Annotated in this window: 96 protein-coding genes and 2 tRNA genes (2 of these 98 cut by a window edge); 37 read left to right on the top strand and 61 right to left on the bottom strand. The window is 35.0% G+C overall.

The genetic code is table 11. From position 1 onward, the window contains the following. The 4 genes from murB to recF all read right to left on the bottom strand — a co-directional run. A protein-coding gene (murB, locus tag AC1RRQ_RS19510) for a UDP-N-acetylmuramate dehydrogenase (RefSeq protein WP_493024675.1) crosses the window boundary here: on the bottom strand, positions 1–458 show its 5' end (the start). Its footprint begins 556 nt before the window's first position; 458 of the gene's 1,014 nt are visible here — the first part of the coding sequence; it begins with the start codon at positions 456–458; its stop codon lies off the left edge, out of view. Between the two features lie 172 nt (positions 459–630). Further along, positions 631–1,680, bottom strand: coding sequence for a glycosyltransferase (locus AC1RRQ_RS19505; RefSeq protein ID WP_493024674.1), 1,050 nt, complete (start codon positions 1,678–1,680; stop codon positions 631–633). A 157-nt stretch (positions 1,681–1,837) separates the two neighbouring features. Continuing rightward, positions 1,838–2,515 carry a DUF2461 domain-containing protein gene (locus AC1RRQ_RS19500; protein ID WP_493024673.1) on the bottom strand — a complete coding sequence of 226 codons (678 nt, stop codon included), beginning with the start codon at positions 2,513–2,515 and terminating at the stop codon, positions 1,838–1,840. Positions 2,516–2,723: 208 nt separating this feature from the next. Beyond that, positions 2,724–3,803 (bottom strand): DNA replication/repair protein RecF, encoded by a 1,080-nt coding sequence (gene recF, locus AC1RRQ_RS19495; RefSeq protein WP_493024672.1) that lies wholly within the window; start codon positions 3,801–3,803, stop codon positions 2,724–2,726. Positions 3,804–4,184: 381 nt separating this feature from the next. Here recF and AC1RRQ_RS19490 point away from each other — a divergent pair, with 381 nt between their 5' ends. From AC1RRQ_RS19490 to AC1RRQ_RS19460, 7 genes are all read left to right on the top strand, one after another. Continuing rightward, entirely contained in the window at positions 4,185–4,964 is a 780-nt protein-coding gene (locus tag AC1RRQ_RS19490) for a tetratricopeptide repeat protein (protein WP_493024671.1), read from the top strand. A gap of 83 nt (positions 4,965–5,047) precedes the next feature. After that, the gene (ribH, locus tag AC1RRQ_RS19485) at positions 5,048–5,620 is read left to right on the top strand and encodes a 6,7-dimethyl-8-ribityllumazine synthase (RefSeq protein ID WP_493024670.1); all 573 of its coding nucleotides are present in this window, start codon (positions 5,048–5,050) and stop codon (positions 5,618–5,620) included. A 125-nt stretch (positions 5,621–5,745) separates the two neighbouring features. Continuing rightward, positions 5,746–6,444: a DUF6624 domain-containing protein gene (locus AC1RRQ_RS19480; RefSeq protein WP_493024669.1), complete on the top strand. Its 699-nt coding sequence runs from the start codon at positions 5,746–5,748 to the stop codon at positions 6,442–6,444. Between the two features lie 159 nt (positions 6,445–6,603). Continuing rightward, positions 6,604–8,544, top strand: coding sequence for a DNA mismatch repair endonuclease MutL (mutL, locus tag AC1RRQ_RS19475; RefSeq protein WP_493024668.1), 1,941 nt, complete (start codon positions 6,604–6,606; stop codon positions 8,542–8,544). Further along, complete coding sequence (locus tag AC1RRQ_RS19470) at positions 8,541–9,353, top strand: rhomboid family intramembrane serine protease (RefSeq protein WP_493024667.1); 813 nt, start codon at positions 8,541–8,543, stop codon at positions 9,351–9,353. The genes mutL and AC1RRQ_RS19470 overlap by 4 nt, the downstream gene beginning before the upstream one ends. Before the next feature lie 45 nt (positions 9,354–9,398). Then, on the top strand, positions 9,399–10,262 hold the full coding sequence (locus AC1RRQ_RS19465; RefSeq protein WP_493024666.1) for a rhomboid family intramembrane serine protease: 864 nt from the start codon (positions 9,399–9,401) through the stop codon (positions 10,260–10,262). Between the two features lie 18 nt (positions 10,263–10,280). Further along, positions 10,281–11,327, top strand: coding sequence for an endonuclease/exonuclease/phosphatase family protein (locus AC1RRQ_RS19460; protein ID WP_493024665.1), 1,047 nt, complete (start codon positions 10,281–10,283; stop codon positions 11,325–11,327). A gap of 238 nt (positions 11,328–11,565) precedes the next feature. On the opposite strand, the gene AC1RRQ_RS19455 is transcribed toward AC1RRQ_RS19460, so the two are convergent. Further along, positions 11,566–12,411, bottom strand: coding sequence for an AraC family transcriptional regulator (locus AC1RRQ_RS19455; RefSeq protein WP_493024664.1), 846 nt, complete (start codon positions 12,409–12,411; stop codon positions 11,566–11,568). Positions 12,412–12,589: 178 nt separating this feature from the next. On the opposite strand from AC1RRQ_RS19455, the gene AC1RRQ_RS19450 reads away from it, so the two are divergent. The 9 genes from AC1RRQ_RS19450 to AC1RRQ_RS19410 all read left to right on the top strand — a co-directional run bounded on the left by AC1RRQ_RS19450 (position 12,590) and on the right by AC1RRQ_RS19410 (position 30,342). Next, the gene (locus AC1RRQ_RS19450) at positions 12,590–13,504 is read left to right on the top strand and encodes a dihydrodipicolinate synthase family protein (RefSeq protein ID WP_493024663.1); all 915 of its coding nucleotides are present in this window, start codon (positions 12,590–12,592) and stop codon (positions 13,502–13,504) included. A 54-nt stretch (positions 13,505–13,558) separates the two neighbouring features. Continuing rightward, positions 13,559–15,142: an aldehyde dehydrogenase (NADP(+)) gene (locus AC1RRQ_RS19445; protein ID WP_493024662.1), complete on the top strand. Its 1,584-nt coding sequence runs from the start codon at positions 13,559–13,561 to the stop codon at positions 15,140–15,142. 2 nt (positions 15,143–15,144) lie between these two features. Further along, positions 15,145–16,155 (top strand): 4-hydroxyproline epimerase, encoded by a 1,011-nt coding sequence (locus AC1RRQ_RS19440; protein WP_493024661.1) that lies wholly within the window; start codon positions 15,145–15,147, stop codon positions 16,153–16,155. Between the two features lie 73 nt (positions 16,156–16,228). Then, the gene (locus AC1RRQ_RS19435) at positions 16,229–17,464 is read left to right on the top strand and encodes an NAD(P)/FAD-dependent oxidoreductase (RefSeq protein ID WP_493024660.1); all 1,236 of its coding nucleotides are present in this window, start codon (positions 16,229–16,231) and stop codon (positions 17,462–17,464) included. Positions 17,465–17,467: 3 nt separating this feature from the next. Then, positions 17,468–18,766, top strand: coding sequence for an aminopeptidase P family protein (locus AC1RRQ_RS19430; RefSeq protein ID WP_493024659.1), 1,299 nt, complete (start codon positions 17,468–17,470; stop codon positions 18,764–18,766). A gap of 2 nt (positions 18,767–18,768) precedes the next feature. Beyond that, positions 18,769–20,931, top strand: a complete 2,163-nt coding sequence (locus AC1RRQ_RS19425; protein WP_493024658.1) for a S9 family peptidase — start codon at positions 18,769–18,771, stop codon at positions 20,929–20,931. A 520-nt stretch (positions 20,932–21,451) separates the two neighbouring features. Then, a complete protein-coding gene (locus AC1RRQ_RS19420) occupies positions 21,452–24,658 on the top strand; it encodes a SusC/RagA family TonB-linked outer membrane protein (RefSeq protein WP_493024657.1) in 3,207 nt (1,068 codons plus the stop codon). A 12-nt stretch (positions 24,659–24,670) separates the two neighbouring features. Continuing rightward, positions 24,671–26,128: a SusD/RagB family nutrient-binding outer membrane lipoprotein gene (locus AC1RRQ_RS19415; protein WP_493024656.1), complete on the top strand. Its 1,458-nt coding sequence runs from the start codon at positions 24,671–24,673 to the stop codon at positions 26,126–26,128. 365 nt (positions 26,129–26,493) lie between these two features. After that, entirely contained in the window at positions 26,494–30,342 is a 3,849-nt protein-coding gene (locus AC1RRQ_RS19410; protein ID WP_493024655.1) for a M43 family zinc metalloprotease, read from the top strand. A gap of 72 nt (positions 30,343–30,414) precedes the next feature. On the opposite strand, the gene AC1RRQ_RS19405 is transcribed toward AC1RRQ_RS19410, so the two are convergent. Beyond that, the gene (locus tag AC1RRQ_RS19405) at positions 30,415–31,635 is read right to left on the bottom strand and encodes a M24 family metallopeptidase (protein WP_493024654.1); all 1,221 of its coding nucleotides are present in this window, start codon (positions 31,633–31,635) and stop codon (positions 30,415–30,417) included. A 40-nt stretch (positions 31,636–31,675) separates the two neighbouring features. Beyond that, a complete protein-coding gene (locus tag AC1RRQ_RS19400) occupies positions 31,676–33,673 on the bottom strand; it encodes an MGH1-like glycoside hydrolase domain-containing protein (RefSeq protein WP_493024653.1) in 1,998 nt (665 codons plus the stop codon). 182 nt (positions 33,674–33,855) lie between these two features. On the opposite strand from AC1RRQ_RS19400, the gene AC1RRQ_RS19395 reads away from it, so the two are divergent. Further along, positions 33,856–35,145 (top strand): S28 family serine protease, encoded by a 1,290-nt coding sequence (locus AC1RRQ_RS19395; RefSeq protein ID WP_493024652.1) that lies wholly within the window; start codon positions 33,856–33,858, stop codon positions 35,143–35,145. 31 nt (positions 35,146–35,176) lie between these two features. Then, positions 35,177–37,174: a hypothetical protein gene (locus AC1RRQ_RS19390; RefSeq protein ID WP_493024651.1), complete on the top strand. Its 1,998-nt coding sequence runs from the start codon at positions 35,177–35,179 to the stop codon at positions 37,172–37,174. A gap of 32 nt (positions 37,175–37,206) precedes the next feature. Here the strand turns inward: AC1RRQ_RS19390 and AC1RRQ_RS19385 are convergent, their stop codons facing one another. From AC1RRQ_RS19385 to AC1RRQ_RS19355, 7 genes are all read right to left on the bottom strand, one after another. Then, positions 37,207–37,821: a WbqC family protein gene (locus AC1RRQ_RS19385; protein WP_493024650.1), complete on the bottom strand. Its 615-nt coding sequence runs from the start codon at positions 37,819–37,821 to the stop codon at positions 37,207–37,209. 88 nt (positions 37,822–37,909) lie between these two features. After that, complete coding sequence (gene lepB, locus AC1RRQ_RS19380) at positions 37,910–39,463, bottom strand: signal peptidase I (RefSeq protein ID WP_493024649.1); 1,554 nt, start codon at positions 39,461–39,463, stop codon at positions 37,910–37,912. A gap of 65 nt (positions 39,464–39,528) precedes the next feature. Continuing rightward, complete coding sequence (dapB, locus tag AC1RRQ_RS19375; RefSeq protein ID WP_493024648.1) at positions 39,529–40,230, bottom strand: 4-hydroxy-tetrahydrodipicolinate reductase; 702 nt, start codon at positions 40,228–40,230, stop codon at positions 39,529–39,531. A gap of 41 nt (positions 40,231–40,271) precedes the next feature. Then, positions 40,272–40,832, bottom strand: a complete 561-nt coding sequence (locus AC1RRQ_RS19370; RefSeq protein WP_493024647.1) for a DUF5683 domain-containing protein — start codon at positions 40,830–40,832, stop codon at positions 40,272–40,274. Beyond that, a complete protein-coding gene (locus AC1RRQ_RS19365; protein WP_493024646.1) occupies positions 40,832–41,734 on the bottom strand; it encodes a ParB/RepB/Spo0J family partition protein in 903 nt (300 codons plus the stop codon). The genes AC1RRQ_RS19370 and AC1RRQ_RS19365 overlap by 1 nt, the downstream gene beginning before the upstream one ends. Before the next feature lie 5 nt (positions 41,735–41,739). Next, a complete protein-coding gene (locus AC1RRQ_RS19360; protein WP_493024645.1) occupies positions 41,740–42,507 on the bottom strand; it encodes a ParA family protein in 768 nt (255 codons plus the stop codon). A gap of 231 nt (positions 42,508–42,738) precedes the next feature. Beyond that, positions 42,739–43,134, bottom strand: coding sequence for a septal ring lytic transglycosylase RlpA family protein (locus AC1RRQ_RS19355; protein WP_493024644.1), 396 nt, complete (start codon positions 43,132–43,134; stop codon positions 42,739–42,741). 198 nt (positions 43,135–43,332) lie between these two features. Between AC1RRQ_RS19355 and AC1RRQ_RS19350 the strand changes: the two genes are divergently transcribed. Continuing rightward, positions 43,333–45,501 (top strand): pectate lyase-like domain-containing protein, encoded by a 2,169-nt coding sequence (locus AC1RRQ_RS19350; protein WP_493024643.1) that lies wholly within the window; start codon positions 43,333–43,335, stop codon positions 45,499–45,501. Positions 45,502–45,631: 130 nt separating this feature from the next. Here the strand turns inward: AC1RRQ_RS19350 and AC1RRQ_RS19345 are convergent. Then, positions 45,632–45,706 (bottom strand) — tRNA-Pro (locus tag AC1RRQ_RS19345). 176 nt (positions 45,707–45,882) lie between these two features. Here AC1RRQ_RS19345 and trxB point away from each other — a divergent pair. Next, positions 45,883–46,830: a thioredoxin-disulfide reductase gene (gene trxB / locus AC1RRQ_RS19340; protein WP_493024642.1), complete on the top strand. Its 948-nt coding sequence runs from the start codon at positions 45,883–45,885 to the stop codon at positions 46,828–46,830. 162 nt (positions 46,831–46,992) lie between these two features. On the opposite strand, the gene AC1RRQ_RS19335 is transcribed toward trxB, so the two are convergent. From AC1RRQ_RS19335 to AC1RRQ_RS19315, 5 genes are all read right to left on the bottom strand, one after another. Continuing rightward, positions 46,993–47,826, bottom strand: coding sequence for a GIN domain-containing protein (locus AC1RRQ_RS19335; RefSeq protein ID WP_493024641.1), 834 nt, complete (start codon positions 47,824–47,826; stop codon positions 46,993–46,995). Between the two features lie 86 nt (positions 47,827–47,912). Then, a complete protein-coding gene (locus AC1RRQ_RS19330; RefSeq protein WP_493024640.1) occupies positions 47,913–48,647 on the bottom strand; it encodes a head GIN domain-containing protein in 735 nt (244 codons plus the stop codon). A gap of 11 nt (positions 48,648–48,658) precedes the next feature. Continuing rightward, positions 48,659–50,386 (bottom strand): PspC domain-containing protein, encoded by a 1,728-nt coding sequence (locus AC1RRQ_RS19325; protein ID WP_493024639.1) that lies wholly within the window; start codon positions 50,384–50,386, stop codon positions 48,659–48,661. Positions 50,387–50,389: 3 nt separating this feature from the next. Further along, positions 50,390–50,722: a PadR family transcriptional regulator gene (locus tag AC1RRQ_RS19320; RefSeq protein WP_008464689.1), complete on the bottom strand. Its 333-nt coding sequence runs from the start codon at positions 50,720–50,722 to the stop codon at positions 50,390–50,392. A 168-nt stretch (positions 50,723–50,890) separates the two neighbouring features. Beyond that, entirely contained in the window at positions 50,891–51,346 is a 456-nt protein-coding gene (locus tag AC1RRQ_RS19315; protein ID WP_493024638.1) for a DUF4870 domain-containing protein, read from the bottom strand. A 253-nt stretch (positions 51,347–51,599) separates the two neighbouring features. Between AC1RRQ_RS19315 and AC1RRQ_RS19310 the strand changes: the two genes are divergently transcribed. Together AC1RRQ_RS19310 and AC1RRQ_RS19305 are read left to right on the top strand one after the other, a co-directional pair. After that, entirely contained in the window at positions 51,600–52,052 is a 453-nt protein-coding gene (locus AC1RRQ_RS19310; RefSeq protein ID WP_071635041.1) for a DUF4442 domain-containing protein, read from the top strand. Positions 52,053–52,387: 335 nt separating this feature from the next. After that, positions 52,388–55,783 carry a trifunctional glycoside hydrolase family 18/polysaccharide deacetylase/glycosyltransferase family 2 protein gene (locus AC1RRQ_RS19305; RefSeq protein ID WP_493024637.1) on the top strand — a complete coding sequence of 1,132 codons (3,396 nt, stop codon included), beginning with the start codon at positions 52,388–52,390 and terminating at the stop codon, positions 55,781–55,783. A 251-nt stretch (positions 55,784–56,034) separates the two neighbouring features. On the opposite strand, the gene AC1RRQ_RS19300 is transcribed toward AC1RRQ_RS19305, so the two are convergent. The 7 genes from AC1RRQ_RS19300 to AC1RRQ_RS19270 all read right to left on the bottom strand — a co-directional run bounded on the left by AC1RRQ_RS19300 (position 56,035) and on the right by AC1RRQ_RS19270 (position 64,266). Then, positions 56,035–56,199, bottom strand: coding sequence for a hypothetical protein (locus AC1RRQ_RS19300; protein ID WP_493024636.1), 165 nt, complete (start codon positions 56,197–56,199; stop codon positions 56,035–56,037). 186 nt (positions 56,200–56,385) lie between these two features. After that, positions 56,386–58,641, bottom strand: coding sequence for a multicopper oxidase family protein (locus AC1RRQ_RS19295; protein ID WP_493024635.1), 2,256 nt, complete (start codon positions 58,639–58,641; stop codon positions 56,386–56,388). Positions 58,642–58,841: 200 nt separating this feature from the next. Then, positions 58,842–61,376: a heavy metal translocating P-type ATPase gene (locus AC1RRQ_RS19290; protein ID WP_493024634.1), complete on the bottom strand. Its 2,535-nt coding sequence runs from the start codon at positions 61,374–61,376 to the stop codon at positions 58,842–58,844. Between the two features lie 320 nt (positions 61,377–61,696). Next, entirely contained in the window at positions 61,697–62,257 is a 561-nt protein-coding gene (locus AC1RRQ_RS19285; RefSeq protein WP_493024633.1) for a helix-turn-helix domain-containing protein, read from the bottom strand. 2 nt (positions 62,258–62,259) lie between these two features. Continuing rightward, positions 62,260–62,790 carry a DUF3347 domain-containing protein gene (locus AC1RRQ_RS19280; RefSeq protein WP_493024632.1) on the bottom strand — a complete coding sequence of 177 codons (531 nt, stop codon included), beginning with the start codon at positions 62,788–62,790 and terminating at the stop codon, positions 62,260–62,262. A 186-nt stretch (positions 62,791–62,976) separates the two neighbouring features. Next, positions 62,977–63,324, bottom strand: coding sequence for a hypothetical protein (locus AC1RRQ_RS19275; protein WP_493024631.1), 348 nt, complete (start codon positions 63,322–63,324; stop codon positions 62,977–62,979). 108 nt (positions 63,325–63,432) lie between these two features. Further along, a complete protein-coding gene (locus AC1RRQ_RS19270; RefSeq protein WP_493024630.1) occupies positions 63,433–64,266 on the bottom strand; it encodes an AraC family transcriptional regulator in 834 nt (277 codons plus the stop codon). A gap of 102 nt (positions 64,267–64,368) precedes the next feature. On the opposite strand from AC1RRQ_RS19270, the gene AC1RRQ_RS19265 reads away from it, so the two are divergent. The 4 genes from AC1RRQ_RS19265 (at position 64,369) to AC1RRQ_RS19250 (ending at position 72,792) form a co-directional block, all read left to right on the top strand. Next, positions 64,369–65,535 (top strand): MFS transporter, encoded by a 1,167-nt coding sequence (locus AC1RRQ_RS19265; RefSeq protein ID WP_493024629.1) that lies wholly within the window; start codon positions 64,369–64,371, stop codon positions 65,533–65,535. Positions 65,536–66,157: 622 nt separating this feature from the next. Then, on the top strand, positions 66,158–69,391 hold the full coding sequence (locus tag AC1RRQ_RS19260; RefSeq protein ID WP_493024628.1) for a SusC/RagA family TonB-linked outer membrane protein: 3,234 nt from the start codon (positions 66,158–66,160) through the stop codon (positions 69,389–69,391). A 16-nt stretch (positions 69,392–69,407) separates the two neighbouring features. Next, positions 69,408–71,204: a RagB/SusD family nutrient uptake outer membrane protein gene (locus AC1RRQ_RS19255; protein ID WP_493024627.1), complete on the top strand. Its 1,797-nt coding sequence runs from the start codon at positions 69,408–69,410 to the stop codon at positions 71,202–71,204. 70 nt (positions 71,205–71,274) lie between these two features. Continuing rightward, entirely contained in the window at positions 71,275–72,792 is a 1,518-nt protein-coding gene (locus AC1RRQ_RS19250) for a DUF4957 domain-containing protein (RefSeq protein ID WP_493024626.1), read from the top strand. 115 nt (positions 72,793–72,907) lie between these two features. On the opposite strand, the gene AC1RRQ_RS19245 is transcribed toward AC1RRQ_RS19250, so the two are convergent. From AC1RRQ_RS19245 to AC1RRQ_RS19220, 6 genes are all read right to left on the bottom strand, one after another. Then, the gene (locus AC1RRQ_RS19245) at positions 72,908–73,480 is read right to left on the bottom strand and encodes a pentapeptide repeat-containing protein (protein ID WP_493024625.1); all 573 of its coding nucleotides are present in this window, start codon (positions 73,478–73,480) and stop codon (positions 72,908–72,910) included. A gap of 34 nt (positions 73,481–73,514) precedes the next feature. Further along, the gene (locus tag AC1RRQ_RS19240) at positions 73,515–73,715 is read right to left on the bottom strand and encodes a hypothetical protein (protein WP_493024624.1); all 201 of its coding nucleotides are present in this window, start codon (positions 73,713–73,715) and stop codon (positions 73,515–73,517) included. Positions 73,716–73,786: 71 nt separating this feature from the next. Beyond that, the gene (locus tag AC1RRQ_RS19235) at positions 73,787–74,707 is read right to left on the bottom strand and encodes an AraC family transcriptional regulator (protein WP_493024623.1); all 921 of its coding nucleotides are present in this window, start codon (positions 74,705–74,707) and stop codon (positions 73,787–73,789) included. Positions 74,708–74,709: 2 nt separating this feature from the next. Further along, positions 74,710–75,273: a DUF6642 family protein gene (locus AC1RRQ_RS19230; RefSeq protein WP_493024622.1), complete on the bottom strand. Its 564-nt coding sequence runs from the start codon at positions 75,271–75,273 to the stop codon at positions 74,710–74,712. A gap of 174 nt (positions 75,274–75,447) precedes the next feature. Continuing rightward, positions 75,448–75,657: a hypothetical protein gene (locus tag AC1RRQ_RS19225; RefSeq protein WP_493024621.1), complete on the bottom strand. Its 210-nt coding sequence runs from the start codon at positions 75,655–75,657 to the stop codon at positions 75,448–75,450. Between the two features lie 78 nt (positions 75,658–75,735). Beyond that, complete coding sequence (locus AC1RRQ_RS19220) at positions 75,736–75,978, bottom strand: hypothetical protein (RefSeq protein ID WP_493024620.1); 243 nt, start codon at positions 75,976–75,978, stop codon at positions 75,736–75,738. Positions 75,979–76,318: 340 nt separating this feature from the next. On the opposite strand from AC1RRQ_RS19220, the gene AC1RRQ_RS19215 reads away from it, so the two are divergent. Together AC1RRQ_RS19215 and AC1RRQ_RS19210 are read left to right on the top strand one after the other, a co-directional pair. Continuing rightward, positions 76,319–77,578, top strand: coding sequence for a putative DNA modification/repair radical SAM protein (locus AC1RRQ_RS19215; RefSeq protein WP_493024619.1), 1,260 nt, complete (start codon positions 76,319–76,321; stop codon positions 77,576–77,578). 5 nt (positions 77,579–77,583) lie between these two features. Next, on the top strand, positions 77,584–78,357 hold the full coding sequence (locus tag AC1RRQ_RS19210) for a TIGR03915 family putative DNA repair protein (RefSeq protein ID WP_493024618.1): 774 nt from the start codon (positions 77,584–77,586) through the stop codon (positions 78,355–78,357). Positions 78,358–78,696: 339 nt separating this feature from the next. Here AC1RRQ_RS19210 and AC1RRQ_RS19205 read toward each other — a convergent pair whose 3' ends face one another. From AC1RRQ_RS19205 to AC1RRQ_RS19185, 5 genes are all read right to left on the bottom strand, one after another. Then, positions 78,697–80,163, bottom strand: coding sequence for a glycoside hydrolase family 130 protein (locus AC1RRQ_RS19205; RefSeq protein WP_493024617.1), 1,467 nt, complete (start codon positions 80,161–80,163; stop codon positions 78,697–78,699). 306 nt (positions 80,164–80,469) lie between these two features. Next, positions 80,470–81,120: a delta endotoxin C-terminal domain-containing protein gene (locus tag AC1RRQ_RS19200; protein WP_493024616.1), complete on the bottom strand. Its 651-nt coding sequence runs from the start codon at positions 81,118–81,120 to the stop codon at positions 80,470–80,472. A gap of 16 nt (positions 81,121–81,136) precedes the next feature. Then, a complete protein-coding gene (locus tag AC1RRQ_RS19195; protein ID WP_493024615.1) occupies positions 81,137–82,600 on the bottom strand; it encodes a glycoside hydrolase family 30 protein in 1,464 nt (487 codons plus the stop codon). 29 nt (positions 82,601–82,629) lie between these two features. Next, positions 82,630–83,625, bottom strand: a complete 996-nt coding sequence (mgrA, locus tag AC1RRQ_RS19190; protein ID WP_493024614.1) for an L-glyceraldehyde 3-phosphate reductase — start codon at positions 83,623–83,625, stop codon at positions 82,630–82,632. Positions 83,626–83,639: 14 nt separating this feature from the next. Beyond that, the gene (locus AC1RRQ_RS19185; protein WP_493024613.1) at positions 83,640–84,083 is read right to left on the bottom strand and encodes a GlcG/HbpS family heme-binding protein; all 444 of its coding nucleotides are present in this window, start codon (positions 84,081–84,083) and stop codon (positions 83,640–83,642) included. A 342-nt stretch (positions 84,084–84,425) separates the two neighbouring features. On the opposite strand from AC1RRQ_RS19185, the gene AC1RRQ_RS19180 reads away from it, so the two are divergent. Next, a complete protein-coding gene (locus AC1RRQ_RS19180) occupies positions 84,426–85,013 on the top strand; it encodes a Crp/Fnr family transcriptional regulator (protein WP_493024612.1) in 588 nt (195 codons plus the stop codon). A 67-nt stretch (positions 85,014–85,080) separates the two neighbouring features. Here the strand turns inward: AC1RRQ_RS19180 and map are convergent, their stop codons facing one another. The 14 genes from map to AC1RRQ_RS19110 all read right to left on the bottom strand — a co-directional run bounded on the left by map (position 85,081) and on the right by AC1RRQ_RS19110 (position 98,536). Further along, positions 85,081–85,845: a type I methionyl aminopeptidase gene (gene map, locus AC1RRQ_RS19175; RefSeq protein ID WP_493024611.1), complete on the bottom strand. Its 765-nt coding sequence runs from the start codon at positions 85,843–85,845 to the stop codon at positions 85,081–85,083. 165 nt (positions 85,846–86,010) lie between these two features. Next, entirely contained in the window at positions 86,011–86,520 is a 510-nt protein-coding gene (locus AC1RRQ_RS19170) for an RrF2 family transcriptional regulator (protein WP_493024610.1), read from the bottom strand. 42 nt (positions 86,521–86,562) lie between these two features. Further along, positions 86,563–87,786, bottom strand: coding sequence for an NAD(P)/FAD-dependent oxidoreductase (locus tag AC1RRQ_RS19165; protein ID WP_493024609.1), 1,224 nt, complete (start codon positions 87,784–87,786; stop codon positions 86,563–86,565). Positions 87,787–88,176: 390 nt separating this feature from the next. Beyond that, positions 88,177–89,016 carry a DUF4249 domain-containing protein gene (locus AC1RRQ_RS19160; RefSeq protein WP_493024608.1) on the bottom strand — a complete coding sequence of 280 codons (840 nt, stop codon included), beginning with the start codon at positions 89,014–89,016 and terminating at the stop codon, positions 88,177–88,179. A gap of 4 nt (positions 89,017–89,020) precedes the next feature. Continuing rightward, a complete protein-coding gene (locus AC1RRQ_RS19155; RefSeq protein ID WP_493024607.1) occupies positions 89,021–91,639 on the bottom strand; it encodes a TonB-dependent receptor in 2,619 nt (872 codons plus the stop codon). Positions 91,640–91,739: 100 nt separating this feature from the next. Beyond that, entirely contained in the window at positions 91,740–92,582 is an 843-nt protein-coding gene (locus tag AC1RRQ_RS19150; RefSeq protein ID WP_493024606.1) for a FecR family protein, read from the bottom strand. Positions 92,583–92,848: 266 nt separating this feature from the next. Next, a complete protein-coding gene (locus tag AC1RRQ_RS19145) occupies positions 92,849–93,370 on the bottom strand; it encodes an RNA polymerase sigma factor (protein WP_493024605.1) in 522 nt (173 codons plus the stop codon). 321 nt (positions 93,371–93,691) lie between these two features. Then, on the bottom strand, positions 93,692–94,150 hold the full coding sequence (locus AC1RRQ_RS19140) for a GNAT family N-acetyltransferase (RefSeq protein ID WP_493024604.1): 459 nt from the start codon (positions 94,148–94,150) through the stop codon (positions 93,692–93,694). Positions 94,151–94,215: 65 nt separating this feature from the next. Continuing rightward, positions 94,216–95,010 carry a helix-turn-helix domain-containing protein gene (locus tag AC1RRQ_RS19135; RefSeq protein ID WP_493024603.1) on the bottom strand — a complete coding sequence of 265 codons (795 nt, stop codon included), beginning with the start codon at positions 95,008–95,010 and terminating at the stop codon, positions 94,216–94,218. Positions 95,011–95,022: 12 nt separating this feature from the next. Next, positions 95,023–96,159 carry an MBL fold metallo-hydrolase gene (locus AC1RRQ_RS19130; RefSeq protein ID WP_493024602.1) on the bottom strand — a complete coding sequence of 379 codons (1,137 nt, stop codon included), beginning with the start codon at positions 96,157–96,159 and terminating at the stop codon, positions 95,023–95,025. Next, positions 96,156–96,809: a Rossmann-fold NAD(P)-binding domain-containing protein gene (locus tag AC1RRQ_RS19125; RefSeq protein WP_493024601.1), complete on the bottom strand. Its 654-nt coding sequence runs from the start codon at positions 96,807–96,809 to the stop codon at positions 96,156–96,158. Before AC1RRQ_RS19125 ends, AC1RRQ_RS19130 begins: the two co-directional genes overlap by 4 nt. A 3-nt stretch (positions 96,810–96,812) precedes the next feature. Further along, a complete protein-coding gene (locus tag AC1RRQ_RS19120) occupies positions 96,813–97,853 on the bottom strand; it encodes an SDR family oxidoreductase (RefSeq protein WP_493024600.1) in 1,041 nt (346 codons plus the stop codon). A gap of 213 nt (positions 97,854–98,066) precedes the next feature. After that, complete coding sequence (locus tag AC1RRQ_RS19115) at positions 98,067–98,324, bottom strand: hypothetical protein (RefSeq protein ID WP_493024599.1); 258 nt, start codon at positions 98,322–98,324, stop codon at positions 98,067–98,069. A 135-nt stretch (positions 98,325–98,459) separates the two neighbouring features. Beyond that, positions 98,460–98,536, bottom strand: a tRNA-Met gene (locus tag AC1RRQ_RS19110). Between the two features lie 150 nt (positions 98,537–98,686). On the opposite strand from AC1RRQ_RS19110, the gene AC1RRQ_RS19105 reads away from it, so the two are divergent. Both AC1RRQ_RS19105 and AC1RRQ_RS19100 read left to right on the top strand, forming a co-directional pair. After that, entirely contained in the window at positions 98,687–99,079 is a 393-nt protein-coding gene (locus tag AC1RRQ_RS19105; protein WP_026984135.1) for an START-like domain-containing protein, read from the top strand. 54 nt (positions 99,080–99,133) lie between these two features. After that, entirely contained in the window at positions 99,134–99,970 is an 837-nt protein-coding gene (locus AC1RRQ_RS19100) for an aminotransferase class IV (protein WP_493024598.1), read from the top strand. On the opposite strand, the gene AC1RRQ_RS19095 is transcribed toward AC1RRQ_RS19100, so the two are convergent. The 6 genes from AC1RRQ_RS19095 to AC1RRQ_RS19070 all read right to left on the bottom strand — a co-directional run bounded on the left by AC1RRQ_RS19095 (position 99,967) and on the right by AC1RRQ_RS19070 (position 106,109). Continuing rightward, a complete protein-coding gene (locus tag AC1RRQ_RS19095) occupies positions 99,967–100,527 on the bottom strand; it encodes a YqgE/AlgH family protein (RefSeq protein ID WP_493024597.1) in 561 nt (186 codons plus the stop codon). The genes AC1RRQ_RS19100 and AC1RRQ_RS19095 overlap by 4 nt on opposite strands. Before the next feature lie 126 nt (positions 100,528–100,653). Further along, the gene (locus tag AC1RRQ_RS19090) at positions 100,654–100,926 is read right to left on the bottom strand and encodes an HU family DNA-binding protein (RefSeq protein ID WP_012022249.1); all 273 of its coding nucleotides are present in this window, start codon (positions 100,924–100,926) and stop codon (positions 100,654–100,656) included. Between the two features lie 180 nt (positions 100,927–101,106). Next, positions 101,107–102,054: a methionyl-tRNA formyltransferase gene (gene fmt, locus AC1RRQ_RS19085; protein WP_493024596.1), complete on the bottom strand. Its 948-nt coding sequence runs from the start codon at positions 102,052–102,054 to the stop codon at positions 101,107–101,109. Next, positions 102,054–103,949 (bottom strand): RecQ family ATP-dependent DNA helicase, encoded by a 1,896-nt coding sequence (locus AC1RRQ_RS19080; protein WP_493024595.1) that lies wholly within the window; start codon positions 103,947–103,949, stop codon positions 102,054–102,056. Before AC1RRQ_RS19080 ends, fmt begins: the two co-directional genes overlap by 1 nt. A 65-nt stretch (positions 103,950–104,014) precedes the next feature. After that, positions 104,015–104,548: an AAA family ATPase gene (locus AC1RRQ_RS19075; protein ID WP_493024594.1), complete on the bottom strand. Its 534-nt coding sequence runs from the start codon at positions 104,546–104,548 to the stop codon at positions 104,015–104,017. A 649-nt stretch (positions 104,549–105,197) separates the two neighbouring features. Then, complete coding sequence (locus tag AC1RRQ_RS19070) at positions 105,198–106,109, bottom strand: alpha/beta hydrolase family protein (protein WP_493024593.1); 912 nt, start codon at positions 106,107–106,109, stop codon at positions 105,198–105,200. A 261-nt stretch (positions 106,110–106,370) separates the two neighbouring features. Here AC1RRQ_RS19070 and AC1RRQ_RS19065 point away from each other — a divergent pair, with 261 nt between their 5' ends. The 4 genes from AC1RRQ_RS19065 to AC1RRQ_RS19050 all read left to right on the top strand — a co-directional run bounded on the left by AC1RRQ_RS19065 (position 106,371) and on the right by AC1RRQ_RS19050 (position 109,738). Further along, positions 106,371–106,667 carry a DUF493 family protein gene (locus AC1RRQ_RS19065; protein WP_493024592.1) on the top strand — a complete coding sequence of 99 codons (297 nt, stop codon included), beginning with the start codon at positions 106,371–106,373 and terminating at the stop codon, positions 106,665–106,667. A 3-nt stretch (positions 106,668–106,670) separates the two neighbouring features. Next, a complete protein-coding gene (locus tag AC1RRQ_RS19060) occupies positions 106,671–107,393 on the top strand; it encodes a DUF4290 domain-containing protein (RefSeq protein ID WP_493024591.1) in 723 nt (240 codons plus the stop codon). An 89-nt stretch (positions 107,394–107,482) separates the two neighbouring features. Beyond that, the gene (gene murA, locus AC1RRQ_RS19055; protein ID WP_493024590.1) at positions 107,483–108,796 is read left to right on the top strand and encodes a UDP-N-acetylglucosamine 1-carboxyvinyltransferase; all 1,314 of its coding nucleotides are present in this window, start codon (positions 107,483–107,485) and stop codon (positions 108,794–108,796) included. 63 nt (positions 108,797–108,859) lie between these two features. After that, positions 108,860–109,738: a cation diffusion facilitator family transporter gene (locus tag AC1RRQ_RS19050; RefSeq protein ID WP_493024589.1), complete on the top strand. Its 879-nt coding sequence runs from the start codon at positions 108,860–108,862 to the stop codon at positions 109,736–109,738. Between the two features lie 344 nt (positions 109,739–110,082). Here AC1RRQ_RS19050 and AC1RRQ_RS19045 read toward each other — a convergent pair whose 3' ends face one another. From AC1RRQ_RS19045 to AC1RRQ_RS19035, 3 genes are all read right to left on the bottom strand, one after another. After that, positions 110,083–112,572, bottom strand: coding sequence for a DUF5686 and carboxypeptidase regulatory-like domain-containing protein (locus AC1RRQ_RS19045; RefSeq protein WP_493024588.1), 2,490 nt, complete (start codon positions 112,570–112,572; stop codon positions 110,083–110,085). Between the two features lie 171 nt (positions 112,573–112,743). Beyond that, positions 112,744–113,157: a type II 3-dehydroquinate dehydratase gene (aroQ, locus tag AC1RRQ_RS19040; protein ID WP_493024587.1), complete on the bottom strand. Its 414-nt coding sequence runs from the start codon at positions 113,155–113,157 to the stop codon at positions 112,744–112,746. A gap of 214 nt (positions 113,158–113,371) precedes the next feature. Then, positions 113,372–113,932, bottom strand: a complete 561-nt coding sequence (locus AC1RRQ_RS19035) for a porin family protein (protein WP_493024586.1) — start codon at positions 113,930–113,932, stop codon at positions 113,372–113,374. Positions 113,933–114,472: 540 nt separating this feature from the next. Here AC1RRQ_RS19035 and AC1RRQ_RS19030 point away from each other — a divergent pair. Both AC1RRQ_RS19030 and AC1RRQ_RS19025 read left to right on the top strand, forming a co-directional pair. Continuing rightward, a complete protein-coding gene (locus tag AC1RRQ_RS19030; protein ID WP_493024585.1) occupies positions 114,473–115,054 on the top strand; it encodes a porin family protein in 582 nt (193 codons plus the stop codon). 175 nt (positions 115,055–115,229) lie between these two features. Continuing rightward, on the top strand, positions 115,230–115,343 hold the start of the coding sequence (locus AC1RRQ_RS19025; protein ID WP_493024584.1) for a porin family protein. It continues 471 nt past the right edge of the window; only the first 114 of its 585 coding nucleotides appear in the window; its start codon is at positions 115,230–115,232; the stop codon falls past the right edge of the window.

Below are 115,343 nucleotides of genomic sequence, written 5' to 3'. Positions count from 1 at the left end.
GTAAAAGTTTTTATTTCCTGAGTTTCGATATTCATGGCTTCGCAGGAAACAAAAGTGTCTTTAATTTCGGTTCCGTAAGCGCCAATGTTCTGTACGGGAGTTGTGCCGACATTTCCGGGAATTAGGGACATGTTTTCTAATCCGCCAAAATTATTGTCGATTGTCCAAAGAACAAAATCATGCCAGGTTTCGCCAGCCTGACTTTCAACCCAGACAAAATCATCATCTTCTTTAATTATTTTTTTGCCTTTTAAATCGATATGAATCACCAATGCGTCAATATCTTTGGTTAAAAGCATGTTGCTTCCGCCACCCAAAATAAATTTTTTCTCGTTTTTGTTTGCTGACAATATTGTTTTCAATTCTTCAACAGAATGTACTGCAACGAATTGTTTGGCGCTGGCTTCAATGCCAAAAGTGTTATAGTTTTTTAAAGAAAAATTGGATTGGATTTCCATATATAAAGGCTTTTTAATCTGAGTTCAAAAGTAAGGATTATAATTTTTGGTTTTACCGCAAAGACACAAAGTTTACGCAAAGTTCGCTAAGTTTTTTGCCGCAGATTAACACAGATTGAAAGGATTTATTGAAATCTGTTAAATCCTAATAATCTGTGGCTGAATTTTGAGGTTAGTTATTTCGTGAATAAATTAACTCATGATACTTTTTTGAAATAACCTTCATGTTAGTATCATAATTGGCATTTTCTTCTACAAATTTTCTGTTTTGTAAAATGGCCTGATTTCTGGATTCTGGGTTTTCAAAAGACCAAATTAATTCTTCGGCCAGCATTTCGATATTATCAATTTCAATTAATTGTCCGTTTTCACGATGTTTAATCCAGCTTTGATTTCCGGGAATATCCGAAACAACCGGATAACAATTACAAGCCATAGCTTCGAATAAAGAGGCCGAAACACCTTCGGTAATGGGCATGCTGATATAAATATTAGATTGCTGCAGTAATTTAGGAAGTTCTGTATTTGGAATTCTTCCTGTAAAAATTACTTTGTTTTCTATTTGAAGTTCTTTGGCTAAATCTTTTAAGAATTGTAATCTGGTTCCGTCGCCAACAATCGTAATTGAAAAGTCGATTCCTTTTTGATGTAAAATACCAAACGCTTTTAAAATAGAATCATGACGGTATTCTGGCTGTAAAGAGCGTGTAACAATAGCTTCAAGTTTATCTGAATTATTTGTTGAAGGGGTGAAAAGCGATAAGTCAATTCCTTTTGGGAGAATCAAGACTTTATTCATGTTAACACCAACTGCTTTCATGTGAATTGCCATAACTGGTCCCCACGCATGAATTAAATGTGCTTTTTTGAAAGCATATTTCTGAATGAATTTTTTAAAAGGATATAATACAGAACCTTCCGGCCATAAATCAGTGCGGCCTTGTTGTGCGATGGCAATGGTCTTAGAACCTGATAAAGCAGCGAGAAAACCATAGCTTGTCGTTCTTTCGGCAATGACCATATCTGGTTTTTCTTTTTGGATGATTTTTCGAATAGAAGCGGGAGCGAAGAGATATTCTAAAATACGTCTGAATCTGTAATTATTAGAGGTTTGAAGTTCCCAAGTGATAATTTCAAAATCGCCAAATTCTTTCAAACCCTTCATCCAGGTTATAGCATCGGCGCGGTAAGATTCTCCAAGAAAAAGTATTTTCCTTTTCATTCAATAAGTTTTTTTGCCACAGATTTCGCAGATTAAAATGATTTTTTTTGCTACGAATTACGCGAATTAGCACGAATTAATTAGTGAAAATTGGTGTAATTCGTGGCAGCTTAAATTTTTAGATCACTTTAATCTGTGAAATCTGTGGCCTATAAAATTAAAATTCATCAGTGTCTAAAGCACGGTTTATGAATTCGTTTAAAGGTTTTAAAGCAATTAGTTTTTTACTTGTTTTTGAAACAAAATCTTTCTGAGTAACTTCGGAAATATCATATTTTTGAGTCGCAGTAAAACTCTTCAATTTTAAAAATTCAATTGCAGGATGTTCTTTTTCGTAACCTCTCGGCGGGTTTTTAAGCGAGTTGGTTTCGTTTACATCTAAGCTTCCAAATTCTTTTTTGAAATTTTTATCGGCCAAAATAGCTTCTAAATCATCGTGGAAGAAAGCAATTTCTTTGCGGACTTTTTTTAAGTCTTCTGCTTCGGGCGAATAAAAGCCGCCGGCAATAAAACTCGCGCCTTTTTCGATATGAACATAATATCCAGCACGATTTAAGCCTTTCATGCCGCAAGACATCCAAATTCCTAAATGCGCTTTGTATGGCGATTTGTCTTTAGAAAAACGAATATCACGATTAATTCTAAAAGTACAGTTTTTTACTTCCAGTAATTCCAGTGAAGGATCAAGCGGTTTCATTACATCCAGAAAATCGCTTACCAGCTGCTGATAATCTTTTTTGAAGATTTCGTAACGTTTTTTATTGTCCTGAAACCAGTCTCTGTTATTGTTCTTTTTTAAATCGTCTAAAAATTGCAAAGATTCTTTCGTTAGCATATCCTGTGTTTTATTGCAGTTGTTTTAGTTTTTTCAGGCTAATTTAATGATTTCTATTTTGGGATTAACAACAAAGCCTGATACAAATTGTATCAACTTTGTCAGAGGCTCAAAATTTAATTATTTGCCACAGATTAAAAGATTAAATTGAATTTTATTTGCTAATGTTAATCTGTGAGAATCTGTGAAATCTGTGGCTGACAAAAAATCACAAATTAAATATCTTATAGGTCTGATGCGTTGATTTTACAATTGCTTCGGTTCGTTCCGGATGTGTATCTGAAATAAAAAGCTGTCCAAAGGTTTCGCTGTTTACCATTTCCACAATTTTTGCTACTCGGGTTTCGTCTAATTTGTCAAAAATATCATCAAATAATAAAATAGGTGTTACGCCGCTCTGTTTTTTTAGAAATTCAAACTGAGCCAGTTTCAAGGCGATCAAAAAGGATTTTTGCTGTCCTTGCGATCCGAATTTTTTTATGGGATATGAATCTATTTCAAAAGACAAATCATCTTTATGAATTCCCGAAGTTGTATAATGAAGCGCCCGGTCTTTATTGATGTTTTCCTGTAAAAGTGTCAACAAGTCTTTTTCGTACAAATGACTTTCGTAAACCAATTGCACTGATTCTTCAGAACCGGTAATAGCTTGATGATGTATATTAAATATAGGTATAAACTGTTCCAGGAAATCTTTTCTCTTTTCAAAAATCGATTTTCCGTATTCATTTAGCTGCTCATTATATATAGATAAGGTATCATTGTCGAAAGTATGGTTGAGCGCGAAATATTTTAAAAGTGCATTTCGCTGTACAATTACTTTTTGATATTGTATAAGCTGGTGCAGGTAAGTCGAATCTAACTGCGAAATTACGCTGTCCATAAATTTACGGCGCGTTTCGCTTCCTTCAACAATTAAATCACGATCGGCCGGCGAAATAATGACCAGTGGAATAAAACCAATATGATCGGAGAATTTGTCGTACGCTTTTCCGTTTCTCTTTAAAACCTTTTTTTGTCCTTTTTTTAAACTGCACACAACCTGTTCTGTTCTGTCGTTTTTGTCTAATTCGGCATCAATTACAAAAAACTCTTCTCCGTGTTTGATATTTTGAACCGCAAGCGGATTAAAATAACTTTTTCCGTAAGCCAAATGGTAAATAGCGTCCAGGATATTGGTTTTTCCAATTCCGTTTTTGCCCACAAAACAATTGATTTTGATATCGAAATCAAAACTGGCTTCGGCGAAATTTTTATAATTGAATAAAGAAAGTTTGTTTAAATGCATTTTTTAAGAGACTCTAAGGGAAAAATTTGATGGTTTTGTAATAAACTCTTTGAATTTTTTTATCAGCCACAGATTAAAATGATTAGAAAGATTTTTTCTGAACCTTTTTAATCTGTGCTAATCTGCGAAATCTGTGGCTAAAACTAAGCTTTAGCTCATAAAAGTATTATTTGAAATCATCAAGAATTTGAGGATGTAAAATTATCTAATTTTATTGATATAAAGACTTTTTGAGGTGTTTCAAGTTGATTTATTTTACGACTGATACGAAAGGAGTTAGCATTATTAAAAATATTTGTTTTAAAATAGTGATAATTTTGATTTTTTTTGCCTCAGTTTCAAGAAAAATTTTATTTTTGCCGTTCACTAAATTAATTTTAAATGGCTACTTACAATAAAAGAGGATATAAAGCACCGAAAGAGAAGGAAGTTAAAGAAGTAACGGAAGAACAACAGGTAGTAATTGATGAAAAAGACAGCACAACAGCTGGTGTTTTTTCTAAATTAGATGAAACTGCTTCAAGAACTGAGGATTGGGTTGCTAAAAATCAAAAAATCATTATTGGTTTAGTTGCTGGTATTGCTGTTGCTACTATTGGATATTTGGCTTACCAAAAATTTATCGAAGCTCCTAAACAAGACGAAGCTGCAAATGAAATGTTTGTTGCACAGCAAAACTTTCAAAAAGCGGTTGATGGTGTGGCAAGTGATTCATTATATAAATTAGCTTTAAACGGATCTGAAGGTAAATTTGGATTTGTAAAAATTGCTGACGAATATTCTGGAACTGATGCTGGAAATTTAGCAAACTACTATGCTGGTATGGCATATTTAAATACAGGTAAATTTGACGATGCTATTAAGTATTTAGGCGAATTTAAATCTGATGATTTGATTTTAGGCGCTCTTGCAAAAGGTGCTATTGGAGATGCTTACTCTCAAAAAAACAATCAAAAAGAAGCTTTAAGCTATTATGTTAAAGCTGCTGAATCTAACAAAAACGATTTTACTACACCTCGTTTCTTATTAAAAGCGGCTAAAACGGCATTGGCTTTAGGTCAAAAAGAAGACGCGCTGAAATATTTAAACGATATTAAAGATAACTTCGATTCAACTCCAGAAGCTGGTTCTGTTGATGCTTTGATTGGATTAGCACAATAAAAATTTTAGACTTTAGATTTAAGATTGTAGATTTGTATTTAAGAATCTAATATTCTAAAATCAAAAATCTAAAATAGTACAGAATGGCTACTGAAAATAAAAACTTATCAGAATACGATAAAACTACGATCCCAAATGCGAAAGACTTTCGATTTGGGATTGTTGTTTCTGAGTGGAACGAGATTATAACAGAAGGACTTTATAATGGTGCTTTTGATGCATTAGTAGATTGCGATGTTCCTGCACAGCAAATTATTCGCTGGAATGTACCGGGAAGTTTCGAGCTTATTTACGGCGCAAAAAAAATGCTGCAAACACAAAATGTCGATGCGGTTATTGTTATTGGATGTGTAATCCAGGGCGAAACAAAACATTTTGATTTTGTTTGCGAAGGTGTTACGCAGGGAATCAAAGATTTGAATGTTCAAACTGATATTCCGGTTATCTTTTGTGTTTTAACAGATAACAATATGCAGCAATCTATTGACAGAAGCGGCGGTATTCATGGAAACAAAGGAACCGAAGCGGCAATCGCAGCAATAAAAATGGCTTATATTCGTCAGCAGGCGTCTATTTCTCATTCATTTAATCAACCGTTATTGTCTTCTGGTGCTCTTCAAATTGAAGAAACACCAATAAAAATCGATAAAGAATAAAACACATTCGTTTTAAAAATACTAAAACCTGCACTGTGTAAAATGGTGCAGGTTTTTTTGTGCTTTTTTTGTGATTCTTCTAACAATTAGTATGCAGCATAATGTGTTAATTTTAGGACTAAAATATGGATGCTTATTCTATGAGAAAACAATTACTTCTTTTTGTGTTTGCTTTTATCAGCTGTTTGGTTCAATCTCAAAACGGTCTCAATATTGAATTGAAATCAGAGTTGGATGCGATTTTAAAAACAGATCAAATTTTTAGAGAATATTTGAATTATGATACACCCAAAGAGCGAAAAACAGCTATAATGAAAGAGATGGGATATGAAAATGAAGCTCATTTTAAGGATAATGTAATACCTCTTATGGCTAAGAATGACTCTATTAATGTGGTAAAAGTTGAAAAGATAATGGCAAGGTATGGTTATCCCGGGAAAAGTTTAGTGGGTGCTCCCACGAACGAAGCGGCTTGGTATGTTATTCAGCACAGTAAAAAAATAGCGCAGTATCTTCCTCTAATTGAAAAAGCGGCAGAGAAAGGCGAAATTCCTTTTACACGTTTTGCCATGATGCAGGACCGGTATTTAACCCAGCAGGGAAAAGAGCAGATTTACGGAACGCAGGTTCAGGGAAAACAAATAACAAATAAGAATACAGGTTTTAAAGAATTCTTTTATTATGTTTCGCCAATACAAGATCCGGAAAAAGTAAACGAACGCCGAAAAAAAGCTGGTTTTACCACTACAGTCGAAGAAAATGCCCTGAGAATGGAAGTTCAATATCGGGTTTATACGCTGGATGAAATTGCAAAAATGAACTAAGCTGATTTTGTACTTACAGCAACCTTTCTGTTTTTTAGCAGATTGTGGTTTTTGTTTTTTTTATGATTACAGATATTCCAAATCCCAACAGAAATTCACTAAATTTGTGCTTCTTGGTTTTTAAATTTAAACCGTAAACCTTAAAACTATTTTTACTTAATGTCGAGTATTATTCAATTACTTCCTGATCACGTTGCTAACCAAATTGCTGCTGGAGAAGTGGTGCAAAGACCAGCTTCAGTTGTAAAAGAACTGTTAGAAAATGCTGTTGATGCAAAGGCAACTGATATTAAATTGATTATAAAAGATGCCGGCAAATCATTAGTTCAGGTTATTGATAACGGAGTTGGAATGACGGTTACTGATGCACGTTTGTGTTTTGCTCGTCATGCAACATCAAAAATTCGCCAGGCCGAAGATTTGTTTTCGCTTGGAACAAAAGGTTTTCGTGGAGAAGCATTGGCTTCTATCGCTGCGATTGCGCACATGGAAATGAAAACCAAACAGGAAGAGGATGAACTGGGAACTCATATTGTAATTGAAGGAAGTAAGTTTGTTTCGCAGGAAGTGGCAGTTTTGCCAAAAGGAACTTCATTTGCGGTTAAAAATTTGTTTTTTAATATTCCCGCACGTCGTAATTTCTTAAAGTCAGATACGGTTGAATTTCGCCATGTAATGGATGAGTTTCAGCGTGTGGCATTAGCGCATCCTAATATTCATTTTAGTTTTTATCATAACGGAAGCGAATTGTATAATCTTCCATCGGCCGGATATCGCCAGAGAATTGTAGGGATTATGTCCGGAAAAACCAATGAAAAACTGGTTCCCGTAAATGAAGATACCGAAATTATTAATGTACAAGGATTTGTCTGCAAGCCTGAGTTTGCTAAGAAAAATAGGGGAGAACAGTTCTTTTTTGTAAACGATCGTTTCATAAAAAGCGGTTACCTGCATCACGCGGTAATGGCAGCTTACGACGGACTTTTGAAAGACGGTTCACAGCCTAGTTATTTTTTATACCTTCAGGTGCCGCCAAATTCAATAGATATTAACATTCATCCTACTAAAACCGAAATTAAGTTTGATGATGAGCAAGCCTTATATGCAATTTTACGAGCTTCAATCAAACATAGTTTAGGACAGTTTAATGTGGCTCCGGTTTTAGATTTCGACAGAGATTCAAACTTAGATACACCTTATCATTATAAAGATTTAGAAGCCGAAACACCTACGATTCAGGTTGACGGAACTTTTAATCCGTTTACAGATGATAAAACCAATCAGCATTATACAAAAGCAGGTTCAGGATCTGGTTCTGGTTACAGTTCCGGTTCTTCATCGTCATTTTCATCAGGTTTAAGTTCAGGTTCTTCTTATTCGGGCTATTCAAAAAGAGTAGAGCCAACAGCAACTTGGGAAAGTTTATATGTTGGTTTAGATACAGAGAGTCCTGAAACTATAGAAAGTTCGCCTTTTACATTCGAAAACGAAGAAGTAACTTCTTCATTATTTAATGATGATGAGGTAGAACAGGCGAGTCAGAAAACATATCAAATTCATAAAAAATATATTGTTTCGCCAATAAAATCCGGAATGGTAATCGTGGATCAGCAGCGTGCGCACCAGCGTATTTTATACGAACAGTTTTTGCTGAACATGACCGTAAATCAGGCGTCAAGCCAGCAATTGCTTTTTCCGTTAGATTTGTTTTATTCGGCATCAGAAATGAAATTGATCGAAGAATTAAAACCTTCGTTAGAAACTACCGGATTTGTATTTGAAGAAGCAAAAACAGATCATGTCGTGATTTCTGGAATTCCGGTAAATATTACCGAAAGTGAAGTTTCGCTTGTAATCGAACAATTATTGAGTGATTTGCAAGACGGAATTCCGGCCAGCAGTTATAGTCAGAATGATACCATAGCCAAATCTATGGCGAAAAGTTTAGCGGTTAAAACAGGATCTTATTTAACCGAAAAAGAACAAGATAATTTAGTAAACGGTTTGTTTGCTTGTAAAGATCCAAATATTTCACCTTTTCAAAAACCTACCTTCATTACTATGCGTGTTGAAGATATAGATAAAAAGTTTGCCTTATGATGAATATGACCCCGGTTGTAAAACAACTGCTTATTATTAATGTTATCTTTTTTATAGGCGCTCAGTTAGTGCCTGTTTCTTATGAATATTTTTCAATGTTTTATCCTGAAAGTGAAAAGTTTAGGATTTGGCAGGTTATAACGCACATGTTTATGCATGCGCCATTGCCTAATTTTGCACATATTTTATTTAATATGTTTGCATTATACAGCTTCGGATCGGCATTGGAACATTTTTGGGGCGGAAAGAAATTTTTGTTTTTCTACATTTCATGCGGACTTGGAGCAGCTTTACTTCATACAGGAGTAAATTATTTACAATTACAGTCTTTCTTAGACTCTGTATCTTCTTTAAATTTATCAAAAGCGGATCTTCATGTAATTTTAAATGCTGATTATCAGTCTTTATTTGATTCTAATGGGAAGATGATGCAAAACGAAGTTTCTGCTATTTTAAATAGAGTGCATTGTACTCAGGAACAATTTAATGCATTAGCACAAGCGAGCGGTATTGTACAATCGCCGGTTCTGGGTGCTTCTGGTGCGATTTATGGTTTATTAACCGCTTTTGCTTTTATGTTTCCTAATGCACAGTTAGCGTTAATGTTTATTCCGGTTCCTATTAAAGCAAAGTATTTTGTTCCGGGAATTTTAGCAATCGATTTGTTTCTAGGATTTAAAGGAAGCTCTTTGTTTGGAAGCGGCGGAACAGGAATAGCACATTTTGCTCATCTTGGCGGTGCAATTACTGGTTTTTTAATGATGTTATACTGGAAAAAAAATCAGTTTAATAGTAATCGTTGGAATTAATTTTTAACTTTAAATAATTAATTTAAAAAACCAAAAGAAGACTTTATGAACATTCTTGACGATTTAAAACTGCAATACAAATTAGGTGGTGTAGCAATGCGCGTTATTTATTGGAATATCGCATGTTTTCTTATTTCTTTAGTTTTTTTCTATAATTTTTCCAGCGGCAGTTTTGTTTTTCCAAACTGGATTGCATTGTCTTCAGATCCTCAGGTTTTTATGTTTAAACCCTGGACATTTTTAACGTATGCGTTTTTTCATTTCGGATTCATGCATTTACTGTTTAATATGCTGGTTTTAAACTTTGCAAGTAATTTGTTCCTGACTTTCTTTACCCAAAAACAATATTTGGGATTGTATATTTTAGGCGCTATTTTTTCAGGAGTAGTTTTTGCTTTGAGTTTTTATTTTCTAAATATTTCGGCACCTATTGTTGGTGCTTCGGCGGCGATTATGGCCATTTTGGTTGGAGTTACAACTTATCAGCCGTTAATGAATGTTCGTTTACTGCTGGTTGGTAATGTAAAGCTTTGGCATATTACCGGCGTTATTTTGGTTTTAGATTTAATGCAGCTTCGTTTAGAAAATATGGGCGGCCATATTTCGCATTTAGCCGGTGCTGTTTTTGGATTCATTTTCATCAAATTGCTTCAAAACGGAACCGATTTAAGTATTATCATTTCTAGAATTTTAGACTTTTTTGCTAACCTTTTTAGAAAATCCCCAACGACCCCTTTTACAAAAGTTCATAAGAATTACAAGAAACCTACAGAAAAAACAGCATCAAGAATTGTAACGAAAGACAAGACGCAGCAACAAATTGATGAGATCTTAGACAAAATAAGCCAATCCGGCTATGATTGTTTAACAAAAGAAGAAAAAGAGTTTTTATTTAAAGCTGGAAAATAATCCTTTTAGCAAAATAATATGAAAAACCTTTCGTGGTTTAATAAAATAATGTTCTTTTTGAATATAGTGCTGACTGTGCTTACATTTAGTGTCTATATCTTGCCCTTTCTCGCACCTAAAAGTTTTCCGCTTTTATCGGTGCTTACGCTGTTTATGCCGGCTTTTTTTGTTGCAAACGGATTGTTCTTTGTTTATTGGGCTATTCAGTTTAAAAAGCGTCTTATTCTGTCTGGTTTGGTTTTGCTTACCGGAATTACCTTTATCAGCAAGTTTTATAAATTCTCTGCCAAAGAATATGTAAAAGATGAAAAAGATTTCTCGATAATGAGTTATAATGTTCGTCTTTTTAATGTTTTTAAATGGCTGGACCGAGACGATATTCCGGAGAATATTAAAGCCTTTATAGACGAAAAAGATCCTGATATTTTATGTATACAGGAATATTCAAATTCGGCTCATATTGACTTAAAGGTATATCCGCACCGCTATATTTTTATAGACGGAAAACAAATTAAAACGGGGCAGGCCATTTTTTCAAAATTTCCGATTATAGATCAGGGAAAGATTATTTTTCCGAAATCAGATAATAATGTAGTTTATGCCGATATTAAACGCGGCAAAGATGTTATACGAGTGTATAATATGCACTTACAGTCGATTAAGATTTCTCCAGATGTAAGCGAGATTTCAGATGATATCGACAATGTCAACCAGAAAAAATCGCAGCTTATTTATGCCAGAATCAGCAAAGGTTTCAGACAGCAGCAAGAACAGGCCGAAATCTTTAAAGAACATATTAAAAAATGCAAAAGTCCGATTATTATTTGTGGAGACATGAATAATAGTCCGTTTTCGTATGTGTACCGAAACATTAAAGGAAAACTAAAAGATGCTTTTGAAGAAGCAGGAGAAGGATTTGGAGCCACTTATAAATTTAAGTATTACCCAGCCCGAATTGACTATATTTTTACTGATACAAAAATGAAAGTAAAACAGTTTGAAAGTTTTCCTGATTTCGAAAATTCAGATCATTATCCAATTATGACAAGACTTTCTATAGAGTAAATTGTAACCGCGAAGTTTTTTTACCACAAGGATTTTTTACCACAAAGTACGCTAAGATTTAATTTTACTTTACGCATAGAAAACATAAAGTTCGCAAAGCTAAATCAACACATCCCGATAGCTATCGGGATTGCGAACTTTGTGTTTTTATAAAATCATGCTTAAAAAATCTTTGTGCACTTTGTGGTAAAAAAAAACTTTGCGGTTAAGAAAAATCGTTAGACAGATTAGTTTCTGTTTATACGTTTAACTTTCGGTATTGTAAAGGAGAGATTTGTTTTAGCTCTTTAAACTTTCTGTTGAAATTAGAAATATTATTAAAACCGCATAATTCTGCAATTTCTAAAACAGAAAGTTCACTGTTGTTGGCTAATAATTTCGAAGCATGTTCAATTCGTACTTCAATTAAAAACTGAAAAAAAGACTTATTCGTCCGGACTTTAAAATACCGGCAAAAAGCATTTTTAGTCATATTGGCAATCGAAGCAATATCATCTAAATTGATGTTTTTGCTAAAGTTCGTCATCACGTGTTCAAAAACCGTCTGCATCCGTTTTCCTTCATTATCCGTGATTTTTTTATCGTATAAATGATTAGAAAGATATTCTTTGTCGTTGTATGAGAGCCATTTCATGATTTCTAAAAACAAAATGAAACGCTCATAATTGTCGGCTTTTTTTAACTTCTTAAAAGACTTCGTAATCTTTTTTGGTGCATTATGAATGATAAAACCGTTTTTACTGCTTTCCAAAAAAGGATGAATATTTTTAAATGTATTTAAGCTGAAAAAATCTTTTCCAAATGAATTAGTTGTAAAAAACAACGTCCGCATTACTGATCCTTCATTTTCCCGGACTTCACTTCTAAAAACATGAGGTAAGTTGCTTCCTATCACCAGAATATCGCCTTCTCTGTAATGCGAAATAGCATCACCGGCAAAAATGGCACCTTCTCCTTTTTCAATAAAACTAATCTGAATCTCTTCGTGCTGATGAAGTTTGTCATAAAAAACAACTTCTCTATCTTCTTGATATATAAGCGGATCTTCTCCCGATTTAGGGATTTTGAATGGAAAAACTTTCATGGCTGGTTAGGGTTAGTTACTTCAAATATATTTTATTTCGATAAAAAAATAGCAGTATATTAGTTAATTTTTTGCGTAAACGTCACATATCGGGTAAAATAATATCATTTTAGGGTAATTTATAAGCCTTCTTCTGCATTCAATATAAATAATTTTGGCTCTAATTAAAATCAATATTATGAGTATTCAATGGAAAGGCGTAATGCCGGCAGTAACCACAAAATTTACTGCAGATGATAAATTAGACTTCAGAATGTTTGAAGTAAACTTAAAAGCCCAATTAGAAGCCGGTGTTGAAGGAATTATTCTGGGAGGCACATTAGGAGAAGCAAGCACACTTTTAGAAGATGAAAAAAGAGAATTGGTAAAAGGTACTGTAAGCATGGTTAACAATCAGGTGCCGGTAATCATGAATATAGCGGAACAAACCACTCGGGGTGCCATTTTAGCGGCTAACAAAGCTGAAGAAGATGGAGCAAAAGGTTTAATGATGCTGCCTCCTATGCGCTACAAAGCTTCGGATTTTGAAACCGTAACATTTTTTTCTGAAGTAGCTAAAAATACGTCGCTTCCTATCATGGTTTATAATAATCCAATTGATTACAAAATTGAAGTTACGCTGGATATGTTCGAAGAAATTTTAAAATTCGATAATATTCAGGCCGTAAAAGAATCAACAAGGGATATTTCTAACGTAACCCGAATGATTAATCGTTTTGGAGACCGTTTAAAAATATTATCAGGAGTAGATACGCTGGCTTTAGAAAGTTTATTAATGGGATCTCACGGATGGGTTTCTGGTTTAGTAGATGCTTTTCCGAGGGAAACAGTCGCCATTTATAAATTAGCCAAAGCAGGCCGTATAGACGAAGCGCTTAAAATATACAGATGGTTTTTACCTTTATTAGAATTGGATATTAATGCTTTTTTAGTTCAGAATATTAAGCTTGCCGAAGTAGCTACAGGTATTGGTACAGAAAATGTTAGAGCACCAAGATTACCGCTTCGAGGTGCCGAAAGAGAACATGTTTTAGATATTATAGCTAAATCTTTAGCATCAAGGCCGGAATTGCCAGATTATAAAAATTTATAATTATTGACAAACAAGTGGTTTTGCAGGTTTCATTTAAAAAAGTAAAAAAGAAATATGATTACAGGTAAAAATTACGTTGGAAATAAACTTACAGCTGTTGGAAATAAAACGTTCAAAACATTTAATCCGCAGTTAAATATAGAAAATCCCTGGGTTTTTACAGAAGCCGCTCAGGAAGAAATTGAAGAAGCCGTTACATTGGCACACAAGGCATTTGGGATTTATAAAAATTGCTCGGGCCTTGAAAAAGCAGCTTTTTTAAATGCTATTGTGGATGAAATCTTAGCTTTAGGAGATAATTTGTTAGTTCAGTATTGCAGTGAATCCGGATTCTCTATGGCACGTGCAGAAGGCGAACGCGGCAGAATGGTTAGTCAGCTGCGTGCGTTTTCTCAAATGCTTATTGAAGGAAGCTGGGTTCAGGCTGCAATTGATACGGCAATACCAGACCGTGCTCCGGCACCTAAAGAAGATCTGCGAAAATTTTTGGTTCCACTAGGTCCGGTTGTCGTTTTTGGATCAAGCAATTTTCCTTTTGCATTTTCAACAGCCGGAGGAGATACCGCTTCGGCTTTGGCGGCAGGATGTCCTGTAATTGTAAAAAGTCATTCGATGCATGTTGGAACAGGCGAAATGGTGGCGTCAGCAATTATTAAAGCAGCGCAAAAAACAAATATGCCCGAAGGGGTTTTTTCTAATCTGGTTGGCGGCGGAACAACTCTTGGGGCTAGTTTAGTGAAACATCCGTTAGTAAAAGCGGTTGGTTTTACCGGAAGCATTCGTGCCGGAAGAGCCTTGTTTGATCTTGCTGCACAAAGACCGGAACCAATACCAGTCTTTGCCGAAATGGGAAGTATAAATCCTGTGGTGTTTTTGCCAAAAGCATTGACCCTAAACAGTCAAAAATGGGCTGGCGCTTATGCTGGATCAATTACGCTTGGCGCAGGTCAGTTTTGTACCAATCCCGGTTTATTACTTGGAATTAAAGGCGCAGCACTAGATCATTTTTCAGAAGAATTAGCAAAAGCCATTGAAAAAGTAGAGCCGTCTTGTATGCTGCATCCGTCAATGAAAGCGGGTTTTGACGAAGGAACTGAAACAATGCTTTCTCAAACCGGAGTTTCTAAAATTGCTGCATACAAAGGCGAAGTTGCTCCCAATTATGGTTCACAGCAGATTTTAACGGTAGACGGAAAAACTTTTTTAGAAAATAAAACTTTAAGTCACGAAGTATTTGGGCCTGTTTCAATACTTGTACAATGTGATGATGAGGAACAATTACTGAAAATTGTCAGTCAGTTAGACGGGCAGTTAACAGGAACGATCATTGGAGAATCTGGCGAATTAAAAGAGCATGACCAATTAATTAAAGCCATGCAGAACAAAGTGGGGCGCTTGATTTTTAATGGTGTTCCTACCGGAGTTGAAGTTTGTCCGGCAATGATTCACGGAGGTCCTTATCCTGCCTCTTCCGATTCCAGATTTACAGCAGTTGGTATTCATGCCGTTTACCGCTGGGTGCGTCCGTTTAGTTTTCAGAACTGGCCAAATGAGTTATTACCGCCGGAATTGCAAAATGAAAATCCGCTGCAAATTTTAAGAACATTAAATAATATTCAAACCAAATCTCAGATATAATAATGTCAAAGAAAACCTTTTTTTGTGTAGATGCACACACTTGCGGTAATCCTGTGAGAGTTGTGGCCGGAGGCGGACCTAATTTGAAAGGCGCTAATATGAGCGAAAAACGTCAGCATTTTTTAAAAGAATTTGATTGGATTCGTAAAGGATTAATGTTCGAACCTCGAGGTCACGACATGATGAGCGGCAGTATTTTATATCCGCCAAGTGATCCCGAAAATGATTTTGGAATTTTGTTTATCGAAACTTCCGGCTGTCTGCCTATGTGCGGCCACGGAACAATCGGAACTATTACCATTGCAATCGAGGAAGGTTTAGTAACACCTAAAACACCCGGAAAAATAAAAATGGAAGCTCCAGCCGGTTTGGTTAATATTGAATACCAGCAAACTGCAGGAAAAGTAGAATGGGTACGTTTGACCAATGTAAAATCGTATCTGGCTGCAGAAGGCTTAACTATTAATTGTCCTGAACTGGGCGAAATTACTTTTGATGTCGCTTACGGCGGTAATTATTATGCGATTGTCGATCCGCAGGAAAATTTTTCAGGAATCCAGGATTTTTCTGCTGGCAAAATTATTCAGTTAAGTCAGGAACTTCGCAAACGCATCAATCAAAAATATCCGGATTATTTTATTCATCCGCAAAATGATACCATTCGTGATGTGAGCCACATGTTGTGGACAGGAGAACCATTAGATCCAAAATCTTCCGGCCGAAACGCTGTTTTTTACGGAGATAAAGCCATAGACCGTTCGCCTTGCGGCACCGGAACTTCGGCACGAATTGCACAGCTTCATGCGAAAGGAAAACTTAAAAAGGGCGAAGATTTTATACATGAAAGTTACATTGGCAGTAAGTTTATTGGCAGAGTGGTAGAAGAAACAAGCATTGGCGAAATTCCGGCAATTGTACCTAGCATTCAGGGCTGGGCAAAAGTATACGGTTATAATACCATCATGATCGACGAATCTGATGATCCGTATGCACATGGTTTTCAGGTAATTTAATAACTATTAAAAATTTAAATTCATAGAAGAAGAATAGGGGATCTTCTTCTATGAATTTTTTAATTCTGTTCTAATGAAAAAAGTAAGTATAATTGGAGGAGGTATAATAGGTTTGTGTTCAGCTTATTATCTTGCTAAAGAAGGATATGAAGTAGCTGTTTTTGATCAGTCGGCAATGAACGATGGCTGTTCTTACGGAAACGCCGGAATGATTGTTCCGTCGCATATAATTCCGCTGGCACAGCCCGGAATGATTGCGCAGGGAATAAAATGGATGTTTGACAGTCAGAGTCCGTTTTATGTAAAACCAAGATTAAACAACGATTTAATAAAATGGGGACTTCAGTTTTATAAACATGCCAATGCGAAACATGTAGAAAAAGCGATTCCTGCGCTAAGGGATTTATCGCTTCTGAGTAAAGAATTGTATCAGGATTTTGCCATGACAAACGATTCCTTTTTTTATGAAGAAAAAGGACTTTTGATGCTGTATAAAACAGAAAAAACAGCGACCGAAATGTTTCATGAAGGAAAAGAAGCAGAACGTGCAGGTTTAAAAGTTAATTATCTTTCGGCTGCCGAAGTGGCAAGGCTGGAAAAAGGAACGGTAACAAATGTTTTGGGCGGTATTCATTACAAAAGCGATGCACATTTGTATCCTCAAAAATTCCTTCAGTTTATCAAGCAGGAATTAACAAAATTAAAGGTCGAAATTCATCCGCTTACAACAGTTCAGGATTTTCGTTTTGACCAAAATAAAATCACTAAAATTGTAACAGATAAAGGTGCTTTTGCGACAGATGAAGTAGTTTTGGCGGCTGGTTCCTGGAGCCCTTCATTAGCAAAGAAATTAGGGATTTCGGTTTCGATTTTACCGGGCAAAGGATATAGTTTTACGCTAAAGGATAAAAAACACAAACCGTCGATTCCTTCTATTTTATGTGAAGGAAAAGTAGCCGTAACTCCTATGAATACAGATATACGTTTTGGCGGTACTATGGAAATTACACATACAGGTGATACCAAAATCAATAAAAACAGGCTGCAGGGAATTGTAAACAGTATAAACGATTTTTATCCGGAAATGAAAATTGAAATGCCTCAGGAAGAACAAACCTGGTTTGGGTTCAGACCTTGTACGCCTTCGGGGATGCCTGTTATCATGCGATCACAAAAAGTTGTAAATTTGACTTTCGCCACAGGACATGCCATGATGGGATTAAGTCTTGCGCCGGCAACAGGAAAAATAATTACTGAAATTATTTCAGGCAAAACAACTTCTGTTGATACAAAAATGTTTCAATTATAAAATATGAGATACGATTCAATTCCGGTTTCTTTGTTCGAAAATAACCGAAAAAGGTTTACCGCAAAAATGCAAAACAATAGTCTGGCTATTCTGACTTCAAATGATGTAATGCCCAATAATGCAGATGACGTTATGGGATTTGCCCAAAATAATGATTTGTTTTATTTATCCGGAATTGAGCAGGATGAAACTATTTTAGTGCTTTATCCCAATGCTTTTAAAGAAGAAAACCGGGCCATTTTATTTGTAAAAGAAGCCAATGAGCAAACTTTAATTTGGGATGGGGATTTTTTAAGCAAAGAAAAAGTAACCGCTATTTCGGGAATTAAAAATGTAAAGTGGATTCATGAATTCGAAAAGACCATACAGCTTTTTGCATTTGAAGCCGATACCCTTTATTTAGGACATAATGAGCATATTAAAAGGCTGACTTCAGAAATGAATACACGTCAGGATCGAATGATTCAGTGGTGTAAACAAAAATATCCGCTGCATCAATACGAGCGCGCGGCTAAAATTACCCGAGAGCTGCGTCCTGTAAAATCAGAAGAAGAAATTGATTTGATTAAAAAAGCAGTTTCGATAAGTGTAAAAGGATTTAACGGACTTTTAAAAGCTGTAAAACCCGGCATAAAAGAATATGAATTAGAAGCCGAACTGGCGTATCAATACATTAAAAATGGAGGAAATCGCCATGCGTTTAAACCTATTATAGCTTCGGGTAAAAATGCCTGTTCGCTTCATTATAACACCAATGATTCCGTTTGTCAGGATGGCGAAATGATTTTGGTAGATTTTGGTGTTTGTTATGCAAATTATAATTCAGATATTACACGCTGTATTCCGGTAAACGGGAAATTTTCAGCACGTCAGAAAGAAGTTTACGAATCGGTTTTGCATTGCTTAAAAGAAGGATCTAAGTTTTTAAAACCAAGAATTTTGTCTAAAGAGTATGAATTGCAGATGGCAAGTCTGATCGAAGCCGAATTGGTTAAATTAAAATTAATTACGTTGGAAGATATAGCTTCGCAAGATCCTCAAAATCCGGCATACAAAAAATATTTCATGCACGGCACGGCACATCATTTAGGACTTGATGTTCACGATGTTGGATTGTATTCAAAACCTTTCGAAAAAGGAATGGTGCTGACATGCGAGCCCGGAATTTATATTCGGGAGGAAGGAATTGGCTGCCGATTAGAAAACGATTATCTGCTGACAGAAAACGGAAATATCAATTTGTGTCAGGAAATGCCAATTGAAATTACAGATATAGAACAGCTCATAAATACCAAAAATTAACCATGATAAAAAAACGCTTTTTACTACTCTTATTAGTATGTACAAGTCTCTTTGCACAGACAGGCATTGACATTAACGAATTAAAATGGCTGCCCAATTCGCATTCATTTTGGGTAAATTCAGACCAGAACATTTTGGTTTATGATATAGATAAATTAAATCAGAGTACTACTATATTAACCAGCGAGCAGTTAAAAAATGCCGGTTTCAGTGGAGAAGTTGAAGATTTGGTTTGGAATCAAAATAAGACAAAAGTGCTGGTTTATACCAATTCAAAAAAAGTATGGAGAGCCAATACAAAAGGCGATTATTGGTTTTTTGATTTAACTTCTGGAACGGGCAGAAAACTTGGAGCTAATTTAGAAGAGTCTTCATTGATGTTTGCCAAATTTTCTAATGATAACGAAAACGTAGCTTACGTTTCAAAGCATAATATTTATCTTGAAAATCTGGCTTCGGGAAAAATAACACCTTTAACAACAGATGGAACAGATAAAATAATCAACGGAACTTTTGACTGGGTTTATGAAGAAGAACTGGCAGCCCGTGACGGATTTCGCTGGAGTCCTGATGGAAAAAGCATTGCGTTTTGGCGTGTTGATGCCTCAGAAACCAAATTTCACTTCATGATTAACAATACGGATGCTTTATATCCTTTTATTGTTCCGGTTGAATATCCTAAAGCCGGAGAAAAACCTTCTAATGTAAAAATCGGCGTTATTGATATTGATGCTTTAAAAACAAACTGGCTGGATATTCCGGGTGAACCTGATAATAATTATTTGGTTCGAATGGAATGGATTGAAAAAGATGCTGTAATGGTAGTGCAGTTAAACCGAAATCAAAATCAGGCTTCGATTTATAATTGCAATACAAAATCTGGGAAAGCAAATTTAATCTATCAGGAAAAATCAGCGGAGTGGATTGATGTTTTTGATATTTCTTCCGGAGTTTATGATGGATTTCCTTGTCAGTTTGTAGATAACGGAAAAGCTTTTTTATGGAGTTCTGATGCTGATGGCTGGATGCACATTTATAAAATAAGCCGTGACGGAAAGAAAAAGGAACTTATTACAACCGGAAATTATGATGCTTATTTTAAAGCCTATAATGATAAAACAAAATCGATTTATTATATCGCAAGTCCTAAAGACGCAACGCAGCGTTATTTGTATGAAACCAATCTAAACTCCCGAAAAACGAAAAGAATTACTCCGGAAGTATTTGAAGGAACGAACGAATACGAGTTTTCTACAGATGGGGCTTACGCAAAACATACCAATTCTAATATCAATCGTGATTTTAACAGCCGATTAGTTTCGGTAGCTAATCATAAAAAAATAGTACCAAAAGAAGAAGATGTTTTTGCGAAACCAAGACGTAATTTTTCTTTAGAAAAGTTTAAAGTAACCACTGCTGATGGTATAGAAATGGACGGAATTATGGCCAAACCGCTAGATTTTGATCCGTCAAAAAAATATCCGTTGTTTTTTTATGTTTATGGAGAACCAATGGCTTCTGTAGCCAATGATATGCCTTATTTTAACGGATTTATAGATTTGTTGATTCCACAAGGATACATCGGAATCGCAATGGACAATAGAGGAACTCCGGTTTTAAAAGGTACAAAATGGAGAAAATCTATTTATAAAAACATTGGTATTGTAAATACCCGCGATCAGGCAATGGCAGCAAAGGAAATCTTGAAATGGAATTTCATTGATACCAACAGAGTGGCTGTTCATGGATGGAGCGGAGGCGGCGCTGTTACGCTGAATTTAATGTTTCAATATCCGGACATTTACAAAACAGGTGTTGCTATCGCGGCAGTTACAGATCAGCATTTTTATGATAATATCTATACAGAACGTTATATGGGACTGCCGAACGAAAACGAAGCAGCGTATATTCAGGCTTCGCCGGTAACACACGCAAAGAATTTAAAAGGAAACCTGCTTTACATTCACGGAACAGGAGATGATAACGTGCATTACAAAAATGCCGAAGTTTTGATAAACGAATTAATAAAATACGATAAGGTATTTAACTTAATGATTTACCCAAATCGTTCGCATTCTATTTATGAGGGCGAAGGAACAACAAAACATTTAATAGATACTTTTATAAAATTTATTGAAGAAAAATGCCCTCCGGAAGCAAAATAATAGACTTTTAGAATTGTAAAAAAGGGAGAATTTCTGTAAAAAGAAGTTCTCTCTTTTTTTTGTAATGAATTAAAAATCATGAAATTTAACCGCAAAGCGCGCTAAGATTTTTATCTAATCGTATGTTCAAAAACACAAAGTTCGCAAAGCTGTTTGAATACAAAGCTTTGCGAACTTTGCGCTTTTATAAAAGCCAGTAATGTTTAAAATCTTAGCGTGCTTTGCGGTTTAAAAAATGATTTTATATACCTCCGTTGGAGCATTTTTGAATCAAAGAAAATCCGTGTAAATCTGCGTTTTCGCGAAAGCGAATCCGTATCATCCGCGTACCATTTCTTCAATATAATAATATCGATTTTTCAACCAAAAAAATAGTCATTTTTTAAATGGTAAGATAATACATGTAAAAATGATAATTACGTAATTAATGGGTAATATAATCGGTTTTTGTGGTAATATATTATCATAAAAATTATTGAAAAAGCAAAATATTTGCCAATACTAATTATAAAACCATTTTATGAAATTTAAGTTTTTTCAAAGAAAAACGGCGGTACTTTTTTTCGTACTGCTGGCTCAATTTGCGCTTGCACAAGAGCGGATTGTATCAGGAATTGTGTCAGATGATACGGGAATACCTTTGCCGGGTGCGACTGTATCGATCAAGGGAACCAAAACAGGAACACAAACAGATTTTGACGGAAAATATTCTATTGAGGCGAGTCCAAATTCTGTTCTTGTCTTTAATTATATTGGCATGAAAACTCAGGAAATAACAGCGGCCAATACTACTGTAAATGTTGTTTTATCCGGAGGTTCAGAACAGCTGAAAGAAATTGTAGTTACGGCCTTGGGAGTGAAAAGAGAAAAGAAATCTCTTGGATATGCCACTCAGGAAATAAAAGGTGAAGACCTGACGAAGATCAATACAGGAAATGTCGCCAACTCTATTTCGGGTAAAATTGCCGGGGTGCAAATTAGAAGAAACAATAATATTGGAGGTTCGACAAATGTCATCATTCGCGGTACTACTTCGCTTACAGGAAACAATCAGGCATTGTGGATCGTAGACGGTATTCCGTTAAACAATGACAATACCAACAGTGCCGATCAAAAAAGCGGTGGCAATACGGGAGGTTATGATTATGGAAATGCCGCTTCGGATATTAATCCAGATGACATCGAAACCATGAACGTTCTAAAAGGATCTGCCGCTTCGGCTTTGTACGGTTCAAGAGCTTCAAACGGAGTAATTTTGGTTACCCTGAAAAGAGGAAGTAAATCGAAAGGAGGTCTTGGAGTAACGTTTAGTTCAGGAGTAACCGTTGGAGTAGTCGATAAGAAAACATTACCGGAATACCAAAATCAATACGGAGGCGGTTATGGCGATTTTTACGGAACTGTGAATTTGGGAGGTGGTCTGCATTCTTATGCTGCAACCGATGACGCTTCATGGGGACCAAAATTTGATCCTAATTTGTTGGTTTACAATTGGAGTTCCTTCTACCCGGAATTGCCTGGTTATGGAAAAGCAACACCATGGACTGCCGTAAAAAATAATCCAAATAGTTTTTATCAGAATAGCTTAACCTATATCAATACAATTGCAATTGCAGCAGGAAATGAAAATGGAGATTTCAGATTTGGTTATACCAATTACAATCAGGATCAGGGAATTTTGCCTAACAGCGACAATCGTAAAGATAATTTCAACTTCTCGGCAAGTTATAATTTAAAGCCTAAGACTAAAATATCGGCGTCAGCCAATTATTTAAAAGCAAATGCCAAAGGGATGAACGAAACCGGTTATGGCGATGGCGGAAATAACTTTTTAAGCAGTATAAGACAATGGTATTCGACAAGTGTAGATTTTAAGGATTTAGAAAACGCCTATAATCTAACTAAAGAAAATACAACCTGGAGTGTAGGTGGACCAAACGATTTAAATATTCAGTTTCATGATAACCCATATTTCCAGAGATATAATAATTACAATACATTGGATCGTGATCGTTTCTTTGGAAACGTCAATCTTACTACACAAGTAAACGATTGGTTCGATATTACAGGTAAAGGAGCGGTAGATTATTACCATCAATTACAGCAGGAACGTATTGCTGTAGGGTCAAAAAGAACGCCTAATACATTGGGTCAGTATACAAGATATGATAAAACTTTTAGAGAAATCAATTTTGATTTAATCCTGAATTTTAAAACAGATATTACAGATAACATCAAATTCACAGGTTTGGTGGGAGCTAATTCAAGACGTTCCAGCAGTACTTCAATATACGCTGCAACCAATGGCGGATTAGTAGTTCCGGGAATTTATGCTTTGAATAATTCAATTGATAAAATAAACAGTCCGGGAGAATCGCAGACGACTTTGGGGACAAATAGTATTTACGCCAATGCAAGTTTTAATTTCTTAGAAACTTATTTCTTAGAAGGAACTTATCGTGTAGATCAGTCATCGACATTGCCAAAAGACAATAACACCTATTCTTATCCTTCTATTACGGGAACTTATATTTTTAGTAATCACATTAAAACAGACTGGCTGTCTTTCGGGAAATTACGTTTGAATTATGCCGAAACGGGTAACGATGCACCTTTTGCAGTGACTTCATCAACTTATCCTAAAAACGATAATTTTGGTCCTGACGGAGTTCGTTTTTCTACGGAAAACAGTAAAAGCAACGCCGATCTAAAAAGCGAGCTGACAAAAGGTTTTGAAGCAGGTATTGAATTTAAATTGTTTAAAAACAGAGTAGGTTTTGATTTTTCATACTATAAAACCAATACCACAAATCAGATTCTTTCTATTGAAACTCCAACGCAGACAGGATACACCAGAGCGTGGATAAATGCGGGAGATGTTCAAAATAAAGGATATGAGGTAACCCTGACTGTAGTTCCGGTTAAAACGAAAGACTTTTCATGGGAAGCAAAAATAAACTGGTCTACAAATAAAAATGAAGTAATATCATTAGGAGGTGCTGATCGAATTTCGTTAGGATCTTTTCAGGGTGTAGGTTATGTTGCTGAGGTTGGAAAACCAGTTGGACAGCTTATAGGTTCTGGCTTTACTTATCTAGATGGGCAAAAAGTAATTCGCTCAAACGGAAGATATCTGCAGACTGCCGGAGCAACAATTGGTGATGTAAATCCGGATTGGATTGGAGGTTTCAATAACGTTATCAATTATAAAAACTTCTCCTTCAATTTCTTAATCGATGTCAAAAAAGGAGGAGATGTTTATTCATTAGACCAGCGTTTTGGACATACAACGGGAATCTACCAAAGCACGGTATCAAACAATCATTTAGGAAATCCGCAGCGAGATCCGGTTGCAAATGGCGGCGGTATTTTATTGCCGGGTGTTAAAGAAAACGGAACTCCAAATGATAAAATTGTGAGTGTAGAAGGTGCGGATGGTTATTCTTTTTATAATTCAATGCCGGAGCAGCAATATGTATACGATGCTTCGTATGTTAAACTGCGTGAGGTTGGTTTAAGCTACAGACTTCCTTCAAAATTTCTGACTAAGACTTTTATAAGCAATATTATTTTCGCTGTCAACGGAAGCAATTTATGGATTATCAGTAAAAATCTGCCTTATGCCGATCCGGAAGCGGGACTTTCTTCAGGAAATCTTCAGGGTTTTCAAACCGGAGTTTTGCCTACTTCAAAAGAGTACAACTTTAATATGAAAGTTCAATTCTAAAAAACAAACAAAATGAAAATAGTAAAAACAATATTTTTCGCAGGAGTCATTTTGCTTTCGGCTGCGTCATGCGATAATTTAGAAGATTTAAATCAGGACGAAAAAGCCTATACAACCGTTTTACCCGGTGCTTTAATGACAAGTGCACAGGTTAATTACGCCTATTTCCTCAATAATGCCTCTGTAAACAATAATAACTTTAGAGGTTATGTGCAATACTGGACAACCACAACTTATACTGATGAGGTAAATTACAATCAGGAAAGAAGAAACTTAGGAAACGCACATGCTGTTTTATTGTACAGAGATGTTTTGCAGGATTTAGTAAATGCTCAAAAACAAATTAAAGATAAAGAAGCTTTAGGAGCGGTAGATATTGCGGTGAAGAAAAACAATATTGCCATTTTAGAAGTTCAAATCGTAATGGCATATCAAACATTGGTAGATTTATTTGGAAATGTTCCTTATACAGAAGCCTTGGATATTAAAGGGCATCCTTATCCTAAATACGATGATGCAAAAGCTATTTATTTAGATTTGGCTAAACGCCTAGATGCTGCAATTGCAGATATGGATGCTACTAAAGCGAGTTTTGGTACTGCCGATTTAATTTATAAGGGAAATGTTGGCAAATGGAAAGTATTGGCTAACAGCGTAAAATTAAAATTAGGGTTACATCTTGCCGATGTTGAGCCTCCGCTGGCCAAAACGATGGTTGAAAGTGCTTATACTTCAGGATTGATGACAAGCGAAAGCCAGACGGCTCTTTTTCAGTATTTTTCGTCATTAGTTGATATGAATCCTTTGTATGATACTTTGGTAAACGAAAGTCAGACCGTGCCTACTGAGTTTTTTGTGAATGAGTTAAATACAAAAGAAGATCCAAGACGTGATGTATTTTTTAATCCGAATTCAAAAAAACTAGGAAGTTATAAAGGAGCGCCTTATGCCAAACAGGTAAGTTATGGTGATTTTTCTAACGTGGGACCGAAGTTTAAAGAAAAAACAAATCCGGGAGTTCTTTTCGATTATACTGAAACCTGTTTCTTATTGGCAGATGCTGCAAATAGAGGTTTTAGTGTAGGAGGAACTGCAGAAGAATATTATAAAAAAGGTATTTTGGCCAGCATGCAATTTTGGGGAATTGCCAATGCTGATGCCCAAACATACCTAAACAGAGCTGATGTAGATTTTGCAACAGCAACAGGAACGGCTAAACAAAAAATAGCCTACCAGCTTTGGATTGCCTATTACAATAGAGGATTTGAAGCCTGGACAGAATACCGAAGATTAGATTATCCTTTATTGCAAGCTCCTTCGACCGCAGTTGATGCGGCGCAGGGAAAAGTTCCGGTTCGTAATATTTATTCCATTTTTGATAAGACTTTGAATAAGGAAAATTATGAGGCTGCAGCCACAGCTATTGGGGGAGATTTAATGACCACAAAAATTTTCTGGGATAAATTTTAGTTTGAATTAGTTTCCTGTTTTTAACCGGGAGATCTTTAATTAGATTTTCCGGTTTTTTTGTTTTTTACCGCAAAGAGCGCAAAGGTTTACGCAGGGTTCGCAAAGTTTTTAAAAAGCTTTGCGAACCTTGCGTTTTATTTCATTGCGAACTTTGCGGTTAAACCTATAAGGTCAGGGGTATTTGTTTATGTTTGATAAAAAGGCAATTTAGGTGTTAAATACGTATTTTATTGTCTTTATTTTTTTAAAGTATGTTTTTTTATGGTTAAAAACCTGTTAATCTTGTATTAAATATTAGTTAGATAGTATCAGTCAGTTAGAAATCATCCTGATAATTTTGGTAATAACAAAACCCAAAAAAACAAATGAGAACAAAACTACTAGTATTATTGCTTTTTTTTGCGATAGCAAAAATAAACGCACAAGGACTTCCTTGCCGGACAACAGAGGAAAACGCTAAAGTGTATCGGGCGAATCCGAATTCACTTCAGGAAAAAAAAGATTTTGATGCTTTTACGAAAAAATTTGCTCTTCAGCGTAAAAGTAAAACAGCAAAGGCCGAAGCCGTTACTTATACCATACCCGTGGTTTTTCATATCTACGGAGATATACAAAGCGGTAAAAGCATTACTTACGAGAAAATTGTCAATCATTTGGCACAATTAAATGATGATTTTAACGGAAGAAATGCAGATTACCAAACCGTTGAGCCTTTTTTTCAGGCAAGAAGAGGAACCTTAAACGTCGAATTTAAACTTGCCAAAAAAGATCCAAACGGAGGCTGTACAACCGGTGTTGTTTTTCATACTGCTAAAAATGGCTACGGAAACGGCGGAGGTTATGATGACCAAATTGCAGCTGATGCCTGGGATAATACAAAATATATGAATGTTTATATTCAGAATGATTTGTATAATGACGGTGCTTTAAACAATTCAGGTGTTGCCTGGTATCCAAATACTGCGATGACCGCAAGCAATACAGCGCGTGTTGTTTTTAACGGAGCCTATCTTTATGATAATTCATATAGTAAAGAGTTTTCGGCAACCTTAACACATGAGTTTGGTCACTTTTTAAATTTAATTCACACTTTTGAAGGAGGCTGTACCGGAACAGATGAAGTAAGCGATACACCAGCAGAAGATGGTTTGCATACTCTTGCCTGTACACCGGGAACAAACTGCAGCGGCGACAAGGTGAACTTCGAAAACTATATGGGATATAATGGCGCTCAAGGCTGTTATAAAATGTATACGCAAGGACAAATAGACCGAATGCTGGCCGCCTTACAGCATCCTGCAAGAATCACACTTTGGCAGCCTCAAAACTTAATTGATACCGGAGTAAATGCAACAGAAAGCAGTTTAGTGGCAAGCGTAACAACTCTAAAAGAAACAGTGGTAAACGACGGAGCTTTTAATACTCCATCAGTAGTAACGCTAAGCGGAGGTAAAACTTTTGCTTTGGGTTCTGGAACTTTATCAGCAGGCACACATTTTACACATACTTTTCCGGCAGGAATTACACCGGTACTTACGGTAAATTCAAACGGACAAGTAACCGTAACTCTTTCCGGAAAAGCGCTTAATCACGCAGCGGCACAAAATACTACAGCCGGAATAACATTTTTACCTGCTGCTTTTACTGGCGGTACTACAGGTTTATCTTGTACTTCTTTATTCTTTAATTTGAAATTTACAGATCCATACGGGATATTTTTTGTAGACATGCCCGATATCAATATTTCTTCATCATTAGTATGGAAACCGTTTGATATTGCAAAAGGAGATGATACTTCATTTGGAGGCTGGCGTTATGCAGCTAATGCACTAAAAATAGAAACATATGGTAAAAAATTAGTTTGCGAAGCAGGTACCAGAAATATTTCTTTGCTTGGGCAAAATACAGCAGTAGGGCCAGCAAGTAATATGACAGCTCCGGGAGCATATCCAAATCAGTTAGATATGCGAACATCAACTTATACGGCTTGGGAAGGCAAATCTGGTTACGTTGGTTTTGAATACCAAATAGAAGGACAAACGTGTTACGGATGGTTCAAAGTGAATGTTGCAGCAAACGGAGATGCTTTTACGATTTCTGAATATGCTTATAACACACAACCCAACACACCAATTTATACCGGAATGTCAAATAAAACAGCAGTTACTTTATCTGAAACGGTTTTGTATGAAGCCGAAGCTAATGATGGCGGTGTTGCCACAACTAGTTTGATTTCGTTATCGACTAATAACGGAACGTTCACAAAAAGCTCTGGAACCTTTACTGCCGGAACTGATTATACAATTTCTGGAGTTCCATCGGGATTAACAGCTGTATTAACACTGCAAAGCAATAATAAAGTGGTAGTTTCTTTTACAGGAAAAGCTACAGCACATATTCCGGCAAATGATGCAGCGGTGATTATTACGTTTAAAGATGCCGCTATTACAGGCGGAATTTCAACTTTGGACAATGCTTCAAAAACGATTAACCTTAAATTTGATGCTCCTTACGGTATTTTCTATGTAAACAATCCTGATTATGCAGCTTCGGCGGCACAGCCGTGGCAGTATTTTGATTTAGCTATTGGAGATAATACAGAATATGGTGCCTGGCAATTTGCAGCTGCAGCATTAAAAATAGAAACTTACGGCAAAAGATTAGTAGGTCAGACAGGAACAAGAAATATTTCTTTACTTACGCAGGGAACTTCAATTGGGGCGTCGAGTAATTTTGTAACTCCTGGAGCAGCTTATCCGGATCAGTTAGATTTAAGAACAGCAACTTATACAGCTTGGGACAATCAAACCGGATACGTAGGTTTTGAATATAAAAGCAGAGGACGTACTTGTTACGGCTGGATGCATGTAAAAGTAGAAGCTGGCGGAGTTGGTTACAGCGTTTTGGATTTTGCTTACAATACAAAACCTAACGAAGCAATTTTGGCAGGAAATCAAACTACTACAACTGTTTTGGCACCTTCTAATCTAACAGCAACAGCTAATAATACCAATTTAGAGGTCCAATTGGCCTGGACAAATAATGCCACAAATGCCACAAATATTGTGGTTGAAAGAGCAGGGGCAGACAATGTTTTTGCAGAAATAGCAACTTTGGCAAGTACAGCAGCAACTTATACCAATACAGGTTTAACAGCTGGCAGTACTTATAAATATAAAATTCGTGCCAAAGCAAATGCTGTTTATTCTCCTTATTCTAATGAAGTTTCTGCCACAATTACGGCTAATTCAGCTTATTGTACTACTCAGGCAGACAATAAATACGAATACATTAATTCTGTAACTATCGGAAGTTTTAATAATACTTCAGGTAAAAATACAGGAGGCTACGCTGATTATACTTCTAAAACAATTACCCTATCACCAAGTACACCTACAAACGTAAGTTTAACGGCTGGTTTCTCTGGTGATGCTTATACAGAATTTTGGGGAATCTGGATCGACTACAATAAAAACAATGTTTTTGAACCTTCAGAAAAAGTGATTGACGGAATCTCGTCTAACGGAACTGCAACAGGTAATTTTACTGCAGTTGCCTTTACCGGATCGACAAGAATGCGTATTGTAATGAAATATTATTCTAACCCGTCAGCCTGTGGTAATATTGCCGATGGAGAAGTAGAAGATTATACTGTAGTTTCAGGAACAGTAACTAATCCAAATCCAACAACATTGGCGACACCTGTTGCGGGTAATTCAGGAGTTTATTCATCAGGTTTTTATGCGTCATGGACTACAGTCACAAATGCGACAAGCTATGAAGTACAATTAAATAATGCATCTACAGGCTGGACAACATTTGGAAATTCATCTACTTATTATTTATGGATTCCAAAACAGGGAACGCAAACCGTTTATCAATTTAGAGTGAAAGCTAAAAATGCCACGGAATCCAGCGATTGGAGCAATCCATTGACAATTGATTTACAAAACGGAAGTGCAGGAGCAAACCAAACCGATTTTACAAAATCATTTGCAATGTATCCTAATCCGGCGACAGACGTAGTGAATTTTGAATTTGCCAATTTAAATGCAGCGAATATCAAAATAACGATTTACGATCATACCGGAGTTATAGTAGCGGTATTAAATAACACGGTTTTTTATCCGGTTCACCAACTGAGAAAAGGAGTATATATCGTCGTAGCAACAGATGGAAGTTTTTCTGAAAGTAAAAAATTATTGGTTAAGTAATTTTTAGTTTTGGTTGTAAAGAAAAAAGGGGAAACGATATCGTTTCCCCTTTTTGTATTGTAGTAAAAAGAATTAATTTACTTCAAGACCAAACGGATCTTCAATACTATGCATTGGAGTTGTAAACCATTTTGGTCCGTTTGAAGTCATATAAAAATGATCTTCATGACGAATTCCAAATTGTCCCGGAATACAAATCATGGGTTCATTACTCACCACCATTCCTTCTTGCAAAATTATAGAACTGCCTCTTACGAGGTACGGGTATTCGTGTATGTCTAATCCTGTTCCGTGACCCACACGATGAGGTAATCCCGGAAGCTCGTAATCGCCGCTTAAACCAGCTTCTGCAATTACTTTTCGCGCCGCATCATCTACAGAACCACATGTTGCTCCTAATTGAGCTGCATCAAAAGCTGCTTTTTGCGCTGCTTTTTCCAGATTCCATATTTTTCTATGAGCTTCAGTTGGTGTTCCGTATATGTAAGTGCGCGTGATATCAGATAAATAACCTTCTAAACGACATCCGGTATCAATCAGAACCACCTCATTATCTTTTAAATCCTGTGGTTTTGTTACGCCATGTGGATATTGAGAATCATCTGCAAACAGTACAATACAAAAATAGGAACCAGAGGAAATTCCGGCTTTAATATGTGCTTTGTTTATAAAATCGACTACCGTTTCTGCTTTTATTCCCGGATGTAAAATACGGGCTGCAGCGCGTTGTACGACCATCGTGATTTCTTTGGTCTGCTGAATAATCGCAATTTCATTTTCTGATTTTTGAATACGACATCCCGTTGTAATAGGCTGTGCATTTTGAAAATCATAACCCGGATTAGCCTTGGTTAAACCATCAATTAAAAAATAACCGGCAGATTCATCCAAAGCAATGGTACCGGATTTAATGTTTTTATTTTCTAATATTTTTCCAAATAAATGATAAGGAGATTCATGCTCTTCCCAGCAATTAATTTTACCGTCTATCTGCATGAATTTTTTAAAAGTTCCCTCTTCAAATTTCGGAACAATATATTCTAAACTGCCGTCTTCAAACAAAAGACCACCAACCATTCTTTCAGAAGGATTCCATTTCGTTCCTGTAAAATAATATAAATTCGTTCCGGCATTAACATAAAGTGATTTTAGGCCTGTCGCTTTCATAATAGACACGGCTTTTTGAATACGCGTTTTGTATTCTTCGGGCTGAATGGGTTTTACATTCCCCGTCATATTTTGTATTTTTTCTAATTCTGTTTTTGCGTCAGATCCGCCAACTCCAATAGTCATCTTTTTTGTTTTTTTAAGTTAAGTATGTTTTTAAAATAATTTAATCGTTAAGCAGTAACAGTATCAAATGCGCTGCCGACCAGCTGAAATTATAAGCTTCGAGTCCTTTTCCGGTAATAGGCTGATAATTTTCCCGAATAGCAGATCCTTTTTCCAGAACACCTTCGGCATTGTGAATTGTTTTATAAGTCATGAGATCTGCTTCTTTTTGAAAACCATAATTAGACAAACCGGTAATCCCAAAATAAACCTGATCCAGCCAAATCGGGCCGCGCCAATATCCTCCTTCGGGCTTAAATTTAGGATGATTTGCCGCCAGTGTTGGCAATGGAATAAAAGTATTAAAGATTTCAGGATTCATCATATTATTTTTGATTTTTTCGGCCTGTTCCTGAGTTGCTGCTTTTGCCCAAAGAGGAAAATAACCTTCACAGCCCATATCTTTCAGCAGTGTTTTTCCATCGATGGTACTGTCATAAAACCATCCGGAAGTATCGTCCCAAAACTGAGTTTGTATTTTTTCTTTTAAAATAGCAGCCTGACTTTTAAATTGTGATGCACTAATATGATCTTCTAAAGCCAACGCTATTTCGGCTAAAAACATTTTTTCGGCATATAAAAAGGAATTCAAATCTACGCTTTCGCGATCTATAGAAAAAGCGTGTTTGCTGTTTTGTAACAAAAGAATATTGTCAAAACGAACGGCGTTGTCCATACCGCTTTCCCATTTTGCAGCAATTAAAGTGCCGTCAGTTGATCCAAATTCGCATAATCCATCCTGATCATGATCCCGTTCCTTGTACCACCATTCGTGATAGTTCTTTAATTTCGGATAAAACTCTTTCAGAAAATTTTTGTCTTTTGTTTTTTTATAAATTTCCAAAACGGCCCAGGCAGCTAAAGGCGATTTTGTATTTCGGTAATTATTGGGTTCAATTAAAGTATCGCGATAAACGCAGTCAGGAATAAATCCGTTTGGCTCCTGATAATCAAACATGGCCCGCATTTGGTTTTTTGCCAAATCCGGATCGTAATTTACCACCGCCGCAGCATGTTTCCAACTGTCCCAAGCCCAAAAACCATTGAACCATTCGTAATGATAACTCGGGAAAATGCCGCTGTGTTTTAAACCTTCTGCTGCAATTCTGCTGTTATTTTGTAAAGTGAGGGTTAGTTTGCCCAACAAATCAGAATAGATTTGGTCCTTGTAAACAGCTTTTTTCTTAGTACTTAAATTTTGCAGTTGGTTTTCTTTTTCCTGTTGAATAGATTTCAGAATAAGATCAAATTTGGTTTTTGTAATCCTATTTTGTTCTTCTTTCCAGGAATATTGAGGAAAAATAAAAGTTTGAGCCATTACAATTTCTTTTGTTTCCTTTGGCTTTAAAATAAAAGGATTAAGTACGGCTTTATAACCTCTAGAACTAATTTCAGAATTTATTTGTTCTCCAATAAATTGCAAATGTCCAATGGCATTTCCTTTTTTTGAGGTCAGCATTATTTCATTTTTTTCTGAAATAAGCGCCATTGTATTCAAATAATTTTCTCCGGAAAAATACGATTCTAGTTTTATCTTTTGATTCGAAACGTTCGTAATACTTGTTTTTTGTAATGCCGTATGGGCAGATAAAAAAAGAAGTTCTTGTTTGATAATGAGGTTTTTTGTTTTGAATTCCTGTTCAAGATGACTGTTATAACTGGTTTGCTGTACCAAAGATTTTTTCCAGTCGATTTCGTTTTGTTCGTTACTTTCTTTAAGATGTAAAGAAGCAAAAACCGGACTGAGCCAAACTCCATTTTGCTCTGTTAAAAGTAAAGGACCGGAGAAACCGGCTTCTGTTTTATCAGTATTTAAAAAACCATAAGCAAACCAGGAGCCCTTATCCGAAAAAGCTAAGGAAGTTCTGTCGGTTGCTGAGGTTGGATAACCGCTGTAATTAAGGCTGTTTTTGCTGTTCTCTAAATTTGGGAATTTGGTTTGTGCACAAGTAAACTGTATTGAGGCTAAAAAAAATGCAGAGTAAATAAAGTTTTGCATAGAAGTAAGTAATGAGCTTTTTTGAGGTTGTTTTTTTAGTTTCTGATTAAAATTAAGTCAATATTTTGGCATACCCGTATTTTAACTCAAAGTAGATAAAATAGGATAATTTACGGGTAATATAGTATCGGATTTAGGCTGGTATAGCCAGTATTTTTAAAAAATCAATTAAACCTTAAAAAATGAAAAAAGTACAAAGTTTACTATTATTACTTTATGTTGTGCTGAGTCCGCAGTTTGGGGCAGCACAGACGGCATCAAATTTATTTTTAAAACTGACCGAATTATTTCCTAAAGCTGAAATTACGCGTATAGATAACTTAGAAGGCTATTCAGAATCGTATCAATTGATTTTAGACGAGCCTTTAGATCATAAAAATCCTCAAAAAGGCACTTTCAAACATTACATTTATCTTTCTCATCTTGATTTTAATAAACCTATGGTTATCGAAACACACGGTTACAATACAGGAAATATTAAAAGCGAAGTGAGTAAATTATTAAGCGCCAATCAAATTGCAGTTGAATATCGTTTTTACGGAAAATCGCGTCCTGAAACCATTCAATGGGAATATTTGACGAATGATCAGGCGATTGAAGATTACCATGCGATTGTAACCCAATTAAAACAGCTGTATCCAGGCAAATGGATTTCAACCGGAATAAGTAAAGGCGGCGAAACGGCTTTAATATATAAATCAAAATATCCTGATGATGTAACCGTGGCGATGCCTTACGTTGCTCCGTTGATTAATACGCAGGAAGATCCCAGAACAATAGAGCATACCAGAACAGTTGGAACGCCGGAATGCAGAGAAAAAATTACAGCATTTCAAAGAGCAGTTTTAGAAAATAGAGCAGCTGTTTTAAAAGAGTTCGCGCAATATGCAGAGGCAAAGAAAATGACTTTTAAAGAAGTGCCTTTTGCTGAAGCTTTAGAATATGCGGTTTTAGAATTTCCTTTTTCTTTTTGGCAGTGGGGAGGGAAATGTGATGCGGTTCCTCCCGTAACTGCCTCTGCCAAAGAATTGTTCGAGTATCTTGATAATATTGTTGGCGTTAGAACGTATAACGACAAAATGTATTTTAATTATCTGCCGTCCTATTATCAGCATTTAAACGAATTAGGCTATTACGGGTTTGATTTATCTCCCGTTGCTGATTTGCTTCAAATTGTAAAAAGTTCATCAAACGATCGTTTTGCGCCCAAAGATGTTGTGATGAAATACAACCCGAAATACATTAAAAAAGTTCGAAAATATGTAGAGAACAAAGGCGATAAAATTTTATATATCTATGGTGGTTACGACACCTGGTATTCTTGTTCTCCAACACCGAACCTAAAACTAGATGCGCTAAAAATGACACTGCCGGAAGGAAGCCACTCAACAAGAGTAAAGGATTTTCCTGAAAAAGATCAGCAGCTTATCATGAAAACGCTTTCAAGATGGCTGGAAACAGAAAACCTTTAAAACCAATAATCAAAAAAATAAGATTATCCGAATGAAAAAATTACAAGCCTTTTTGTTCTTTATTGTTTTTAACTTTATTGCATACAAGTCGTTTGCACAAGAAAATAATCGCTGGCAGATTGATTCTGAAAATTCAATTTCATGGAAAATTAAAGAAGATATTCCTCATCAGGACCATATCGAAATGAGCGGTAAAAGAATCTCAAGTGTAATTCGTTATGGTGTTTTAGCGAACGGAGCTTTTCATGCCACCCGCAGTTTGGTCTGGCCCATGTTAAGGACTATTCCCAACAATACGCACGCTAGTTTTACCCGACAGTTTGCTCAGGACGGTCTGGAATTGGTGACTGTGAATTACAAACCAATTACGGACGAAAAGGTCATTGCTGTTTCAATGAACGGTATATTGCAAGTCAACAGTAAGGTCGATTCTAAACTTGAAATTACCAGACAATACTTTCCAATGACATCACTGGCAGGATATTGTGAAAAGTATACTTTAAAAAATACCTTTAATAAAAATTGTATTGTTGAAATACCAAAAACCGAATCTCTTTACCATTCTGATCCGGAAATTGGTACAGAAGGAAGTTATCAAATACATGTTTTCACACAAAATCATGGCAGTTTTACGCTTAAACCCAATGAAGAAGTTTCGTTCTCAGTTATTTATTTTGGAACAAAAACGGGCGAAACAGTTCCTTTAATTGATATTGATGAGGAGAAAAGAAAACGTTTAGAACTCGTTCATGAAATTCAGAATAAATTAGTGCTTACAACACCTGACGAAGTATTAAATACCGAATTTGCTTTTGCTAAATTAAGAGCAGCAGAAAGTATTTTCGAGACCAAAGGAGGACCAATGCACAGTCCGGGAGGAGAAGCTTATTATGCCGCTATTTGGGCAAATGATGAAGCGGAATATATAGGGCCGTTTTTCCCCTTTCTGGGTTATGAATATGCAGATAAAGCGTCATTAAATGCGTATTTGCATTTTGCAAAATTTATGAATAAAGAATATAAGCCAATTCCGAGTTCGATTATTGCCGAAGGAACGGATATTTGGAATGGTGCCGGAGACAGAGGAGACGCAGCTATGATAGCTTACGGTGCGGCACGTTATGCTTTAGCAAAAGGAAATAGAAAAGAAGCAGCCCAATTGTGGCCTCTAATAGAATGGTGTCTGGAATATTGTCGTTTAAAATTAAATGAGGATGGAGTCGTTACTTCTGATTCAGATGAACTGGAAGGCCGTTTCCCGGCAGGAAAAGCAAATCTTAACACCTCGTCTTTGTATTTTGATGCTCTTAATTCTGCTATTTTTCTCGTGAAAGAACTTGGAGAATCACCAAAGAAACTTTTAGCTTACCAAACACAGGCAGCTAAAATGAAAACAGCAATCGAAAACTATTTTGGAGCGAGAATCGACGGATTTGATACTTATAGATATTATAAAGAAAACGATGTTTTGCGTGCCTGGATTTGTACGCCGCTGGCAATGGGCATCTATGATCGAAAAGAAGGAACTATCGATGCTTTATTCTCATCAAAATTATGGACACAAGATGGTTTGGCAAGTCAGGCCGGAGACAAAACCTTTTGGGATCGTTCGACTTTATATGCCTTGAGAGGCGTTTTGGCAGCAGGAGAATCTGAAAAAGCAATACGTTTTTTGCATTATTATTCTAATCGAAGATTACTGGGCGATCATGTTCCTTATCCTGTAGAAGCCTATCCTGAAGGAAACCAGCGTCACCTTTCTGCAGAAAGCGGTTTGTACTGCAGGGTTTTTACCGAAGGTTTGTTTGGCATTCGTTCAACTGGTCTAAATAGTTTTGATCTTGTGCCGAGATTGCCGCAATCGTGGCCAAAGATGAGTCTCAGCAGTATTTATTTAGCTGGTAAAAACTTTGATATTACAGTAGAGAGAATCAATAAAAAACTAAAAATTACAGTTTCGGACAAAAATAAAGTATGGGTCGAAAAAGTGATTAAAGAAGGAGAAACAATTCAGGTTAAGTTGAATTAAACCAATAAATGAACTGGATTGCTTGAAAACGGTTAAAGTAACTTTTGCGTTTTTAAGTAATCCATTGCAAATTTTCCTTCGTTAAAAAGTAAATCCAAAACACTTAAATTATTGATGAACCCGTGTTTGTCGTCAAAAACCTGCGTGTATTTTTCGAATGAATTAGTGTCCTTTTTTCCGTTTGCCAAATATCTGAAATCAGAAAAATCAGCCGCTTCATGAAAGTATTCAGCCGTTTTTCCAAATTCTAATTTCATACGAAGGCATTTCGCAGTTAGATCTAAAACTTCCAGATTTAAATCCATTAAAAAAGTATGCTTCTTTTCGAAAATAGGAGCAATATCATCTTCAAAAAACTCAAAGAAAGGGGAACTTCTATAAGCGGCTTCTAAGGATTTAAAGTGCTGTTTCTGCCAGTCAAATTCATTTTCAATCAAAACATCTTTCGTTTTTTGATGTGCCGATTTGGAATGTTTAACAGGGATATTTAATAATTGAATTCCGTTTGGACTATAGATATACGTTCGGTTTCTATTGGTCTGTTTTTGGAAATTATCTTCCATTTCCAAAGTTATATTTTCAGATTGAGCCATAGCTGCAAAGTGGCTTATTGACGGAAAATAAGTAGGAAGTAATAAGGAATTCATGATATTTTTTTTGTTTAATCGGTAAATCGTTTAATCGTTCTTTTTTAAGAAACAATTAAACGATTTACCAGTTTAACGAATAAACGTTTTATGCTTTGTTTTCTTTTCTTTTTCTCCAGAAGAATTCTCCAACGAAATAAAGTGCAAGAACAATTAGGAAATATTTGAAATAAGATTGTGGCTGTCCTTCACCGTCTACAGTAGTGAAAACTCTGTTCCAGCGAATTTTATTGATACCTTTTCCGTTTGTATCCCAGCTCATCCAGATAAAAACTGGTTTCCCTACGATATGATTTTCCGGAACATAACCCCAATAACGACTATCTTCAGAGTTGTGACGGTTGTCTCCCATCATCCAATAGTAGTTTTGTTTAAAGGTATAAGTATTAGTTTCTTTACCGTTTATTATGAATTTAGAACCGCTTAATTCTAAAGTGTTTCCTTCGTAATTCGTAATGATTTCTTTGTAAAATGGCAGAGATTCATTCGTTAAGGCAACTGTTTTACCAGCTTCCGGAATGTAGATTGGACCAAAATTGTCCTGATTCCATTTATTGATATGAGGGAAAATCGCATTGTCATTTCCTTTGTCAATTTCTCTTTTTACAGCAGTAACGCCAGGAGTGTTTTTTAAACGTTCAGCACTAGCTTCCGTTAAAGCTCTAAAGTAAAGTGTGTCTCTTTTTTCGCTTCTAAAACCTGCCGGATCTGTAATGTCTAATTCTTTAAATAAAGATTCAAAATCAATAGATGTTTTTCCATCTAAAGCAACTGAATACGAATATTGAGGTTTTGCTCTTTCAGGTAAAACTAATTTTTTTCCGTTAATGAATACAAATCCATCTCTAATTGATAAGCTGTCTCCAGGAATACCTACGCATCTTTTTACGTAATTCGATTTTTTATCAATTGGTTTGATAACTCCTGGTCTTCCTTTTGGTTCGTAGAAATAATGAACCGTATCGACGGGCCAGTTAAAAACGACAATGTCGCTTCGTTTGATTTTTTGGAAAGCCGGTAATCTAAAGTATGGCAATTGAGGCCAGCTTAAATATGATTTTCTTTTTGTTAATGGAATAGAGTCATGAACCATTGGTAATGCAACAGTTGTCATAGGTACTCTTGGTCCATAATTTAATTTACTTACAAATAAGAAATCTCCAATAAGTAATGATTTTTCTAATGAAGAGGTTGGAATCGTATAAGGCTGTACTACATAAGTGTGTACTAATGTTGCTACGATAATAGCAAAAAGCAAAGAGCTTACAGTATCTGCCGTTTTGTTTTCAGGAGTTAATTTTCGGTTAGCGTTGTACTCTAATTTCTGAGTATAATTTACATAATACACATAAAAACCAAGAGTGATAAGCCCTAAAATAGTATCTAAAGTTGATTTTTTACCAAACGTTCTTAAGGTTTCGATCCAGATAACCGGAAACATAATTAAGTTAATAATCGGAATGAAAAGCAATAACGTCCACCATGTTGGGCGGCCAATCATTTTCATTAAAACGATTGAATTGTATACCGGAATTGCAGCTTCCCAGCTTTTTCTTCCCGCTGCCTGATACAATTTCCAAGTACCAAGAAAATGAATTACCTGAACAGCTAAGAAAAATACGAACCAAGAGTAAAGTGTCATAATATTGTATTTTTAGATTTCAAATTAAGGATTGAATGTTTAGTTAATCCAAAACTTTATTCGATTTATTGTAAGTTTAGTACATCTTTCATAGTGAAAATTCCCTGTTTTCCGGCAAGCCATTCTGCTGCGATAACAGCGCCAAGAGCGAAGCCTTCACGATTATGGGCAGTATGTTTAATTTCGATACTGTCAATTGCAGAATCGTAATTTACGGTATGTGTTCCCGGAACCTCTCCTATTCGTTTTGCATCAATGCGAATTTGGTTGTCTTTCTCTTCATCTAAAGACCATCCGGTATAATTACTGTTTTCAATAACGCCTTGCGCTAAAGAAATAGCAGTACCGCTTGGTGCATCAAGTTTATGGATGTGGTGAATTTCTTCCATCGAAACTTTGTATGAATCAAATTGCTTCATGATTTTAGCAAGATATTCATTTAATCCAAAGAAAATATTTACACCCAGACTAAAATTTGAACTCGAGATAAAACCTCCTTTTTTCTCGTTGCAAAGTGCAATCATTTCATCGTAATGTTCTAACCAGCCGGTTGTTCCGGAAACTACAGGAACATTGGCATTAAAAGCGGCAGAAATATTGTCAACTGCTGCAGACGGAACACTGAAATCAATGGCAACATCGGCTGTCGAAAGTCCGTCGTATGTATTGAATTCATCTTTCGTTAAAACTATTTCATGACCTCTTTCTAAAGCAATTCGTTCAATTACTTTACCCATTTTTCCGTATCCTAAAAGCGCAATTTTCATTTTGTATGTATTTTGTGAATTTTTAAATAGAAGAAAACTACTTAAAAACGATAATTAAAGGTTAGTCCAACATTCGGTTTAAACGTTACATCGTTGGGGTAAATTTCCGGACGCATTGATAATCTTTCGTTTACGTTAAATTGAATCAAGGCAGCGTCAACATTGGCATCTATAATATTTAAGGCATAAAAAGCAACAACAAATAAAGCAGAAAGATCTCTGTTTCTTTGATAAAATTTCTGACCAGCAATAAGTCTGCTGTCATCTAAAAACGCATATTTATCACCAACGTAGCCTTCTAATCTTCGTTTATAGGCGTTACGATAATCACGATATTTGTTATTGTTGTCTATATAGAAGTATAAACTTGTACCAATAGCTCCGTAAACTAAAGGAATTTTCCAGTATTTTTTATTATATGCCTGACCTAAACCAGGTAAAATAGCAGAATAGAAAGCTGCTTTTGCGGGTGTAAGCGGGTCTATTTCTTCTAACTTAGTACTGTCTTTAGCGACCAAAACCGTTTCTTCTTTTGCCTGGGCAAAAAGAGAGACGGTTCCTAAGAGAAAGAACAATAAACTTATGGGGACAATTTTATTCACTATCCGTTAATTAATTTTATAATTCGATTAAAGTCAGCTTCAGAACTAAATGGAATAGTGATTTTTCCTTTTCCGTTGCCAGCGACTTTAATATCAACTTTTGAGCCAAAATAGTCATTAAATGAGTTTTTCTGTGTTTCTCTAACTACAAATGAAGAATCTGGTTTCGCTTTTCCTTCTTCTTTTGGCTTTAAGCTTTCGTGGTAATTTTTTACTAATGTTTCTGTTTCACGTACAGATAAATTCTGACTTACAATTTTTTGATAAATATCAGTCTGAACATCTAAATCTTCGATATTAATGATCGCACGCCCATGTCCCATACTGATAAAACCATCACGAATACCGGTTTGAATAATCGGATCCAGTTTTAAAAGACGTAAATAGTTGGCAATTGTAGAACGTTTTTTTCCAACGCGTTCGCTCATTTGTTCCTGAGTTAATTGAATTTCGTCAATTAAACGCTGGTAAGAAAGTGCGATCTCGATAGGATCTAAGTCATGACGCTGAATGTTTTCAACCAATGCCATAACCAATGACTCATTGTCGTTAGCAATACGAATGTAAGCCGGAACATGAGTTAAACCAACTAAAGTTGAAGCACGCAAACGACGCTCTCCAGAAATTAACTGGTATTTATTAAAATCTAATTTACGAACAGTAATAGGTTGAATTACGCCAAGTTCTTTAATAGAAGTAGCTAATTCGCGTAATGATTCTTCATTAAAATTGCTTCTAGGCTGAAACGGATTTATTTCTATAGCACTTATTTCAAGCTCAATAATATTTCCAACAACCTTATCAGCATTTTTATCATCTACTGATGTAATGTCGTTTTCCGGATCTTTTAATAACGCTGATAATCCTCTTCCTAAGGCTTGTTTTTTAATTGCTTTTGTCATAAAAACTATTTACTGTTTTTCTTTATAATCTCTTGAGCTAAGTTAATATAATTAACTGCACCTTTGCTTGTAGCGTCGTAATTGATAATACTTTCGCCAAAACTTGGTGCTTCGCTTAATTTTACATTTCGCTGAATAACGGTGTCAAAAACCATATCGTTAAAGTGTTTTTGAACCTCTTCAACCACCTGGTTTGATAAACGTAATCTAGAATCATACATGGTTAGTAATAATCCTTCGATATCAAGGTCAGGGTTGTGTATTTTTTGAATACTCTTAATAGTGTTCAATAATTTTCCTAATCCCTCAAGTGCGAAATATTCACATTGAATAGGAATAACTACAGAATCAGCAGCTGTTAAAGCATTTAAGGTTAATAAACCTAACGAAGGGGCACAGTCGATAATGATAAAATCATATTCTTCTTTTGCTTCTTCTAATGCTTTTTTAAGCATGTACTCACGGTTTTCTTTGTCAACCAATTCGATTTCGATAGCAACAAGGTCAATGTGAGCCGGGATCACGTCAACATTTGGAGCTGTACATTTTAAAATGGCTTCTTTTGGCGTTATCGTATGTTCAAGAATTTGGTAAGTTCCAAGTTCAACAGATTCTACGTCAATTCCAAGACCAGATGTAGCATTGGCCTGTGGATCAGCGTCGATCAATAATACTTTTTTCTCTAAAACGCCTAGTGAGGCTGCAAGATTTACAGATGTTGTCGTTTTTCCAACGCCTCCTTTTTGATTAGCAATCGCAATGATTTTGCCCATTTATTTTCTGAATTTTGAACCGTAAAAATACAATTATTTATGGTTTTTGAAAATCTATTTTGTTAACATTTATGAAACCTCGCTTAATCGCGGTTTCATGGGTCTTCGGGATAAAATAATTTTTAGCTGTAAATAAAATTGTAAGCTAAGTTTGACCAATTTAACTGGTGTTTCTGCTGTAAAAGGAGAATGAATCTAATTTTAACTTTGAAGAACGGTTTTATTCTCAACTTATTTTAGTATTTCAATTTTTACATAAACTAAGCCACTTCTTTTATTGGAAGCAATTTCCATAAAGGCTCTTTTGCTCAGGTCAATTTCTCTTCCTTTAACAAAAGGGCCTCTGTCTGTAATTTTTACAATTACAGATTTGTCATTTATTTCATTTGTTACTTTTAGTATTGTTCCAAATGGAAATTTTTTATGGGCGGCTGTAAGATCATCATTGTTAAATCTTGCACCGCTTGCCGTTTTTCTTCCATTAAATTTATCATGATAATAGGAGGCGTGTGCATTTATTTTGTACAACTCATATTTTATGTTTGTGTCACAGGAGTCTTTTGGGGTTTCTTGTGCAGTCGCCGCTACCGAAATAAGGAATATTATAAATAGTATTATTTTTTTCATCGTCTAATTTTTTCGATCGGCAAAAAAAATCTATTTATAAATGATGAGGCTGTCCAATAAGGCATATTAATGTTACTAAAAGACAAAATTTAGATTTTGTATAGTTTTTGATAAGAAATTTGAAACTAAAAATGGACTTTTAGATTAAGGATTATGACTATTTTGGGCTTTTTAAAATACTATTAAACCCAAAAGATTATGATTAAAAAGTTAACCTCAGTATTTACTGTATTTGCAGTTATGCTGATGCTATGCAGTTTCGTAAAACCAAATTCATCTGACGAAAAAAATCAGGAGAACAAGGTAGAAGGTAAAATTGTTTACAACAAGAAAAAACACAATATAACCTTATCATGGCCGGCATTCGGTTCTTCCGGAAATTACATTATTACAAGAGGAGGAAGTCGTTTGGCATCAGACTTTGTATCGGTTGGTTCAACTTCTAAATTAACATATACAGATAATAAACCAAATACAGATAAATACGAGAACTACTATAAAGTTACTCGTAACGATATTACTATACTAATTTCGCTGGAAAATCAGATTTTTGGCAGCAATATGTATTTCTACGATAGAAAATATGAAAAAGCCGAAACAGCCCGAAAAGATATTAATTCCCAGTTTGGTTCTATTGGTCTTGGCGGACCAAATGGTGAGTGGACAACAAAACGTCAGGCTTATTATTTAAAAGCAAATGTCAATGGTCAAACGTATGATTCAGGCGGATCGGGTTCAGCATCATCTGCAGAAGCAAACTCTATAGAATTAGGATTTTATTCTCATATTGGAGGTTTGGGCAGAGTGCCTTCAGATGTTAAATTGGGATCTGTATTTACAAGACCTCACCTTTCAGGCGGTGCAAATGCTACATGTACATTTTGGCGTTCTATAGAAAATGTAGAAGTAATGCGCGATTTTGCCTGGACAGTTTCTCAATCTACCAGCGCAAGAAGAATGCTGATTGAAAGCACTTCGAAATATATCTCAGATATTGGAGATACTAATTTCTGGGGAAGCGGCGGTTTTATTGCCGATACGCATTATACTTCGGTAAGACCAAACTGGGGCGGACAACAACAATGGTACACCCGAAATACTATTTTTCCTTCTGGTTCAGGAGCTATGGGAGGTTCATATAATATGGTTTGGCAGGGTTGTGTTAATCCTCCGCAGGCAGATGAAGCCAATTCTCCAATTTCAACAACGCCAATTATTAGAGAAAAACCTTTTCTTTTTATAGATAAAGATGGCGAATATAAAGTCTTTGTTCCAGCGTGGCAAAAAGATAGAATAGGAGTTTCCTGGTCGGCAACAGATATGGGGAAAGGCCAAATTCAAGATTTGCTTACCAATTGGTATGTTACTAAAGAAGGCGACACTGATCTGGAAATCAACAATGCATTAAAAGCGGGTAAAAATATATTTTTCACTCCAGGACATTATGCCTTAAATGCTCCTATTCAGGTAAACAGAAAAGATGCCATACTTTTAGGCGCTGGAATTGCTTCGGTAACTTTAGAGCCTACAGAAAAAAATACGTGGGGATGTATTTATGCTGATGATAAAGATGGAATTATTATTGCCGGACTTCTGATGGATTCATTTAACAGTACGACTTATCAGGTTAGAATTGGTGGCGAAGATGCAAATGCAGATCATGCTGCTGATCCTATTTTGCTTTCGGATATTACTTGCAGAGTAGGTGGTGTTCAGTCAAAAAATATTCAGATACATGCTTCTATGCAGATAAACAGCAACAATGTGGTGGGAGATCATTTCTGGTTGTGGCGTGCAGATCATGGTTCGCAAAAAGGCGGAAATGCGCGCTGGTTAAGAGACAGATGTAAAAACGGACTTATTGTTACCGGAGACGATGTTACGCTTTATGCTTTGTTTACGGAGCATTATCAAGAATATGAGGTATTATGGTTAGGAGAACGCGGGAGAACTTATTTCTTTCAGAACGAACCGCCGTACGATGCGCCAAATCAAGCAAGCTGGAGCAGTCAGGGAGGCAGAGTCGATGGTTATGCTGCATTTAAAGTGGCTAATACAGTAAAAGAACACAATACTATAGGAATGGGATCTTATGCAGTTTTTACAGGAACTGACGGAAATGTGAATAAGAAAAATGGTTTTGAAATACCGAACAGTCCAAATGTAAAATTCGAAAAAATGTGTATTACTCGTTTTGCGGGTCCGGGAAATATTCAAAACGTTATTAATGGCACAGGCGGCAGCACAGCAACTGGTGCAAAACGTGTGGCATTATATAATAACAGCATAGGCACGCAGCCTTACGATGAAACTTTTGAACTGCCAAATCGTGAATCGTATCCTGCTTATATTAGCATGGAGAAGTAACAGTTACTTATTAGGAAATATCAAATAAATAAAAAACTCTGAGAATTAATTGATTTTCAGAGTTTTTTGTTTTCTATAAAGATATTGATTGTAGAAAACAAAAAAGCCGAACATTTCTGTTCGGCTTTTGTCGGGGTGGCAGGATTCGAACCTGCGGCCTCCTGCTCCCAAAGCAGGCGCGATAACCGGGCTACGCTACACCCCGAAGATGTTTTGCTGTACTGCCCGAAAGCGGATGCAAAGATATAAATAAATTTGATTTGTAAAAGGAAAAAGTAAAAATAAATAAAACTTATTTTAGGATAGCTATTTCAGATTTATTTTCGGCGTTATTTTTTATAATAAAGTTTACATTTGCATCACAAAAAAACAATACACATTATGTCAGATACAATCGAAAAAATTAAATGCCTTATTATAGGTTCTGGCCCTGCAGGTTATACAGCCGCAATTTATGCAGCCAGAGCAAACATGAATCCGGTTTTATATCAAGGAATGCAGCCTGGAGGTCAGTTGACTACAACTAATGAAGTAGAAAATTTTCCTGGGTATGTTGATGGTGTTACAGGACCAGAAATGATGATTCAGTTACAAGACCAAGCAAAACGTTTTGGTGCTGATATTCGCGATGGCTGGGCTACAAAAGTTGATTTTTCTGGAGATATTCATAAAGTTTGGATCAATGATTCAATCGAATTACACTGCGAAACTGTCATTATTTCTACAGGAGCTTCGGCTAAATATTTAGGATTACCATCAGAGCAGCACTATTTAAATATGGGCGGCGGTGTTTCTGCCTGCGCTGTTTGCGATGGATTTTTCTACCGTAATCAAGAAGTTGTAATTGTTGGAGCAGGAGATTCTGCTTGTGAAGAAGCACATTACTTATCTAAACTTTGTAAAAAAGTAACGATGTTAGTAAGAAGCGAAAAATTCAGAGCTTCTAAAATTATGGAAGAGCGTGTTCGCAAAACTGAAAACATCGAGATTTTAATGAACCACGATACTGTTGAAGTTTTGGGTGATAATAATGTAGTACATGCCATTAAAGCATTAAACAAAACTACAGGTGAAGTTATCGAAATTCCTGCAACCGGATTTTTCGTAGCAATTGGTCACAAACCAAATACAGATATTTTTAAAGAATACATTACACTTGACGAAACTGGATATATCGTAAATACGCCAGGAACATCTAAAACAAATGTTGATGGTGTTTTTGTTGCCGGAGATGCTGCAGATCACGTATACCGTCAGGCAATTACTGCTGCAGGTACAGGTTGTATGGCAGCACTTGATGCTGAAAGATATTTAGCTTCTAAAGAATAAGTCACAGTGTTCAGTTTACAGTCGCAGTTTTCAGTGACAGTTTACAGTTTTTACTGGAATCTATAAACAAAAAGTCCCAATCTCTACGATTGGGACTTTTTGTTTATTTTAAGTTCTGCAAACTGCGACTGAATACTGAAAACTGAATACTGCGACTGAACACTATTTAATCTTCTTAATCAACTTAGCTTCTTCAGAAAAACGGGTAAGCTCAATTTTTGGGTTTCCAAATAAAGAAACTTCTGCTTTATCTCCAATTGCTAAAGAAAGCGTTGTGTCGGCGAAAATAGTTCCTACAGCATAATTTTCAGCAGTAACATTCGCATCTTTTAAAGTGAATTTTGTTCCGGTAAAAATCGAATTATTATCTAAACGGATAGTTGCTTTTTCTGCAATTCCTTCAATAGCAGCAGTTGTTTTTTGGTACAAATCACATTTGAATTTTATGGCAGAAACCAATGTTTTAATTGCAGCGTTTTTGCTTAATTGTAAAGTTCCGTCTTCAGTTTTTAAGTTTAATTCGGTTCTTGATTTATCATCCGCAATTAAAGCGAATTTTTTAGAATTTACATTCAGGTATAATTTAGAATAATCAACGCTGTTAAAAGTAATATCGTCTAACTGAATTTCCTGAAGAGCATAAATTACAGCTTCGTTTTTTGCAATTACTTTGTTTAAAGAACTGGTATAAGTAACTTTAACCGAAAGCTTTTTGAAAATAGTACTTTCTTTTGAGGTATATAAGCGAAGTGTTTTATCTCTTAAATCCATGCTGATAATTTCGTGAAGATTATCATCGGCTTCGATTTTTATTTCATTTTTGTCACCTTTTTCCAAATAGATTTCTAAGTTGTCGTCGGCTTCGAGTGCATCAAAACTTCCTACTTCTTTAATAGAGGTAGTTACAATTTTTGATCCTTTTACTTTTTCTCTTTTTTGTGCAAAAGTTAATGTAGTAACCAAAAGTAATAGGAGTAGTGCTGTATTCTTTTTCATTAATTCTAGATTTGATTTTGGCAAATATAAAAAAATCATCCACTTTTGATGAATGATTTCTTTTATATTTAACAGTTATAGAGATATTAGCTTTGGCTTACGCTTCCTCCAGAACTTGCCGTTTTGTTGATTGTTTTAGGAACATTGTCATAGTTAATGTTACCACCGCTGCTTGCCTCTGCTTTAAGGCTTAAAATAGGGTGAACTTTTGTAACTGCGCCGCTCGAAACATCTGCATCAACATCGTTTGCTAATAAATTTCCAGCTTCGATAGAAGAACCGCTTGATGCCGAAGTTTTAACTTTTAAAGCTTTTCCTTTAATATCAATCGAACTGCCGCTGCTTGAGTGACAAGATATGTTGTCAAACTCAGTGTTAACATTCATTGTTGCTGCGCTCGAAGTTTCTAATTCTATATTTTCTCCATGCAGAACGTCTTTACTGGTAACACTTGAGGCGCTCGATGCTTCTATTTTCTCGACTGCAGGCATTTTTACGGTTACCTTTTTCATCGTGATATTACGAAACGAGTTGAATTTACATTGAATTACTAATGTTCCGTTTTCAACCTTTGTAATAATTTCTTTTTGAAGATTATCATCGGCCTCTACTGTCACTTCGTATTTGTCAGATTGTTCAATAACCAGATCTATAGCGTTGCTTACTTTGACACTTTTAAAATCTCCCTGAACAGTTCTTTTTTCTGTTGTTACATTCCCGCTTCCTTCAATTGTATTAAGATTAAAATTACATGAAGCAAAAAGTAATGCTGTAATTGTTGCAATAACAAATTTTGTAATATGAATGATTATTTTTATCATGGCTTTAGGTGTTAGTTAATTTTAATTACAACTCCGTTTTTATCAGTGGTTAGTTTGCTTTTAGTTTTTTTACCGTTTAAAACTTCTTTTCCATTTATTTTAATCGAAACTTCTTTTACAGTATCATTTTCAATTGTATCTAATTCGTCTGAATCACTATCGTTATCAGTATCAGTGCTGTCTGCTGGGCAGTTTAAGCATTTTACTTTAGAACCTTCAACTTTGTAGCTGTAATCGCCATCATGAGTTAGATTAAAGAAATCATCTTCATAGTTAAAGTAATCGTTTACAGATGTATCAGGTTTAAATAACTGCCCTTCCGGAAGATATAAGTAAATATCAACTTCCTGGCCTCTAAATTTGTTTTTTACATCTGTCAGAAAATAATTGTCTAAAATTAAATGATTTCCGTTAATCTGAAACTTGTAATCAATTTTTTCTGCTCTTTTTTTAGCATTAGTAAAAGAGTTTCCTCTTGCACTTTTTTCTATTTGAATGAATGGAGTAGTTTCATCTGTACGTAAAACGTGAATGCGTACATCATTAGAATAAATCAATTCATTGTTTGCAGAGTCTTGTACAAATTCAAACTCTCTGTAATGATTTAAGCTTTTTGCATAATAATCACTGTACTTGAATTTTACATATAACGTATCAGTTGGTTTAATGCTTATTACTTTTTTCTCGATTATTTTATTATCGTGCGAAATCTCGGTTGCCTGTTTAATTCCAATGCTTACTAAAATAGCAATTGCAATAATCCAAACTGCTAAAAGCGTATATTTTGTAATGTTTCCTATTGATTTTAAGTTAGGAGACAACAATTTAAATCCTAAAAGAGTCAAGAAGAAAAACGGAATTCCAACTGCAAAAAGCATTAATAAACCAAAAGACCAGATTGGATATTCTGTAAAGTTTCCTGCTTCAACGAAATTCTGCCAAGGGAAATCAACAAAAAGATTAGTTCCCAGTGTAAAAACTCCAACTAAAAGCATGATCAAGGTTGAGATTCCTGCGATAATTAGGATAACCCCTAAAAACTTAGCAAAAATTTTAAAAACCGTCATGATAAAGTCTCCAAATGAACTACTTATTCTCCCAGCTCCCGACTTTACCTGGTTTCCCATTTTGTCATAATCTGCGTTTTTAAATTTATCAGATAAGGAATCAATTTCTTCACGAACTTTTTTTTCGATGTTAGAAATCGTAACCGGTTCTCCTGTCATTTCCAGTTTTTCAGATGTTGTAACCGCTTCCGGAGTTACAATCCAAAGAACGAAATAAGCTAAAATTCCAGTTCCAAAACCAGCAAAAACAAATATTAAGAATACGATTTTGATCCATACAGCTTCAATTCCAAAATAATGTCCTAACCCGGTTGCTACACCGCCAATCATACCATTTTCTTTATCACGATATAATTTTTTGTGTCTTCTTGTATTGCTGTTAAAAGACTGGCTTGTGCTTTCTTCGTCTTCAATTCTATAATCTTCAGGTTGTCCCATCACCGCAATTACCTCGTCAACGTCTTTCAGTCCAACAACATGTTTCTCGCTTTTTTGTTTCTCTGTTAATAATTCAGAAACACGCATTTCGATATCTTTAATAATTTCATCCTGACCAGATGAGTTGTTAAGTGATCGTTTTATAGCGTCAAAATAGCGTGTCAATTTTAAATATGCATCTTCATCGATGTGAAAAAACATACCGCCTAAGTTAATATTTACTGTTTTGTTCATGACTTATTGATTTTGATTGGTGATTAGATTTACGGCGTCAGACAATTCTGTCCAGGTACCGCTAAGTTCGTTTAAAAATGTTTGTCCTATTTCGGTTAATCCATAATATTTTCTTGGTGGTCCAGATGTCGATTCTTCCCATCGATAATTAAGCAAACCGTCGTTTTTTAACCTAGTTAAAAGCGGGTAAACTGTTCCCTCAACAACTAGTAATTTAGCGTTTTTTAAAGTGTCTAATATTTCAGATGTATATGCGTCTTTTTCTTTTAGGACAGATAAGATGCAAAACTCAAGAACACCTTTGCGCATCTGTGCTTTTGTGTTTTCAATGTTCATAATTTCATTTTGTTTTTTTTAGATTGAACAATTCGTTTTTTGATTGATGATGATTGATTGATGATTGAATTCGAAACTTATTTTGATGATTGATTGAAAGGTTTCGACTATAACTTTTAATTCTTTATGTTACACTGACCGAAGTCGAAGTACTTCATAAAATAATGATTACTTTATAAAAGGAATCGTTAGCGGATATTGGTATAATTCTCCGTTTGAAGCTTTTATAGAAGCATAAATCACTAAAAAGAATTCAACAAATTTTAAAAGACCAAAAAGTAATACCGCAGTTACTCCAATACTTAAAAGTCCAATGTTTCCTTCGAAGTTAAAATTTCTAATAACAAAATCGTTGTCGTTAAAAATAGCTTCGATTGGCAGGTTTTGTAAAAATACCGTAACAAAAATTGGTACCGCAATTAATGCCAGAACTAAGGTGTAAAGCAATAAACTTAATTGAAAATTCAATGCTTGTTTTCCGTGGTGATTTATAAATTCTGATTTGTCTTTATAACTCGACCAGATAATGATTGGGAAAATATAATTCCCAAACGGAATAAAGTATTGTGTTAACGTACTTAAATGTGTGAATGCCGAAGTATTCTTTTCTGATGATTTTTCCATGATGAGTGGTGTTGATGATTGCATGATTAAAAGTATATAGTAATTTCTTATGCAAATATATATCTAAAAGACAGTATCTTGTTTTGCATAGTACCAAATATTAACATAATTTTAACAAATGTAAAATTGAATCAACATCATTAATTAGCTGAAAATCATCGTGAAGTACCGGTTTTGTTGATAGTCTTAGAAAGTATTATCAATTTATTGTGCGTGCATAGTTTTTTTGTATTTTTACAAAAAAACAAATCACATGGCAATATCTGTATCCAAACTCAACAAATTTGTATTATTCAAATTGCCGTCGGCATACTTTTGCGGCGTGCGTGTAAAAGCAATCGACAAAGACAGATGCATAGTAAGCGTAAAGCACCGCTGGATTAATCAAAACCCTTTTAACTCGATGTATTTTGCCGTTCAGGCAATGGCTGCCGAGCTGACAACAGGCGCTTTGGTTATTTCGCAGATTCAGCAAAGCGGAAAAAAAATCTCGATGCTTGTTGCTAATAATAAAGGAAACTTCACCAAAAAGGCAACCGGCCGAATTACTTTCGTGTGTAACGACGGGCATTTAATTGCCGATGCCATTAAAAGAACAATAGAAACCGGAGAAGGGCAGACTTTCTGGATGAAATCTATAGGAACAAATGAAGAAGGCGTTCAGGTTTCTGAAATGGATTTTGAATGGAGCGTTAGATTGAAATAAGTGTTTGCCACTAATTTCACTAATCTTCACGAATTATTTGTGCAAATTCAATCAGCAATTTAGATTTTAAATTAGTGCCAATTCGTGAAATTCGCGGCGAAAAAAATATATTAGAAAGACCTCAATAGTTTGAGGTCTTTTTTTATACCAATTTGTTAATCAGTATGTTTTTTCGTTTTATTTTGTATTTTTATTACACAATTCCTATTACATCAAAATTCTGTCTTTTAATTTGAACTTCATTTAGTAATACTAGTTTTACATTCAAATTAAGCTGCATTTCAATAAATTTTCGATTTATCTTTTTAAGTATTTGCCTCAAAAAGTAAAAGTATATGGATGATAAAAAACAAATATTCCAGACGGCTACTCAAAAACGCTGGAAAACTTTTCAATGGTCAACACGACTTATTTTGTTTCTTCTTATTTTAATGGTTCCTATTTTCTTTATCACTTTAAAAAGAGGATTAAAACCGCCATTACCACTTTTAGCCAATAGCAGTCAGGTAGGTCATAGCCTTGAGAATCCTATTACACCAAAGAATTTAAGCGCCAAAGAACTCAAAAAGTTTAAAGGATTTGATTATTTCTTAAGAGCAAAAACGAAGATTGATAAACTAAAAAATCAACCTGTTGATTCAAAAACAGCTTCAGAAATCAGAGCTGCTTTTTATGTCGATTGGGATCCGCAGAGTTTGTTTTCCCTTCAAAAAAACATTCGTAAACTCAATATGGTAGTCCCGGAATGGTTTTTTATTGATCCCAAAACCGATTTACTGCGAACAGAAATTGATACTGCAGCCTTAAAAGTAATGAAGAAAGGAAAAGTAAAAATTCTTCCGTTAATCAATAACATCAATGAATCTTTAGGCGAAGGTGACTTCGACGGTGATCTTATTCACCGTATTCTTCATGACACCAATAAAAGAGAAAGACTCATCGACGATATTGTAAAAACATTAAAAAAATATGATTTACAAGGTATCAATATTGATTTCGAAGAGTTTAAAGAAAAGGGTGATGAACCTATAATTGCTTTTCAAAAAGCATTGTATGAAAAACTGCATCCGCTGGGGTATCTCGTTACGCAGGATATCATGGCAGGCGATGATGATTTTAACGTAAAAGCATTGGCACAATACAATGACTATATGTTTCTTATGGCTTATGATGAGCATTATGCCGGCAGTGTTCCCGGAGATGTAAGCAGTCAGAAATGGATTGAAAGAATAGTAGATAAAACGGCAAAAGAAATTCCGTCAGATAAAATTATTCTTTGTTTTGCCGGTTATGGTTACGATTGGCCGGAAAAACAAGAAGGAGAAACCATTACCTACGATCAGGCAATTGCAATTGCAAAACAGCATAATGCCGTGATAAAGTTTGATAATAACAGTTATAGCAATTCTTTTAATTACACAGACAGCAATGGTAAAAAACACACGGTTAATTTTGAAGATGCCGCAACTAATTTTAATACCATCAGGTTTAGCGACGAATATGGTTTGGCCGGAATTGCCTTATGGCGTTTAGGAAGCGAAGATCAGCGTTTGTGGAGTTATTATCAGCGAAGTTTAACAAACGAAAGCATTAAGAAAAAGCCTTTTGATTTTAAGCTAATGAAACGTGTCAATACACGAATCGAAAGTCCTGCTTATATTGGTGACGGCGAAATATTAAATGTGATTGCAGATCCACAGCCAGGAAAAATTGAGTTGGAAATCGATAAGGATGAAAACATTATTACAGAACAGAAGTATGTAGAATTACCAACGAAATACGTAATCAGTAAATTTGGGAATGTACACAAACAAGTCATTCTTACTTTTGATGACGGACCGGATCCTACCTATACACCTCAGGTTTTAGATATTTTAAAAAGAGAAAAAGTTCCAGCTGTTTTTTTTGTAATTGGGATTCAGGGAGAAAATAATATTCCGTTGCTGCAGAGAATTTATAGCGAAGGCCACGAAATAGGCAACCATACTTTTACGCATCCTAACATTGCTTTGGTAAGTCCGGAAAGGGCGGCGAAAGAAATGGAAACCACACGATTATTAATCGAAGCCGTTACCGGAAAAAGTACAGTGCTTTTTAGAGCTCCTTATAATGCAGATGCTGAACCCACAACCGAAGCCGAACTAAAACCTATTGCTTTAAGTAAAGCGCAAAATTATTATACGGTTGGAGAAAGTATCGACCCAAATGATTGGGAAAAAGGGGTAAGTGCCGATTCTGTTTACAGCAGGGTAATATCGCAATATGAGGCCAATCCGGATAAAGGAATTATTTTGCTCCACGATGCGGGCGGAAACAGAGAGTCTACAGTTAAAGCACTGCCTCGCATTATTAAATATTTTAAAGACAGGCATATTCAGTTTACAACAGTAGCACATTTACTTGGTAAAACCAAAGACGAGATTATGCCAAAAGCCGAAGGCCCGCTTATTACAGTAGATAATTTAATTTTTGATTTTGGATACTGGTTCGGACATTTTATTACGGCTACATTTTGGGTTGCTATTTTTCTGGGATTTCTGAGAATTGCCTTAATGGCGATAATGGCTTTAATAAAAAAATGGAAAGACCATAAATACCCGCCTGTTTATAAAACTCCTAATGGTGTTCTTTCAAAAGTGAGCATTATAGTTCCGGCTTATAATGAAGAAATAAACGCAGTAAAAACAATCGAAAATTTACTGGGTCAGGATTATCCGGATTTTGATATTGTTTTTGTTGATGATGGTTCTAAAGACAAAACTTTTGCCATGATTAATGAAGCTTTTGCCAACAATCCGAAAGTAAAAGTGAATACAAAACCAAACGGCGGAAAAGCTTCGGCATTAAATTACGGAATTGCTCTAACTGAAAGTGATTATGTAGTTTGCATCGATGCCGATACACAGCTTAGAACCAATGCCATTTCGCAATTGATGAAAGGTTTTACCATTCAATTAAAAAACAATGAAGAAATTGGCGCCATTGCCGGAAATGTAAAAGTTGGAAATGAAAACACCATGCTTACCAAATGGCAGAGCATTGAATACACAACCGCACAGAATTTTGACCGCAGGGCTTTTGATTTAATAAACGGAATTACGGTTGTTCCCGGAGCAATTGGTGCCTTTAGGAAAACAGCGATAGAAAAAGCAGGAGGATTTACAACCGATACACTTGCAGAAGACTGCGATTTAACGATTCGTATTTTAAGAAACGACTATCGTATTATCAATTGCATTGAAGCTGTAGCCGTAACAGAAGCTCCCGAAAGTTTAAAGGAGTTTATGAAACAGCGTTTTCGCTGGAGTTATGGAATTATGCAGGCTTTTTGGAAAAACAGAGACGCTTGTTTTAACCCAAGATATAAAGGTTTAGGAATGGTCGCTTTACCCAACATTCTTCTCTTTCAAATTGTGCTGCCAATTTTTGCACCTCTTGCGGATTTAGTTCTGATTGTAAGTTTGATATGGAATCATAACGATCCGGATAGTCTCCATAAAATATTGGTTTACTATATTGCTTTTATGGTGGTAGATATGCTGGTTAGCGTTATTGCATTTATTTTCGAAAAAGAAAAACTAACTAAATTAATATGGCTCATTCCACAGCGATTCGTGTACAGACAATTGATGTATGTAATTCTTTTTAGAGCACTCAGAAGAGCCATAAAAGGCGAAAGCCAAAGCTGGGGAGTACTCACACGAACAGGAAATGTAGCGACGGTAAAATAGTTTTTTGATTTTTTTTTGCCACAGATTAAAAGATTAAAAGGATTTGTTTGTTAAGAACTTTGACAAAGTTTAAAACTTTGTCAAAGTTGATAACGAGTTTTTTTGCCACGAATTCCACGAATTCACACTAATTTAAAGTACGCTCCAATTTGCACAAATTAATTCGTGTCAATTCGTGGAATTCGTGGCGAAAAAAACATAAAAAAAGGCCTCAAATATTTGAGGCCTTTAACATTTAATACATGCTGCAATTATTTTTTAGAACAGCATTTTTTGTCTTTTTTGTCATCAGTTTTTTTATGACAAGATTCTTTTTCTTTTGCAGCTTTTTCTTTTTTTGGAGCTGGTTTTGAGTCTTGTGCTTGCACACCAATTGTAAATAAAGCGATAGCTAAAACGGCAAATAATTTTTTCATTTTTATATAATTTAATTGTTAGGTAATATTCCTTTTTTGATTGAAGATGCTGCTTCAAATATAATACGATTTCATTTTGGAAATTGTCAACGATAAGTTAATACGATTTAAAAGTTTTTTTGCCACAGATTATAAAGATCTCACAGATTTTTTAATCTTTCTAATCCTGTAATCTGTGGCAAACAATCAATAATTCAGATTCAATCCAAAACCAATTCCCATGTCGCTGTCATAATGTGTTGTGATTCCGAAATTTCTGCCGGCAACATATTTTAGACCCGCCATATATTCTTTATCCGTATTCCACATTAAATTCATTCGCAAACGTTTAGAAAGCGGGATATCTTTTCGCTCAAATTGAATTCTCACATTTCCATCGGTATACATTTCAACCTGAGCTTTTATGAGCATTGGCAGCGTATATTCCATACCGGCACTAAAAACAGATCGATTGTCTTTGGTATTCTTTTGTCCGAACATATTTTGTTCCTGTTCGTCCATTCCCATTCTTCGATAACGCCAGTCGAAACCTATAAAAGGCATAAACCATTGCATTTTACCAATGTATCTACCAATATGCGTTTCGGTTTCATAACCGTGTTTATCGTTATAACCCAATCTCCATTCAGTGCCAATGCTCCAACGCGTGTTGCTGAACATGGCTTCACCATCATTTCCGTTGGTGGCAAAATCATTCTCAGCCATAAAATGAAACATACGATCGTCCATTTTTAGCATTTTGTACGCCATTTTCGGATCATGAATCAACGGATTTGGAGCGGAATTTTCATAAGTAAAAATACGTCCCATTCCGGCCATCATGTGATATAAGATATGACAATGAAAAAACCAATCGCCATCGGCATTAGCCTGAAACTCGATTGTATCGGTTTCCATCGGCATAATATCAATTACATTTTTAAGTGGAGAATAATCACCATGTTCGTTAATAATCCTGAAATCGTGTCCGTGCAAATGCATTGGGTGGCGCATCATCGATCCGTTGTACAATACAATCCTGACGTTTTCTCCTTTTTTAATTAAAATTTTATCCGTTTCAGAAATTACTTTATTGTCTAAACTCCAAACATAGCGGTTCATATTTCCGGATAATGTAAAACGTAATTCTTTTACCGGAGCGTCTTTCGGAAGCGTTGTTTTGGTTGGAGATTTCAACATTCCGTAATTCAACGTCGTAATCTGGCCCGTTTCGGTGGTATCGCTCGACATTTTCATATCGTCCATTTTCATGTCATCCATATTATGCATCGAATGATCTTCTGCTTTTGCAGATTCTTCTTCGCCGGAAATTTCAGGATACATTACGGCATTCATGTCCATTTTATTCAGCGACATATTCATACCCATATCATTCATCTCTCCGTTCATCTTCATCATATCGTTCATCATTTTCATCCCTTCAAAATATTTCAATTTCGGAAGATGTTTAACAGATTGTTTCGTGCCGCCACCTAAAAATAAAGAAGCAGATCCCGTTCTGTCTTCGGCTGTAGCCAAAAAAGCAAAGGATTTATGATCTTCAGGAATTGTAACTACGACATCATAAGTTTCAGAAACGGCAATAATCAAGCGGTCGACTTCTACAGGTTCAACATCGTTTCCGTCGCTCGCCACAACCGTTATTTTTCCTCCGCCATACGTCAGCCAGAAATAACTCGAAGCGCCTCCGTTTGCAATTCGCAATCGGACTTTATCTCCGGCTTTAAACTGCGAAAGCTGGTCTTCATTTTTTCCGTTAATTAAAAACTTCTCATAATAAACATCACTCACGTCCATGGCATTCATACGTTTCCACTCGTTGGTGATTTTTGTAGAGAATTGTCCTTTCTTGATGGCTTCGGCATAACTTTGAGTTGTCCCTTTTTTTATCGCAAACCAATCATTGGCATTATGAAGCATTCGCTGCACATTTTCCGGTTTAAGATCCGTCCATTCGCTTAAAATAACCGGAACAGTCGGCAAATCGTCAATCCCTTTCCTAAAAGTTGTATCGTCTTTCTTTTTATTGATAATGAAAAGTCCGTACAAACCAATTTGTTCCTGCAATCCCGAATGGCTGTGATACCAATACGTTCCGTTCTGGATAATAGGGAAAGTATATTTATGTGTCGTTCCGGGTTTAATCGGCATTTGCGTTAAATACGGAACACCGTCTTCTTTATTCGGAAGAAATAATCCGTGCCAGTGCATGGCTGTATTTTCTTTTTTTAAATCGTTATGTACATAAATTTCGGCAATATCGCCTTCAGTAAAAGTCAATGTAGGCATCGGAATTTTTCCGTTTACGGTAAGCGCTCGTTTTTCTTTTCCTGAAAAATTGACAATCGTGTCCCGAACGTGTAAATCATAACGAACTACTTTTTGGGCTTTTGCAGTAAAAGCAATCAAAAAAAGAATCAGGATATATTTAATCTTAATCATAGATTATAATTTTTAATTGTTGGGTTAAATTGAATACAATTTAGTTTTAACACATAGAAGCATAGATTTTTGTGTGTAAAAAAGAGATGAGAAGAAACAAGTTTCCACACATAGTTACTATGTTTATTTAAATAAGTGAAATGCCTTTTTAATCTTCAAATAGCTATGTTTCTATGTGTTAAAAATAATTACGCTCCAATTTACAATTTTAGATTTCGCAATCGTAAAGCATTTGCAATTACCGAAACAGAACTTAAACTCATGGCCAGCGCGGCTAACATCGGCGAAAGCAAAATCCCAAATACCGGATATAAAATTCCCGCCGCAATGGGTACGCCCAAAACATTGTATATAAAAGCAAAAAATAGATTTTGCTTTATGTTTTTCATAACCGAAAAGCTTAGTTTTTTAGCTTTTACAATTCCGTTTAAGTCACCTTTTACAAGCGTTATTTTGGCACTTTCAATAGCAACATCTGTTCCGGTTCCCATTGCGATTCCAATATCAGCTTTGGCTAAAGCAGGCGCATCGTTGATTCCGTCTCCGGCCATCGCGACTACTTTTCCTTCGGCTTGCAAACGTTCAATTTCTCTCAGTTTATCTTCTGGAAGACAATCGGCTTTAAAAGAACTTAAATGAAGCTGATCTGCCACTGCTTTGGCTGTATTTTTATTATCTCCCGTAAGCATGATCACTTCAACACCCTGATCGATTAAATCTTTGATCGCTTTGGCGCTGTTTACTTTTATGGCATCTGTAATGGTTACGTAACCCGAAACAATATTATTTACGGCGATGTATGAAACTGTTTTCCCCAGATTTTGCTCGGCTGTAATTTTGTTTTCAAAATCATCAGAAATTGAAGCGTTAATCTGTTCCATTAGTTTTTTATTTCCTAATGCAATTTTTGAATTATTAACGGTTCCCAGAACTCCTTTTCCGGCAACGGCTTCAAAATCCGGAACTTCAAGTAAAGTTTGATTTTTGTTTTTGGCAAAATTGACAACGGCTTGTGCCAAAGGATGCTCGCTGTGCTGATTTAGCGAAGCAATGTTTTGCAATAGAATATCTTCGTTGTTATTGATCGCATAAATTTTCTCGACAGTTGGTTTTCCTTCTGTAATCGTTCCGGTTTTATCGGTAATTAAAACATCGATTTTATTCATGTTTTCGAGTGCTTCGGCATTTTTAATTAAAATTCCATGCTGCGCACCTTTTCCAACTCCCACCATAACCGACATTGGAGTTGCTAATCCTAAAGCACAAGGACAGGCAATAATTAAAACAGCAATTGCATTAATTAATCCGTAGATATAAGAGGGTTCAGGACCAAATTTTGCCCAGATAATAAAAGTCAAAATTGAAATACCAACAACCGTTGGAACAAAATATTTTGCAACGCGGTCTGCCAGTTTTTGAATTGGCGCTCTGGAACGACTTGCATCATTTACCATTTGAATAATCTGCGAAAGCAGTGTTTCTGAACCTACTTTTTCGGCAATCATCACAAATGATTTCGTTCCATTTATAGTTCCCGAAATTACATTATCGCCCGTTTTTTTGTCAACCGGAATAGGTTCTCCGGTAATCATGGCTTCGTCGATACTGCTTTCGCCGGAAGTTATTTTTCCGTCAACTGGAATTTTTTCTCCCGGTTTTACTCGTAGTAAATCCCCTTTTTTTATATTGTGAATGGAGATGGTTTTGTCCGTTCCGTTTTCTACCAAAGTGGCTTCGGTTGGCGCTAATTTTAGTAATGCTTTAATCGCGCCATTAGTTTGTCCGTGCGCTTTGGCTTCTAATAATTGTCCCAATAAAACCAAAGTTATAATAACCGTTGCTGCTTCAAAATAAAGATGAATGGTACCGTGATGCGATTTAAATTCAGACGGAAAAAGATCTGGAAAAAACATTCCTGCAACGCTAAATAGAAACGCAACACTGGTTCCAATTCCAATTAAGGTAAACATGTTTAAATTCCAGGTAATAATCGATTTCCAGGCACGGGTAAAAAACATCCATCCGGCATAAAACAGCACCGGAATTGAAAATAGAAACTGAACCCAATTCCATTTTTCAATTGACATAATTTTAAAAAGCGGGTTATCCGGAATCATTTCTGACATTGAAATAATGAAAATAGGAAGCGTAAACAATGTCGCAATCTTCATTTTCTTCAACAAGTCTGTATAAGTTTTGTTTTCGTCAGATTCAGAGGCCTGCATGGGCACTAAATCCATGCCGCAGATAGGACAGTCGCCTGGTTCATTAGAAATAACTTCAGGATGCATCGGGCAGGTAAATTGTGTTCCAATGGCAATTTGAGGCACTAAATCCATGCCGCAAACCGGACAGTCTCCTGGTTTGTTATAGGTTTTATCGCCTTCGCAATGCATAGGGCAGTAAAAAACTCCCGTCGCATTATGAGGAATTATTGCTTTTTCTTTTTTATGAGAATGCGAAGCGTGATCTTCTTTTTTATGACTTGAACAACATGATTTTACAGCAGGTTCTGTACCATGAGCTGGAGACTTCATTTCAATAGTATACTTTCCCGCAGCTGATAAAGCTTCCTGAAATTTTTGTGTTGGAACATGTTTTTCCATCGTTATGGTGGCCACTGGTGGATCTAACGTTACTTCGGCATGAATGCCTCCGACTTCATTTAGCGTTTTTTCGACTTTGGTGCGACAGCCATTGCATGACATTCCTGAAATTATATATTGATGAGTCATTGTTTTTTCGTTTTTAAGGTATTACAATGCAAATTTCCGAAGTAAGGTTTACAACGGGTTGTATAATTTTGAGAATGATTTGTAATATTTATGAAAGCTTTTTTTAACCGCAAAGAGCGCTAAGGTTTACGCAAAGCACGCTAAGTTTTTTGTTTCATTAATAAATTAAAAAGTTCGCAAAGCTTTATGGTTAAAAAGAAATAGCCACAGATTAAAAAAATTAACACAGATTTTTAAAATCTTTTTAATCCTTCTCATTTGTGGCTAAAAATCTTTGCGAACCTTGCGTAAACCTTAGCACTCTTTGCGGTAAATAAAAATTACAAATTCTCTATTTGAATGCGGTTTTTGTCTTTCAGCTGTTTGAAATAAGTAGGCGTGAAACCTGTAATTTTCTTAAATTGATTGCTTAAATGTGCGACATTGCTATAGTTTAAAAGGTCGGCGATTTCACTTAACGAAAGTTCATTGTAAATCAATAATTCCTTTACCTTTTCTATTTTTTGGCTTATAAAGTATTTTTCGATTGTAGTGCTTTCAATTTCAGAAAACAAATTACTCAATGTGCTGTAATCCTGGTTGAGGTTTTCTACTAAATAATCAGATAAATTAACTTTGAGTTCACTGTTTTTATGATGAACCAAATCGACAATAAGATTTTTTATCTTCTCGATGGTTTTGGTTTTTTTATCATCCAATAAATCAAAGCCCAGCGTTTGGAGATTTTTAAGTAAAACTTCTTTTTCAGAATCGGTAATATCATTTTGCAGTTCTACTTCGCCTAATTCAACAGAAATAGTCTGAAGTCCGAGTTTGTCCAACTCAGACTTCACAACCATTTTACAGCGGGCGCACACCATGTTTTTGATGTAGAGCATCATATTTATTTGATGGTTTCTACCACGTTGCCGCAAGTTAACATCGAAAAACCGTAATACGGATTCTTAACTGCTTTTTCTTTGCTTAACCAGTCAGCATCGGCCATTGGGCAGTATTGTTTGTACACAACGTCAGTAGATTTTGAAACTTTAATTAACGTATACGTGTTTTTTGAAAGTGATTTAAAAGTTTCACGTTGTTTTTTAAGATCTGTTGTAGTCGAAATACTTTTGGCATCGGCAGTTAGTTTTTTAACTACTTTCATCCAAGCCGTGTGTTCGTCAGTTTTTAATTTATCCATTTTTATGGCAGTAATCGCTGTCAATAGATCTTGGGCTTTCGCCGAAGTTAATTTCGCGTCGCTTTTAATTAAAGCATCTTTTACAACAAAATAAGCATCATAAACAGATTGCAGCTGACTTGCATCGGCAGCTTCAGTTACTGTTTGAGTTGCTTTAATTGTATTGGCCTGAATAGTATTTGCAGAAAATAATAAGGTTATTACTGCTGCTATAGTTAATATCGTATTTTTCATTTTATGTAAATTTTGATAGAGAATGTGAATTTATCCTCTAAGTTAAATAATTTATTTTTTTATAGGATGTTTTGATCTCGCAATCCTGAAAGTTATCGGGAGTAGAGTTCAATTTTTTGCTTAGAACCTTAGTATCTTAGAGCCTTTGTGGCTTAAAAACAATTATGGCTGTCAGAAATAGAATTATTATATTTTTGGAATTAACCAAATAGAGGCAAAACCATCGCAGAGACTAGCGGTTTTGTAATAAGATATGGATTTCTCTGGCGAGAAATTAAAGAGATTATTGTTGAAATCAAATTCGTTTGCAGTAATCAGACTAAATTGTAAAATTGATGTTGTACAGCTCGAATGATCACATTTTCCACTGCATCCATGAGGATCTTTTTTAGAATCATGACCTTTTTCGCAGCAATCTTCCTGACAAGCGTGAGCAGAATCTTTTTTAGAAGAGGCTTGTTTTTCACACGAAGTTTTTTCAGAAGCTTTTTCACAGGCATAACCCGAACCTGGCATCAGGAAGAAGCCAAGCATTAGTGTGAAAAATAATATGAAGCATTTTTTCGTCAATGAAAAAGTTTTTTAACAGTACAAATTTAGAGATTTTTTTTAACAGCTGTTACTTATTTAAGATTTCCTATTTTAAGTTTTCTTAAAATCTGTTGGTTTCATGTTTTTTCTCTTTTTAAAATAGTTCGACAAATGGCTTTCATCTGTAAAACCAAATTCATAAGCTATTTGCTTAATTGGTAATTGATTATTGTGTATTCGTTTTTCGATTAAAGTAGTTCGTAAATTATGGATGTATTCTCTATAGCTGATTGAAAATGTTCTCTTAAAATAAGCACTAAAATAGGTTTCGGCAATATTAAAATGATTGGCAATAACTTTTATCTGCACTAATTTTGGCTGATAAATATTCTGATGAATATATGACGTGATTTGTTCGTTATCAATCGAATTTCCTTTTACAACAAGATTTTGTCCGCGCATTGTTTCTTTGATTAATCCAAAAATGGAAAGAATCTGGTAGAAAACAATGGGAGAAGTCGAAACATCGGTTTTACAATTATAAGCTGCAATATTTTCGATTGTATTTTTTAATATTGTTTTGCAGGGATCGTCCAGTTTAAGAACTGTTTCCTTTAAGGTTTTATCACGCATAAAACTTTCCGGAGTATGAATTAAAAATTCGTCGCAGGTAAGGTTTTGTTTGGAGTTAAAATAGCTGTCGGTAAACTTAATGTAAAAAAAGCGAGTACTTTTTTTGATGTCAAAATAGTGTTCGTCTTCAGGTGAAATCACAAATAAATCACCTGTTTTATAAGGTAATAAGTTGTTATTGAGATGATGAACTCCGCTTCCTTTTTTAATGTAAATGATTTCGTAGTAGGTATGTGTATGTGGCGGAAGGTGAAATTTTTCATCTTCGAATTCGTCAATTGCGAGCGTTTTGAATTGATTTAATTTCGGCATAGCATAAATTTACAAGTTTATGTCGCAAATGTACAACTTATTTTAGCTAAAGCGGTGTTAAATTTGCACCATAGAAAATCTAATCCTTTCTTGTAAAAACAAATGAAAAAAAGTCTTATTGCACTCTCATTAGGAGGATTAACAATTGGTATTACCGAATTTGTTATGATGGGTCTGCTTCCAGATATTGCCTCAAATATGAAAGTTTCTATTCCGGTTGCGGGATATTTAATTTCTGCTTATGCTCTAGGAGTTGTTATTGGAGCTCCGTTGTTAGTAATTTTAGGGAGAAATCTTGCTCCTAAAAAAATGCTTCTGATTTTAGCTTTGATGTTAACGGTTTTTAATGCGCTTTCTATCATTGCACCATCTTATAATTTTTTATTCGCTTCGAGATTCCTTTCGGGATTGCCGCACGGCGCCTTTTTTGGAGTTGGAGCAGTAGTGGCAAGCCGTTTGGCTGATAAAGGAAAAGAAGCGCAAGCCATTGCCATAATGTTTTCAGGTCTTACATTGGCCAATTTAATTGGAGTTCCAATAGGTACTTATATTGGTCATCATTTTATATGGCGTTATACTTTTGTATTAATTGCAATTGTGGGTATGCTTACTTTTTTGTTTATTTCGTTATGGATGCCTCGTTTAGATAAAGGAGAATCTGTAAATATGAAAACGCAATTAGAGTTTTTTAAAAGAACAGAAGCTTGGCTGATTATCGGAATCACCGCAATTGGTTTTGGAGGATTATTTGCCTGGATAAGTTATATCGCACCGTTATTAACTAATGTTTCGAAATTTGCCGAAGGTGATGTGTCGTATATTTTAATTCTGGCCGGACTTGGAATGGTAGTTGGAAATTTTGCCGGAGGTAAACTGGCCGATAAATATTCACCAGCACCTACAACATTGGCTTTATTATTTGTAATGTCTATCGATTTGATATTAGTTTATTTCTTTTCGTCGAATCAATACGTGTCTTTGTTTTTGACTTTCTTAACGGGGGCTATTTCTTTCTCAGTTATTGCACCAATTCAAATGTTGATGATACGCACAGCAAAAGGAGCAGAGATGATTGCTTCGGCAGCGCTTCAGGGAAGTTTTAATATCGGAAATGCTTTAGGAGCTTTTCTTGGTGGACTGCCTTTAACGGCTGGATACAGCTATGCTTCTCCAAATCTTATTGGAGTAGGAATGTCGGTTGTTGGAATGCTTATTACACTTACCTTAATTAAAATTCATAGAAATAATTTACAATTGCAAAGTGCCTAAACGGCTTCTTTATTTTTTTATAGAAACCCTTAGATAATCTCTAAGGGTTTTTTTGTGCCCAAATTTATTTTAAAGATTGTTTAATGTTTCTATAAGCTTGAAAAAGGTCAGGAATCAACTGGCTTATGGTCTTACATATTCTTTTTTAGAAGAAAAACTTGTTAAAAAAAGAGCTCTCAAATAAAAATAAATCTCGCTCCAGTCTATTTTAAATGTTAAAAATACACTTAAAAAATTCTTAAATCGTAAGCTTGTAATCGATTGTTTTTTTTGGAAAAACGCAGCAAATTCAGCAATTATAATAATATATTTAATATTTATATATCGATAAAATTACATTTGTCGTATAAAAAACCACTTTTATTTTTGATTTGTAATTTTATTTATGAAATTTTTATGAATTTTAATTTTTTATATAAAAAAAATATCTATGTTTGTGTAATCGATTACAACTTTTGAAAAATGTTAAATGAAGAATCTCTTTTTATCGTTCTAGTCAGGTAAAATCCCAAGATTTTATAGAACAAACATCCCTTAACCGGTATAAATAAAATAGAGTCGATAAGCAAAAAACTAAACCACAAAAACCACTTTAAACAATTAGTAACTTAAACAATCAACCATGAATTTTAAAGATTTATTAAACAAAGGAGCAAATCGTTACTTTGCAGTTGTTTTCTTATTGTGCTTGCTGATGGGCAATCGAGCGCAGGCTCAGACTGTAACATTAGAAGGAACTGTTAGAGATGCGGCAGGACTTTCTTTACCAGGGGTTAATGTACTGGAGAAAGGAACAAAGAACGGAGTTTCTACAGATTTTGACGGACGCTACAAGATTAAACTCACGAATCCGAAAGCAGTTCTAAGTTTTTCTTTTATTGGATTTAAAACTGTAGATGTGCCTGCATCTGGTAAAACTAAAGTGGATGCGGTCTTGGAGGAAGATTCTCATGCACTTAACGAAGTTGTTGTTGTTGGATATGGAACGGTTAAAAAATCTGATTTGACTGGTGCCGTTGCTTCAATTTCAGGAAATGAATTAAAAAAGATTCCGGTTTCTAATGTGGCAGAAGCTTTAACGGGGAGAATTGCAGGTGTTCAGGTTACTTCTACTGAAGGCTCTCCAGATGCGGATATTAAAATTAGAGTGCGTGGTGGTGGTTCCTTAACTCAGGATGCTTCGCCTTTAATTATAGTTGATGGTTTCCCTGTAAACAGCATGAGTGATATTGCAGCTTCTAATATAGAATCATTAACAGTTTTAAAAGATGCTTCTTCTACTGCAATTTACGGGTCAAGAGGTGCAAACGGAGTTATTATCATTACAACTAAAACAGGTAAAGACGGAAAAATTTCGGTTAGTTACAATATGTTTTATGGAATGAAAACAATGGCTAATGATATTGATGTTCTTCCTGTAGATGATTTTGTAAAATGGCAGTATGAATATGCTTTACTTGATCAAACTGATAAAACTATTCTAAGCAATCCAAGCTCTTATACCAAATATTTTGGTAACTGGCAGGACCGCGATTTATATAACGGAGTAAAAGGAACTGACTGGCAAAAACAAATTTACGGACGCCGTGGTGAAGTAAACAGCCGTGACTTAGGAATTCGCGGAGGAACAGACAAGCTTAGCTATAACTTTAATTATGCTTATTATGATGAAAAAGCAATTATGGTAGGTTCTGACTTTAAAAGAAACAACTTATCATTGGCTTTAAAAAACAAAGCAAGCGATAAAATTGATCTTGGTTTTACAGTACGTTACTCTGATACAGAAATAAATGGAAGCGGTTCTAATGAACAAAACGAAGTTTCATCGCTTGACAGCCGTTTACGCCATAGTGTTGGTTATTCTCCAATTCCGATGCCGGGACTTACTACTGATAATGACGATCAAACAGTTAACAGCTATTTAGTAAATCCTTTTTTAGCTATATCAGATAATAACCGCCAGCAGTTTAGAAAAAACTACAATTTATTAGGAAACTTTGGATGGAAGCTTGCTCAAAATTTAAAATTTCAAAGTGATTTAGGTTTGGATAATTACAATTATGCAGATTATCGTTTCTATGGTTCATCTACTTATTTCTCAAGCACTGCTAAAATTGGAGCAGGGAAACCGGGAATGGTAATGACTGATCGTAAAGATGTACGTTTTAGAAATGCAAATACATTAAATTATGATTTTAAAAATATCATAGGAGAGAACCATCATTTAACCGCTCTTTTGGGAGAAGAAATGATTACTACAACTTCTAATACTACAACGTCAACACTTTTAAATTATCCTGGATTCTTTGATTTAAATGATGCAAAGAAATTAACAACTCAGGGAACTCCTTTTTCAATTGATAATTTTTACAGTCCTGATGATAAATTATTGTCATTCTTCGGACGTTTAAATTACGATTATAAAGATCGTTACATATTAACAGCTTCTTTTCGTGCAGATGGTTCAAGCAGATTCCTGGGAAATAATCGCTGGGGATATTTTCCGGCAGCTGCTGCAGCATGGAAAATTTCTGAAGAAAGTTTCCTGAAAAATGCTAGCTGGCTTAATCTTCTTAAGCTAAGACTTAGTTATGGTGAAGCGGGTAATAATAATATTCCTGTAGGACAAACAGTTCAAAGTTATATGTCAAATACTAATTCATATATAAATGGTTTTGATAGTTATTGGTCTCCATCAAGTGTATTGGCTAATCCAGATTTGAAATGGGAAACTACAGTAACACAAAACGTAGGTCTTGATTTTGGATTTTTCAAAAATAGATTAAACGGAACTTTCGATGTATACAAAAACGTAACAAAAGATTTATTAATAGAATTCCCGGTAGGAGGTACAGGATATAAAACTCAGTATAGAAATATGGGGGAGACTCAAAATACAGGTTTTGAAGCAACAGTGAATTTTGTAGCTTTTGAAAGAAAGAATTTTGGTTTGAATTTCTCTGTCAATGTTGGAGTTAACAAAAATAAAATTAATTCTCTGGGGGTAATGGATAATTTTGGAGTAAATACAAACTGGGCATCTACTGATATTGGTAATGATTATGCTGTAAATGTGGGTTCTCCAATGGGATTAATGTATGGCTATAAAAGTGATGGACGATATGAAGTTGCTGACTTTGATTATGTAGGAGGAAAATATATTTTAAAATCAGGTGTGGCAGATGCAAGTAGTGTTATTGGAAGTAATGTACAGCCAGGAATGATGAAATTAAAAAATACGGATGGTTCTGCTGATAATAAAGTTACAGCATCAGACCAGACTATTATTGGGAATGCTAACCCAAAAAGTACAGGAGGTTTAGTTATTAATGCTAATGCTTATGGTTTTGATCTTTCCGCCGCTTTTAACTGGACTATCGGGAATGATATCTACAACGCCAATAAAGCAGAGTTCTCAACGTCAAATAGAAACGGGCAATATAAAAATTTAAGTTCTGAAATGGCTGATGGCATAAGATGGACAAATTTAGATCCTAGTACTGGACAACTAGTGACAGATCCAGCCAGATTAGAGGCTCTTAATGCTGATACAACAATGTGGTCTCCTTATATGCAGAAATTTATGTTTACAGACTGGGCGGTAGAAGATGGCTCTTTCTTTAGATTAAATACTTTAACCTTAGGATACACGACACCAGAATCACTTACATCTAAGCTTGGAGTCAGTAAATTGAGATTTTATTTTACAGCGACGAATGTTTTTATAATTACAAATTATTCTGGTCCGGATCCAGAGGTGTCAACAAAAAGAAAAACACCACTTACGCCTGGAGTTGATTATTCAGCATATCCGCGCAGCAGACAATTGGTTTTTGGTTTAAACCTTAATTTCTAATTTAAAATTTATCAAAATGAAATATAAAATAATAATAATAGCAGGACTAATTATCTCAGGTTTATTGACCTCTTGTCAGGATTTTGGTGATGAATTCTTTGATACTCCTGCACAATCTACATTAGGAGATGAAATTATCTTTTCTAATGCTGAATTAGCGCAAGGCGCTGTTGACGGAATAAAAGTCTCATTTGGAGAGGAGCAGTCTTATAGAGGAAGACTTTTAGCTTATCAAGGATTAAATACAGATACAGAATGGCTTTTAGCATCGTCTAGTGATAATGCTAAATCAGATTTAGTAGTATATAATGCTAAAGCTGATAACACAGAGATGAACTCGCCAAAAAATGCCTGGGCAATGATGTATGAAGGTATTGAGCGTGCAAATTTGTGTATTAGAGGTTTGCGCACTTATGGTAATGTGACATCAAATAAAGAATTAGCACAATTATTAGGCGAAGCACTAACATTACGAGCCATTTATTATGCAGACCTACTAAGAAATTGGGGAGATGTTCCTGCTCGTTTTGAACCTGTTACAACAAGCACTATTTATGTACCTAAAGCAGGACGCGATGAAATTTACAAGCAATTGATCGCTGACTTAGGAGAAGCTTCAAATTTGGTAGGGTGGCCTAATGAAACAGCAGCAACAAATAGTACAGAACGCGTAAACAAGGCTTTTGTAAAAGGACTTAGAGCCCGTTTGGCCATGATGGCAAGCGGTTATCAGCAGTATCCTGATGGTGTTAGAAGAAGTACAGATCCTGCGCTTTCAGTAGCTGCAATGTATAAACTGGCCTTAGATGAATGTCGTTCAGTTATTACAAGTGGTTCTGCGCATTTAGAACCAACTTTTGAAGGTTTGTGGAGAAAATACAATCAAGAAGTTTTAACGGCTGGTGGAGAATCTCTTTGGGAAATTCCTTTTGCTGCTGCTCGAGGAAGAGTCTTATTTACTTTTGCTGTTAGACATGATGCTATAGATCAGTTCCAAGCTATGGGAACTAATAAAGGAGGAGTTAACGGACCGCTGCCATTTGTTTTCTATGATTACGATCAGGCTGACACCCGTAGAGATGTTACCTGTGTTCCTTATAAATGGGGAGCTGCGGTAGGTGGTAAAGCAAAACAAGAACTTACAGACTTACAGACTTGGTATTTTGGTAAATACCGTTTTGAATGGATGACTCGTATCGCAAATGCACCAAATGATGATGGTGTAAATAAAATCTATATGCGTTATGCTGAGGTACTTTTAATTGCAGCAGAAGCAGCTAATGAATTAGAAGGTCCAGGATCAGCTGCGGTTTATTTAAAAGAAATCCGTCGCAGAGCTTTTCCGTCAGCAAGTCAGGCTGTAAAAGTAGACGCTTATGTAGATGGATTGTCTAGCAAAGAAGCAATGCTGAATGCTATTGTAGAAGAAAATAAATATGAGTTTACAGGAGAAATGGAACGTAAGTTTTCTCTTATAAGATGGAATTTATTAAAAGTTAAATTAGATGAAGCCAAGGTTAAAATGGCTGATTTGAAGGCTCGTACCAATAAATATCAAGATGTTCCTTCAACATTGTACTATAAATACAAAGACGACGGAATTACATTGGATATTTATGGTTTAAACCGAGGTGAAACACAGGCTCCAGTAGGTTACACTTCTAAAGCTTGGGATAAATTAGAAGACAATAAAATAACAACATTGTATAAAACTGGGGTTAATCCTGATAAAAGACAATTTTGGCCAATTTGGCAAACGTTTATTGATAATAGTAATGGTCAATTAGTAAATGACTGGGTTTTTGGAAACTAATAACAATTAACAAATAAATTATAGTCATATAATTATGAAAGCAAAATATATATTTAAAGGGTTACTGGTTATGTTTTTACTTATAGTTGCCGCTTGCGAAAGCTATAATGAACCAGTACTAGAAGACATAGGAGCCAGCAGAGCATTTTCTCCAATAGAACTTAAAGCTATTGTTAGAAATCAAACTTCGGTAGAATTAAATTGGACAGTAAAAAGTGACGTCGATCATTATGTCGTAGAATTCAGTGCAGACGATCCTGACTTTAAAACTATTTATAAAACAGTAAATGTTGCGCCTAAAGAACTTCCGGTAACAATTCCGTTAGAAGGAGAAACTATTTATTCAATTAGAGTAAAAGGAGTAAGCGCAACAGGAGCAGGAGATTCTAAATGGTCTATTACTTCTGCCAAAACATTGACGGAACAAATTTTATCGGCTGTTGAAGACATTGATGTTGAAGCTAAACAGGTTACCTTAAGATGGATTCCAAATAGTACGGTAACGCAAATTACAATTGCTCCGGGCAACATTACACACACTATTACTCCTGCAGAAAAAACAGCTGGAGTTGCAGTTGTAACTGGATTAACTGGTGAAACAGATTATACCGCTACTTTATTAAACGGAACTAAAACAAGAGGATCTAGACCTTTTAAAACAGGAATTGATATAGGTACTGGTATTTTAGTTAAAGAAACAGATGATTTAAATGCTGTAATAGCAGCAGCAGATCCTAAAGCTACATTAGTACTGATGCCTGGAAATTATCAGGTATTTAAAGGTGAAATAATTCTAACAAAACCTATTACAATAAGAGGATTGCGTGCAGGAGATAAACCAAAATTACATGTGAGGTTTTCTCTTAATAGCGGTGCAACTGCTGTGAGTTTAATTGATTTAGATTTAAATGGAGACGGTACTTTGTCAGATGCTGTTAAATACAATGAAGTCAGCACAGGTTTTGATGCGCTTTTAATAAGCGGTTGTACTATTCATGACTTTACCAAAGCATTAGTTGCACAAAGTCTTACCGGAATTACTAAAGTTGTTTCTGTAACAATTGAAAACTCGGTAGTAACAAATGTATTAACAAATCAAGGAGATTTTATTGATTTTAGAACAGCACATTTAGGTTCTCTTGTACTTAAAAATAGTACATTCAGCAACTGTGCAACAGCTCGTGATTTTATTCGAATAGATGCCGCTGCAAACTTATCAGGAACTGGACTTGAAACCAATATATTAATAGATGGTTGTACGATTTCTAATAAAGCAATGCTTGCTTCAAACAGAATTTTGTATGTTCGTTTTGTAAAAAATACGTCAACAGTTAAAAACTCAATATTTGAAACAGGACCAGCGCTTTACGCTAATCAGGCAGGAACCGCGCAGCCAACATTTTTAAATAATAATTATTTTAATTCTACTGCATTACATACTGCAGGTGCCTCTGCTGTAAAATACGATTCATCGGGAAGTTTTAATACTCTGGATCCTAAATTTACAAACTCTGCACAAGGAGATTTCACATTAGGAAATCAAACTTTAAAAGATAATAATGTTGGAGATCCGCGTTGGATTAAATAATTCATTTTTCATGTTAATTTTAAAAGGGATGCATTTGCATCCCTTTTTCTATTTTTAATATCAAAGATCTTCCAATTTCAGAGAAAACCTGCGACTGTAACCTGTGGCTGAAAACTTATTCTATGTCCAAATCAAACTTTTCCAGTAAACCAGCCAGTGCCGTATATGAAACTCTGGTTTTCTTTATTTTATTTTCAGAAGGATCGAAAGCGTAGTTTCTGGATGATCTAAAATCGGTTTTCTCCAGAATACATTCCACGAAAGTGGCATTAGATAAATCACAGTTTTTAAAAACGGCCAAAGACAAATCAGTATTCGAGAAATCAACCTCTTTTACAGAGCAGTCAATAAAGTTTGTTTTCTTTAGTTTTTTGTAAATAAAAGTCGAATAATCTAAAAGACAATCCTGAAAATTCATTGAAAACAAAAAGCTGTTACTCGCACTAAAATCCAATCCCATCAATTTACAACCTATAAATTGGATGTTTTTTAATCCGGTATTTTTTAAAACAGCCAATGAAAGATTACAATTTTTAAAAGTAGAATCTAAAAAGTCATTATGGCTTAAATCGCTTTTAGAAAAATCACAATTAATAAATTCGCAGTTTACAAATTCAGTATTCGATAAACTTTGATCAGCGTAATCTACAGTGTCAAAAGTTCGGTTTTGATATAATTTTGTTTCCATTAATGGGTAAGATGATTTTGAAATTAAAGCGATTTTATTCTAATTCTATGCATTCAAAAATGTCGTTGTTCAGTACTAAGTTGGGGATGTCAAGTTCGCTGTCGATTCTTAAAATATTATCGCAGTCCTCCAGATCAAAATTCCACAAAGCATTAGGCAGTAATTCTTGAAGCAAGGCAGAAGCCAACTCAAATTTTGATTGGCTGTCAACAGAAGTTTTAAAAACATAAATCATAATTTGCATTTTTTAAAGAGGCAAATGTCTGAAAAAATGTATGCTGTTTAATAGGATTCAATAATCAATGGTTAGGACTTATCAATCATTTTTCGGTATTGAATTGGTGTAATTCCTTCGTGTTTTTTAAAAAACCGACTAAAATATGATTGGTCTTCGTGACCTACTTGTGCTGCGATTTCACTTACAGAAAGTGAAGTTTGAAAGAGTAAATATTTGGCTTCAAGCAATATGGTTTCATCAATCCATTTTGCTGCCGATTTTCCTGTAACCGTTCTTACCGATTTATTCAAATGGTTGGGCGTAACATTTAATAACGACGCATAATAATGCACCAAATGATGTGTTTTTATGTTTTCGTGAATTAACTCTTTGAACTTATTGGTAATGACTTCGGCGGCCGAAATGCTTTTAGAACTTTTTACCGAATTCTTGTTCATTTCATAAAACAACGTAATTAAATACGATTGCACGATATTTAAATTAGCGCTTGAAGTTTCAGAATATTCTTTTTGAAGCCGACTCAAAATAGCAGTTATATCTGGAATATCTTTTGGGGCTAATGTGATTTTTGGATTGCCGGAAATTTTCATGAAATCAAATTCATTAATCATTTCACGGCTGCCGTATTTTCTAATTAAAATATCGGGATGAAACTGGCAGATATAACCTTTGTGTATATTGTTGACATTGTCAAGAGAGAAAATCTGGCCGGCCGGCACCACAATAATTTCGTTATCGGTAGTGGTATATTCCTGATAACCCAATTTCATTTTATGATGGCCTGAGGTAATAAAAATTAAGGTATGACAAGAGTGTTTGCAAGGCGGAACCGGATACTGCATCTGCATTACTTCTTCGATTTCAAGACAGAAAAAATGATCAGAATCTGACTTAAAAAGCAAATGAATAGGATTATCCTCTCCAAGAAACTTTTCCCGAAATCCTGTTGGCCCGTAGGTTTTTATTTTCTCAACTGTCTTTGTCTTCATACTTAATAATACAATCTAAAATCAAGTAATTTACAAAGGGCATAATGTTTTTGGAACAAATCTTCGACTACTTCGGTCAAATCATCATTCTCCTGATATAAACTAAAAAAAGCTTTATCGATGGTACTGCAGCTGGCAATTTTATTATAAGAAGATCCGTAACCCGAAATCGCTCGAGCGCCGGTAATATCCAGAAAATATTGTGCTTCGTCGTCGTTGAGGTCCAGTCTTTTTTTATTGGCAAAATGAATGATTTTGCCTTTCATCTTTCCTTCAAAAAGTTCGGCTATTTCTTCCAGACTGTAGTAATAATCATGAAGGCAGATATTATTTTCCTGTCCGGGCATAACAAGATAAATGATTTCATAATCCTTAAAATTATGATCGTCATAAAGCAGGGTGTTTAAACTTTCTTCTAAACCTTCTATAGTATCGCAGGCTTTATAAATACTTGCAATACCTTGATCAAAAGCAATTTCTTCCAGATTTTTAACCACATCAGTAGTCGTAACGGTATCTACGTCCTGAACGCCTTCGAGGCAGAAAATAAATTTTTCATTATCCATACTAATGTCTTTTCGATTTCATTTAAAAATAAAGTAGAAATGGGTTTAAGACAAATATATTTTTTTATATGGAAAAATTGCAGCGAGAATTGGATTTTAACGTGTTTTTTAGAATGATGTAAGAATTATGATAATCTTAGAAATGTCTTTTAGGCTAAAGAAATCTTTTTATGTTTAATTTTTAGATTTTTGAATTTGGGCAGCGTATAAGTTATAGCCAAAAATACCTGCGCTTGTTATAAAAGGAACAAAAGCAGAAATTTGCCAAAAAAGATCTTTTCCGGTTTTTAGTCCTTCAATTGAAGTTTCATAAATCCCTATTCCAATAAAGAAAAGGCAGATTACAAACAGGCAAAATTGAATTTTATAAGGTATTTTAATCATAGCTATTTCTAATTTAAAACAAGAAACTAAAATAAGAATATTTTTAGTTTTAACCGATTTTAAAAATACAAAGTTATATTAAGCTGCTTTTTTTGCACGCGCTTTTCTTTCTAAAACCTTAAGTTGGTTTCCTGTGCAAAGAATTTTGTCTTTACTATCACCCTTTTGAATTTCAATCAAATAATGATAAGTCATTTCCTTAATGGCAGATTTTTTAATAAGCCCTTTTTTGAAATCTATTTTTCTTTCTATTACAATTGCCCTGTAAGATCGCCCACTTAATGTAGTGTAGAATACATCTTGTCCTTTTACAAAATTCATCACTTTAGCTTTTAGTTTTTTTTATAATATTCGCTAATATCAGTCTGTCTCAAATTCATAAAAAAGAGAGTTGAAAAATTATTAAGGGGGCTAAAATTTTTCTCATAACTGCTAGTGCAATTTATAAAGATTCTGTTTTACAGCATTACGTATTTATACCTGTTTTTGAGTCGTAAGTCCTTTATTTACAAGGGTTGTTTGTTAAGAAAAAACTTGTTATTACTGTTTCTTGATGTAAAATTTGATACAATTTAGAACAGTGATTTTCAATATGCCTGCTTTTCAAATCCCTAATTTTGAGGAGATGAATTTTCATTCCAAAAACAAATAAAAGATCAAAATGGTACAGGAAAGAGTGATGGAGAAGCTGGCAATTTTAGCCGATGCGGCCAAGTATGATGTTTCGTGTTCGTCTAGTAACAGCAACAGAAAAAATAAAGACAAAGGTTTGGGAGATGCCTCGGGATACGGAATCTGTCATGCTTATACCGAAGACGGACGCTGTGTTTCGCTCTTAAAAATATTATTGACCAACCACTGTATTTTTGATTGTGCCTATTGCGTAAGCAGGAAAAGCAACGATGTAAAACGTGCCGCTTTTACGGTGCAGGAAGTTGTGGACTTAACGATTGGTTTTTACCGAAGAAATTATATCGAAGGTTTATTTTTGAGTTCGGGAATTTTTGATAATCCAGATTATACGATGGAACGTTTGGTGAGGATTGTAAAGAAACTGCGATTAGAAGAAAACTTCAACGGATATATTCATCTAAAAGCAATTCCCGGCGCCAGCGACGAATTATTGAAAGAAGCCGGACTTTATGCGGATCGTTTAAGTGTGAATGTCGAAATGCCTACGGAACAAAGTCTTAAGCTTTTGGCTCCGGATAAAAATCATATCGATGTAATTAAACCGATGGAATATCTTAAAAATGAAATTGTTGGTTACAAAGAAGAAAAAAAGCAAAACTACAAAGCACCTCTTTTTGCTCCGGCGGGTCAAAGCACCCAAATGGTTATTGGCGCAACAAAAGAAAATGATCTGGAGATTTTAGGTATGTCCAATTATTTTTATAATCAGATGAATATGAAACGGGTTTATTATTCCGGATATGTACCTATAAGTTACGACAACAGGCTTCCGGCAATTGGAACTCCCGTGCCCATGATTCGCGAAAACCGTTTGTATCAGGCCGATTGGCTGATGCGTTTTTACGGATTTAATGTAAATGAAATCGTAGGTTTCGATCAGCCCAATCTTGATCTTGATATAGATCCAAAATTAAGCTGGGCTTTGCGCAACCTCAACCAATTTCCTGTCGATATTAATACTGCCGATTTAGAACTGATTCTCCGAATTCCGGGAATTGGCGTTTTAAGTGCTAAAAAGATTGTTGCTGCCAGAAAGTTTAAAAAATTACAGCCTCAGGATTTACAGCAATTAGGAATCGCGTACAGCAGATCGAAATATTTTTTGGCTTTTGCAACGCCATTCCAGTTACAGAGAGATTTAACTTCTATTCAAATTAAAGATCATATTGTAAATACGCAGAAAAGCAAATACAAAAATGATTTCTCAAATCAACTGGCTTTATTTTAAATCAAATGACACAAATAATTTACGACAGCACTTTTGAAGGCTGGCTCACAGCTGTATTTGAGATTTACGAACTTAAACTTCAGGATATTGTTTTTGCCAAAAACGAAGCATCAGGCGCTTTGCTTTTTTCAGAATCTTATTGGGTAACAACCGATACTCAAAAGGCAAAACGAGTCCTGAACGGATTAAAAAGACGACTTTCGGCAGATGGATTTGCGAATATTTACAGGGCCTTTTTATCGGATATAGATAAGATCGAAGAAATCTTATTCCGATTTGTGAAGTATGTATTTTCGAGTTCAATAAATATTGAAGAAGATTTGGCTAATGCCGAAGTTTTAGATGTTAGAAAAGCAGCTCATTTAACAGGCAAAGAAAGCCACCGAATGAAAGCTTTTGTCAGGTTTAAACTAACGAAAGACAATTTGTATTACGCCATTGTAGAGCCGGATTGCGATGTACTGCCTTTAATTGAAAATCATTTTAAAAACCGTTATGCCGATCAGCGCTGGCTAATTTATGATGCGAAACGCAAATATGGCATTTATTATGATCTTGAAAATACCTCAACGGTCGAAATTCAGTTTGATGCAAATTCCAATTCGTCTAAGTTTTTAGCCGAAATATGCGACGAAGATGAAGAGTTTTTTCAAAACCTATGGCGTCGCTATTTCAGCAGCGTAAATATCGAATCCAGAAAAAACACTAAACTTCATTTACAGCACATGCCAAAACGATATTGGAAGAATTTGACGGAGAAGATCCCTAATTTGAAATAAGAGGCTTTGGGGTATTTCGCAGAGATACATGGAGGTATTCGCGGAGATTCACAAAGGTTTTTTATCTTTAGGATGAATTAAAATATGATCTTTAGACTGGATTAAAATCCAGCCCTACAATATTGGTCGAGCCTACGGCTCTTTTTTTTAAGTTTCGTAAGGGCGATAATTTTGTACTGACTGGATTAAAATCCAGCCTTGCCATATTGATCGAGACAAGGGCTCTTTTGGAAAAATTCCGTAGGAACGATTTATTTTGTAGCAACGGATTTTAATCCGTTGAAGGTGATAAGAACTCAAGTAATTAAGTTCCGTAGGAACGAACCATATAAAAACTCTCTACTTACTTTTCTTCAAAGCATCCAGTAATTCCACCATATCCACAACACCATACGTAGACGAATAATCAGAAACCGCATACGGTAAAATAAGGCTGTTATTATGAATAATTGCCCCGCAGGAATAAACAACATTCGGTACATACCCTTCGCGTTCGTCTTCTAAAGGAGAAAGTAATGGTTCCTGAAGTCTTCCAATTTCTTTAGACGGATCATCAAGATCAAATAATGATGCGCCAATGCAGTAACGTCTCATAGTACCTACGCCGTGGGTAATGACAAGCCATCCTTCTTCTGTCCAAAGAGGAGAACCGCAGTTTCCTATTTGCGTTAATTCCCATGTATAGCGAGGTTCTTGCAATAGAATAGGCGTGTTCCATTGCGTAGCACGGTCAGAATACATAATGTAGTTGTTAACCCCATCGATTCTGGCCAGCATGGCATATTTGCCTTTTATTTTTCTCGGAAACAAAGCCAGGTTTTTATTTTGCGCTCCTTCGCCGTGCAGGGGCATTACTCTAAAGGAATAAAAATCCTCGGTAGAAATTAATTTAGGTAATATGGCATGACCATTATATGCCGTATAAGTAGCCATAACACGTACAGAATTGTCATCATCAACAAAACGGACAAAACGCGCATCCTCAATACCACGGCTTTCAGAGTCGGATATTGGAAAAATGACACGTTCTGTAATATCAGAATCATGTTTAAATTGTAAATCGTAAAAAGAATTCGCTAACCATAATATTTCTTCCAGCGCCATTTTTCTTTCCTGACGAATAGACGGATCGCTTAAAGCGGTATTTAATATATTTTTTAAAATCGCAAATTCAAATTCTTCCGGCAGATCCTGCATGATTTGGGCAATATACTTATCCTGCGTATGCATTTCGATTAACTTCGTTAAGAAACGCTCTTTGTTGAATAAAGTTTTGTGCTCAATTTCGGCCTTATCAATATGATGGCCAATTTTCATGATTTGCAGATTATTGTCACGGTCTAAAATCCCTCTTCTAAAAACTATAGAGGAGATATGACCTTCGCCCGTTGCACGGAAAGAAATAATGACACGCTTTTCTCCGGCTTCCAAACCAGACTGATCAAAATCTTCGACAATCGAAGGATTAAAAATAGCCGCCGATTCTATAGCATATTCCATTGTACAATACGAACCAATAAGCATTTTTCTATTCAGCGACATAGCCTCATAATCAATTTGCATGGCTTCTATAATAGGTCTGATCCTTTCACAATGTCTAAAAAACACAGCCGAAATATTTCGGTGACGCCTTGCAAACTCGCGAAGAGTCTGCTCTAAGGTTTCTAAAACCTGCTTTTCGTCCAGCATCATGATACGTAATACCATTTGCTGGGTTCGTTCTTCTCCATTCATAAAATATCGCGCAACAACTCTTCTTGAATCGGGTGTGAATTTTATATTTTTTCGGATGACTGATACTCGCATAGATTTGTGTTTTTTGAAATTATTTTGCTGTTATTCTGCTTTTGCAAAATGGGAAGTACGCTTGTTTGAAACAAGAGTTTTATAGATGTAATCTCGAATTTCAATAACAAGTTACTGATTTTGTTAAAGAAAAAAAACTTAAATCTTTATTAAATTGCTTTTAGAGACTCTATATCTTAATTTATTAGGAGAAAAAACGTTATTAACAGTAAGAAAAATAAGAACGTATAAAAGCAAAATAGCCCATACAGTTTCAAACGAAATGATATGGGCCGGGAAATCTAAGTTAACTAATCTAATCTTTCCTTAGTAAGGTGTAAAAGACAAATAGTCTAAATTCATATTACCGTTTTCTACAATATGTAAAGTCAGTACCTGTTTTCCTTTTTCTAGTTTAATAGTTCCAATATTGTATGAGCTGTTCCAATGATGCCATTGTCTCCAGGCAACAGGATCATTGTCATCATGTGTAGAATTAATTTTCATGTTTCCGGTCGCATCTTTTCCGTTTACAGCAATAGAAATTGCTCCATCGCCATTTGCGGTATACAAAACACCAATTTTATAAGTGCCGGATTTTTTAACCTCAACCGTGTAATTAATCCATTCTGATGGCTGCGTCCAGCCCACATAAAGCTGATTCATTTTAATAGGCACTTTGGTATACGGCGTATCATCAATACTGTCTTTTTTGGTATACGAAATATCAACGCCTTCTTTCAATCTAAATTCATTTAAAGGATTTCCGTTCACCGGATTCAGTTTGCCGCTTCCGTTATTTACTTCATCGGTATCGTGATAAGCCACGCCTTCGCCTCCCAAATCATAGAATTCACATTCTATTTTACCCGGAATCTGCTGTATCTTCTTTATTGGCTTTTCAGCCGATGCCTGTGCAAAAGTTCCGAAACAATTTATTAAGAAGAATATATTGAGAAGTACTAGTGTTTTTTTCATCCGTTTAATTTTGAAATTAACGTACTTCTAAAGTCGCAATAGAATGGGCAAGGCTGGTTATTTTTGAAGCTTTTCCTTTTATCCATAGAAAATATTCTACGTCATTATCAGATTGATTCATAACCACAACTTCCAGATTATTGTTTTGATTTACAAAAGCAGTCGACAAAAGTTTATTACTGCTCGAGTTGCAGGCAACACGTTTTGCACCTGGTTTAATAAATTTAGAAAAGTGTCCTAAATAATAATATCCGTTAGTATAAATTAACTTTCCGGTTTTAAGATCCGCGTGAATAGGCGACATACAAAAGTTTTGTACATGGTTTGGACCGCCTTTTTCATCTAACAAAATATTCCAGTCTGTCCAGGCCACAGTTCCAATGTTGAAATCGTTAATCATCGACATTCCGTATTTTTCGCCATAACTCCAGTCCGTTAATAATTTTGGATCAAAATCAGCAGCGCATCCTTCCGTAAGAATCAGCGGTTTATCTGGGAAAGCTTCTGCCACGCGGCGTTCTGCTTCAAAGTTCATTCCGTTTTTATGCCAGTCTTCATACCAGTGATAACCCACTCCCCAAACATATTTTGAAGCGTCTTTGTCTTCGAGAACCGTGCTTACACGCTGATACATCAAGTCGCGGTTATGATCCCACATGATTAACTTCTTTTTAGACAATCCTGCTTTCTGCATGGTTGGCCCAAGATAGTTTTTTATAAAATCGCGTTCTTCTTCGGCAGTAAAAATACACGATTCCCATTTTTGTACCGCCATAGGTTCATTTTGAACTGTATAACCCCAAATAGGAATTCCTTCTTTCTCATATTCATTAATAAATTTCACGAAAAAGTTTGCCCAGCTTTGGTGGTATTCCGGTTTTAACGTCCCGCCTTGTAATACATTATTGTTGGTTTTCATCCATGCGGGCGGACTCCATGGCGAAGCATATAAAGTCAGTTTTCCTCCGGCTTTTGCAATAGCTTCTTTAATTAACGGAATTCTGAATTTTCTATCATGAGCAACATCAAAAGTTTTTAAGTCTTTATCGCCTTCAGCAATATAGCTGTAAATATCGCTGGAGAAATCACAGCTTTGCATATTGGTGCGGGCTAATGTGTAACCAATTCCTTTTTCTTTATCATAATAAGCCGTTAGAATTTCCTGCTGTTTGTCTTTAGGAAGCTGGTAAAAAACTTCAGCCGAAGCATCGGTAATGGCGCCGCCAATTCCCAGCATGGTTTGATAGGTTTTAGCAGGATCAACAAAAACAGAAATTTCTTTTTCCAGAGGCTGTGGTTTATCAAAAAAAGATAAAGTTTCAGTTTTTGTTAATTTATTGTCGGTGTTTTTTGCCGTTACAAAAACCGTTACACTTTTGTAAGCTGCAACTTTGGGCGCCTGTTTCTGCGCCATTAAATTTACTGCCAAAAATCCGGACAACATGATGGTCAGGCATGTTTTGGTTTTGTTTGTATTCATAGCATTATGGTTAAATAGTTAATATCATTTTATGACAGAATCTGGCCGATTTTCTGAAGCTCATCAGCAGAAAAAGCAGTGTTTTGAAGACAGCCAACAGAATCAGCTACTTGTTCCGGTTTGCTTGCGCCAATGATTACCGAGCTGATGCGTTTGTCTTTTAAAACCCAGGCTAATGCCATCTGCGCCAGACTTTGACCGCGTTCTAATGCCATCTCGTTTAGTTTGCGGACTTTAGCAATGTTTTCTGGTGTAATGGCATCTTCTTCAATTGCTCCGTTGCCGCGATGTGCATTGGCTCTTGAATTTTCGGGAATTCCGTTTAAATATTTATTAGTTAAAAGTCCTTGTGCCAAAGGAGAAAAAGCAATACCGCCAACTCCGTTAAGTTCTAAAACATCCAGTAAACCATCTTCAATAGTACGTTCTAGCATTGAATATTTAGGCTGATGAATCAGACAAGGTGTTCCTAAATCTTTTAAAATTTTAACTGCTTTTTGTGTTTCAGTGGGGCTGTAACTCGAAATACCAACATACAACGCTTTTCCCTGACGTACGATTAAATCAAGCGCGCCCATGGTTTCTTCGAGTGGTGTATTGGGATCAGGTCTGTGGTGATAAAATATATCGACATAATCTAATCCCATGCGCGAAAGACTTTGGTCTAAACTGGAAACTAAATGTTTTTTTGATCCCCAATCGCCATAAGGGCCATCCCACATTGGCCATCCGGCTTTAGTAGAAATCACAAGTTCATCGCGCAAAGGTTTGAAATCTTCTTTAAACAATTTTCCAAAAGTAGTTTCTGCAGATCCTGCCGGCGGACCATAATTATTGGCTAGATCAAAATGACTGATGCCATTGTCAAAAGCGGTGTGCAAAATATTTCTGGCGTTTTCGATGCTGTCAATTTCGCCAAAGTTGTGCCATAACCCAAGAGAAAGGGCAGGAAGCATTAAACCGCTGTTGCCGCAACGACGGTATTCCATTTTTTGATATCGGTTTGAATCTGGTAAGTAGCTCATATTTTTAATTCTGATTATTTAATTTTTCTAAATGCTTTAATTACAATTTCAAGGTCAGTTGCTCCTCTAAAGCCGCTGAAACCAACAGAAAGTTTTGTGCCGTCTGACATTGTTAAAGGTTGTCCGCCCTGCCATCCTATAAGGTCTGGGGCGTCAATTCCGTTTGCGTTTTCCTCCACAATATTATTAAAAACCAATCTTTCATATTCTCCTGTTTTAACTCCGGTAAGCCATACCTGACTTGCTTTTGTCCAGGCTATTTTATACGATTGTCTTTTTCGGGCTTTATCGTTTCCGTACATTCGGCCGTAAACATTGCCTTCTTCGTCAATAATACATACTGCCACATTTCCGTTAGAAATTACTTTGTCTTCTTCAATTTCCATGTAATTTGGAATCAGGTCTTCGATGGCTAATAAAACTAAAGCAATTTTTAGGTGGAGAATTTGATCGTTCATTGTTTTTAGGGGATAAAAATGTTAAGTTTTCAAAGATCAATTATTTTGTTACCTAATTTCTTAAACTAGATCAAGAAATATTAATAAATAAACTTGTTTGATGTAGTTGTTTTAAACACATAGAAACATAGTCCCGAAGCTTCGGGATAAAAACTTTAAAAGGCGTTTCACTTATTTAAAACAAACATAGGACGCTATGTGTTAGAAACATGTTTCTTTTTGTGTTCTTTTCTGCATATAAATCTATGTTTCTATGTGTTAAAAATAATTTAACCTCGAAGATTAATAAATCATTCTTATCTTATATTTACGATCCGTAAAGCAATCCTAAACCGTATAAAAATGTTTCAAAAAATACACGATTATCTTTCCAGGTCTGTCCGCCTTTCAGAACGAGAGCTTAAAATTTTTGAAAACAGTCTCGAATTGAGGATGGTGCCAAAAAAAACAATTTTGCTGCACGCAGGCGAAGTATGCAATTTTGAAGCTTACATTAATAAAGGCTGTATCAGGGAATATTTTATTGATGATCACGGAATCGAACTGACTTTACAGTTTGCAACCGAAGATTGGTGGGTAAGTGATATTACGAGTTTTGAAGATCAGATTGCGAGTGATATGTATATAGAAGCCCTTGAAGATTGTGAGCTGTTGGTTTTGAGCAGACAATCCAAAGAAAATCTTATTAACGAAGTGCCTCAATTAGAAAGAATGTTTAGATTGATGATTCAGAGGCATTTGTCTAAATTGCAAAAGCGTTTGTTTAAAACCGTTTCTTCCTCGGCCATGGATCAATATATTGAGTTTGTTACTCGTTATCCTACTATATCACAGCGGGTTTCGCAGCAATATATCGCATCATATCTTGGCATAACGCCTGAGTTTTTAAGCAGATTGCGTGCAAAGCATTTAAAGAACGGAAAAAATTAGATTATAAATAAAAAGCTCCATTAGAAATAATGGAGCTTTTAGTTTCTATAATCAGAATCCGGATTTTTTAATTCCAGATTTCATTCATTTCTGTTAGGATAATTGGTTTTCCTTCGGTAACTACAATAGTATGTTCGTGCTGCGCCATAAAACCGCCTTTGTTTCCTACCATTGTCCATCCGTCGTTAAGTTCGACAGCAATAGAGGATGAGGTTGAAATAAAAGTTTCGATTGCAACCACAGAATTTTTCTGGAAACGTCTTTGATCGTATCTATTTTTATAGTTTAATAATTCATCCGGCTGTTCGTGCAAGCTTCTGCCAATACCGTGTCCGCCTAGATTTTTAATGACTTTATAACCTCTCTTTTTTGCTTCTGTTTCGATAAGATACCCTATTTCAGAAATTTTTACGCCGCCTTTTATATTGTTGATTGCTTTTTGTAAAATAAATTTCGAAGCATCGACCAGTTTTTGATGTCCGTTTTTATCTTCACCAATAACAAAAGAACCTCCGTTATCTGACCAAAACCCATCTAATTCTGCCGAAACATCAATATTAATTAAATCGCCTTCGTTAAGAATTCTTTTATCTGACGGAATACCGTGGCAAAATTCGTTGTTTACACTAATACAAGTCCAGCCCGGAAAACCATAAGTTAAATATGGTGCAGATTTCGCTCCCAGATCATTCAGGATTTTACCGCCATATTCATCCAGTTCCTTAGTTGTCATACCTGCCTGCGCAAAGTTTCTCATTTCTTTTAAAGCATAAGCTACCGCTTCGCTTGCCTTTTTCATTCCTATTAATTCTGACTCTTGTTTTATTGACATGGTATTTTGTTTTGAAGTGGAATTTCTTTTAAAAACTGAAAATACAAAATTATTCTTTTTTGAAAGAACAATCAGCTGAAACAGAAACAAACTTCTAATAAAAATTCCCCTTTAATCATCAGATGACCAAAGAGGAATTAAACAAAATCTCGAATTAACAAAAAACTATTTCTCTTTATAAATATTTACCTGAAACCATTTTTTACTTTTATCAATCATTTCCTGTCCGTACTGTTTACGCATAGTATCATGAACCCATTGCAGGTTTTTTTCTCGTAACGAATCTTTTATCTTGTTTTCTGTCTCAATCATTGCCAGATGTATGGCACAGAAACTGCCTTTTTTCCACGGAAGGTTTTCTTTGTCGAGCATTATACAATTATCTCTGATTTCATTGCATTCAAAAAAGGAGATTTCTCCTTCTACAGCAAGAACAATATCCAGAAATGTGATCTCTGATGCAGATCGGGCAAGTTTATAACCTCCTTTAACTCCTATATTCGAACGTACTATTCCTGCTTTCTTTAATTTTGTAAAAGCCTTGGCCAGATAAGTTTCGGATATGTTTTGAAAATGGGCCAAATCGCGCACCGTAATTGTGTTTCCTTCCGGAGTATCTATTAAATAGACCAGAGAATGTATGGCATATTCTACATTTTTTCCTAAAGTTGGCATATTCCTGATTTGATAAATTTCATAAAAGGTTTCATCTTAATACTAAGCATTTTGACTAACATTTGGAACTTCAGGATAAGAATCTTCTAATGCAGTTTTAACGTCATCTGCAGGATATATTAGTTTTGTAGTTACTTCCATTTTTATAGTTTTCCCTTCAAGTCCGCTCACGGCTAATGAGCGTTCCCATCCCGTAGTCAGTAGTCCATCTTCCTGACCTAAGTCTAAACAAGTGACATAATCTGTGTAATGATAAGGTTTTAGAGGCTGCGAAAATAAGCTGTTAACAGCATTATGTCCCGCCCATTTGCCCAGAAACATAGAAAACTGACATGCCATAAGTGAACTGTTCCCTTTATCGTCAACCGGAATATTTGCCACATCACCCGCCGCAATTACATTTTCATATTCTTCGAGCTGCAAATATTTATTTACATGCAGACGCCCAAGTTTATCTTTTTCTCCTTTAAAGAAATTGCAAAGAGAACTTGCTGTTAGTCCAATAGTTGAAATCACCGTTTGTGCCGGTATAAAACGCCCGTCACTTAATATAGCTCCGTTGGGTTCTACCCCAACCAGCTGAACGCCATTTGCCATGGTTATGTCTTTAGCTTTTAATACATCAATGACATAATTTTGCGCATCAGCAGCATAATAATTACCTACTTTTTCTGATTTTTCTATAAGCACTACCTTAAATTCAATAGCGCTCTTACCTTGATGCTCTAGAATTTTAGCTGCTTTTTCTTTAATTACAGTAGCAACTTCAAGACCTGTTAAGCCGCTTCCTGCAACAACAAATGTAGATGCGCCTTCTCCTTCAAAGTTTTTAGCAGCTAACTGCTTTAAGTGATCTTCTAGTTTCTGTGCTGCGTTAAAAGTGTCTACATTAAAAGTGTTTTCAATACCCGGAATATTAGCTGCTTTTAAAGAACTTCCTGAGGAAAGAATTAAATAATCGTAACTTAAAACTCTTGATCCGCTTTCGGTGGCAACAATTACCATTTTTTGTTCCGGTTCAATGATTTCAGCTTTTCCAATAATAAGATTGATATTTAGTGGTTTAAAATATTTATTCAGTTCGACTCTTAAACCTTCTAAAGAAACCTCGTATAATCTTGGGCGAATAGTTAAATATTCATCCATATTAATTAAAGTTACCTCTAATTCATTTTCTCTTTTTAGTTCACGACTTTGACGAATAGCACTCAATGCACTCCAAAAACCAGCAAACCCACCTCCAATAATTAATAATTGTTTTTTCATTTTTAATAGATAATTACGATAATATTTGTCGCAAATTAAAGCAAATAAAACATAATTGTAAAGTTATTCTTTCAATATATTTTAATTAATTCGATTAAAAGTAGCTAAAAACCTACTTTTTAATTGGTTGTGATGTGGTTTAAAAAGATGATTTCTTTGTTTTGATGATGAAATTTCAAAAATACCGAGATAAAACTCCAATTAAGGTTATCGAGATTCAAATAAAAACCCCTTAAACAAAATGCTTAAGGGGTTTGCCTTTTTATAAAAAATAGATTATTTAACACATAGTCCCGATGCATAGGTTTTATGTGTGGAAATGAATATCAAAAGAAATATATTTTTAAGAACTCTCTATGTGTTAAAATTAATTGCCCCCAAACAATTTCTCTATTTCACTAAATAAGGAATTTCGTCTGCTTCGCAAAGTCTGAAATAACCTAAAGCAAAATTATTGACGTCGGTATTATTTACAATGTTTCCTCTAATGTTTCCTGGCGGCACAATAAACGGATTTGCGCTTGAAGCTTCTAAAATTAATTTCATGTAATTGTAGAAATTTTTAGAAAGACCTCTATGTGTAATATTTACTGTATTTCCGGCTTTCATATCTTCGTCTGAAAATCTGGTGCTTACTTCATTACCATTATAAAATTCGTCATTTGATATTTCGTACTGCGGAAATATTAAGAATGAACTTCTGTATTCTGTCATATAAAAATTGACCTGATCTGCGGGATCTTTATAATAATAAGTAAGTTCGATTACATCTTTACCGCTAATATCAGGAACTATTGCTTGTTCTATTCTATCGATTGGAGTTACAGAAGTTAATTTTTCAACCGCTGTTAAACTTTTTCCTTCGGCTTGAATAAACAATTTATACTCCATGTCGATTACCGGAACAAAATTAGTACATACATAAACCCCCGGCTCAGATTCATTAAAAGTAAAAACATCACCTTTAGTGTTTTCAACTCTTACTTGTGCGCCTGAAACTTTTGGTGTAGTACTGCTGTAATACGAAGCAGTTTTACTGATTTTGATAACCTGATTGTTTCCTGTTGTTCCTTTTTTCCAGATTATTTCGGCATCGACAACGATTCTGGATTCGCCCGTTTCTAAATCAAGGTTTACAACATCTTCGCAAGAAGTAAAAAATACAACAAAAAGAAGACTCATTAATGCCAGCGCTTTATTCATTACATTATATTTTTTTAATTTATTCATAGCATTAAAATTTAAAATTATAAGAAACTCCCGGTACAATACCAAAAATGGAAAGTCTTCTTGTTTCATTCGCTCCAGTATCTTCATTAGTTGTAAAACTCATAGAAGCAGCATTTTTTCTGTTGTAAAGATTATAAATACTGAATACCCAATAGCTTTGCCAGCCTTTCTTTTTGTCTGGTCTTGGTGTATAAGTCGCCGCTACATCAAGGTGATGGAAAAGAGGAAGTCTGTTTTCGTTTCTTAAAGAGTAGTTTGGAACATTGATTCCTCCAAATTCATAATACCCATTAGCATACGTTACCGGCTGACCTGACTGCAAAGTGAAATTACCATTAAAAGACCATTTTGGACTGAATTCATAACTTCCTACGATGCTTAAATTGTGCATTTTATCGTATCCTGATAAATACCAGTCGCCATTTGCAATTCCTGGTTCTTCAGGAGTTCTGCCCGGTGTTTTTTGTTCTGCTCTTGATAAAGTATAAGAAACCCATCCGGTGAAAAGACCTGTATTTTTTCTAAACAATAATTCCATACCATACGATCTGGCTTTACCGTTTAGGATAACCTGCTCGATGTTATTGTTGGCCAAAATATCTGCTCCGTCGATATAGTCAATACGGTTTTTAACGGTTTTATAGAAAAGCTCTCCTTCAAAAGAATAATCGCGGTCTTTAAAGTTTTTAAAATATCCTATCGCATATTGATCCAGCATTTGAGGTTTTGTAAACGGACCGCTTGGTGTCCAGATACTCATAGGCAATGGAGATTGTGTATTAGATAAAATATGAATGTACTGCGCCATTCTGTTATAACTCGCTTTAACCGAAGTATTATCATTAAAAGCATAAGACAAAGCAGCTCGAGGTTCAAAATTATTAAACTTACTAATGGTTTTATCGCTTCCGTAACTGATACTTCCTGTAGGAGTACCTTCTTCATAGATTTTATACAACGGATTGTATACAACTGCCTGATTGTTTTCGTAAGTACTGATAACTTCTGGCCCTAAACGATAAAACATACTGTAACGAAGTCCGTAACGGAAATTCAATTTCTCTGTAATCTGGTTTTCAAAATCGATAAAAGTAGAAGCTTCTAAAGCGTGTTTTTTATCCAGCTGTTTATAATTATAAGGAGAATCTGAAGTAGACGGTTTTACAACACCGGGATTAAAATCATAGTACAAACCATCAATTCCGTAATTGGCTTTAAACTTGTCTGATATTTGATAGTTCCAGTTGTATTTAAGTCCGTAACTTTTAATATTGCTGTCCCATTCAAACTTTTCTGTTGAAATGCCCAGATTAAATCTATAATCACTGTAAAAAACAGAAAGATTAGAATTTAACTCGTCAGTAAAAGTATGTTTCCAGCTTAAAATTCCCATAGTGTTTCCGTATTTACTTGAGAAACGATCGTTAATATCGAATACGTCGTTTCCTAAATAACCAGAAAAGGCAATGGTGTTATTGGCATTTAAACGATAATTTAATTTGGCGTTGAAGTCATAAAACATAGCCGAGTTTTTGTTGTCGGCCAGTTTTAAAAATAAGTGTGCATAGGAAGTACGACCCGACACGATAAAAGAACCTTTGTCTTTTTTTATCGGACCCTGCACTAAAAGTCGGCTTGAAATAACACCAATACCACCATTTACCTTGTAATCTTCAAAATCTCCGGTTTGCTGTGTAACATCTAAAACAGACGAAACACGGCCTCCAAATTTAGAAGGAATTCCTCCTTTATATAAATCTAAGCCATTGACGATATCGGCATTAAAAATCGAGAAGAAACCAAACATATGCGAATCTGCATAAACAGGAGCACCATCAAGAAGAATCAAATTCTGATCTGCAGCACCTCCGCGGACATTAAAGCCAGAAGAAGCTTCTCCGGCATTGGTAACTCCGGGTAATGTTAGAATCGATTTTAAAGGATCAGGTTCTCCCATTGCCACAGGAATTCTTTTAATTTCCTGCATCGAAAGCCTGTTCACACTCATTTGCGGTGTTTTAATATCAACCGCTTTATTAGTCGTGATAATTACCTGTTCTAACTGCTGGCTGTCTTCTTCTAAATTAAAATTAATTGTCTCATCATCAGAAATGCTAATTTGTTTTTCTTTATTCCTAAAACCAACATAACTAATAGAAACCGTATAATTTCCGTTTGGAATTTCAATGCTGTATTTTCCGTTAGCATCTGTTACGGTGCCTATTTCCAGTTCTTTAATGTAAACATTAGCACCAATAACAGATTGTTTAGTATCATCAAGAATTCGTCCCGTCAGCTTACTTTTTTTTTTAGACGCCTTAACAGGTTGAGATTTTTGTTTCACAAAAATATTATTGCCCACAATAGAAAATTGAACCAATGCAGTTTTGTTTAATTCAGAGATCAATTTCTCGATATTTACCAGCTTAAAAGAGTTTTTCTTAGTGAAGTATTTTTGACTTGTGTCAATTTGATCCGTAAAGGCAAATTTAAAATCGGTTTGATTTTCGATTTGCTTAAAGAATTCTTTTAAAGTTACATTTTGGTCTACAGTTACGGTAACGCTTTGAGCAGACATACACAAACTGAATAAAAAAAAGCATGCTGAAATTATATGCTTCATGAATTTTTGTATTTTTGGATTATTATTAAATGGAATAACTTCGTGTTATCCTGATTATGAGAAGGATGTGTAGTTTCGCGGCTTACATCCTTTTTCTTTTCTATCGAAAAGTAATCTGTTTTAAATCTTCATTTATTTCAAAATTTAGGTTATACATTTCTGATATTAATTCTACAATCGTTTTTAATTCTTCTTTTTTATTTATTCTCACTGTAATTTTTTGACTGCTGTATTCCTGCGGAATTATTACTTTATAACCGTAATTTTCCTCAATATAAGTACCTAAAGCAGTTAATTTTTCGTTGTCAAAATCTACAAAGCGGCTAAACTCAGATACCGAAGCATTTTGATTTCCGTAGGTAAATTTCTGGCCTGGTTTTAAAATCCATTTTTGATCCTGACCTTTCACATTCATCTGAACGCTTCCTTCAAAAAGTTCAACCGTTACTTCTTTTTGTTCAAATCCTTTAACAATAAAAGAAGTTCCTAATACCGTTGTGGTTGTTTCGTTGCAAAAAACCTGAAAAGGATGCTGTTTGTCTTTTTTAACCTGAAAATAAGCTTCTCCGGCAACCTCAACTTTTCGGTTTAAAGCAAAATTCTCTCCGTAGGAAATTTTAGATTTAGGGCTTAAAGCTACTTTCGAATTATCCGGCAGCACGATATGTTTTATTTTCGTCGTCGTATTTTCGATTACATTCGAAGCCAGAATTACATTTTCGGTTTCCTGACTATTATTAAAATAAATTCCTGTCCCGATAAGAACAAATAATAAAACCGACGCGGCTGCATAATAGCGCCAAGGTTTAAACTTTCGCTTTTTAGGAGCAAAAGTTTTGGAATAAAATTGTTCCCAAGAAGCTTCTTTTATCTGATCTGAGTGTGGGATGGGGGTCTCATCCCAAAATTTTTCAAACTCATCGTCTAATTTTTCCTTATCCATATTTTTGGGGTTATAGTTTTTGACAATAAAATCCTTGTTTATTAAAAACACCAATAACCATTTCCTTGATCTCTCTGTTAGTTTCGATTCGTAAAATTCTTTCGCGTTTTTGAAAATCAAAATTTATAATACAATCGGAAATAACAAACTGTAAAAGAGCTACAATTAGACTAGCATCTTTTTTTGTTCTAATATTCGTTTTATAAGCTTCGCTGCGCATTTTTTGTTCTTGTTTTTATATATAACAAACGAGAACAAAAAAGTTCCTAATGGTTTTCGATTTTTTTTCGAATAAATTTACTGGCGAGATAAATATGATTGGCAATGGTCTTTTCAGAAAGATCCGTAATCTCTGCAATCTCCTTATAGCTAAGGTTTTCCAGTTTGTGTAAAGTAAATATTTTTTGTTGCTGCTCCGGAAGCTGATTAATGAAATTATATAACTTTTCTTTTCTTTCGTCATAAATTCCCATGTCAGTTTCCTCCTCAGCGATATCAGCCTTAGAAGGATTAAGCTGTACTATTTTGTTTTCTCTGTTAACATGATTGATGATGATGTTTTTGCAAATGGTAAACAATTGCTTGTCGAACAAGACATCTTCATTAAGTAATTCTCTTTTATTGTACAATCTTAAAATACTCTCCTGAACAAAGTCTTCGGGAGTAAGAACAGTAAGTTCAAAACGTCTGGCAATATTTACAAGCTTATCGTAGTAATTGAAGTAAACCTCCTTGAAGGCTGCTTCATTACCTTTTTTTAAACTTAAAATAAACTTTTTATTGTCCATAACGAAAATATCGAAACTAGTTTACCTAGTCAAAACTCACTGAATTCAATATTATTGTATTCAAAAAATGACCAATTTCAAATTGTGAATGTAATAAGTTACAAAGAACCGTATTTAATTTTAAGGTTTGACGTTTGCTGCCTAAAAATGTTACATAATTTTGTTCACTTTTTAATTTTAACATTTAAAATTTAACATTGAGGGTGATGTTGAAATCTTGTGGATTAAAGATTTAAGGCGGTTTTTTTGTTTTTTTTTGATGATGAAAAAGCATCATAAATAAAATCCCTTAAACAGAAAAGCTCAAGGGATTTTGTCTTTTTAAAGATGAAGTTTCATGCCTTCGTGTGTAGCCTTAAAACCTAACTTCTCGTAGAAATGAATGGCTTCGGTTCTTTTTTTATCTGAGGTTAATTGAATTAAATGCGCTCCTTTTTCTTTTGCCCGTTTAATCGCCCATTCAAAAAAATAAGTTCCATATCCTTTTCCTCTATAATCGTTTTGTATTCTAACGGCTTCAATTTGAGCTCTGATGCCTCCTTGGTAAGTTAAATATTGAATAAAACTCAATTGTAATGTTCCTACGATTTTATTTTCTGCATTTTGAACCACAATTAATTCCTGATGCGGATCATTATTGATAATATCAAAAGCATCGTAATACTTTTGAGGCAGCGGATTTTGAAATGATTCCCTAAGTTCTCCTAATTTGTCATCTGAAAGCATGGCGACAATTTCATAGACATCTTCTTTGTTTGCTTTTCTAAATTTCAAATCCATTTTGAAGTTTTTTAGTTGTAATCTTTTAATTGAAGTATTTAGACCGTAAAATCTCAATACTTGATTTATGTAATCCCTTTTAAAATTTCCGAAGGCGGAATGCCGTATTTTTTCTTAAAAGCAAAAGAGAAATGAGAAAGATCTTCAAAGCCAAGATCAAGATAAATATCAGAAGGTTTCTTCCCTTTTTTCTCCATCAAAAAATAACCTTCCTGAAGTCTTCTCTGAATTAACCATCTACTTGGAGTATCTGAAAAGATAGAAGCAAAATCACGTTTAAAAGCCGAAATGCTTCTTCCTGTAAGATAAGCAAAACGCTCCATCGTGATATTAAATTTATAATTCCGATTCATGTAAGCTTTTAAATCTATTTTTTCCGGCGGAGCAAAATCAAAAAGAATATCTTTTAACTCAGGGTTTTCTTTTAAAAGAATCAAAAGCAGTTCCTCGCGTTTTATGTTCGAAAATGTATCGTCAAGTTCGCCTCCATCATTATAATACGGCATTAAGGACAGAATGAAATTAGGAACAAGATTCGTTTTTTTTAAAAGAACAAACGCAGCTTCATCAGTTGCTTTTTGTGCTGTTATTTTATGTTTGGCAGCAAAAATTTTTAAAAATTCAGTATCAAAAATTACGACCACCTTTTCGAATTCGCCGTCTTGTTTTTGTTTGTTGTATCGTGCGAGATGATTTTTTCGGGCAATACAATATTCACCCGCCTTTAAATGGTATTTATTAATGCCGTCATATCCTTCAATTGTACCTTTTGCGAGATACAAAAAGAAATGTTCCGCAATAAATTGTTCCGGTGAAATTTCTGGACCTATATAACAGCTTTTGATTTCTGTATATTTCATGGAAGTTCGGGTTTATTTTTCAGAATTACTTTTCCACCATTCTTTGAAAACATTGTTACCATCAAAAATAACGATTTCTCCAATAATAGGCGTAATAAGCGGAATGTGATATTTCTCGTTTAATCTGCTGATTTCGTTTAGAGGTTCATTCCAGGTATGTTTGGCCAATGCAAATTTAGAATTGTGAACCGGAACCATGCTTTTGGCTTTTAGATCGCGTGCCGCCTGTAGCGTTTCTTCGGGCAGCATGTGAATGTAATGCCAGGCTTTATTGTATTGTCCGTTTTCCATAATCGCAATATCAATTGGGCCAAATTTCTTCCCTATTTCGGCAAAATGAGTATCGTAACCTCCATCACCGCTGTAAAAAACTTTTAGAGTAGGAGAGTTGATTAAATAAGAAGCCCATAAGGATTGGTTCTGTGTTAGTCCACGCCCAGATTTATGTCTGGCCGGAAGCGTATGAATAGTGAAATCTTTCCCAATAGTAATCGAGTCGTTCCAGTCTTCTTCAATAATTTTATCTTTAGGATATCCCCAGCGTTCAAAATGTGCGCCAACGCCTAAACCGCAAATTACAGTTTTAACTTTATCCTTTAATGCCAAAACAGTAGGATAATCAAGATGATCGTAATGGTCGTGCGAGATCAATAGGTAATCAATTTCGGGTAAATCTTCGACATGGTAATTATCTGTTCCGTCAAAAACTTTTACGCTGTTTGGAATTGGAGAAGCATTGTCGCTGAAAACCGGATCGATTAAGATTTTCTTTCCGTCGATTTGTAAAAAAGTAGACGAATGTCCAAACCAAACTAAAAGATTTTGATCTGCAGGTAAATGTTTTAAATCTCTTTTTACAGAAGGAATTCGGTTTGCGGGCTCAGTTGGAACTGCTTTATCAAAAAGCTGTGCTGTTATTACGCCCCAAAAAGTATAACCCGGAGCTAATGTTGGTGTGTATATATTATTTTGAAATTCACCATTTTTATAATGCTGCGATTTCTCTATACGAGCCATACTTTCGGCAGAAGGCAGACTTCCAAACGTTGCCTTTTGCATGTACAACCACGTACAGAAACCAAGAACGAGTATTATTACCAGAAGAATTAAAAGCATTCGTTTGATGATTTTTAGGAGTCTCTTTCTCATTTTAAATTTGCTGCTTTTTTAATGTCAACGGCTTCCAGAATTTTTTTTGAAAATCCAAATTGGGTTACTGCAATCATAGCACGTCCTATTTCTGTAGTTTTACAACCTGTATAAAACAAACCCAGAATAGGGTAGAATAGTGGAATGTATTTGTTGTATCCTTTAAGCTGCGTTTGCGTTTTATCTGGTTTCATTAATCCCGGACGGAAATTGTATTGTCCTTTGAAAGGCAGTGTCTGTAAAGCATTTTCAGTTTTTCCTTTTACGCGTGCCCACATCACTTTTCCTTTTTCGGTGCTGTCTGTATGCGATCCTGAAATAAAATTGAAAACCAGATTTTGGTTTTGGTACAATACTACTTTTGCAAAATGAAGTGTAGTGTCGTATGTAATATGTTTGTATTGAGCTTCATCCATTCCTACGCTGCTTATTCCGGCGCAATAAAAACACGCGTCATAACCTGCAAGTCTGCTGTCTTCAATTTTTAGCGAAAGAAAATCAGGAATAAGATATTCTTTTAATTTTGGATGCGATTTGCCGCTTGCTTTTCTACCCACATACAATACTGATTCTACTTGAGGATTGTCAAGGCATTCGATTAAAACTCCTTCGCCAACCATTCCGGTTGCGCCTGTTACAATTACTTTCATCTGTTATATATTAAGAGATTTCCATTTAATTAAACTAATAACCGAAGCTGTTACAGCTTCTTCATTGCTCCGAGGTTTCCATCCCAGTATTGTTTTTGCTTTTTCGTTACTTGCATTGCGATAAATGCCTACAAGCGGTAAAACAGCTTTTGCCTGATCATTAAACAATGCGCTTAAACGTATTATAAAGGTAGGCAAAGATTTTGTAGGTGCTTTTGTGGTTATATAAGGCATTTTCTTTTTTAACAGCTTTACAATTTCTAATAATGACATTGTGCCTCCTGATAAAGCTAAAAAGCGCTGTCCTTTTGCGTCCGGATTTTCCATTGCCAAAATGTGTAATTCGGCAACGTCTCTCACGTCAACAATTCCTAATCTGATATCTGGAATTGCTTTCATGGTGCCGTCCAGTAATTTTTTAAGAAGTTCAAAGCCACTTGATAAATCAGAACTTAAAGACGGTCCAAAAATTCCCATCGGATTTATAACCGAAAGTTCTAGTGATCCGCCTTCATTTTTCATGAAATCCCAGGCTGCTTGTTCTGCAAGAACTTTAGATTTGTTGTAAGTCGAAAGTCCTTTTTCGTTGGGATTTGTCCAGCTTTCTTCTGTAATAAGAGAATTTTTATCTTTATGGCTGTAACCTACAGCGCCAAAGTTAGAAGTCATAACCACACGTTTTACTCCGGCATCTCTGGCCGCTTTTAGGATACGCAGAGTTCCGTCAACTGCAGGGCGAATCATTTCGTCTTCATTCTTTGGTAATCTTAAAAAGATAGGCGAAGCAATGTGCAGTACATATTGACATTCAATCATCGCTTCCTTCCAATTTTTGTCTTCAGTAAGATCAGCCTCAATAAATTCTAGTTTACTAAAATCGGTAAGGTTGCCATTTTTAAGCATATCAAAAATTTTGCCTTTGCTTTTTAAGGATCGAACCGTGGTTCTAACCTGATAACCGCGATTTAATAATTGTAAAATACTATGTATTGCTACAAAGCCCGTTCCGCCGGTAACTAATACTTTTTGATTGGTGTCTATCATCGATTGTATTTTTATAGGACAAAGTTCCGAAGAAAGCACAAAGTCGACTTTGTTTAAAAGTCCAAAGTTATTTTGTTGAAAGGTTCAGATTATAACAGGGAAATTTGATTGGAAGATTCTATTTGTCTGATGAGGTATATAAACAAAAAACACCAGCTTTAAAAGTGGTGTTTTGTATAGCGAAAAGAGTTTTAAATAAATATTAGATTTATTTTATTTCTCCTGTTGTTGATTATCAATATCAGAAATTTGATCGAGTATATTGGTTTGGTTAGGCGAAATGTAGTTTTTTACTTCACCGGGATTTTCTTTTTTAAAAAGAAGATCTAACGCATGGTATAGCTTTAATAAAACATCTTTGTCTTCTTTTGCGATGTCTAAGGCAGTATTAAAATTAAAAACATAATTATTAGAATTGCGTACTTCTACTTTAATCGTTTTTGATGTAATTTTAAATTTGACTATATCCATTTGTTTATGAAATACTTAGGTTGTAAAATATCGTTTTAAGGACTATTGACTAAAAAAAAGTAGCCGCAAAAGCGTCGTTAAATTACAAAAATGTTCTAAATAAAAAAAACACCACTATAAAGTGGTGCTTTTACCTGGTAGCGAGGACGGGAGTTGAACCCGTGACCTCAGGGTTATGAATCCTGCGCTCTAACCAACTGAGCTACCTCGCCTGGACTGCTATCATGAATTCCTGATTGCGGGTGCAAAGATAGAAATAATATTAAAGCTTCCAAGAATAATTTGAAGAAAAAAAAATATTTTTAAAAATGTATTGTTTTTGAACATATATTCTTATATTTCGAAAAAATTAAAAGTAGCACATGGATCCAAAAATACGTTACGAAATCGAGTTTCCGATCAATTCTTCGCCGCAGTTATTGTATCAATATATATCAACTCCGTCAGGTTTATCAGAATGGTTTGCTGACAATGTTAATTCAAGAGGTGAATTTTTTACTTTCATCTGGAACGATTCGCAGGAAAAAGCACGTCTTGCCTCAAAAAAAACAGGCGAAAAAGTAAAATTTAAATGGGTAGACGAAAGCAGTAAGGATACTGAATACTTTTTTGAATTGCATATTTTAGTTGATGAATTAACTAAAGATGTGTCATTAATGGTAGTTGATTTTGCAGAAAAAGAAGAAGTAGGAGAGGCTAAACAATTGTGGGAGAATCAAATCTCAGACCTGAAACATCTTATAGGATCTGTTTAGTAAAAGTCTATTTTATGCCTTATATTTGCCCTGAACAAAATTCAGGGTTTTTTTATGATCAATTTTAACGGAAACATAGCTGCAGAAGAAAATATACTAACTCAAAATCGTGCTTTTTTATACGGAGACGGAGTTTTTGAAACAGTAAAAATTATCAATAACAAAATTTTGTTTCTCGAGGATCATTATTTTAGGTTAATGGCTTCTATGAGAGTGGTTAGAATGGAAATTCCGATGAATTTTACAATGGAATATTTTGAGGAGCAGATTTTAAATCTTGTTCAGGAAAAAAATATTACAGCATCGGCAAGAGCGCGAATCACCGTTTTTAGAAACGATGGAGGTTTGTATCTGCCAAAAACGAATGAAGTTTCGTTTTTAATTCATGCAACGCTGCTTGATAGTACTTTATATGCTTTAAATACAGGTGAATACGAAGTCGATTTGTATAAAGACTTCTATGTAACAAAACAATTATTGTCGTCGATTAAAACGACGAATAAGATGATTAATGTTACCGGAAGTATTTTTGCTCACGAAAACGGACTTGCGAACTGCCTTTTAGTAAATGATACTAAAAATGTGGTTGAAGCACTTCAGGGGAATTTATTTATGGTTGTGGGTAAAAAACTAATTACGCCTCCAGTTTCTGAAGGATGTTTAAACGGAATTATGCGCAAGCAAATATTAGCCTTAGCTAAAAAAACAGAGGGCGTAGAAGTAGTAGAGGAAATAATTTCGCCGTTTGATCTTCAAAAAGCAGACGAATTATTCCTGACAAATGTAATCACAGGGATACAGCCGATAACTAAATATCGAAAAAAAGAGTTTACAAGTAATCTGGCTCATTTATTAGTTCAGAAACTGAATGAATCTATATCTGAAAATTAATTCAGATATGGATTTTCAGGTGCATTTGACCAAATAAGGTAATCTCCGCCAAGCTCAATAATCTGCTCTTTCCAAAAGTGGGTGGTAGATTTTCCGATAATTTTGTTTTTGTAATTATTATCAGCAATAATCCAGGAGTTGCCTTGCATTTCACTTTCAAGCTGATTTTCGTCCCAACCAGTATATCCTAAGAAAAAACGAATATTGTTCTTGCTGATCGATCCGTCGTTTATTAAGTCTTTGGTTGATTCAAAATCTCCTCCCCAATAAATTCCGTTAGAAATCTCGACACTATTCGGGATTAAATCAGGAATATTATGAATGAAGTACAGATTGTCTTGTTCAACTGGGCCTCCGTTGTATATTTTGAAGCTGGCATCAATTTCAGGTATTAAATCATTAATAGTGTATTTTAATGGTTTATTAATGATAAAACCTATTGATCCTTCTTTGTTATGGTCTGCTAATAAAATTACCGATCTGTTAAAAGATAAATCTCCAATTATTGAAGGCTCGGCAATAAGCAGGTGTCCTTTTTTTAATTTTTCTGAAATCATACGGCTACAATTTTTATTAAATTTAATAATAAAATTTTTAAAATCGCAAAAAAAATCGTTAAACCGCATAAAAAAACCCTCCAAAGAGGGTTTTAATTATATTATTTAGTTTAGAGAACTTCTTACTTAGTTCACTGCACCTTCTAATTCAGCTCCAGCTTTAAATTTTACTACATTTTTTGCAGCAATTTTGATAGTTTTTCCTGTTTGAGGATTTCTACCGTCTCTAGCAGCTCTCGCAGATACTGACCAAGATCCGAAACCTACTAATGAAATTCTTCCGCCTTTTTTCAAAGTAGTTCCTACATTTCCTAAAAATGACTCTAAAGCTAATTTTGCCGCAGCTTTTGTAATTCCTGCATCAGCAGCGATAGCATCGATTAATTCTGATTTGTTCATAATAATTAGTTATTAATTGTTGGTTAAAAAAAATTGTTAATACACAAATTTAGTAGGAAATCCGTTGCGTGCAAGTGTTTTCTTTAATTTTAGCAATAATTGTTGATAACTTACTTTTTTTGTTCATAAAGCGGGTAGTTTATCGATCAAAAACAGGTACAAACCCCTGTTTTACTGACGTTAATAGACCTTTGCGCTATCAGAAAAAGTTATCCCATTTAACAATTCTGCCACTTGCATTCTCTTTTTTCCTGGTAATTGTAAACTTAATAACTGTACGAAGCCGTTTTTTATTGCAATTTTAATTTCTTTTTTACTGCTTATTAAGCTTCCTGTTTCGAAAGAATGGGCTTCTGCGATAAGTTTTGCCTCATATATTTTGATGTTTAACTCCTCGTCTTTGTCTTTTAAAAAGCACCACGCTGCAGGATAAGGACTTAGACCTCGAATTAAATTATTGATCTCGTTTCCGGATTTTGTCCAGTCAATTTTACAATTCTCTTTGTTTAGTTTGTAAGCGGTTTTAATTTCCTCGTTATCTTCCTGAATTGTAGTTGTAACATTTCCGTTTTCAATTACTTTTAAAGTGTCAATAACAGTCTGGCTTCCCAAATTCATTAATCTATCGTGTAATTGTCCTGCATTTTCTGCTGGTTCAATCGCAATTTCCGAATTTAAAATCATGGCTCCGGTGTCAATTTTATCATCTATAAAAAAGGTAGTCACTCCGGTTTTAGTTTCTCCATTAATAATCGCCCAGTTAATTGGCGCTGCTCCGCGGTAATTTGGTAATAAAGAAGCATGAAGGTTAAAAGTTCCTAAACTTGGCATTTCCCAAACTACTTTAGGAAGCATTCTAAATGCTACAACAATTTGTAAATTGGCGTTCAAAGCTTTTAATTCGGCCAGGAAACTTTCGTCTTTTAAATTCGTTGGCTGTAATAAAGTAAGGTTGTTTGCTAATGCGTATTCTTTAACAGCTGAGTATTTTATTTTTTGGCCGCGTCCTGCTGGTTTATCTGCAGCGGTAATAACGCCAACAACATCGTAATTGTTTTTAAGGATGGTATCCAAAATGCCAACGGCAAATTCTGGAGTTCCCATAAATATAATTCGTAATTTTTCCATTATGATTTTAAAGTGTATTTATTATTGGGCAATATAATGATGTGATTGTTTTCTAATAATTCCTTTAGGACTAAAAGAACATCTTTAGCATCTAGTTTGATTTGATTTTCAATTTCCCGCGAAGTTAAGGCAGTTGCTTTTAAAAGATGCAGAATTTTATCGGCAATAGAATCGGCTTCGGTAATTTTTCCTTTTTGGGTTATACAATAAGAACAAACACCGCAATTTTCTTTTGTTTCTTCTCCAAAATAATCCAAAACCAACCTGTTCTTGCAGGTTTTGTCTTCCTTTATATAATAGAGTACAGACGAAAGCTGATCTCGTTTTAGTTTATTCTGTTTCTCCAGATACTTCGAAATTCGGTTTATCGTTAAATCATCTTCGCGGACTTCGTTAAATAAAATAGTAGCGTCGTTGTTTTTAGATTTATATTCGATGATTTCTCTTTCTTTTAATTTTTCTAAAAGTGCTGTAACTTGTTCTTCTTTATAATTAGATTTTTTAGCAATCAGCGAAAGATTAATTGGTGTTTTCATTTCGTGAACTCCTGGATAAGTTCTTAAAATGGCCAGAATAATTTCTTCATCATTCGGATTCAAACTCATGTATCGCATAGTTTCTTTTGATTCAGTTAAAAACTGCATGGTAACTTTTTCCGAAAATTCCTGAGACATTGTAATAATGCCCTGCTGGCTTAAAAACTGCAAAGCATTATAGGTCTTTAAAGTAGGGAAGTCGTATTTATTGCAAAAATGATTCATTTTAAAAGAATACGAATCGTCTAGACCTTCGCCATACGCGATTTGAAAATAATTGCAAAGCTTGATGTACATTGTTTTTAAGAACTTTTTATCAGGCAGTACATTTATAAACTGCTGTTCGGTCTGGTTTGCATCTGAATTATTAAATAACAAAACCGAAAAAGCTTTTTCGCCATTTCGCCCCGCTCTTCCAGATTCCTGATAATAATTTTCTAAGTTTTCGGGCAGCTGTGTATGAATAACCGTTTTTACGTTGTCTTTGTCAATTCCCATTCCAAATGCATTCGTGGCAACAATAACCTGTGCTTGTTCTGACATCCAAAGCTGCATGTTTTTATCTTTTTCCTGAGCCGAAAGTCCGCCATGATAATACGTTGCTTTGAAGCCTAAAGATTGCAATTGGGTAGACATATTAAGGCACGATTTTCTGTTTCGTACATATATAATAGAAGGCTGCGGGTTTTTTTTCAAAACCTGCTCCACGCGATACAATTTGTCTTCGACTTCAAAAACCATGTACGCAATATTTTTTCTCTCAAAAGACTGCTGGAAAAGTTTGGTATCTTTTAATCCCAGTTCGGTTTTAATATCTTCTACAACTCTGGGTGTTGCGGTGGCAGTTAAAGCCAAAAACGGAATTTTAGGAAAGTATTTTTTAAGTTCCGAAATTTTTAAATAAGCCGGTCTAAAATCGTGACCCCATTGCGAAACACAATGTGCCTCGTCAATAGCAATTAAATTGATAGGAAGATTTTTGATTCGCTCCAAAATCCAATCCGATTGTAAACGCTCCGGCGAAAGATATAAGAATTTGTAATTCCCGAATTGGCAATTGTCCAAAAGATCAATGATTTCTTCGGTATGAATACCGCCTGTAAGTGCAATCGCTTTAATTTCTCTTTTTTGAAGATTGGCAACCTGATCTTTCATCAAGGCGATCAAAGGAGAAATAACCAGACAGATTCCCTCGCGCATCATGGCCGGAACCTGAAAACAAATTGATTTTCCGCCCCCGGTTGGCAGCAGTGCAAAAGTATCCTGACCCTCTAAAACCGAATCAATAATTTCTTTTTGGAGCGGTCTAAAACTGGCGTGTTTCCAGTATTTTAAAAGAATTTCCTGTGCGTCCTGCATGGCCTGTGTTTTAAAGTTAAAAATGTAGAAAACAGTTTCTAGTTTTGCAACTTTAAAACCGGCTGCTAAATTTTGTCTAAGATATAAAGAATTCTGTTTTCTACTGTATCTTTCGGAACCTCAATTAAGTTGTAACCGTATTTTTTATACGTTTCAATTAAGTGTTTCTGAATCGTTAATGCCTGTTCGAAATTTTCGTAACGTTCTGTATCGCTTTGATAAATTTCTTCCCAGGGAGGTAAAATAAAAGTTTTAGAATATTTGAAATTCTCACACGCTTTTACAAAATGTTCCGGATATTCGTCTCCAATATAATCCATATAAGCCACAACATCTGGAATACCGCGATCGATAAAAACGATATTATCGGGTTCTTCTTTAGCGTTTTCAAACTGCTTGATGCGTCCTTCCAGAAGCATTTCGCTAAATAATAAAGGCTGTTCCAGAAACAATTGCTCGACACCTCTTTTTTGGGCTTCGAGTGTAACTTCTCTAGAAATTTCAGGGTAACAACAATAGCCACGAGCGACTAATTCGTTTATAAGTGTAGACTTTCCTGTACCAGGACCACCAATGAGAACTATGATTTGTTTTTGCACTATTCTAAAAATAAAGCGCAAATTTACCTAAACTTATTCGTATTTAAAAAGAATATTTATCAAGAGCGAATAATTTTGCATTTTTAGCCAAAATGTGTTCCTGCTGTCCGCTTCAATCTTTTGCTTTTTAAAGGAAAAAGCAAAAGGATTTCCGCTTCCATCAGGGCTAGAGGAGAGGCATGGTTTTGTTTTTGGAATGATTTTTCAGATTGCATTTCCCGCAAGGTTTCAAAACCTTGTAGGTATTCTTTTGAAATAAAAATTAATTGATTTAAATTTTATATGTTTCGTTCCTACGGAACTCTTGTTTTGATAATGATTCGTTTTCAACGGATTAATCCCGATAGCTATCGGGAGCTGCTACAAAATATATCGCTCCGCTGGAGCTTTTTGATAATCGGAAATATAATTTTCTATAAATGTTTTGCTCCGCCGGAGCAGTTTCGGAATATTGAAAAAAGAGCCTTTGGCTCGACAAATATTGTAGGGACGAATTTTAATTCGTCCACATAATGAAGGTCTACGAGTTAAAGAGCCATCGGCTCGGTCCATATTTTGTATTACATTAATTTTTAAACCTACAAGGTTTTTAAAACCTTGCAGGAAACGAATAATAATTTTGGATAGTTGTTGGTTTCTGCCAAATTAATTACTCACAAAACAAATATTTCTCGGAACCTTTTCCTTTTTTAGAAGGCATGATCAAATGCGATTCGAATTTCTTTCCTTTTAAAACATCATTTACAAAATCGAGAACATATTGTTGTCCGTCATGAAAAAGATAGCCAGAGAATTCATGTCCGCCTCCGCAGAAAGTAATCAGCTCAATATCTTTATGTAAATCCTGCATGTGATTGTAAACGGCATACGATCCAAATAAAATCAACCAGCCCGAAGCATTTGTTGGGCAAGATCTATGCGAACCTGCGCCGTAAGGAACGGTATCGTCATTGCTTCCGTGTGCCAATAACATCGGAATTGCTTTTTCTTTCGTAATTAAATTGATATCCTGAATTGCTCCCGAACCTCCAATGAATCCGGTATATTTGAAGTTTTCAGGTAAATTACTTTTATATAAATTCATGAGTTTATAATCCCAAAACGAAGCGTGGAAACCAATTTCAGCACCGGCACTAATTCCTGAAATAAAGATTTTAGAAGTATCAAGATTATATTTGTCGGCATTTTCGATTAAATACGCAGTCGCCTGCCACATATCGCTCACGCCAATTTGAATTGCTTTTATTTTTTCGGTTAAAACACCTTTACAGCCAAAATCTTTTCCTTTCATATATAAACTGTATGAAATGCTGGCAACGGCATAACCATTTTCGGCCATAAATTTTCCGAAGTTTTTTTCGCTTGTACGTTCACCGCCAGAAAATCCTCCTCCAAAAGCAAACATGATTAACGGAATTTTCTCGCCGGATTTTTTCTTTGGCAGATATAAATCTAAATCCAGTTTTAATGTGTCGTTTTGGAAATAAGTTAAAGTTTTGACTTCTTGTGCTTGAATTGAATTTATTGTTAATGCGATAAAAAGTAAAAGGAGTTTTTTCATTGTAATGTGTTTTTAATCTCGCAAAGCCACAGGGACGTAAAGAAATTATTAATCTTAAAAACTTCGCGTCCTCGCGACTTCGCGAGCAAATTTCGTAGGAATGCTTTCTCAAATATAAGCGTTAAATTTACAATGAAATAATCTTCCAAAGCTTTTTTCTCTGCACCTTTGTAACTTTGTAACTTTGAACCTTTTTTCGAAGAAAAAATATAAAAAATCTAAATTCAAAAACCGTATATTTGCGTTTATTTTTAATTACGAATGGAGAACGATAAAGAAAAAAATACCGCCGAATTTTACGAAAGATTAAAAGTCGAATTAGATAACGCAAATACTTGGCCAGCAGAATATTTGTACAAATTCATTGTGCCGTCTGTAGCCGATAATGTAGAGCGTGTTGAAAAAGCTTTTGATCGTATGGGAGCGGTTATTAAAACAACAAAATCTAAAACCGGTAAATTTACCAGTGTTTCTGTAGATGTAACCATGCACAGCTCTGACGAGGTGATTGGTAAATACAAAGAAGTATCTACAATAGAAGGTATAGTTTCATTATAACTTATGGTCGAAAAATATAAAAAAGAAGTCGCAAACGACGTTGTTTTTAACTTAGAATACAATTCTGAAAGACAGCGTTTGATTATTCCGGAGTACGGTCGTCATTTACAAAAACTGATTGACCAGGCTACTGCAATCGAAGATGATGAAACGCGCAACAAAGCAGCGAAATACATCATTCAGGTTATGGGAAGTTTGAATCCGCATTTGCGCGATGTACCGGATTTTCAGCATAAATTATGGGATCAGCTTTTTATCATGTCTGATTTTAAACTAAATGTAGAATCGCCGTACCCAATTCCATCAAGAGATGTATTGCAGTTAAAACCGGATGTTTTACAATATCCGCAAAACTTTCCTAAATACAGGTTTTACGGAAACAATATCAAATATATGATTGATGTTGCCAACAAATGGGAAGAAGGCGAAATGAAAAATGCATTGGTAATGGTTATTGCCAACCACATGAAAAAATCATTCTTAAGCTGGAACAAAGATACCGTAAAAGACGATGTGATTTTTGAGCATTTATATGAATTGTCTGGAGGAAAAATAAACTTGCTGCACAGTACCGAAGAATTGTTGAACACAACAGATTTAATGCGTACCAACAAACGTGTGTCAAACAAAATAACACCAGCCGGACAGCCAAAAATTCAGAATAACAAGAATAACAACAAAGGCGGACAAAAAAAGACATTTCAAAAAAACAATAATCAGAAATAAAAAAGGGGCTAAGATGCTAAGTTACTAAGATGCTAAGATTTTAGCTCAGAACCTTAGAATCTCAGAACCTTAGAACCTAAACAAGATCTATGGGAATTTTTAAAATCGAAGGAGGAACTCCTTTAAAAGGAGAAATCACTCCGCAAGGAGCAAAAAATGAGGCATTACAAATTTTATGTGCCGTGCTTCTAACGGGAGATAAAGTGAAAATTAATAATATTCCCGATATTATAGACATCAATAAATTAATCACTTTACTGGGTAATTTAGGAGTAAAAATTCAGCGCAATGAACCGGGTTCGATTACGTTTCAGGCTGATGAAGTTAATGTTGGATATTTAGAAACAGAAGCTTTCAAAAAAGAAGGAGGAGCGCTTCGTGGTTCTATTATGATTGTTGGACCGCTTTTAGCACGTTTCGGAAAAGGATATATTCCAAAACCGGGAGGAGATAAAATAGGCCGTCGAAGATTAGATACACACTTTGAAGGTTTTATTAACCTTGGAGCAAAATTTAGATACAACAGAGAGGATCATTTTTACGGAGTAGAATCTCCAAAAGAAGGACTTACAGGAACAGATATGCTTCTTGACGAAGCTTCTGTAACCGGAACAGCAAATATTGTAATGGCTGCTGTTTTAGCAAAAGGAACAACTACAGTTTACAACGCTGCCTGCGAACCATATTTACAACAATTGTGTAAAATGTTGAACTCGATGGGAGCAAAAATTACAGGAGTTGGTTCTAACTTATTAACTATCGAAGGTGTTGAAAGCCTTGGTGGATGTGAGCACAGAATTTTGCCTGATATGATCGAAATTGGGTCTTGGATTGGTCTTGCGGCTATGACAAAAAGCGAAATCACGATTAAAAATGTAAGCTGGGAAAATTTAGGTTTGATTCCAAATACGTTTAGAAAACTGGGAATTACGATTGAAAAACGTAACGATGATATTTACATTCCGGCTCACAAAAACGGATATGAAGTAAAAACAGATATCGACGGTTCTATTTTAACCATTGCCGATGCACCATGGCCAGGATTCACTCCTGACTTATTGAGTATCGTTTTGGTTGTGGCAACACAAGCAAAAGGCGATGTTTTAATTCACCAAAAAATGTTCGAAAGCCGTTTGTTTTTCGTAGATAAATTAATCGATATGGGAGCTAAAATCATGTTATGTGATCCGCATAGAGCTGTGGTTATGGGACATAATTTTGAATCTCAATTGAAAGCAACAACAATGTCATCGCCTGATATTCGTGCAGGAATCTCATTATTGATTGCGGCGCTTTCTGCAAAAGGAACAAGCACAATTCAAAATATCGAACAAATCGACCGTGGATACGAGCGTATCGACGAGCGTTTAAGAGCTATTGGAGCAAAAATCGTGAGAGCGTAAAAAAAGTTAGCCACGAATTCACGAATTGGAATGTGTGAATTCGAGGCAAAAAAAATAGTCTACATGACAGATGAACAAAAAGCTGTAAAAGCTACTATATTTAGTATAGTTGGAAACACCTGCTTGGCCTTGGTAAAAGGCTTGGCAGGTTTTTTTGGCAATTCTTATGCCTTGATTGCAGATGCGATAGAATCAACAGCGGATATATTTTCGTCTTGTTTGGTTTTGTTCGGGATTAAATATTCTAATAAACCGCCAGATGAAAATCATCCTTACGGTCATGGCCGAGCAGAACCTTTAATTACGTTTTTAGTTGTTGGTTTTTTAATCACTTCGGCAACTATTATTGGATATGAAAGTATTGCCAATATTAGAACGTCACATGATTTACCAAAATCCTGGACATTATATGTTCTGGGAGCCATTATTATCTGGAAAGAATATTCGTTTAGATTGGTCATGAAACGAAGCAAGGAAACAAACAGCTCGTCTCTTGCTGCCGACGCGTGGCACCACCGAAGTGACGCTATAACTTCTGTAGCTGCTTTTATCGGAATTTCGATTGCCTTAATTATGGGCAAAGGATACGAATCTGCAGATGATTGGGCGGCGCTTTTTGCAGCATTTTTTATTTTATACAACAGCTATAAGATTTTCAGACCTGCACTTGGCGAAATCATGGACGAAAATCTGAACGATGATTTAGTCGAAGAAATTAGGGTAAAGGCCTTAACAGTACCCGGAATTCTTGGAACCGAAAAATGTTTTATCCGCAAAGCAGGAATGCGTTATCATGTTGATCTTCATGCTATTGTTTCGGCTAAGATCTCGGTAAAAGAAGGGCATGATTTATCGCATAAATTACAAGATACCTTAAAAGAACAAATTCCGCAGTTAGGAAATGTCTTGATTCATATTGAACCAGATGATTATCATTGTTGAGAAAGGTTCTGAGTTACTAAGATGCTAAGGTGCTAAGGTTTTAGCTTCAAAGCTTCAAAGGTTTCATATACAGTAGAGTTCTTTGTCAAAGTTCTAAACTTTGACAAAGATTAAATTAAAATCCGCCTATTCTAAAAGAGTAGGCGGATTTTTTTGTGCGTTACCTCCGGCCCGGGCTGTCCGCTATATCTTTTTATTTTTAAAGAAAAAATAAAAAGGATGCCGCTTCCATCCCTAACGCGCACTCAGGTAATGAGAACCTTCGACAAAGCATTTCGACTTCGCTCAATGTGACAAAGTGATAAAAAAACTTAGAACCTTAGTATCTTAGCATCTCAGTATCTTTAATCCAACACATTCAAAATCTTCAGCCCAAAAACAACACCATTTTGCTGGATGCCGCCTTGATAAGAATGTACATAGTCGACTCTGAAAAGTTTGAATTTTCCGAAACCAAGATTATCTAAACCAACCGTAAATTCAGAATAAGGTTTACGATCCGGAATTGCCAGTGAATGAAACCCAAGATTCATAGTTGACTTTAAGAGATTCAAAAGCGGAATTTTATTCATTACATATCCCATGTCGTTATGCTCTAAATGCATTTCAAAATAACTGTCGTTTGTGCTGTTGGCATAGTAAGGCATTAAATTAAAAACATTTAAATAACGACCGCTAGTGCCAATATGAGTTTGGTTTCCGTTAAAATGGCGGTAATCTATAAAAGAAATATTCTCGGCATTAAAGAACTTTTCTGCTTTAAAATTCATTCCCAAAGTACCTTTGTTTCCAAGTTGTAGATCGTATTGAACCGAAGAACCAATTCTCTCGAATTCGTATTTCTTTTCGCTTCCAGCAAACGCTTTTTCGAATCCTATAATTACAGTTGGATATTTATCATCTTTAAAATTATATCTTCCGTCAGGTCTTGAAATGTATTTGTTGCCAAAATTAATTCGGGCACTTACACTGGTTTTAAATAAATGATGCTGCTCGAATGGCGCTGTTGTAAAATCATTTGGAGCCAGAGGATTATTAGAAGAATACAAATCATCTCTTTTAAAAAAAGAATAATCAGTGGTGTTAAAAAGAGGTTTTCGTTGTTCATAAGCTGCTTTGGCATACAAATTAACTCCGTTTAAAACGTTTTGCGAATAGTTAATCTGAGCATATTCTAAGTTATACAATTTCATATAATTGTCTTTAAAAAACAAAGAACTTACAGAGTTGACTAATTTAGTAATAGGTTCCGCGTTATTAAACTGCTCCGTTTTTGTTCCTCCGGATATTCCAATAGTGGCATAATTTATATTATTGAATTTATGAGTAAATTGTCCGGTTACGCGGAAACGTTCATCAGAAAATCCGTAATTGAAAGTGGTGCTTACAGAAGTTGTTTTTCCTTCTTCGTCATTGCCTTTTTTAAATGAAAACCCAGAATCCAAATTAAATCCCTGAACCGTATTAAAACTTAGAGAAGTAATTTTTAGTAAACCGTCATAACTAAAAGAATACTTTTTGAACGTATTTTTATAATCATAACCCATTAAAACATCCCAAACCTTAAACTTATTGTTTTTCGCATCGATAGAATCAGTGTATTTTCTGGATGTTCGAATCGTTAAAAGACTGTCTTTTTTTGTGTAATCATTACTTTCTTCAATCGTTAACGGAATTGGACGAATTTCGTTCCAGAAAGCATCGTCTTTTTTATTCGCATTTAATTCAAAAGAGACGATTTCGTTGCCAAAAGTTTTTTTCTCGAAAGAAGATGGAAACTCATAATTAGAATAAACGTAATTGAAATTTCCGGAAAATTTTATCCCAAAAATACCCGCATTAAAAGAAAGAGTCTGCGCATTTTTAGACCAGATTTTGTTTTGTACGTTATAACTAAAGCTCTGTTTTAAATTCATGACTTCGGTAAACTCATTTTTCATTCGATACCCTTTTATGTCTAAATCTATAGCATAAATGGCAAAACTATCGTCGACTATATATATGTAGCCTTCAAAAACAGGTTCTTTATCACGTTTAGGGATCACTTTAATTTTATAAATCTGTTGATTATTATCATTGTAAGAGGTGCCTTCTAACTTGTATTTGTAGTAATTAAAGGCATTATCGGCAATAGGAGAAACCATTTTAATATCAAATTTCACCGTATTATCATAGAAATCGTAAGTAGATAAAGCGGCAGTATTATAGCTGTATCCGCGATTATTTCCTGAGATTTTAGAGGCAATAATTTTCTCTTTTAGCTTTTCAGGTTTTTCAAAAGTGATTTTCGAAACGGTTTCAGATAAATATAAAATTCCGGTTCCGGTCGAATCTAAATTTGAAGCCATGTCTGGACTAAGATCTACTTTTTGCCCTAAGATTTTTTTAGGAAGATCTTTCACTTTAAACATGCCTTTCGAATAAAAATCGGCTGTGTAACGTGCAGTTTTATCGGAGTTTTCTTTTTTATTTGCAATGGCACTTTTTATAATAGCATTTGCAGGATTGCTTTTAGGATCAATCACAACTTCATTTAGCGAGAAGCTTTCTTCTTGCATTTTTATATCCAAAATGGCTGTTTTCGTTGCAGCGAGAACAATTTTCTTTTGAGTTTTATAACCTAAATATTGAAAAGTGATTGTTTTTCCTGCAATTTCTTTTATGTTCAGCTGATATTTTCCCTGTTCATTAGAAGTGGTGCCGTTATAGGTGCCTTCTTCAAAAATAGAAACAAATGGAAGCGGATTTCCCTTTTCATCAGTTACAGTTCCTGTGATTTGGGCGAAATTAGAAATAGAAAATAATAAAAAGGCGATTAAAGTATAGTTTTTCATGAAAGTGGTTTCTCTCACAAAAATAAAAGAAGTTGAAAATGAGGTTACTAATAATTTGTTAAATTCTAATTTGGTTTTAGTTTGCCTTTGTCAGGCTGAGCGAAGTCGAAGCCCCTTTTGTTTTAATTAGCCTTCGACTTCGCTCAGTATGACATTCATTGAATCAAGTTTTTATAAAAATGATTGAATCGCCAATTCATAGCTTTTTAATCCAAATCCCAGAATAACACCTTTGGCATTTCCGGATAAATACGACTGATGTCTAAAACTTTCGCGGGCATACGTATTCGAAATATGTACTTCGATTACCGGAGTTGTAACTGCTTTTATGGCATCGCCCAAACCTATAGAAGTGTGTGTGTAGGCGCCGGCATTTAAAATTATTCCGTCAAAAGTAAAACCGCATTCCTGAATTTTTCCAATCAGTTCGCCTTCGATATTGCTTTGGTAATACGAAAGATCTATGTTTGGAAATTTTTGCTTCAACGTTTCAAAATAATCCTCAAAAGTCTGGCTTCCGTAAACTTCCGGTTCACGTTTTCCTAATAGATTCAAATTTGGGCCGTTGATTATGCAGATTTTCATATTAATAAGATGTGTTTAGCAAGTTGAAACATTTAGATTTTTAAACCATATTAGAGATATAAGTTCAATTAAGCTAAATATTTATAAATTGAGATTATTATTGATTCTTTAAATTGGAATTGCCATTGTAATTGCAATTGATTTTGAACTTTGTAAAAATAAAAAAACCGCTCTAATTAATAGACCGGTTTTTATAAAAGTATGTGATATTCTTTTAGAACATATATCCAGCTGAAAGTTGGAATACAGAGTTCTTAAAGTCAGCTTCTTTTGAAACTTCTGTTAAACCTATTCCGTAACGAGCCTGAACAAAAAGACCTCCAACTACTTTTAATCCAAGACCTGCATTAAGAGAGAAGTCAAATGTTTTTGGATCTGCAACATCAAATTCCTTTTTATTGCTTACTAAGAATGAAGCCTGTGGTCCAAGTTCTAAGCTAAGAGATTTAGTCATATAGATTTTAGCCATTACCGGAATAGCAATATAACCCATTTCATTTTTAAATTCCGAATAAGCATTTTTATAAGTTGCTCCTTGTGTCGTATACAAAAGCTCTGGCTGGATAGAGAATTTTTCTAATAATTTAAGTTCTGCTACAAGACCTGCATGGTAACTTGTAATACCTTCTTTGTCAACAGAAATTCCATCAAAACTAGAGCCTCCTGTTTGGTTAGCAAAGTTAACCCCTGCTTTAACCCCGATTTGTACAAATTGAGCCTGAACTGCAGCTGATGTTGCTAGGAACAATACAGCTGCTAAAAGTATTTTCTTCATAAAAAAAAATTTAGTGTTTGGTATTTTAATGTTATCTATAGTTCAAAACTACATTATTTCGGTTTTATTGTTTTATATAAAGCTTTATATAATTATTAAAATTTACATCTTTTTTAAGATTTTTAGTTGATTTCCTTGGGTTTATTTTGCTAATTGTTTGAAAGTCAAGTCTGTATTTGTAATTAAATTCTGTCTTATTTTCATAATTAAATAGTATGAAAAATGTTTTTTTGATAAGTAAAATCTTAATTCTAGTTTTTGATTTCCCAAAAAATGCTCGTAGAAAAGTAAGAACTGTTAGGCTGAATTTTTCTTTTTCGTGTAAACAGTTTGATTTAAAATAAAGCTTTGTTGTAGTTTTTAAGTTCTATAAAAGATTTCATTTTTTACACAATTTAAGATCGGATTAAAATGTAATTTATGTTCTATTAACAATTTAGATTCTTATTACTATTTTATTTGTTAAATTCCAAATTAATTTTTATGAAGAATATATTTATATTTGGTTATTAAAATTAAAATTTAACCAAAACAAATTATATGAAGAAAATTATTTTAGCTGCAGCTGCAGTAATGGTATTTGGTTTTGCTAACGCGCAAAAAACTAGATTTGGAGTAAAAGGTGGTTTAAATATTTCAACTGTAGTTGGAGGAGACGTTGATGATACTAAAGCTTTAGTAGGTTTCCACGTTGGAGGTTTTGCTGAAATTCATGTTGTTCAGAGATTTTTCATTCAGCCAGAGCTTTTATACTCAGCTCAAGGTACTAAAGTTGATGGTCCTTTTGGATCTGACGCAGATATTAAACTGAATTATTTGAATATTCCTGTATTGGCAAAATACTACATCGTTGACAATAAGTTTAGTGTAGAAGCTGGTCCGCAGCTTGGTATTTTATTGTCTGCTAAAGCAGATGGTGATGATATTAAAGATTTTACAAGATCAACGGATATTGGTTTTAATTTAGGAGCAGGATATAATTTTACTGATAATTTATCAGTTGGTCTTCGCTATACTATTGGTTTATCTCCACTTACTGATAAAGATATCGATAATTCAGATGATTATTATGATAGTGCAAAAAATAGCAATTTGCAGATTTCTCTAGCATATAAATTCTAATTATTTGTTTTAATAATATTTGAAACCTTCCTGATTCAGGGAGGTTTTTTTATGCTTTGTATTGTGCTAAAAACTAGTTATATATGAATTTAGTTTAAGATAAAATTTTATATTTGTATAAGAATATACTGTTTTTTTGATGTTGTGCTTTTCCCTTAATTTTAATTTACAGAGAATGAGAAAAATTATTTTACCAATTATGGTCTGTATGGTATTTGGATTTGTGAATGCTCAATCAACTAGATTTGGAGCAAAAGGAGGATTGAATGTTTCAAATTTTACAGGTTAT

Source organism: Flavobacterium sp. GW821-FHT12A05 (assembly GCF_058807735.1).
The sequence above is the reverse complement of the archived record's forward strand: the minus strand, read 5'-3'. Positions and strand labels throughout refer to the sequence as shown.

Coding starts and splice junctions, on each gene's coding strand:
- AC1RRQ_RS19505 (WP_493024674.1), bottom strand. CDS start 1,680: ATGAAAAGGAAAATACTTTTTCTTGGAGAATCTTACCGCGCCGATGCT.
- AC1RRQ_RS19500 (WP_493024673.1), bottom strand. CDS start 2,515: ATGCTAACGAAAGAATCTTTGCAATTTTTAGACGATTTAAAAAAGAAC.
- recF (WP_493024672.1), bottom strand. CDS start 3,803: ATGCATTTAAACAAACTTTCTTTATTCAATTATAAAAATTTCGCCGAA.
- AC1RRQ_RS19490 (WP_493024671.1), top strand. CDS start 4,185: ATGGCTACTTACAATAAAAGAGGATATAAAGCACCGAAAGAGAAGGAA.
- ribH (WP_493024670.1), top strand. CDS start 5,048: ATGGCTACTGAAAATAAAAACTTATCAGAATACGATAAAACTACGATC.
- AC1RRQ_RS19480 (WP_493024669.1), top strand. CDS start 5,746: ATGGATGCTTATTCTATGAGAAAACAATTACTTCTTTTTGTGTTTGCT.
- mutL (WP_493024668.1), top strand. CDS start 6,604: ATGTCGAGTATTATTCAATTACTTCCTGATCACGTTGCTAACCAAATT.
- AC1RRQ_RS19470 (WP_493024667.1), top strand. CDS start 8,541: ATGATGAATATGACCCCGGTTGTAAAACAACTGCTTATTATTAATGTT.
- AC1RRQ_RS19465 (WP_493024666.1), top strand. CDS start 9,399: ATGAACATTCTTGACGATTTAAAACTGCAATACAAATTAGGTGGTGTA.
- AC1RRQ_RS19460 (WP_493024665.1), top strand. CDS start 10,281: ATGAAAAACCTTTCGTGGTTTAATAAAATAATGTTCTTTTTGAATATA.
- AC1RRQ_RS19455 (WP_493024664.1), bottom strand. CDS start 12,411: ATGAAAGTTTTTCCATTCAAAATCCCTAAATCGGGAGAAGATCCGCTT.
- AC1RRQ_RS19450 (WP_493024663.1), top strand. CDS start 12,590: ATGAGTATTCAATGGAAAGGCGTAATGCCGGCAGTAACCACAAAATTT.
- AC1RRQ_RS19445 (WP_493024662.1), top strand. CDS start 13,559: ATGATTACAGGTAAAAATTACGTTGGAAATAAACTTACAGCTGTTGGA.
- AC1RRQ_RS19440 (WP_493024661.1), top strand. CDS start 15,145: ATGTCAAAGAAAACCTTTTTTTGTGTAGATGCACACACTTGCGGTAAT.
- AC1RRQ_RS19435 (WP_493024660.1), top strand. CDS start 16,229: ATGAAAAAAGTAAGTATAATTGGAGGAGGTATAATAGGTTTGTGTTCA.
- AC1RRQ_RS19430 (WP_493024659.1), top strand. CDS start 17,468: ATGAGATACGATTCAATTCCGGTTTCTTTGTTCGAAAATAACCGAAAA.
- AC1RRQ_RS19425 (WP_493024658.1), top strand. CDS start 18,769: ATGATAAAAAAACGCTTTTTACTACTCTTATTAGTATGTACAAGTCTC.
- AC1RRQ_RS19420 (WP_493024657.1), top strand. CDS start 21,452: ATGAAATTTAAGTTTTTTCAAAGAAAAACGGCGGTACTTTTTTTCGTA.
- AC1RRQ_RS19415 (WP_493024656.1), top strand. CDS start 24,671: ATGAAAATAGTAAAAACAATATTTTTCGCAGGAGTCATTTTGCTTTCG.
- AC1RRQ_RS19410 (WP_493024655.1), top strand. CDS start 26,494: ATGAGAACAAAACTACTAGTATTATTGCTTTTTTTTGCGATAGCAAAA.
- AC1RRQ_RS19405 (WP_493024654.1), bottom strand. CDS start 31,635: ATGACTATTGGAGTTGGCGGATCTGACGCAAAAACAGAATTAGAAAAA.
- AC1RRQ_RS19400 (WP_493024653.1), bottom strand. CDS start 33,673: ATGCAAAACTTTATTTACTCTGCATTTTTTTTAGCCTCAATACAGTTT.
- AC1RRQ_RS19395 (WP_493024652.1), top strand. CDS start 33,856: ATGAAAAAAGTACAAAGTTTACTATTATTACTTTATGTTGTGCTGAGT.
- AC1RRQ_RS19390 (WP_493024651.1), top strand. CDS start 35,177: ATGAAAAAATTACAAGCCTTTTTGTTCTTTATTGTTTTTAACTTTATT.
- AC1RRQ_RS19385 (WP_493024650.1), bottom strand. CDS start 37,821: ATGAATTCCTTATTACTTCCTACTTATTTTCCGTCAATAAGCCACTTT.
- lepB (WP_493024649.1), bottom strand. CDS start 39,463: ATGACACTTTACTCTTGGTTCGTATTTTTCTTAGCTGTTCAGGTAATT.
- dapB (WP_493024648.1), bottom strand. CDS start 40,230: ATGAAAATTGCGCTTTTAGGATACGGAAAAATGGGTAAAGTAATTGAA.
- AC1RRQ_RS19365 (WP_493024646.1), bottom strand. CDS start 41,734: ATGACAAAAGCAATTAAAAAACAAGCCTTAGGAAGAGGATTATCAGCG.
- AC1RRQ_RS19360 (WP_493024645.1), bottom strand. CDS start 42,507: ATGGGCAAAATCATTGCGATTGCTAATCAAAAAGGAGGCGTTGGAAAA.
- AC1RRQ_RS19355 (WP_493024644.1), bottom strand. CDS start 43,134: ATGAAAAAAATAATACTATTTATAATATTCCTTATTTCGGTAGCGGCG.
- AC1RRQ_RS19350 (WP_493024643.1), top strand. CDS start 43,333: ATGATTAAAAAGTTAACCTCAGTATTTACTGTATTTGCAGTTATGCTG.
- trxB (WP_493024642.1), top strand. CDS start 45,883: ATGTCAGATACAATCGAAAAAATTAAATGCCTTATTATAGGTTCTGGC.
- AC1RRQ_RS19335 (WP_493024641.1), bottom strand. CDS start 47,826: ATGAAAAAGAATACAGCACTACTCCTATTACTTTTGGTTACTACATTA.
- AC1RRQ_RS19330 (WP_493024640.1), bottom strand. CDS start 48,647: ATGATAAAAATAATCATTCATATTACAAAATTTGTTATTGCAACAATT.
- AC1RRQ_RS19325 (WP_493024639.1), bottom strand. CDS start 50,386: ATGAACAAAACAGTAAATATTAACTTAGGCGGTATGTTTTTTCACATC.
- AC1RRQ_RS19320 (WP_008464689.1), bottom strand. CDS start 50,722: ATGAACATTGAAAACACAAAAGCACAGATGCGCAAAGGTGTTCTTGAG.
- AC1RRQ_RS19315 (WP_493024638.1), bottom strand. CDS start 51,346: ATGGAAAAATCATCAGAAAAGAATACTTCGGCATTCACACATTTAAGT.
- AC1RRQ_RS19310 (WP_071635041.1), top strand. CDS start 51,600: ATGGCAATATCTGTATCCAAACTCAACAAATTTGTATTATTCAAATTG.
- AC1RRQ_RS19305 (WP_493024637.1), top strand. CDS start 52,388: ATGGATGATAAAAAACAAATATTCCAGACGGCTACTCAAAAACGCTGG.
- AC1RRQ_RS19300 (WP_493024636.1), bottom strand. CDS start 56,199: ATGAAAAAATTATTTGCCGTTTTAGCTATCGCTTTATTTACAATTGGT.
- AC1RRQ_RS19295 (WP_493024635.1), bottom strand. CDS start 58,641: ATGATTAAGATTAAATATATCCTGATTCTTTTTTTGATTGCTTTTACT.
- AC1RRQ_RS19290 (WP_493024634.1), bottom strand. CDS start 61,376: ATGACTCATCAATATATAATTTCAGGAATGTCATGCAATGGCTGTCGC.
- AC1RRQ_RS19285 (WP_493024633.1), bottom strand. CDS start 62,257: ATGATGCTCTACATCAAAAACATGGTGTGCGCCCGCTGTAAAATGGTT.
- AC1RRQ_RS19280 (WP_493024632.1), bottom strand. CDS start 62,790: ATGAAAAATACGATATTAACTATAGCAGCAGTAATAACCTTATTATTT.
- AC1RRQ_RS19275 (WP_493024631.1), bottom strand. CDS start 63,324: ATGCTTGGCTTCTTCCTGATGCCAGGTTCGGGTTATGCCTGTGAAAAA.
- AC1RRQ_RS19270 (WP_493024630.1), bottom strand. CDS start 64,266: ATGCCGAAATTAAATCAATTCAAAACGCTCGCAATTGACGAATTCGAA.
- AC1RRQ_RS19265 (WP_493024629.1), top strand. CDS start 64,369: ATGAAAAAAAGTCTTATTGCACTCTCATTAGGAGGATTAACAATTGGT.
- AC1RRQ_RS19260 (WP_493024628.1), top strand. CDS start 66,158: ATGAATTTTAAAGATTTATTAAACAAAGGAGCAAATCGTTACTTTGCA.
- AC1RRQ_RS19255 (WP_493024627.1), top strand. CDS start 69,408: ATGAAATATAAAATAATAATAATAGCAGGACTAATTATCTCAGGTTTA.
- AC1RRQ_RS19250 (WP_493024626.1), top strand. CDS start 71,275: ATGTTTTTACTTATAGTTGCCGCTTGCGAAAGCTATAATGAACCAGTA.
- AC1RRQ_RS19245 (WP_493024625.1), bottom strand. CDS start 73,480: ATGGAAACAAAATTATATCAAAACCGAACTTTTGACACTGTAGATTAC.
- AC1RRQ_RS19240 (WP_493024624.1), bottom strand. CDS start 73,715: ATGATTTATGTTTTTAAAACTTCTGTTGACAGCCAATCAAAATTTGAG.
- AC1RRQ_RS19235 (WP_493024623.1), bottom strand. CDS start 74,707: ATGAAGACAAAGACAGTTGAGAAAATAAAAACCTACGGGCCAACAGGA.
- AC1RRQ_RS19230 (WP_493024622.1), bottom strand. CDS start 75,273: ATGGATAATGAAAAATTTATTTTCTGCCTCGAAGGCGTTCAGGACGTA.
- AC1RRQ_RS19225 (WP_493024621.1), bottom strand. CDS start 75,657: ATGATTAAAATACCTTATAAAATTCAATTTTGCCTGTTTGTAATCTGC.
- AC1RRQ_RS19220 (WP_493024620.1), bottom strand. CDS start 75,978: ATGAATTTTGTAAAAGGACAAGATGTATTCTACACTACATTAAGTGGG.
- AC1RRQ_RS19215 (WP_493024619.1), top strand. CDS start 76,319: ATGGTACAGGAAAGAGTGATGGAGAAGCTGGCAATTTTAGCCGATGCG.
- AC1RRQ_RS19210 (WP_493024618.1), top strand. CDS start 77,584: ATGACACAAATAATTTACGACAGCACTTTTGAAGGCTGGCTCACAGCT.
- AC1RRQ_RS19205 (WP_493024617.1), bottom strand. CDS start 80,163: ATGCGAGTATCAGTCATCCGAAAAAATATAAAATTCACACCCGATTCA.
- AC1RRQ_RS19200 (WP_493024616.1), bottom strand. CDS start 81,120: ATGAAAAAAACACTAGTACTTCTCAATATATTCTTCTTAATAAATTGT.
- AC1RRQ_RS19195 (WP_493024615.1), bottom strand. CDS start 82,600: ATGAATACAAACAAAACCAAAACATGCCTGACCATCATGTTGTCCGGA.
- mgrA (WP_493024614.1), bottom strand. CDS start 83,625: ATGAGCTACTTACCAGATTCAAACCGATATCAAAAAATGGAATACCGT.
- AC1RRQ_RS19185 (WP_493024613.1), bottom strand. CDS start 84,083: ATGAACGATCAAATTCTCCACCTAAAAATTGCTTTAGTTTTATTAGCC.
- AC1RRQ_RS19180 (WP_493024612.1), top strand. CDS start 84,426: ATGTTTCAAAAAATACACGATTATCTTTCCAGGTCTGTCCGCCTTTCA.
- map (WP_493024611.1), bottom strand. CDS start 85,845: ATGTCAATAAAACAAGAGTCAGAATTAATAGGAATGAAAAAGGCAAGC.
- AC1RRQ_RS19170 (WP_493024610.1), bottom strand. CDS start 86,520: ATGCCAACTTTAGGAAAAAATGTAGAATATGCCATACATTCTCTGGTC.
- AC1RRQ_RS19165 (WP_493024609.1), bottom strand. CDS start 87,786: ATGAAAAAACAATTATTAATTATTGGAGGTGGGTTTGCTGGTTTTTGG.
- AC1RRQ_RS19160 (WP_493024608.1), bottom strand. CDS start 89,016: ATGAATAAATTAAAAAAATATAATGTAATGAATAAAGCGCTGGCATTA.
- AC1RRQ_RS19155 (WP_493024607.1), bottom strand. CDS start 91,639: ATGAAGCATATAATTTCAGCATGCTTTTTTTTATTCAGTTTGTGTATG.
- AC1RRQ_RS19150 (WP_493024606.1), bottom strand. CDS start 92,582: ATGGATAAGGAAAAATTAGACGATGAGTTTGAAAAATTTTGGGATGAG.
- AC1RRQ_RS19145 (WP_493024605.1), bottom strand. CDS start 93,370: ATGGACAATAAAAAGTTTATTTTAAGTTTAAAAAAAGGTAATGAAGCA.
- AC1RRQ_RS19140 (WP_493024604.1), bottom strand. CDS start 94,150: ATGGATTTGAAATTTAGAAAAGCAAACAAAGAAGATGTCTATGAAATT.
- AC1RRQ_RS19135 (WP_493024603.1), bottom strand. CDS start 95,010: ATGAAATATACAGAAATCAAAAGCTGTTATATAGGTCCAGAAATTTCA.
- AC1RRQ_RS19130 (WP_493024602.1), bottom strand. CDS start 96,159: ATGAGAAAGAGACTCCTAAAAATCATCAAACGAATGCTTTTAATTCTT.
- AC1RRQ_RS19125 (WP_493024601.1), bottom strand. CDS start 96,809: ATGAAAGTAATTGTAACAGGCGCAACCGGAATGGTTGGCGAAGGAGTT.
- AC1RRQ_RS19120 (WP_493024600.1), bottom strand. CDS start 97,853: ATGATAGACACCAATCAAAAAGTATTAGTTACCGGCGGAACGGGCTTT.
- AC1RRQ_RS19115 (WP_493024599.1), bottom strand. CDS start 98,324: ATGGATATAGTCAAATTTAAAATTACATCAAAAACGATTAAAGTAGAA.
- AC1RRQ_RS19105 (WP_026984135.1), top strand. CDS start 98,687: ATGGATCCAAAAATACGTTACGAAATCGAGTTTCCGATCAATTCTTCG.
- AC1RRQ_RS19100 (WP_493024598.1), top strand. CDS start 99,134: ATGATCAATTTTAACGGAAACATAGCTGCAGAAGAAAATATACTAACT.
- AC1RRQ_RS19095 (WP_493024597.1), bottom strand. CDS start 100,527: ATGATTTCAGAAAAATTAAAAAAAGGACACCTGCTTATTGCCGAGCCT.
- AC1RRQ_RS19090 (WP_012022249.1), bottom strand. CDS start 100,926: ATGAACAAATCAGAATTAATCGATGCTATCGCTGCTGATGCAGGAATT.
- fmt (WP_493024596.1), bottom strand. CDS start 102,054: ATGGAAAAATTACGAATTATATTTATGGGAACTCCAGAATTTGCCGTT.
- AC1RRQ_RS19080 (WP_493024595.1), bottom strand. CDS start 103,949: ATGCAGGACGCACAGGAAATTCTTTTAAAATACTGGAAACACGCCAGT.
- AC1RRQ_RS19070 (WP_493024593.1), bottom strand. CDS start 106,109: ATGAAAAAACTCCTTTTACTTTTTATCGCATTAACAATAAATTCAATT.
- AC1RRQ_RS19065 (WP_493024592.1), top strand. CDS start 106,371: ATGGAGAACGATAAAGAAAAAAATACCGCCGAATTTTACGAAAGATTA.
- AC1RRQ_RS19060 (WP_493024591.1), top strand. CDS start 106,671: ATGGTCGAAAAATATAAAAAAGAAGTCGCAAACGACGTTGTTTTTAAC.
- murA (WP_493024590.1), top strand. CDS start 107,483: ATGGGAATTTTTAAAATCGAAGGAGGAACTCCTTTAAAAGGAGAAATC.
- AC1RRQ_RS19050 (WP_493024589.1), top strand. CDS start 108,860: ATGACAGATGAACAAAAAGCTGTAAAAGCTACTATATTTAGTATAGTT.
- AC1RRQ_RS19045 (WP_493024588.1), bottom strand. CDS start 112,572: ATGAAAAACTATACTTTAATCGCCTTTTTATTATTTTCTATTTCTAAT.
- aroQ (WP_493024587.1), bottom strand. CDS start 113,157: ATGAAAATCTGCATAATCAACGGCCCAAATTTGAATCTATTAGGAAAA.
- AC1RRQ_RS19035 (WP_493024586.1), bottom strand. CDS start 113,932: ATGAAGAAAATACTTTTAGCAGCTGTATTGTTCCTAGCAACATCAGCT.
- AC1RRQ_RS19030 (WP_493024585.1), top strand. CDS start 114,473: ATGAAGAAAATTATTTTAGCTGCAGCTGCAGTAATGGTATTTGGTTTT.